Consider the following 115,343-nt stretch of genomic DNA (forward strand, 5'->3'; position numbering starts at 1 on the left):
ATTCATACGGGGCGGCGGATTGGGGGGGGGGTTAGGAAAATTGCAAAAGCAATTTTGGTAAGAACGTGGGAATGGGGTTGGAAAATTATGTGGGGGTATAGCCTTTATGGTTTAGTCGACGGAGGAGTCTCGGTCGGCCCTCGTCGGCCGAGTCTAAGCTCGTCCGCCGAGTAGGCCTACTGGGCGGCGCGTTAGGAGGAGAACATCAACCTAAGTACGTATCTAGTCGGCGGACGAGCCTCGTGCCTCGGTCGGCCCTCGTCGGCCGAGCCTAAGCTCGTCCGCCGAGTAGGCCCACCGGGCGGTGCGTTAGGAGGTTAACATCAACCTAAGTATGATCTAGTCGGCGGACGGGCCTCGTGCCTCGGTCGGCCCCCGTCGGCCGAGCCTAAGCTCGTCCGCCTAGTAGGCCTACTGGGCGGCGCGTTAGGAGGAGAACATTAACCTAAGTAATCCAGTCGGCGGACGAGCCTCGTGCCTCGGTCGGCCGACGACTAGATCATTCACCTCCCGCAAAAATTTTTACGATGCGCTGACTGGCCGCGGTGTCGAATACCCCCAATAGCCCCTGATCGTGCTGGTCGGTAAAGAGTGCCTCGAAGAGCAACTTGGGGTCTACCATACCATTCTGGGTGAGGTAGCGGATGATGTTGTCGATGAAGGTCATCTGATCGGCCCGCAGGGGCGCGGTGCGCAGGAAATCGGTATGAGTGCTTCTACGGTTATCCCGAGTAGGTTAATTTTCTACTCTTCGTTGACCTGCTGCTCGTCCAGCCGCCGTAAAAACATCAGGTAGGTAAACTGCTCGATAACGGTGAGGGCATTCGTAAGTCCGCCGTTGGCGAAGTGGTCCCAGATGGCATCGACCAGGGATTTTCCGGGTCCGGTAATCATGGCCGGCAAGGTAGAAAAATTACCTTGCTCCTGCGCTCCCGCAAAATAATCAGCCGCCGTCACCCCCCCGTAAAATCGCCACCCCCACCAAAAACCTTCCCCCCGCCCAGCCGTAGTAGTAGCATGGAACCCGCGCCCCCGCCCCCCAACCCAACTCCGCAACCCTCCGACAGTCCCTCTACCACCAAGGCACTGGGCGACAAGGCCGCCGAGACCTACGAGTGGTGGAACAACCTGGCGACGATCAACGCCGAGGACCCCTTTCTGGTGGGATTCGCGAAAATCGGTATACGTCTGCTCGGTATTATCGTACTGTTTGCGCTGTCGCCGGTGATCTTACTGGGACTGGTCATCGCATTTTTTGCCGTACTATGAGTGTATTCCGAAATCCCTGGTGGTGGGCTGCCGTGCTCCTGTTCGCCGCACACCAAATACTACAACGCTTAATGGGAGTTAATATCCCCCTGCTGGATAACTACTTAGACCCCTTCTGCGTAGCGCCAATCCTGCTGGGATTGTGGCAGGAGGAATGGCAGTTGGTGTTCCGGGTACCGCGACTGACTTTATTGGGGACTGCGGTAGCTACAATCTTACTTGCCGTAGTATTTGAGGAAATTTATCCCCTCTACCAGGACGGCTTTCAACGGGATACGGTTGATTATGCATTTTATGCGCTGGGTGGGGTGTATTTTTATTTTTTGGTGAATCGGCGGGATCGGTAGAGCAACACGGTTCAATTATAAGTATGCCGCCCTATATTGTCACCATGGCAATTCGAGTTTATAGTTCGGTAATCACCCTATTGATACTGCTTACCGCTCCGCTCGGCGCGCAAAGGGAGGAACTCTTCCGTGGCATGGTACGCTCCAAGTCATACGATCATGACCCGGAAGTAAGCTCATTTCAAAAGAGCCAGGCCAGCAGCTACGGCATTCCGCCGGCGGAGTTGGATACGTTTTACGTAGAGAGTTTTGTGTGCGTCGATACCGTTGTTGTGTACTTCAAATCGGTGAGCGGACTAACGCTTTTGAAGCAGATCCAATTTGGCGGCAGCACTTTCATCCACGACAAGCTCCTGTCCACCTACCTGAAGATGCCCGTAAGGGAAAAGGGCTTGTCTGGTCTTTCGCGGACGGATTGGAAAAGGAATAAGAACTACACCGCGCCCGATGGATTTCGGTACGACCTAAAGGCGGTGCACTCCAAGCGTCCTACCTACACTCACTACCTTACTCTAGATAAATCAGTCCAGCACAGTGAGCAGTTGGCGTTAGACGGCCAGTTCGTGCTGATGTTTCATCCCGAAGGACGCATTCTGCGGCGTGGATCGGTATCCGGCAGTGGAGACGAGATTACTACGGAGTCAACTTTTATCCATATTCCCGAACTTGATTGCAGCGGGCACACGAATGACTTGATAACGGTCCGAGATTTGCCGCTGGAAGAACTGACCGATCAGGATCGCATTCCGACCGATGTGGTCGTCAGTGAGCATTCCCGTGATTCATTTCGGATGGCAAATACTTATAATGCCGCCGGTGAATCGGTTGATTTCCTGGATTCCCTGAAGGGTAGGTACATCTACATAGACTTCTGGGCATCCTGGTGTCAACCCTGCTTGAGCGAGATGCCCTTTCTCAAAGAAATAGGTGAAACGTACGCGGAAAAGAACCTGGCCGTTTACTCGGTCTCGCTAGATAACTTGTCCGGTGTTCCGCAGTGGAAAAACAGGATGGAACAGTTCGGCATGGACTGGCACAATTCCATCATGTACGACGGTATGAGATCGGCTTTCGCCAAGATGCACGGCATCACCGCAATTCCTCACTACATGCTCATTGACGATCGGGGGCGAATCGTTAATGGCTTCGTTGCCCGTCCTTCGGACCCGCGGCTGAGGGTAATGTTGGATGGATTGCTAGACCGATAACAGCAACTTACTCAGTAGTGTGAAAAGTCAGATTAGTGGAGAGGAGTGCAATAGCCCGCAGCTACGACTAATATATTGCTTCATGCCTAAAGTAAAACAGTTCACTAATGGATGTTTGTGACGTAGTCAAGCAACAACCCTTTACTATATTTGTTATCTCATCAGATAACTTTTATGCCGCTTCTATGTACTCTCGATGGAGTTAAAGTTCAGATGTTCATGAACGATCACCCTCCACCCCACTTCCATGTCGTTTTTGCCGAGTACAAAGCGCAAATCGAAATCGCTACAATGAAAGTCATGAATGGCAGCTTACCAAAACGTAAATTGAAAATAGTAGCACGGTGGGGAAGAGAGAACGAAAGGGCACTAAGTGAACTCTTTAACCGCTTAAATCCACCCCTAATAAGATGAGACCAATAGTCGATATACTGAAAATCATTGAGGTAACGGGACACAGCGTCACCTGTGTGTTCAGCAATGGGGAGTACCGAAGCATCGATTTGAGCAAGCTACTGGACCAGTGGAAACCCGGCAAGGACGACCTGACGGCGGAACTATATGATGTCGAAAAAGTCGGCAAAGTGGTAGTCGAAAACGGAACCCTTACCTGGCCAGCTATAACCATGGATGTGAAACTACTGGATGAAATCGTTACCGTCGCCCTTGATATAGATCCTATGGTCCTCTACGAGAATAGCGTTATTGATAAGAATCACGATAGTGCCTATACCCTCGGTAGGCAGCTCAAGCAGGCCCGCATATCCGCAGGACTTACCCAGGAAGCACTGGCGAACCGAGTAGGTACCTCAAAATCTTACATCAGCAAGATTGAGTCCAGCAAATCGGACATTGGTTACAAGACTCTCCGTAAAATTGTCGAGGTGGGATTAGGTAAGAGATTGGAAATTGTAGATTGAGTTAACCTCACTTCTCCCCCAACCCCCGCACACTCCCCGGCACCTCCCACTCCCCCCGCATCTTCTCATCCCCCACCGGCTCCCCGTAGGTCGTCACGATCGGCACCACCCCCGCCCAGATCGGCAGCTCGTAATCCTCCGCATCGTCCACGGCCCCCCCGGTCCGAATCTTCGCCGAGGCATCCTCGATGGTCAGGGCCAAAATACCGGTCACGTTCGCCTCTTTTTCGTTGATCGGACGGCACTCGGCCCAGCGCCCGGGTACAATTGCATCCGTAAACCGTTCAAAAACCGCCAACTTCTCGTTGGCATCCTCCACGGGCGCACATCGCCCGAACACGACCACCGAACGGTAGTTGACCGAATGGTGAAACCGCCGATCGCGCCACGACAATCCCATCCACCAGGGTCACCCCCAGAGAGCACGGGATGCCCTCCGCCAGGGTCTGATAAATCCGACTTTTCTTCGAGCCGTGCAGGTACAGCACATTCCCTTCTCTCCCGTACAGCATGGGTACCTGAAACGGCTGCCCCTCCAACTGAAAGGCCACCTGCCCCACGAAATTCGCGTCCAGGACGCCGTAGACCGTCGCCGCATCGTAGTGCGCACGCTTCGGGACCCGGCGCACGGTGGTCCGTTCACTCTTAAAACCCGGTTGCTCTTCCATAGCTCGAAAATACCGGTACGAGGAGTAATAGAGCAGCGGCACACGGGGGCGGCGGCGCGCGGGTGCAATGAAACGTTACTCGAGCATTACCCGGAACCCGAAATTGATGCCCGTGCTGGTCCTGCGGTCCGGTCGATCGTCGGAAAGGTAGGTGCGTAGCTGTGGGGTGACTTCCAGGGCTACGTTGTCCCGCAAGAAGTACTGGGCACCACCGCCTACGCTGAGGTAAGTGCTGTTGGTCGCAGAGGTTTCGGGGTTGACTGCGGATTTGTACCATTGGCGCATGTGACCGGCCCCGCCGTCCAAGAACCAGACCAGGCGTTTTTGTTGCGTCAGGTAGTAGCGCACTCCCGCTCCAATGTCTACACCCACGTAACTGTTTGCGGGGCGGACTGCGTTTGCATTATCGGGCACGGCGAATCGTCCGAACATAAGACCTAGTTGAACACCGCCCGCTAACCGGTCGGTTAAAAAGTACTGTCCTCCGACCTGTACGTTAAGGTCGATGATTCTTCTCCGTCTTCTTACCCAACCATTCTGACCGCCTAAAGCAATGGTCCCCTTTTTAAAGTTCCCTACCGGTTTCTTGCCTTCCGTACTCGGGGTGAGCAACAACTCAAGGCCGGCCCCCAGGCTAACCATGTTCCTGCCAGATGTGGCGAAATAACTAATCGCCGGGGTAAGTAGCAGTCCCTCGGCAATCGGTATCTGCAAACCGGCTTCGAGGTCAAGCCTGTTCAGGGCAGAGTGATTGTTGCCATATCTACCAATATTGGTACCCACCTGTCCGAAAACGCCCAGGTCGGGCCGGTTCAGGAAGTAGTAGCGGGCAAAGGGATTTAAGTAGTAATTGCCGGTAACTCCATCCTGGGATGACACCCCTACACCGGTGGCGGCCCCCACGAGTACGCGGTCGAGCACGGCATAGCCCGCCGTTAAGTCGAAGCCTAAACCCACCTCGGTTTGGTCCGTAAAGGGATCCTTCGCCACACTTAAATTGCCCAATCTGACCGGACTGGGAGGAACCAGCCCGCTGGAATTGTTAAGCACTATAAGCCGGTCGCCCCGCTGAATCTGTGCGGCGCCGGAAGTGGAAATAAAAATGAGTACTAACAGGTAAAGGTAGGTGCGCATGGTGGGGTTGTTGGGGTGAGGGCGCAAATGCGCCACGTAATTGTTGTGCTGAATACTAAAACCTAGCAACGATGATAGGAAGAGGTAAGCTAGTTCAGACTATACATTAACCTAATTAACGCCGGCGTAACACTTTCGCTGGTTCCCGACCCAAATCAGGCCCAGGAGGACATTCGCTTGAATCGGGTAAAGGTCTATGCGGGAAAAGGCTTAGTTTGAGGCCATGGTCATCTTTCTTTCAACAACTCCATATCAAGAACGTCGGTGGGGTTGCGTGGGTGTTTTATATTCTTATAAAGTAATTGCAATAACATGAAGAATATATTCCTGGCACCCTTGTTTCTCATCCTCTGCCCAGCACTATCGCACGGACAAATCATAGATATGCACCTGCATGCCTATACGGAGCAGGACTACTGGGTAGCTACCGCCCGCAATGGTTTTACGCCCGCGGCATCCGCCCGGGAGTTGCTGGAGAAGACCATTCAGAAGATGGACGAGCACGATATCGAATTGGCGGTGGTCAGCGGAAACCTGGAAAGTCTCAGGTACTATACGCAAGCCGACGATCGGTTCATTCCCAGTTATCAGGATTACGCCGAAAACCTGATTCCCATAGATTCATTCGTTTCCCTGATTAAAAACGGAGACATACAGGTGTTCGGCGAAGTAATGGCGGTATACCACGGGCAGACGTTAAACGACGAAAAATACCTACCCTACCTGAAAGTTTGTGAGGAATATAACATCCCGGTGGCCTACCATACCGGGGGTACCTTTCCGGGAGCCAATGCAGAGATTTGGAAGAAATTCAGGCTTTCCTTCGGTAATCCATTGTTGATCGAGGATGTACTGGTCAGGTTTCCCAAGCTAAAGCTGAGTCTGATGCACGCGGGGAGCAACTTTTACGAAAATACCCTGCGGATGATGGATCAGTACCCCCAGGTGTACGCTGACCTGGGGGTACTGCTCTGGCTTCATCCCATGGAAAAGGATTATGCGGTAAAGTTTTTGGAGTCGGCCAAAAAGTACGGGGTCCTCGATCGGGTAATGTTTGGTTCTGACCAAATGATCTGGCCGGATGCGATCACCGCGTCCATTGAATTTTTGAATTCCCTATCCTTCCTGACGGAAGTAGAAAAACGGGACATCCTCTACCGCAACGCGAAACGGTTTTTAAATAAGGGAAGCTAACGCCCCCCCCGCCCGGCCGAGGGCGCTGGATCAGGCGGGGGCGCGTGGGCCAGCTCAGGGGCAGGTCACCCTCGGATTCCAATCTTCGAATAGTCCGGCCGGATTGGGATTCCAGAGCCAGACGTGGCGCTCGAAATCTGCGAATGGTTGCGAGAAAGGAAGAAATTCTATCTCGCCCCCAAACTTCGGAGGGATACCCCCTACGTGAAGGTACTCGACGGCTCCCAGCTTATACGTGCCGTTGTTCTTGAGTTGATACACCAAAACCTCAGGTTCCAATGGATTGTGAACGCCGTCCACTCTGTCGAATTTAACAAAGTGAACACCCATTCCGCCAACTCCGGGAAGTTCCACGCAATCCTCGGTGTTGAAAAATCCGTCGTCAAGGGCAGCCTGATGATTGTGGTACTTAGCCGTAGCCCGCCTGACCTGCGCGACCAGTTTGTTGAGTTGGCTTTTGTTTGCCTTAGCTGCCTTGGGTTTGAAATACTCGACCCTGGGCGTAAGGGTGTTGGGAGTCGTCAGATCTTCGTCGATGGAGCAGGAGGTAAGCCCCACCAACATCCCGACGACTAGGGTCAGGAGAATGTGTTTGTGGTTCATAGTGTAAGGATGAGTGATTGACCCTTAAAGTACTGCACCAAGCAGCTGCAAAGCAAGTTATCACACCTTTTTTACGCAGGAGTTTTAGTTAATGTTTCCGGGGTGGAGCGGACGCGGATATCTTATGAATCGCCCCCCCCGATTTAAGCGGATAACTGCCCAAGCCTTTCCGGGGAAGGAGCCAGCCGCTTTTTCCCGGGAAAGTCGGGCCACAACACCTAGTTTTAACCTAAACAGCTATTGATGCACTACGGAATCCTGTGCTGCGCAGCCACCTGCGCAATGATGCTTTCATCCTGCGCGACGAACTTGGCCTCCCTACCCGACCGATCCGCAGGTCAGATCGACGCTTCCTATACCATGCACAAAGACGTCGCGTACGGGGCGGATCCCGAGCAGGTGATGGACATTTACCTCTCCAAAACCGCAGCATCGTTCGGGAAGCGCAATTACACCATCGTGTTTCTGCACGGCGGAGCGTACTACCTGAGCGACAAGACCGAGGAGGAAAAGTACATCGAACCGTACCTGCGCAAGGGCCTCAACGTGGTCAACCTGAATTACCGGCTCAAACGCGGCATCACCGCTGCGACGAGCGATCTCCCCCTCGCCCTCAATTTCCTGCAGGACCACAACGAAGCTTACCCGCTGAAGCTCGACAACATCATCGTTACCGGATTTTCCGCCGGAGCCCAGATTGCCACCAACGTGGGGCTGGCCCAGAACAACCCATCCTTCCCCGACCGGCTGGACCCGGGCATCCGGATCGTCGGAATCATTAACTTTTCCGGACCGGTGGACCAGCTGGACGTCATCGAGCAGATCTTCGTCGACCACGAATACGAGTTGTTCAGTGCGGCCGGGAAAGCCCTGTTCCCGGAGGAAGGCTATGCCGCCCCCGAGACGGTAGCCGTGTACGAGCCGGTGAACTACTTTGACCGCAACGACCCGCCGGTCTTCCTCTGGCACGGGGGACAGGACGATCAGATCCCCCCGGACACCTTCCGCGCCTTTACGGGCAAATTCCGGGCTGAGAAGGATGTCCTGCAGTACGTTCCGGAGGGCAAACACAGTCCCACGAGCGAGGAACTCGCGGCCGCCTACGCGGGGATCTTCGCCTTTCTGGATGCGCTGGACCGGTGAAGTCGGGGGAAACCATTGCTGTTTTCTCCACCCACATTTGCGAATAAAACATAGCTGAGAGAATGTAAGCAGTACCCAGGCCGGGAGATTGCAGCTGATTGGTTTGCTCCCGCGCGCCGCCGCCCACGGTACTACTCAGAAAAACAGGGCGGGGCCGCGGGTGCCGTAGAAAACCGTGGGAAGCTATGCGGATTGGTTCAAACACCTAGGATTTAGCGCACTTCAGTGCTGGAAAAGACCTAGCTTACTCTCGGTAGCCCGGGTATACGCCGACGGCTTGCAAAATGGGAGAACCTATGGTAAAGTCTAGTCCCGTCCTGCACTGGATACTCAACTCCGATGACCTGAAGGCCCACGCAGACCTGGTCGATCAGTTCTTCGCACTGTATGCCCATCCGGATAATTTCCCCGACGAGAACGAACGGGAGGAGCCCCGCTTTATCCTGCAGCGGATCCGGGAGGGGTCCGATAATCCACACACCCACCTCATTGCCTACACCACCGAAAACCGGGTGAGGGGGGGCGCGATTTTCGAGTACTACCCCCGCAGCGCCTGCTGTATGCTCACGTATCTTTTCGTGGATAAGGCCGTACGCGGCACCGGGATCGCCCGGCAGCTGATTGAAACCGACCGGAATAGGGGCATCCCGGGCTTGATCGCCCACCTCCGGGCGCAGGGCCGTCCGGTCCGCGCGGTGTTTTTTGAGACGAACAACCCCTTCCTGACCCCAGAGGGGATGGACTCCATGGCGCCGGCCGACCGGCTCTCCGCCTTCTACAAGCTGGGTGCCAGGCGGGTGGACATCGATTACGTGCAACCCCCGCTGGACCGAGACAAGGCGCCCGTATCCAACCTCTACCTTTGCACCTTTCCCCAGTTGAGCGGCGACGTATTCCTGCTCGGCATCAATACCCTGCTTTGCTTTCTTGTCGAGTTCTACCATAGCCTGGAGGCACTGAGGGGGGACATCTACCATGAGCTGGAAAAGGCCCGCGCCTGGACCCCGGGTACCGCACCCGGTTTTGCGACGGTAGAGATCGAGCAGATGTACGAAAGCCTTCTGCGCAACGACTACGCCGTCTCCGGCTTCACCTACCTGAAGCAGTTGCCCCGGCGGGAGGCGCCCCAGCTGGTGTTCGGGCGGGCTTCCGTTTGCCTGGAGATCCTGGTAGATGAATCTTATTACCGGGTGGAGGTGCGGCAAGGGGGCGCGGCGGACTATGTGTCACTGCCGGGGACATCCGGGGAGACCGATCCGCTGTCGGCCCACCAGCAGAACGACCGCTTTTGCGTCATGACCCATTCCTTCGAGACCGACCTGCTGTCGTACGCTTACCAGTCCGCACCACCCTTCTATACCCGGTGCTTCAATTTCCCAAGCTTCCGGGAGGTGATCGTCAGGTTTCCCCAGACCCTCGCCTTCGTTTCCGAGGGGAGGCAGGAGATGCTGTACGTCTTAGCGGATGGAGGGGAGCAGCAGCCGCACGCCACGGTAAAAACGGTGGCCCGGCGGGGCGGCGGCGGCGAGGTCCTTCGTGCGGTGGTCAAGGAAATCCGGCTGAGGGTATTCCTGAATTACACCTACTTCTTCAACAGTGAGATCCGGATCTGGCACCTCATATTCTCTACGGTCGATGACGTCGGGATCGACGAGATCGACCTGATCAAGCTGATGAAGTTTTTCAGCGGTTCCCAGGAGAGTAAGACGGAAGCGCAGAAGGTGCGGGAACTCGGCAAAATCAAGTTCGTTATTCCCGGCCGGGAGGATCGGGAGTTGGACGTCATGCAGCTGTTTGAAGAGATGTCCGGCATCCGGTACGCCAGACGGGAGGACTGCGGCGGAGAGGCCGATCTGCCGGACAAGCCCTCCATCCACGCCATCCGCAACGGCATCGTCGGGATTGACACGGATTACTGCCGCTTTAGTGCCGCGGGCGCGGGTGATGAGCAGGACCGGATCCGGGAGGTGCTCGCCCAACTGTTTGAAAACCTGCGCAGCAACGAGGAGGGAAAGAAAGTGAGCTCGGTAGACGTGCAGCGACAGTATGCGCGGAACAAGCACGCCGAATACGTCTTTGAGGCCTTCTGTGGCATCACTCTCGGAATCTTTGATTACGACCGCATGGGTTTTGAGGAGGTCAGCGATACCCTGATCCCCCGCAGTGCCACCGAGAATTCTTTTTTAACGATCAATCGGGGCGTACTGTCCTCCTTCGGCTACGGCGACAGCGTGTTTGCGGCTTCCATCAATACGATCGGGATCAACCCTTACCTCCAGATTCCGAGTGCCGTGCTGGCCCACAACGAGTACGTCGTCAATGATGCCTTCGCCAGGAGCCGGACGGTGCTGGAAGAAGTGGCGGGCGACGAAAGCGTGGTGGACATACGCAAACTGGAAGCCAGCCGCAAACAGATCCGTCACCTGCTGAACATCGACTTTCTGCCGAACGTGTTCCAGTACCCAACGGAGCAGGACCTCTTCGAATACGGCCTCGTCCACCGCGGCGTCCTGGATAAGCGCAAGCGCACCCAGGCCAACCTGGAGCAGATCGATCACCTAATCGAGGAGAGCAATGCCAGCCTCGACCACCGCTACCAGTTCTGGGTAAACATTCTGCTTATGGTCATCTCCATCTTTCAGATCTACGAGGTGGTCACCAGCCTGATCACCGAGATCGGCGGCCCCCGCCTGAACACCTTCCCCGTACTGATGAAACTGTCGGTACTCCTGGTGCTTATCGCCATCTGCGTCTACATCGCCTACCGCCTGTATCGGAATTTCTCGGCGGATACCGGCCGGCGGTTTATCCTGCGGAGATGAGGCCAGGAAATGAGATGCTTTGCACGACAGCTTGACCTTCCAGTAAACCGGCACAACACGTATTTCAGCGAAGCAAATCAGTAACTATGGTAGACAATACGGTAGTTTGGGTACTATCGCAACCAAACGATCCTCCTAGCTTTGCAGAAGCGGATACAGCCAGCTGCCGAAATAATCAGGCTTCATTCACTGGCTCGGAAGTTCGTCGACCTCACCACGATACCTGGAGAGGTGCGTACGGAAACAAATCACTCTAGAATAAGCCCCTAAAGAATACAACTATGAAGATCATTCTAATCGGACTACTGATGATAAGTAGTCAACTGGCCCTTGCCCAACAATCTACGGAGGATCCCACTCCCGAGGAACAGGCCCTGCTTACCCTCTCCGAACAAAAATGGCAGTGGATGGCGGACAAGAACGTGGATTCCCTCCATGTGCTATTCGACCCCCAGGCCATGTTCGTGCACATGGGCGGTACGTGGGGCACCGAGCGGGAACTCGACATCATCGAATCCGGCTTCATCTGGTACAAGCAGGCCGAGGTCTACACGTCCACCGTGCGGTTCTTCGGGAATACTGCCATAGTGTTGAATGACATCGACCTGGTAGCGGCTGTCGGCGATCGCGAAGTCACCAATCCCTTTATGGTGACGGAGGTGTACGTCCGTGAAGACGGCAACTGGAAGTTGGGGCAACTCACTTTTTCGCACCTATCGCGTGAAGTTAAACTCGGAGAGTGATAGCAGACATACGACGACCTTCGCAGCGCATATTTACGTTAGTGCTCAATCTCGTGAGTGTCCCTCACGCTGCTGAAGGTCATTCCCAGCATTTTCCAGCCGGCTTCGTGTTGCTGATACACCTCGGTTACGGTAAACTCATTCGACACCGTATTTCCCCGCACTTCGGCCGTTAGCGTGATCCGGTTCCAGAGCATGACCGTATTGCCGGACACTTCGACCACCACGTCGTGTACGTCGGCCTTGGCGTAGTGGATGCTGCCGGTTTCGATGATTTCAAGTTCACGGGCCTTACCCCAGCTCCCGCTCATGTGGACGAAGCGGGCCCCGTCGTCGAATAATACGGCGAGGGAATCTACCTGCTTGTCGGCCATCCACTGCCACTTCTTCGTGGATAATTCGGTGATCTCCTGCTCGGTTGCCGTCGATTGCGCGAAGGAAAAGGAGGTGCAAATGACGAGTAAGCAGGCGGTGAAAAATAATCTCATGGTGTGGATAGTTAAGGATAAATGACTAAGGAAGAGACCTTATGGGCCGGCCCCGTACTGCCCGAAACCGGACTGGTAGTTTGCTTACTAGAACGAGGGTAGCTAAACAAGAGTTGGGGCACCCACCGGTGAATGCCTACCTGGATTACTGCAATTTTAACCTTAATTACTGTTGTGTTGTTGCGGGTACCGCAGCCTGGGCAAAGGGCGGGGGCGCAGGAGCGGTCAATCAACCTTCCGCCGCCACTCTACCAACGCGTAAGCTCGGACAGCTCGAAGCATCGTCTTTGGGCCTGGGGTGCATGAGCATGACCAGCGTCCCTACCAGGAAGGCGCTAAGTACGGTTCGACGTTCCGGGAGTTTCGACGTCTAGCGAACCGGCAGCCACGGCGGCGGCAACCTCGGGCTTGTACTTGAAGATCATGTGAATCCATACGGAACGGGCGAAGCGAAACCACCAGACGAATACGACGGCGACGATTGCGAGTAGCGTACCGAAGGAGGCCACCATTGACCATCCTAAAACCCAGCGCAAAAACATAACGATGCCCAAACAGGCGAATCCGGAGCCGATATATGAGATGAACATCGACCCGTAGTAAAATCCCGGTTCGGGGAAGTAGGTCTGACCGCAGGACGGGCAGTGCTTATACTGATCGAACGGCCGATTGAAGGTGAAGGAACCGCTAGGAAAAAGATCACCGTGGTGACAGGTCGGACACTTAAGGGCAAATATGTTGATCAGGGTGGAAGACATTCGTTGCTGTTTTCAGGGGCGGACTCCGGCGGGGAGCATTCATAGCTACGCTAAGTATAACACACATTGCACTGCGGTGCCCCACCAATATTGCCCAAATTTGGGCGCATGCGGTGATTTAGCATTAGGGTGACAATAAACCACCACTCGCTGGCGGCGGCGGAGCGAAGGAGCCAAGGATGAGGCTTTCTAAACCGACCCTGCACCACCTAAGGTTGAGGCTTTCTAAGCCGACCCTGTACCACCCGCCTTCCAGGGTCGCCCCAGAGGGGCTCAACCCGAGACCACACCAAGGAGGAGGCTTTCCGAGCCGACCCTGTACCACCTAAGGTTGAGGCTTTCTAAGCCGACCCTGCACCGCCCGCCCCTTCCAGGGTCGCCCCAGAGGGGCTCAACCTGAGACCACACCAAGGATGAGGCTTTCTAAACCGACCCTGCACCGCCCGCCTTCCAGGGTCGCCCCAGAGGCGCTCAACCTGAGACCACTGCATAAAAAAGCCCGTACCCCTCTATGGGATACAGGCTTCCAATACAATGTCGGTCAATTACTTCAACGCCGCATACAGCGTCTCCGCTACCTTGCTGGAACTGGCCGGATTTTGCCCGGTGATCAGGTTGCCGTCCTGGAGAACGTGAACATTCCAGTCCGCTGCCTTCGAGTAGATCCCGCCGTTCTCCTTGAGCATATCTTCCACTAGAAAAGGAACTACGTCGGTCAACTGTACGGCTTCCTCCTCGCTGTTGGTGAATCCGGTGACTTTCTTTCCCTTCACGAGCGGTTGACCGTCGGTGCCTTTGACGCTTTTGAGCGCGGCCGGTGCGTGACAGACGAATGCTACGGGTTTGTCCTGCTCGTTGAAGGTTTCGATCAGTTTGATGGAGGTCTTATCCCCGGCGAGGTCCCAGAGGGGGCCGTGACCGCCCGGGTAGAAGACGGCGTCAAAGTCTTCGGCAGATACTTCGCTCAGCTTTTTGGTGTTGTTGATTACCTGCTGAGCGTTTTGGTCCTGCTTGAACCGCTTGGTGTCCTCGGTCTGATTATCCTCGGTGTCGCTGCTGGGATCGATCGGTGCCTTACCGCCCTTGGGGGTGGCTACGGTGATGGTCGCTCCCTTATCGAGTAAGGTGTAGTAGGGAGCGGCAAACTCCTCGATCCAGAATCCGGTCTTTTTGCCGGTATCTCCCAGCTCGTCGTGGGAGGTAAGTACGAATAATACGTTCATGATGGTTGGTTTAATTGGTTAGTGGATGGCTGGTTGTACGGAAATTGCTTGCTCCTGCGCCCCCGCCCTAGTACGCCATTTCTACGATCTTCCGGGCGTCTTCCGGATTGAGGGACTGGTGCTCTCCTAAACCCTTCCAACCGCGTTCGGTGAAGCGCTTGGCTACTTCCTCGGCGGTGCCTTCGTAATCGTCGGTGTACTGCGAAAGTTTGGTATCGATGCCCAGTTCGTGGAAGAATTGCTCCGTCCGCTGAATGGCGGCGCGGGCCTTTTCTTCGGTCGATCCTTCGGTGATGTTCCAGACGCGTTCGCCGTACTGCGCCAGTTTTTCCTTCTTCGCTTCGAAGTTGTAGGTATAGTGGCTGGGGGCGATCACCGCCAGGGTGCGGGCGTGGTCGATTCCGTAGAGAGCAGTAAGCTCGTGGCCCATCATGTGAACCGCCCAGTCGGTTGGTACCCCCTTAGAGATGAGTCCGTTAAGGGCCATGGTGCAACTCCACATGAAGTTGGAAGCAGCGGTGTAGTCGGTGGGATCTTCCATAACCTTCGGCGCTACTTCGATCAGGGTCTGGAGAATGCTTTCCGACAGGCGATCCTGTAGGTAAGCGCCCATGGGATAGGTCATGTACTGCTCCAACACGTGGGTGAAGGCGTCGGTAATGCCGTTGGCCAGCTGGCGCTGTGGGATTGAATGGATGACCTCGGGGTCGAGGATGGAGAAGGCGGGAAACAGTCCCGGTCCGCCCATGACCAGCTTCTCTTTAGTCTCCGCGCGGGTAATGACGGAGCCGGAGTTCATTTCCGAGCCGGTAGCCGGCAGGGTCAGGACCGTAGCGAACGGCATCCCCTTGGTGGTTGAAATATTATTGGTAAGAATGTCCCAGGGCTCGTCACCTTCGTACAGCGCGGCGGCCGAAAGGAACTTCGCTCCGTCGATCACCGATCCTCCGCCAACGGCAAGAATGTAGGTGATGTCACGTGCTTTGATCACGGCCAGGGCTTCCATCAGCTTAGCGTATTCCGGATTGGCGGGTATGCCACCGAACTCTTCCACCCTGCGGTCGCCGAGTGCGGAAATCACCTGATCGTAAATGCCGTTGCGCTTAATACTACCACCGCCGTACAGCAACAGGATATTGGCGTCCTGGGGAAGCTCATCTTTAAGACTGGCTATCTGTCCCTTGCCAAAAATGATCTTGGTGGGGTTTTGAAATTTGAAGTTGTTCATCTTGATAAATTTAAAATTGAAAATTTTACATTTTAAATTTTGACCACCATCTTGCCCGTATTCTTCCCGTCGAAGAGGTCGAGGAAGGCCTGGGGGATGTTGTCGAATCCTTCGCGGATTGTTTCGGTGTTGCTTAGTTTGCCCTGCTGTAGCCACTCGGCCAGTTGCTTGATGCCGGCGGGGTACTTGTCGGCGTAGTCAAAGACGATGAAGCCCTGCATGAGGGAGCTATTCCTGACCAGGAAGGGCTGTACGCTGATGCTTTTGGGAAGCTCGGTGTTGTTGTAAACGGAGATCGCTCCACAATTAATGGTGCGCGAGAACTTGTTGATGTTGAACAGCACCGCGTCGGAAATCGGCCCACCAACGTTGTCGAAGTATATATCTACGCCGTCGGGGCAGGCATCGGCAATGGCTTTGGTCATATCGTCCGTCGTATTGTAGTTGATGCCCGCGTCGAAGCCGAAATCAGATTTTAGCATCTCCACTTTTTCGTCGGTACCGGCGATTCCGACAACCCGTAAGCCGAGGATCTTTCCGATTTGTCCGACCACGCTTCCGACGGCACCGGCTGCTCCGGAAACGACGAGGGTTTCTCCGGCTTTGGGTTTACCGATTTCCGTCAGTCCGAAGTAGGCGGTCAGGCCGGTCATACCCAGTACGCCGAGGTAGGCGGAGAGCGGCGCTTGCTTCGGATCGATTTTGATGAGGCCGTCGGGCTTGGCGACCTGTGTTTCCTTCCAGGCTAGCGAGCCGGTGACGTAGTCCCCCTTGGTGAACTTGTCGTGCTTGGATTCGAGGACCTCGGCAACCACGCCGGATGCGATCGGCTCGCCGAGCTCGAAGGGTGGAATGTAGCTGGGTACGTCGTTCATCCGTCCGCGCAGGTAAGGATCTACCGATACGTAGGTGGTGCGGAGGAGAAGTTCTCCGTTGCCTACGGTGGGTACTTCTGCGGTGGTGAACTCGAAGTCGGCCAGCGTTGGTGTTCCGGACGGGCGACGCTTGAGGTTGATAACTTTGCTGTTACTCATGGTATGGTTACTTATAATTTTATACTGTTCCAGGCCATCTGGTAGACTTCGTCTAGCTCCGACTGGCTGATTTTGTAATGCTCCCGCTGCTGCATGTTGAGGAGGAAGGCGATGGGATAGATCGTGAAGGCATACAGCACGTAGGGCGATACGGGTCTGATGATGCTCTGGGCCTGTCCGCGCTTCCACAGTTCGAGCAGGGGGCGTAGGTGTTTGAGTCCTTCCTGCCGGCTCACCTCATCGACCATGGGGGTATTGTCGCACTGCGAAAGGAACATGGCCGCTTCTACCTCCCGCAGCTTAAAGGCGGCAATGTTGTGCCAGATTCGTTGGAAATCCTGTTCTACGGAATCCGTTTGCTCATAGTCGCGAAACGCGGATGCGCTGAAAGCGCTCTTTACTTCCAGGTACACCTTATTGATCAGGTCCTGCTTGCTGTCGAAGTAGCGGTAGATCGTTCCCGGCGATACCCCCGCCAGCTTGGCTATCTTGGCCATGGGTGCAGCGTGAAAGCCGTTGTTGTTGACTAGGGAGATGGTAGCCCGGACGAGGGCGTCTCGTTTTGCTTGGCCTTTGGGGGTGGTACTCACGGGTTGCAGGTTCTGATAAGGTAACAAAATGAACGTTCATTCAGTTTTGTGTAACACCCTTTATCTTTAGTCATGTCTTTAGCGTAGTAGTAAGTGGCCCGGCCGTTCAGCTCATTGCCTCTACCGGATCCCGTTCAGATACTGTTCCAGCATGGTGTAGCCGTCCGCAGCTACCGTGTTGCGGTCGTCGGGGTCGTTCGGGTCCAAGCCGTTGGCGTTTTCCCAGTCGTCGGGCATACCGTCGTGGTCGGTGTCGGCCAGCGCAGGAGCAGTGTGAAGTTCGGGCCAGCCACCTGCGTCGCGTTGGGTATCGATGATTCCGGTCGGGGCATCGGTGCTGATCTTATCCTGGTTGCGGCGGTAGCTGTCTCCCTCGTAGGTGGCGTAGCCGCCACGGGCTTCCAGCGCAATGCGCGCATCTAAGGCATCCCGCTTCGGGAGGATGGCCCCGGCGGAATCCAGGACCAGTTCGTAGGCCCGCCGAGCGGAATGTTCCCGGATGGGCATGGCCGGCCAGGGTTCGCTGAGTTTGATCTTGTCCGTTGCCAGGTCGGACTGCACCCCGCCGTCCCAGTTGTCGGCGGTGACCGCAGCACTGCCTTCCACGACGTTGCCGTCGATGTACCACGTGCCGTGATCGCCCTCCCCGCGCGCGGAAGGATTGGCGATGCGGTAGGATAACTCTCCCGGCAGCGTCGCCGGACCGGGCTTATAGTAGTTACCCACCACATTGAAGGTCGAGAAATTGAATTTGTCGTTGCCTACCTGACTTGCCTCTCCTCCGTAGCAACTGTTGAAGCCCCAGTTATAGATCACGTTGTTGCGGTAATCGGTGTATCCCGACCCGGAGGCCATGCGCGGATTGCGGCTGGTATGGTGCGCCAGCAGATTGTGGTGGTAACTGCCGTGGTTTGACCCCCAAATACCGCCGAATCCGTGGGTGCCCTTTGCGTGGTTCGAGTCGTACATACTCTCCGTGATCATCGACCACTGCACCGTAATGCTATCGCAGTGGTAGACCGACATCGTCTCGTCGACGCTCCAGCTCGCCGAAAGGTGGTCCAGGATGATGTGCTTGTGGTAGCGGCTCGAGACGGCATCGTAATCCTGCCCGGACACATCCCCCGGACGAATGCGCAGGTAGCGCACGATGACGTGATCCGCATCGATGTTCAGCGGGTAGTTCTTCAGGCATATCCCCTCCCCCGGTGCGGTCTGTCCGGCAATGGTCAGGTAGGGGTTGCGGATGACGAGCGGACTTTCCAGTTCGATGTTGCCGCTCACTTGGAAGACTACCGTTCGCGGGCCGGTAGCCTCAACGGCCTGCCGCAGGCTTCCGTCTCCGTGGTCGTGGAGGTTCGTGACCGTGTAGACTTCCCCGCCCCGTCCCCCCAGGGTATATTTTCCGTAGCCCTCCGCGGTGGGGAAGGCCAGTTGCTGGGCCGGCAGGTTTAAACTGATGAGAAGCGTAAGCAGTAAGCGTGTGGCGGCCGGGTAGTTGTCGGTGCTCATTATTGGAGTATGGGTAAAATTGCTATCGGCGCGAATACCCGCTGGTGGCCGCCGTATGGCAGCTTCACCACTCGCGAGTTCTATCGCCACTATCTCCCCAAGATCGGACCATTTGGGCACTAGGGGCTAGCAGAATTTAACCTGTACTATCCAATTTAAGCTTCCCGCGGTTCACCGATTCACCCTTAGCGTCCTTGTCCACCTAGGCTCCGACGCTCCGTTCTCGTACACTTCGATGCGGGTAAAGACCGGACGGGGCGGGGGGATGTACGGATTCGTTCCCTGTGAGTTGTCGTCCGATCCCGGTATCCCGTTGTCGTAGGGCGGCGGGGGACTCGGCAGAACGGTAAACAGGAGCTCGAAGTCGACCACGCCCGTTCGGTTGGTGGTAAAGAAGCGGGAGGTGTCGGACTGCTCGAGTTGGGAGTAGTCCCAGCCGCTGCCGTCCTGGAAGGCGGGAAACATCCAGTTCGTCCCACTGACCTTCACCTTCAGGCTGGTATTCTCCGGCAGGTCGGCCACCATGGAGTACGAGCCGGTACGGTCCGTATCCTGATTCATGTCCAGCACATTCAGCCCGTGCGACCCGCTGGTGGGATACCGGATTTTGTTGGTCTGCTCGAATGTAGTCGTAGCAATGAAGATAGCCAGGTAATCCTCAAACCGCGGGATGACTACCGTCTGACCCATTTCCTCGTATCGCCGCACAAGTTGCTGGCGGATGGAGGCGGGATGCAGCAGCGTGGCGTTGTTGATGAGCTGGGACCCGAGGAGTTTGCTGTCGAGGGTTCCGTCCTCCCGAAGGTCCGTACTTATGTTGGCCAAAAATTCCGAGAATTCCTGCACGGATAGGTAGCCCTGTAAGATGACGGATATGGCGAGCAGTTTTGCATTATCGGTGCCGCTTGCGGAAATATCGAGCAGGTGAGATTCCCGCGCGCCGTCGGGCTGCATACCAAATATGGCGAAGATTTCCTCCTGCGCCCTGCGTTTGGCGGCGGCGAAGGACTCGCCGTCGGCCAGTAAGTATTCGACCCGTGCCTTTTCCAGGTGGGAAAGAAGGTTTACGTTGAGGCCGTCGTACTGACCCAGGTCCGATAGCGCGTAAAGCGTAAGCTGGGCGGTAGAGCTCTCGTCGGTGACCTCGTTGTAGTAGAATCCATCGGCACGCAGCTGAACGTACTGCGATCTAAGCTCGACGCTGGGAAAGGTGAAGGAGCCCCGGTTGTCCGCGATCTGGGTGGTGTAGGTGCTGCCGGTAGGGATGAGCGCACCGCTTAACTCGGCCAGCTGGATGGAGGTGCCGTTGAGGAACGGTCCCTTCTGTACGTAGCCGGCAATTTGTTCGTAGGAGCGCACCGGTCCGGAGCCAGCCGGATCGACCTCCTCCTTCGTGCAGGCGGCAAACAGGAATATGCCAATCAGGAGGGTGAGCGAAGCAAGATGTCTCAAGGGTAATAGGTTTTCCGATACCCAGGAAAAACGGCCTGCTGCTACCCCAATTGTCCGTTAACTAAATGAGCGTTTAGCCGGTTGGATTGACGGCCCGTTCACTTCGCCCGTACCTCCTCCAGTAGCCGCTGCATCCGCTCCACCCGCTCGGGATGCTCCTCACTCAGGTTCACCCGCTGGCCGGGATCTTCCCGGAGATTAAACAGCAGCACCTCACTGTCGAAATCGGCGAACCCGCGCAGTTCGGCAAATTCTTCCGGCATGCGCGTTACTCCCCCGCTGGGGCCGTCAAGGTAGAGCCAGTCGCCGTCGCGCAGCCCCCAGCGCGCGGCGTAGGTATTGTGTACGGTGACCTGCCTTACCGGGGCGTCAGCTGCCGATCCGGTCAGTAAGGAGCGTTGGTCGTAGCCGTCGGGAGCCGCACCGGATGGCAGGTCGATCCCGGCCGCTGCGGCAACCGTGGGCATCACGTCGATTTGGGAGATGGTCTGGTCGCGTACCGCTCCCCCCGCAATCTTACCCGGCCACCGCACGATCATGGGTACCCGGTGACCGCCTTCCCACACGTCGCGCTTGAGGCCGCGCAATTCGCCCATGCTCAGGTGGCCGTAGCGTTCGGCCCGTGGAAACGCGTAGTGCTCCGGACCGTTGTCCGAGCTAAAGATGACCAGGGTGTTGTCGGCAAACCCCGCCTCCGCGAGGGCGGTCAGTACGCGACCGATCATGTAATCCGTTTCGTACACGAAGTCGCCGTAGGCGCCGGCTTCCGTCTTGCCCACAAATTCCTCGTTCGGGATAATGGGTGCGTGGGGGGAAGGCAGAGAAAAGTACAGGAAGAAGGGCTTATCCGCGCTTTGTCTTCCAATGTATTCGACGGCCTTATCGGTCACCGTAGGCAGCACCTCATAGGGATTCCAACCCTTCACCATCGGGCCGGGACGAAATTCCCACTTGCCCTCCCCTACTTCGTAACCGACGCTGTCGGGGTGCATGACCTCCGTGGGCACTTCGAGCAGCCGGTCGTTCTCAAACCAGGCGTAAGGCGGAAAATTGATGGTGCCGTCCCCGAAATAGTAATCGAATCCCCGGGAGAGGGGACCGCCCTCGATCGGTCCACTGATGTCGACGTCCTCCGGCCGGTCTACCTTAACCGACTTGTTGGCTTCCGCGAGCTCGGCCAGGGAATCGTTCCTGAACGTCCAGTCCCAGCCCAGGTGCCACTTACCGACGCAGGCGGTATTGTAACCATTGTCCTTTAGTACCTGGGGTAGCGTGACGTCGGTATCCGCGAAGAAGGGTGGTCCGAATGAGTTGACAATATTGTGCTGCTGCCGCCAGTGGTACTTCCCCGTAAGCAGCGCATACCGGCTGGGCGAACAGATGCCGGAGGAACTGTGAGCATCCGTAAAGCGCATCCCCTCCCGTGCCAGCCGATCGAGGTTCGGGGTGGGAATTTTACTGTCGGGGTTCTGAACGGCAAGATCGCCGTAGCCCATGTCGTCGGCGTAGATGATGACGACGTTGGGGGGTTGCTCGCTGGTGGATGCGTGGTCGCCGGAAAAGGCAAACGTGGTCAGAAACAGACAGAAGAGTACTAGATTATTCATTGCATTCAAATATATACATTGCACCCGCGACCCCGCCAAATTCTACTTCGAAACCTTAACCGTGACCGGCCAGCCGGGAAATTGCTTGGCATCCGCCTGCCTCAGGTCGGCATCCCGCGCCCAGCATTCGAAGGTAACCTCCTGCGTTGCCGGATGGAAGCGAATGACGCCGAATCCGCTGCCGTTGGAGGCGTTGTCGGGATTGGCGTAGGCGTACATTGAAATGTGGTTGTTGAAGCCGTCGAGGTAGTCGCCCGTCCAGGGAAGCGGGGAATCCGCCACGGGATTTTCTCCGGGCTGCTCGTCTTCCGGCCACCACCAGCGGGAGTAGTAATCGTTGACCGAAGCGGGTACGACGAAGGCCCAGGGGCCGTCCCGAAATTCATCGATGCCGTGGTGGATCACCGTCGGCAGGTGCTGATCGCCGGCGATGTGTACGGCATTCGCCGCCTTGATGGCACGCAGTGCTTTGTTGCGACCGGTTTGCGGCCAGCCGTTGGAGTCCAGGTCGGCGTGGAGCCGTTCCCGATTGCGCCCGTGGAGGTGGGCCCCGCCGCAGAAGCCCGTGGCGGAGAGAACTGCTTTCATCTGTCCGGCTTGCTGGTCCTGGGCCCAGTCCTCGAGAAAGGTAATCTGACGGTCGCCGAGTAGCTTGAGTCCGGGCAGATTGATGGTCGCGGGGTCGTAACTAGGATCATTGACGTGGTCGGGACGGGGGCCCATCTGGGGTATTTTCCCGTTCGGGCCGGACTTGAACTTACGGTCCTCGATGATGGCAAAATCAACCGCTCCCAGCGGAAGGGAGGTATAGTACACCCCGATGCCCTGCTCCACCGGTGTGGGATCGTAGGGGTCGGGCAAGTGGGAAGTTTGGCAGCGTTCCACCATTTTCACGTATTCGTGGTGGCAAAAGTAGCCGCCATCGTTGCCTGCGCGTTCCCGGGCGATCTTGCCCCCCTCGCCCCAGAGATTCCCCTGGCCGATGTCGTGGTCATCGGGAATGGAAATCATCGGACGGTGGCGAAACGTTTCTCGAAATTGCTGGCCGAATTTGAGCCAGGCCGCGGTATGCTCGGTGTGGTCGTAGGACTGGTCGCCGGCGAAGAACATCAGATCCGGATCGACGACCGCCACGTTCCGTACGTAGGACGCCCGGTCGCCGCGATCCTGGTTGGAGTTACAGCTGAAGGCCGCCACGACGACCTCTCGGTCAGGAGCCGGTTGAGCCCGCACACTACCTTCGAATACTGCACCCGTTCCGTGGCGCAGGCGATAGGGAACGGTAGTTTGAGTATCCCAGTCCTCCACGCGGAACAGCGTTGACCATCCCAGTTCGTTCACCGGCCGTCGTCCGACCTCGACCCACTTGCCGTTACGCTGAATCTCCAGCAACACCTCACGGCTTTCCTGGGGGTAGAGTGGGTAGAGCTGGGCGGTCAGTTTAAGGGTGTTATCGGCAACGGTGTAGGCGCCGAAGGCGATCACGGAATCCCGCGGGACCTTTACGTCGATGATGGGATTCTCGGCCCGGTTCCACCAGTCGTTTGTGGCGAGGGTATCCAGATTGGTGAAGGGGGCTTGCTGGTACTCGCCTTCGGTCAGATCCGGCACTTTTCGACTGCAAGAGACGATGACGAGAAATGCTAAAGCAAGGAATAGATGTTTCAAGTTGGCGGATGTTAGTAAGTTGCGAATATGATGCGCACCGCCGAATATAGCTGTAGCAATACTAACTGTGGTTTGGGCGGAGTCCCAATAGCTATCGGAAGAGCAATGTCCATTCTAATAGCTCTAATAGCGTTGCTTTTTATTACCGCTACGGGATGCGGCGGAACCAAGTTTGTGGCTTCCAGCAGCAGCGAAGGAAATCAGCTACCCCCCAACGTCGTCTTCCTCTTGGTTGACGACCTCGGCTGGAGAGACCTCGGTTGCTACGGCAGCGACTTCTACGAGACCCCGAACATCGACCGCTTGGCTGCCCGCTCCACCCTGTTTACCGATGCGTATTCCGCCCACCCCGTCTGCTCCCCCACCCGCGCCGCCCTCCTGACGGGCAGACACCCGAGCCGCATTGGCATCACGGACTGGATACCGGGCCAGGACCCACGGAACAGACCGCTGGTCGGGGTGACCGACCTGGATAGCTTACCGCTCCATGAGCTCACTCTGGCCGAAGCACTGAAGGAATACGACTACACCACTTTCTTCGCCGGCAAGTGGCACCTTGGCGACGAAGGCAACTACCCCGAGGACCAGGGCTTCGACATCAACAAGGGGGGGCACCACAAGGGCAGCCCACCGGGGGGCTATTATTCTCCCTACCAGAACCCAAAATTAGCCGACGGACCCGCGGGGGAATACCTGACCGACCGGTTGACGGATGAGTCCATCCAGTTTATGTCCGCCCAACGCGAGGAACCCTTCCTGCTCTACCTCTCCTACTACACCGTACATACGCCCATTCAGGCATGCAACCGACACCTCCAACGCTTCGAGGATAAGAAAGCGGCCCTGCAGATCGGTGAGCCGAACGTGCGCGGTGAAGGTGGTGGGCAGACTGTCCTGGATCAGTACAATCCCGCCTATGCCTCCATGGTCTATGCCCTCGACGAGAACGTTGGCCGGCTACTGGACAGCCTCGAAGCGATGGGGCTTGACGACCGAACCCTTATCGTTTTCACCTCCGACAACGGGGGACTTTCCACCCTTGAAAATCGGAGGACCGCCCCGACTAGCGTCGTACCGCTACGTGCCGGCAAGGGCTGGGCCTACGAAGGCGGGATCAGAACTCCGCTGTTGGTGAGCCGACCCGGACAGCAGACCGCCCGCCGCAGCTTCACACCGGTGATCAGCATGGACCTCTTCCCCACCATCCTCCAGGAAACCGGCCACCCGCTGATGCCGGATGCGCACGTGGATGGGCTGAGTCTCACGCCACTGCTAAACAGTGATCAGGATACCCTGCACGAAGTACTTTTCTGGGACTATCCCCATTACCACGGCAGCGCCTGGACGCCCGGTTCCGCCCTCAGGAAGGGAGACTGGAAATTGGTCTATTTCTATGAAACCGACCGCTACGAGCTCTATCATCTAGCGACCGACCTCTCCGAGCAGCGCGATCTGTCCGGTAGCCACCGGGCCGAATTGACGGACCTAAAGGAGGAAATGGCGCGGATGAAACAAGAGTATCGGGTCAAGATGCCTACCGCGAACGTCCGTTGATGGGTAGTCTTCCCCCGGTATTCAGGGGCGTTTCGGGCGCTCGAACCGGTCTGGGTGAAGGGTATTGTACAGCGAATCCTGTCGCAGGCCGAGGAATACCGGACCGTGGTTTGCCTCGTCCCAACTCTTCCACGCGCTTTCCAGTGAGTCGACGGTAGCGGATTGTTCCGGAGCAAGATTGTTCCCTTCCGCCAGGTCCTTGTCCAGCGCGTAGAGTTCCGGCCCCCGTTGGTAGCTGATGAGTTTGGTGTTTCCCCTCCGGATCGAGTGCTTCTCTTCGTCCACTTTTTTCCAGAACAGCTGGTCGTGGGGTGCTCCGGATCGCACTCCGGTCAGGTAAGGCAAAAGGTCGGTGCCATCCAGTGGATTCGCGTTGGGGGCGGGCCCCGTTTGGCGGGCGACCATGGTTGCCAGAATGTCAAGGGAGCTTACCATCTCATCGTAGTGTTGCCCGGAAGGGATCTGCCCCGGCCACCGCATCGCGTAGGGTACCCGAACGCCACCTTCCAGTAGGTCGGATTTCTGTCCACGCAAGGGGCCGTTGTCGGAGCCGTTGCTTCTTTCCGGTCCGCCGTTATCCGAAAGAAAGACCACCAGGGTTTGCTCTTCCAGGTGCAGGGCTTCCAGTTGATCCAGGACCCTGCCCACCCCGTCGTCCACTGCACCTACCATGGCCGCATACGTACGTCGGCGCTTATCCGCAATGTCCGGGAAACGGCTGAGATACTGCTCCGTCGCTTGCAGCGGACCGTGGGGAGCATTGTAGGCGAGGTAGATAAAGAAGGGATCGTTCCGGTACTTTTCGATGTAGTTGACGGCCTCGCGGGAGAGCGCGTCGGTGAGGTATTCGGTCTCCTCTACCCGCGCTTCGTTGCGCAGGAGTTTGGTGCGGTAGGCGTCGATCTGTCGCTTGACTTCGTATTCGTCCTGCAGTACATACTCCTCCGGAAAGTACCGGTGGCCACCGGTGAGGAAGCCAAAAAAGTCATCGAAGCCCTGCACCAGGGGGCGCTGGCTTCGGTGGGCTCCGAGGTGCCATTTGCCGATGGCGACCGATTTGTAGCCCACTTTCTGGAGCACCTCGGCGATCGTCTCCTCGGCTACCGGCAGGCCCATATCCGGGTCATTGGGCGCGAACAGGGGGTTGCGGGCAAATCCGAAGCGGTCCTGGTAGCGGCCCGTAATCAGGCCGGCCCGACTCGGTCCGCACACGGGATAGCTGACGTAGCCGTCGGTAAAGATCACCCCGCTCCGCGCCAGTCGGTCGATTTGGGGGGTGGGAATGTCCTTACTGCCATTGAAACCCACGTCGCCGTAGCCAAGGTCGTCGACCAGGATGAGCACCAGATTGGGCGGCCGTGTATCACCTTCCTGGCAGTTTCCTTGCGACGGGTACCACAGAAGAGGAAAGAAAAGAAATAACCAAGCGCCCCGCATCTAGTAACCTGGATTTTCCGCCAGCATCGGGTTGTCGGCGATCCGATTCAGTCCCAGCGCGTAGTAATAGTTCTCTTCGGGATGCAATCGTATACGGCCCAGGTCACCGTCCGCTATCTCAACGGTGTAGGTACCCGAGTCGTAATTATAGCGGAAATGCATGCGGTGACGCTGTACCATATGCAACTCCTCCACGGCGATGCGCCACCGTCTTAGGTCCCAGAACGTCTGCGACTCGAAGGCCAGCTCCACACGGCGCTCCTGGCGAATGCGGTCCTGGGTAAGCTGGTCGGCGGAGAGTTCGGGCATGCCTGCGCGATCGCGGAGGTTGTTGATCACGGCCAGCATATCACCATTGGGGTCGCCCAGGTAGAATGCCGCCTCGACGTAGTTGAGCAGGATTTCCCCGTACCGAAAAATGGTTACGTCGGTGCTGGAGGGCGTGCCGTCGGGAGTGGCGGGATTGATCATCTTGCGCGTCAGCAGACCGGTCGGGTTACCCCCCCGGTGGCGGGGGTGCCCGGAGCCCGGCCAGCCGTCCGAACCGGGAATAATGAAGCCGGGAGCGGTGGTGCGCTCCACCTGTCCCGTTGCGGGGTCGGTATAGTCGGTGCTGCGGTGGGAATAAAACGTCCCCCCCTTAAAGGGCGCACCGGGATAAAAGATGGACGCACGCATCCTGGGATCCCGCTGCCCAAAGTACTGTTTGGGGTCGATCGGCGTCGCGTCGTCGTAGATCGAGCGGTCCACCTTTCCGGAAGTCCCGTCAATGAAGTCAAACAACTCCAGGGTCTCGAGGTACACCGGATAGTTGGAGTTCCACGAAAATCCAAATCCGGCCGGCGTACCCGTATTGTCCCAGTTGTGCCCCTTGCCGGACTCGAAATCGTACATCTCGACAAAGATCTTCTCCGGATTGTCGTCTTCGTCGAGGAAGAGGTTGATGAAGTTCTGTACGGGATTCGGATCTTTGCGGTAAAGGGTAAACGGACCATTGTCCATGATCTCCTTGGAGGCGTCGAGTGATTGCCGGTAGTAGCTTTCCGCCTGTCCGGAAGGGATGCCGAGCAGGCCATTCAACTGCGGCGTACCGAATTTCGCCACACTCGCAGCGTACAGCATCGCCCGACTTTTTAATGCCAGGGCCACCCACCGATTGACGCGGCCGGCTTCCGTTTGTTCGGGAAGGACGCCGATGATCTCGTCCAGTTCCGCGCCGATAAAGTCGTAGACTTCCTGTTCAGAATTGCGAGCCACAAAGAGCTCTTCCTCACTGGCACCGGCGGGCAGCGCCCGGGTGACGATGGGTACGCCGCCGTAGCGAATCACCATCTGGAAGTACTCCCAGGCCCGGATAAACCGCGCTTCCGAAACCCGGGTAGTGATGTATTCCTGGTCAAGGGAGGCAGATTGCGGAAGGCCTTCGATAAATACATTGGCCTCGCGGATGGTATTGTATGGCCAGTGATCGAGCACGCCGGCTCCGTTCTCGTTAAAGTCGGTGTCCAGCACCCGGCCGAAGGGCGACTGCCAGGGAGCAAAATTGCGGGATTCGCCACCGAATGCGTTGATGAGATTCATTTCGAAGTTGGACTGCCCCGTGTTGTAGTGGAACAGTGCGCGCTCGTACAGGTCCGCCAGGAAGGCATTAGCCAGCCCCTCGTCCTCGAAGACGATGCTGCCGGAAATGATGTCGGTCGGCGTCAGGTCGAAGGGGTCCTCACAGGCAGACAAAAGGAGCAGCAAGCTTACCAGCAGGAATTGGATATGGTTTTTCATCGGATGGTTCGCTTTTCGGTTTAGAGGGATGCCCGCAGGCCAAAGGATACGGATCGGGTGATGGGAAAGCGCCGTGCCGGATTGCCGGGCTGGACTTCCGGATCGAAGGAGTTCTTGTAGATGCCTAGGTTGTTGGTCGTCAGTACGTTCTCGCCGGCCACGTACACTTCGATGCGGCCAAAGCCGATCCGGTCTGCTGCCGTTGCGGGGAGGGCGTAGGATAGGTTCAGGTTTTTGATGCGGAAGTAGGTTACGTCCCGGACCCAAAAGTCGGAGTTGCGATTGTTATTCGCGCCGGGAGCCTGGGTCATGGCCGGTAGTTGGGCATCCGGGTTGATGTTTACCCCCGGATTGTTCGGGTCCGGCTGCCACCGGTAATCGTAGTGGTACGTCAGGGGGATTGAGGAGTTGGAAAAGGCGTTGCGCGAATTCCCCGATATATTGATGCTGAAGTGGGAGGCCCCCTGGAATAGTCCGCTCAACCGGAAACCTTTGTACCCGATACCTAAATTCATGCCACCCACCAGCTCCGGCAGACCCTGGTCGTAGGCGATCACCTCCTGATCGCGGAAGGTGAGCTCTCCGTCACCATCCAGGTCGAGGTACCGGATGTCACCCGGGCGGATGGTGGTGTTTTCGTTGCCGTCCTGGACAACGCCGTAGTTGTCGATCTCCTGCTGGTTCATGAAGATGCCGTCGGTGCGGTATCCCACGAAGCGGTTGACCCGCTTACCGTCCAGTTCGTAAAGCCGTTTTTGGTCGGGATCGGTAAAGTCCTCCTGGCTCTTTACGTCGACCCACTTGGCACGGGCGTAGGAGACATTCGGTGCTACATCGATTTTGAAGGCCCCGATCCGCTGTTCATAAGATAGCGCTACCTCGAAGCCCCGATTTTCTTGGGAGTTGATGTTCACGACCGGAAGTTCCGCTCCGAAGGTCGAGGGAACATCCTCGACGTTCACGTCAATGATGCCCTCGCGCTTGCGTTGGAACACGTCGATCTCAACCCCCAGTTTGCCGTCGAACAGATTGGCTTCCACCCCGAAATTAGTCAGCGTCAAAATTTCCCAGGTGAGGAAGGGATTGACCAGGCCGCGGGTACGAATACGGGGCTGACCCGTGCTGCCCGACAGGATGTACGGATTGCCCAGTAGATCGTATCCCGTCAGGTAATCGTAGCCGTTCAGGCCGTCAGCGGTATCGTCACCGAGGCGGGAGTAGGAGCCCCGCAACTTGAGAAAATTAATGGCCCCGTCGGCGTTAAAAAACGACTCCTCGGAAAGCACCCAGCCGGCCGAAAAACTGGGGAAGTAGCCCCAGCGGGTCTCCGGCGCGAAGAGTACGTTGCCGTCGGCACGCAGGGTCGCCTCGAAGAGGTAGCGGTCTTTGAAGGCATAATTTAGTCGGCCAACCAGACTCTTGCGGCCGATGTCGGCACCGGAGTTGCCGCTGTTAAACTGCTGGTCGGTGGATCCAACGAAGATTTCCGGAATATTGGTGGAGAGGAGCTCGCGACGGCTGGCCCCGAGGCGGGTAAACTTTCTGGTCTGCTGCTCGGCAATCGCCAGCACCTTGATGCTGTTGTCCCCAAAGGACGTCTGGTATTCCATCGATACCAGGGGGTACACCTGGGTACGGCGAAACTGCTCGACCCCGATGAAACTTACCGGATTGTCGACCCCCTCGGATTGATACGTGTCCGTCTCCGGCAGATACCGGAATATCTCGATGGGTTTTCTGAAGGTCTTGGTGTTTTGGTCCAGGTTCTGCACGTTCAGTTCCGCCCGCGCCGTCAGGCCCCGCAGGAAGGGAAAGTTGTAGTCTACCCCCAGCTTGCCCCGGAACACGTTGGCCTTCTGGTCCCAGCTGCCGTAGACGGACCGATCGGTGCGCTTGACCGGATTGCGTTCGGAAAATCCGGAGTACGGCACGCCGTCGATGGTAGGGTCGGGCAGCACCGTGGGAAAAATGGGCTGGGCGGAACCAAGATCGTTCCAGATGGCATCCAGGTCGTTGTTGGGACGGTTAGTGTTCTCTTCCCGGTAGGAAAGGTCTAGGTTGAAACTGAGGCTTTCGTTGATCTTGGCGTCGATGTTGGATCGAGCGTTGACCCGGTCGTAGTCAAAATCCCGCGACCGAAAGTAGCTCTCCTGGTCCGTATAGCCGATGGAGGTAAAGTACTTGATGGTCTCCGTGCCGCCGGATACGCTCAGGCTGTGCTGCTGCATCGGAGCGTTGTTCTTGATCAGGGCGTCCACCCAATTGCCCCCCTCGTACCCCGGAGCACGGTTGGCAAAATTTTGTTGGTCCTCATCGTCAAAGGTGAAGTCGTAACCGTTGCCGTCGTTCAGGTCGGCCTCCCGGAAAAGTTCCACAAACTGGGGGGCGTTAACGTGCTGTAGCATAGCGACTGCCGACTGCATGGTGTAAGTACCGTTGTAGGAGATTTGCGGCTTGCCGGTCTTTCCGCGCTTAGTAGTTACCAGAATAACGCCGTTGCCCGCCCTGGCCCCGTATACGGCTGCCGCAGCATCCTTAAGTATGGTCACCGTCTCGATGTCGTTGGGGTCAATGCGGCTAAAGTCCATTTGCACCCCATCCACGAGGGTCAGTGGGGCACCCGCAAACCCACGGATACGGATCTGAGTGTTCTCCCCTCCCGGTAAGCCGGAGTTCTGCCGTACCATCACCCCGGGCACGCGGCCCGACAGCAGGTTGGCCGCATTGGCCACCGGCACGGTCGTCAGCTGCTCGCTGTTGATCGCAGCTACGGAGCCGGTCAGGGTAGATTTTTTCTGGCGGCCGTAACCCACCACTACTACCTCATCCAGTGTGGCCCCCTCTTCCAGGGTGACGTTGATCTCGTTGCGGCCCCGTACCTCCTCGAACACCGTAGTATAGCCCGTGTAGCTATAATTTAGCGTGGCCGAGGGGTCGACCGTCAGCTGGTATGTTCCGTCCAGGTCAGTAACCGTGCCGCTGGTCGTACCATCCTGTACGATGTTAACGCCGATCAGGGGAGTGCCTTCGGTATCGGTGACCGTACCCGATACGGATTGCTGGGCCACGAGAAGTCCACCGACCAGCACGCCGATACCCATCAGGCATGCTCTGAGTCGTAGTAAATTTGACATATACGAGTGATTGTAGCAAAAATTAGTGCGTAACCTATAAACAGCAAAACTTCCCGCAGGCGGAAGAATATTCGGAAGTGGAAATAATGTAGGCGCGAAAGCTAAAGTTTTATGTTGATACAAAAAATATAATTCCTATTTTATTCCCATAAGCCGCGCTTTGTGCTGGCTTGGATGCGGAAGGAGAGTCGGAATAGCGTTTACTTTGCCGGCATGCTATCCAGTATCATCGCTTACCTCGAATCCATCGATCCCATTCTTGCGGCGCTCTATGCCTCGCTCTTCACCTGGATCCTGACCGCCCTCGGCGCGGCCCTCGTTTTTCCCTTCCGCGGCATGAATCGCACCCTGTTGGATGGTGCCCTCGGCTTCACGGGCGGGGTGATGGTGGCCGCCTCCTTCTGGAGCCTGCTCGCCCCCGGCATTGAAATGAGCCCGGGCGATGGCTTCGTCAAGGTGATCCCCGCGGCCATTGGCTTCGCGGCGGGCGCACTCTTCATTTTCGGGCTCGATAAGGTGCTGCCTCACCTGCACATCAATTTCAAGGAAAGCGAGAAGGAAGGCCTCAAGTCTCCCTGGCACCGCACTACCCTACTGGTACTGGCGATCACCCTCCACAACATACCCGAAGGCCTGGCCGTGGGCGTACTGTTCGGCGGCGTGGCGGCCGGGATGCCGGAAGCCACCATCGGTGGTGCGGTCGCGCTGGCCATTGGTATCGGTATTCAGAATTTTCCCGAGGGGTTGGCGGTTTCCATGCCCCTCCGGCGCCAGGGGGTCAGCCCGTTCAAGAGCTGGTGGTACGGCCAACTCTCGGCGGCCGTGGAGCCCGTCGCGGCCGTGACCGGAGCGCTGGCCGTAACCTTTTTTACCCCGATTCTTCCCTACGCGCTGGCCTTCGCCGCCGGAGCCATGATCTTCGTAGTAATCGAGGAGGTCGTACCCGAAACCCAGTTGGAAAGCAACACCGACATCGCTACGCTCGGCTTCGTCCTGGGCTTCATCGTAATGATGACGCTGGACGTGGGGTTAAGCTAATCAGGCGGGGACGCAGGAGCAATGCAAACACAAAAAAAGCGCGCATCACAGATATGTGGTGCGCGCAGAAGTGTTTGTGTAAATAGCGTCTCAATCTCAAAAAATAATCTTCGCAGGTTCCAGCTCGTACTCTAGCCATGAGTGGCAACCTGTATGCTTTGTCGTGCCGTAAAGATGCTACCGTGTCCGTATAACCAGTAGTACTTTTCAAGCAAAGAATGGCAATATTCAACCATTTCCCGGATATATTAGACATTTTAGGGGATAAAAACAAACCACCGCGCAAACTGAGCTGCGCGGTGGTCCGATAGAGTGTCACAACACCATCATCTATTTGATGAAGAGGCCGGCAATATCCAGTACGGCTTGGGTGCTCAGCGGCTCGTCATAGGCTTCGGTAACGTGGTCGGTATCGACACTGGTCACCGTGGTAGCATCGACACCCAGGTGGGTTACGTTTGCCTCACCGGCGTAGACGGCGGCGGCGGCGGAAGCTCCGGTGGTATTGGTCGCACCGGTGATCCAGCCCTTCGAACCCCGAATGCGACGGATCTCCGAAGCGTGGCGGGCCTCGACCGAGTGAATCTGTAGGGCGGCGGTGAGAATATCCCCGTTACCCATCAAATTCGTGGCCTGTCCTTTATAGGCCCTTACGCCGGTATCTTCGAACGCCTGAGCTACTGCCAGGAACACCTGTTCGTTGTTGAACACGTCTTCGAAGGTACCTCCGGCGGTAAAGTCGAATTCCGGAGACTCGACGGGATCCATACCGAGGCTACCGATGGCCGAACGCAGGAATTCTACGTGGGCGGATTCGTGCTGCGAAATCAGCGCAACGGTTTCCCGGGTATCTCCCGAAAGAAGTCCGTCCGCGTCAAGCCCCATTGCGTAGAACTCGGCTTCGAGGTATTCGAGCGTAAGGGCGAAGTTGAGCACTTCGGCAATGCTCATGGAGCTGCTTTGCGCGAAGGCGCGGCTGGGAGCCATAAAGGCGGTGAGGGGTAGGGCTACGGTGGCAACTTTTCCCACGGTACGGCCGAAGGTCGAGAATGCCTCGCGGCGGGTGGTTGCTTTACCCTGAATTTCAGCGTCGGCGAGCGCCTCGAACTGATTGAATAATTTAAGTAGTTTCATTAGTTGGTCGTCTTTTGGGGTGACTACTGCGGCAGGCCGCTGGCGTCGATGGGGGTGATGATGAAAGCGGAGGCCATGCTCAGCACCTGTGCGGGGGTGCGGGAAACGTCTAAGCCATTGGCATCAACGACTTCACTGTTAGCGAATGCCGTGGGTGATCCGGAGTTGATGCTGCGGATGGCCGCTGCGTGACGGGCCTCGACGGAAACAATTTTACCGGCTACGACGAGAAAATCGGGATTCTGCAGGAGACGTCCGGCACCATTGTAGGCGGATACGCCCAAATCCTCGAAGGTTTGTGCCGTATTCAGTACGCTGGTGCGGCTGTTGAAGTCGATGGAAGAAAAGTCCACCTCAAGGGCGGGAATTGCGGTAGCGACGGAACTGATCGCGGCTTCAAAAAAGTCCATGTGTGCCCGCTCGTGGGCTTCCAGGTCCAGCAGGATCTGCTTCTCTTCCGCGGTAGCTGACGCGTAGTAGTCGCCCTGAAGCACCTGGGCGTAAAACGCGGCCTCGAGTTGCTCGAGCGCAAAAGCGTAATTCAGCACGCCAACATCTCCGCTACCGAGGTTGACGGAGTTGTTCATAATCACGGGGTCGTCGTCGTCCTCACATCCGGTGAGCAACAGGCCGGCGGCGGCCAGACCGAGGCCGGAAGTACGCAGGAAACGTCTCCGGCTACTGGGGTCCCGATCGGCTACAACCCGGGACGAAAGAAATTTTGGTGTTTGCATAAGGCAGTTTGGTTTGTCACCATGTACGTAAGTCAGGTGTGCGAAGATTGGTGCATCACCGCCAATACCGCCCTGGGGCAAGGGTACCGACAAAGGCGTGATTCTACCCGAATTCGTGGTCGATCCGTCGAACAAGCCGCACATTCACCGGCAAAATTGTAGGTTGCGGCATGAGATTAAACGACAAGACAGCCGTGATCACGGGCGGCGCCTCGGGGCTCGGGGAAGCCACCGCCCGTCACTTTCACGGCCTCGGCGCGCGGGTCGCGATTTTTGACATCAATCGGGAACGTGGAGAAGCCATCGCCACCGAACTGGGAGAAGGAGCAATGTTTCATAGTGTCGACGTGACCAGCGCCGCATCCGTAGAAGAAGCCGTGGAGGAAGTCCTTGCCCGTTTCGGGGCGCTACACATTTGTTGCAACTACGCCGGCATCGCCCCGGCGGTCAAAACCGTCGGCCGCGACGGACCCGGAGACCTGGAGTTGTTCAGAAAAGTAATCGAGATCAACCTCGTCGGGACCTTCAACGTAGCGCGCGTCGCCGCATACGCCATGAGTAAGAACGATCCCGTGGACGAGGACGGTAGTCGCGGTGTCATCATCAATACGGCCTCCGTAGCCGCCTACGAAGGTCAGATCGGCCAGGCGGCGTACAGCGCCTCGAAGGGGGGCGTGGTGAGCCTTACCCTGACAATGGCGCGGGATCTCGCGCGCAACGGCATCCGCGTTAATGCCATCGCTCCCGGGCTGATTCATACCCCCATGTTTGATTCCTTTAGCCAGGAAGTCTACGATTCACTCGCCAAGCAGCCGCTTTACCCGGTCAGGCTCGGTCAACCCGAGGAAGTTGCCCGCCTCGCACAACACCTGGTGGAAAACAACTACATGAACGGGGAATGCGTAAGGATGGACGCCGGTATTCGCATGCAGCCGCGCTAGTCTCATTTGCCAATTCGCCCTAAAACAACTAGGTTGCCCCCCATGCAAAAGTACAAGGTGATCATTGCTGAACGGGAGTATCCCGTTACCGATCAACAACTTACGGACCTAGACCTCTCCGGTCCATTTAACGACAAGTATCATTTTCTGCACGAGGCGACCGGGTTTACGGCGCGGGTGGTCGGTCACCGTCCGAGCGAGAAAACGCTTACCGTGGAAATAAACGGCCGCAGGTTCACCGTCGACATTCGCGATAAATTCGATCAGTTGGTCGAGGAACTTGGGTTCGCCACGGTAGCCGCCAGCACCAACAACGATGTGCTTGCTCCGATGCCAGGCTTGATTCTGGACATCATGGTGCGGGAAGGGGATGAAGTGGCGGAAGGCACGCCCCTTCTGATATTGGAAGCCATGAAGATGGAGAACGTACTGAAGGCCGAGGGGTCCGGCACGGTCAAATCCATCGGTATTAACAAAGGGCAGGCCGTCGAAAAGCGCCAGCTCCTAATTGAAATGGAATGAAAAAGATACTGGTAGCCAACCGCGGCGAGATCGCCCAACGGGTCATGCGTACGGCCCGCAGGATGGGAATCGCCACCGTAGCCGTCTATTCCGAGGCCGACCGGGATGCGCCCCACGTTCGCTACGCCGACGAAGCGGTACTCCTCGGCCCCGCCCCCTCCTCCGAATCTTACCTCGACACCGAGAAGGTGCTGCATGCGGCAACGCTCACCGGGGCCGATGCCATCCACCCCGGCTACGGCTTTCTGAGTGAGAACGCCGCCTTTGCGCGTAGCGTAGCGGCGGCGGGCCTCACCTTCATTGGCCCCGAACCCCACGCCATCGAGGTCATGGGTAATAAGCTGGCCGCAAAGGAAACGGTGAGTGCCTACGATATTCCAATGGTACCCGGTGTCGACCAGGCCGTGGAAGACGTACAAGTAGCAACCGACATCGCCCGACGGATCGGTTTCCCGATCCTGATTAAAGCCGCCGCGGGCGGCGGCGGCAAGGGCATGCGGGTGGTAGAAAACGAGGGTGAGTTGGAGGAGCAGATGAGCCGTGCGATCAGCGAGGCCGCCTCGGCCTTCGGCGACGGATCGGTCTTTATCGAGAAGTACATTGCTTCACCCCGCCACATCGAGATTCAGGTACTTGCCGATACCCACGGCACTTGCCTTCACCTCTTCGAAAGGGATTGCAGCATCCAGCGCAGACACCAAAAAGTGATCGAGGAGGCTCCTTCCGCCGTCGTTGGACCCGCGCTCCGCCGCAAAATGGGAGAAGCCGCAGTGATGGTGGCGAAAAGCTGCCAGTACGTCGGAGCCGGCACGGTGGAATTCCTGCTGGACGCCGACCAAAATTTCTACTTTTTGGAGATGAATACGCGACTGCAGGTGGAACACCCGGTCACCGAACTCATCACCGGTATCGATCTGGTGGAGCAGCAGATTCGCGTAGCCCGCGGGGAGCATTTATCGTTCGCCCAGGAAGACCTGAAAATACACGGACACGCGGTCGAACTGCGGGTGTATGCGGAAGACCCCCTGAATAATTTTCTGCCAAGTATCGGAACCCTCACTGCCTACCGCCGGCCCCCGAAGGCCCGGGTCGACGACGGTTTCGAGGAGGGCATGGAGATCCCCATCTACTACGATCCGATGATCGCGAAACTGATTACCCACGGAGAATCGCGGGAGGAGGCCATCGCGAAAATGCTGGAGGCCATCGACGCTTACCGGATCGAGGGCATCGAGACTACCCTCCCCTTCGGTCGGTTCGTCTTCACCAGCGAGGCCTTCCGAACGGCCGAATTCGACACCAATTTTGTCAAGAAACACTACCAGCCCGAAGCAATTGTGGCCGCGGACCGGCAGATCGAGTCCGTCGCCGCCCTATTTGCAGCCTACATCTACGACCGGAGGGCCCAGGAACTGACCGCTCCGCATCCGGCTTCCGTACAGTGGCAACGACGCCGTTAGCTAGACCCCAACCCATGAATAAAGCAGATATACTCGCGGAGAAACTCGCCAAAGCCCACCTCGGTGGTGGCGAAGACCGAATCGAAAAACAGCACGCCAAGGGAAAACTGACCGCCCGCGAACGGGTCAATTTACTGCTCGACCCCGGCAGCTTCGAGGAAGTCGGTGCGCTGGTGATCCACCGGACCACGGACTTCGACATGCAGCAGCAGGTATTCTACGGCGACGGCGTCATTACCGGATACGGTACCATCGAGGGAAGAATCGTTTACGTCTTCGCTCAGGACTTTACGGTATTCGGCGGATCGCTGTCGGAAACCCACGCCGAAAAGATCTGTAAGATCATGGACATGGCCGTCAAAACGGGCGCCCCACTCATCGGCCTGAACGACAGCGGCGGTGCCAGAATTCAGGAGGGTGTACGGTCGCTCGGAGGATATGCGGATATTTTCTACCGGAACGTTCAGGCCTCCGGCGTCATTCCCCAGTTGTCGGCGATCATGGGGCCCTGCGCCGGTGGTGCGGTGTACTCCCCAGCCATGACGGACTTTACTATCATGGTGGAGCATACCAGTTATATGTTCGTGACGGGCCCCAACGTGGTAAAAACCGTTACGAACGAAGAGGTCAGTAGTGAGGACCTGGGTGGAGCATCCGCTCACTCAACCAAATCCGGCGTAACCCACCTGACCGCAGCGAACGACGTGCTCTGTCTGCGCCAACTGCGCGAGCTGCTCAGCTACCTGCCCCAGAACTGTGAGGAAACGCCGACCCAATTGCCCTACGAACTGGGTACCGAGATTCGGGAGCAGCTCAGTGACCTTGTCCCCGACAACCCCAATCAGCCCTACGATATGCGGGAGGTCATCGCCGGAATCATCGACGACGGCAGCTTTCTCGAAATTCACGAGCGCTATGCAGACAATATCGTGGTCGGTTTTGCGCGGCTGGCCGGTCGCAGCATCGGCATCGTAGCTAACCAGCCCTATAGCCTGGCCGGCGTATTGGACGTGGAGAGCTCCAAAAAGGCGGCCCGCTTTACCCGCACCTGCGACTGCTTCAACGTGCCCCTGCTGGTGTTAGTAGACGTGCCCGGTTTCCTGCCCGGCACGGATCAGGAATGGAACGGAATTATTACTAACGGTGCGAAGCTGCTCTACGCCCTGAGTGAAGCTACCGTGCCGCGGGTTACCGTGATTACCCGCAAAGCTTACGGGGGAGCTTACGATGTGATGAACTCCAAGCACATCGGCGCGGACTTCAACTTCGCCTGGCCCGGAGCCGAGATTGCCGTAATGGGTGCCAAGGGAGCGAGTGAAATCATCTTCCGCCGGGAGATCGGTGCCGCTAACGACCAGGCCGCCAAACTTGCCGAAAAAGAGGCTGAATACGCCGAAACCTTCGCCAATCCCTACCGGGCGGCGCAGCGCGGGTTTATCGACGAGGTTATTTACCCCCGGGAGACCCGCCGCAAACTCATACGTGCCTTCGCTACCCTGGAAAACAAGGTGGTTACCCGTCCGAAACGCAAGCACGGCAACATTCCGTTGTAAACGTTACTTACGCAGCCTACTGCCGATAATGCCGAGGTCGAGGAGTACGGCAATGATCAGGCCTATGGTTTGCACATTGTCGTTGAAGTAGGCTTCCGACAGTCCGTACCACAGGGTGGTGAGCGGAAGAAAGAGAAAGCCCAGAATAGGAAGTATGATGCCGTCGAAGGCCCGGGAGAACCACCCGGTAAAGAAGTAGAGCAGGAGGATGACGATGCGGGGAAAGAAGAATCCCAGCAAAAGGATGAGGAGTGGCATGGGTAAGTGAGTTATGCGTGATGAACCCTCAATATCGCCGATTTGCTCATTTCGCCGCGGAAACCCGCCAGACGATTCCAGCATCGTCGTCGCACACCAGGAGTGATCCATCGGGAGCCTGGGTGACACCTACCGGGCGACCGTAAACCTTGCCGGCGTTAGCATCGGCGATGAAGCCGGTAAGGAAGTCCTGGGGAGGCTGAGGTTTGCCGGCTGCATCGAAAGGAACGAACACGACTTTGTATCCACTGAAGCGGGAGCGGTTCCAGCTGCCGTGTTGGCCCACGAAGGCACCGTTTCGGTACGTCTGAGGAAAAGCGTCACCGGTGTAAAAGACCAGTCCGAGGGAGGCCGTGTGGGCTCCGAGTGGCACGTCGGGCACCAGGGCTTGTTCGACCAGATCGGTATGGGGATCGTCCGCCCAGCGGGGATCGGGCAGTTGTCCGTAGTAGCTGTAGGGCCAGCCGTAGAATGCCCCTTCCCGGACGCTGGTCATGTAGTCGGGCACCAGTTCGTCGCCCAGCTTGTCGCGTTCGTTCACCGCGGTCCAGAGCTCGCCGGTGACGGGATTCCAGTCCATTCCAACCGGGTTGCGGAGCCCGGTAGCGAACTCCCTCATTTCACTGCCGTCGGGATTGATTTCCAGAATTGTGGCCCGGTTGGTTTCAGCCTCCATTCCATTTTCGCCGACGTTGCTGCCGGAGCCGACGGATACGTACACCTTGTTTCCGTCCTTGGCAGCCAGAAGGTTTCGCGTCCAGTGGTTGTTGTATCCCTGGGGGGGCGTGGAGAGTATTTTTTCTCCCGTCGACATGTCCAGGCTGGCGCGGGTGGGATCATAAGCGTACCGCCAGGTCGCGTCGGTATTTGCGATGTAAAAGTGATCGTCCAGTACGAGCATGCCGAACGGCTGGTTCAAGTCGGCGGCGTACAGTTGTTTCTCGTCGACCGTGCCGTCGCCGTCGCGATCGATCAGCCGCTGGATGCGGTTGGCGCTGTTGCGGGTATTGCTTTCCACCACGAACACGTCTCCGTTGGGTGCCACATAGGTAGATCGGGGGTGTTGCAGTTTATCGGCAAAGCGATTCACGACAAATCCCTCCGGCGCCTGGGGTGTCACGCCCTGGGGCCAGTCGACGATCTCACTAAACTTCATGGCCGATTCACTGCTGTAGGGGCTGGGGAGGGTGAGCGGCCCAATTGCGGTTTCCACTACGTCCGGGCCCTGGGCCGCGAGTGCATCTTTTCGCTCCGGGCTCACTTTGGATGCGCAGGAAATCAGGGTAACCGTTAATAGGGTAAGCAGTACTATTCTCATGCCGGTATAACAGGTGGCCTAGGTGCCCGGGTTCGCGCGGTAGGGAGATTGATGACGGGTACTATAAGGATGAGGCTTTCTAAGCCGACCCTGCAATGCTTGTTGTCTCAGGGCCTCCCTGAAAGAAAAGGATGAAGCTTTCTAAGCCGACCCTGTACTGCCGGTGGTTTCAGGATCGCCCTACAAGGGCTCATCCTTACATATATCCACCAAAACCCCCGCACCTAAAGTTCCCTTATTGTAAAGTTTACACTATTTACATTCCTGATTCACATGTATATACAAATGTTATTTTGCCAATAAAAGTCAGGCAATATTTTTGAAATATTGCTTCCCTACTGCTACCTTGGGATCCAACCTAAAATTCTACACCATCCTTAGTGGCTTTATGTCACCCCTTTTTCCGCCCACCTTCCTGGTGAATGCGAACTGACCTAGTTCAGCCTTTTCAATCTGCGCCCTACCATTTCGCTGTCCGACTTCGCCGGATCGGTTTCCCAACCGGCATGTCCGTACGGCATCACCTATAACCTTACCAACCATGAGTTTACGTTTACTTTTAGTTTCATTTTTCCTCGGTGCCGTGCTGACCTCCTGCACCGAAGACACCGCCATCGCATCGGTGGAGACGGACCTGAAGACCGGGTTCCTTACCGATGTGAACGAGGACGGACACCTGACCGTCCCCGATTTAGGTCTACAGGAACCCATTAGGGCCCACGTAGCCGGACACTCCGCGAAGTTCGACAACGCCAGGATGGTGACGGAAGTCCGGCCGGATGGCAGTCGCGAAACGATGTACCTGGTGGATGAAGACATTGCCCTCACCAAGGACCAATTGCGGGAACTGCGGGCCATGGATGCCGCCCTGGAAAAGCAGTACCGGACCAACAACCTGGTGAGCGACCGCACGATCAGCGTCATCGGATACACCGGAAACGGATACGCCCTCACCTCCAAGATGCGGACCGCACTACAGTGGGCAATCAACAACTACAATGCCCTCAACATCAATACCTCCTTCAGCTTGTCCTTCTCGGCCAGCACGAGTGCGGATATGGTAGTCTACCGGGTGGTCGACAACAACGGCGCGGGTGGATCCGCAGGCTTCCCCAGCGGGGGAAAACCCTACAAGTGGGTGCAGATCTACAACGGGATGAATGACTACGACACCAACACCAACGAGCACGTGATGACCCACGAGATCGGCCACGCCATGGGACTCCGTCACACCGACTGGTTCAGCCGGCAGTCCTGCGGACAATCGGGGGAAGCGGCCGGCTCCGATGGCGCGGTGCACATCCCGGGAACGCCCACCGGCTACGATGCGAATTCCGTTATGCTTTCCTGCTTTAGTAGCGGCGAAGACGGTGAATTCGGATACTATGATCGCATCGCCCTAGAATACCTCTATTAAATTGTAAACGCTTGACCCTATTCGCGGCATGTTTCCCCTGTGGAAACATGCCGTTTTTGCATTTACGTGATAATTGTCGCATTTTTGCACGGCTTTTCGCGGAAGTTCTACTGCTCCTGCGCCCCCGCCCTTGTGGCACCCTCAAAACTGAATCAACTTATGACGCTTACCTCTACCCAGAATCAGATGAAGCTCAAACGGATTTTTATCCAGAACCAAATTCCCGAACAATTAGCTGCCCTTACGCGGATGAGCCACAATATTCTGTGGTCGTGGATGCCCCAGGTAGCCGATCTCTTCATGAGCATCGATCCGGAACAATTTGTGAACCTAAACTACAATCCGGTCGCCCTGCTGGAAAATCTGGCCCCCGCCCGACTGCGTGAACTGTCCGAAGACAAGGACTTTCTGGCCCGCGTACACACGGCGGAAAAAGCCTTCGACGCCTACCTCGCCGAACCGATGAAACAGGGCCTTCCCCGCGTGGCCTACTTCAGCATGGAATACGGCCTGCACATCAGTCTGAAGCTCTACAGCGGTGGCCTCGGCGTACTCGCCGGCGATTACCTGAAGGAGGCCAGCGACAGCAACGTAGACCTCTTCGCCGTCGGACTGCTCTACCGCTACGGCTACTTCAACCAAGGCCTGAGCATGAACGGGGACCAAATTCACAACTACCCCCCACAAAAATTCACCCAGCTGCCCGTTGAACCCGTCCGCCGCGACGACGGCAACTGGCTGAAGGTAGCCGTAACCATTCAGGGAAGGATCGTTCAGGCCAAGATCTGGAGCCTCGCCATCGGTCGCATCAAGCTCTACCTGCTCGATACCGATCACGAGGACAACAATGCGGAAGACCGCGCCCTCACGCACCAGCTCTACGGTGGCGACAACGAGCACCGCCTCAAGCAGGAAATCCTACTGGGCATCGGCGGCGTCCGTGCCATTGAAGAAATGGGACTGAATCCCGACATCTACCACCTAAACGAAGGCCACGCCGGCTTCCTTTCCCTAGAACGGCTCAAGAATTACGTGGATGCGGGACTGACTTTTCCGGAGGCCCGCGAAATGGTGCGTGCCTCCAGCCTCTACACGACCCATACGCCGGTACCGGCCGGGCACGACCACTTCCCCGAGCACCTGATGCGCAATTACCTCTTCAACTACGCGGCTGACCTGGGTATTGAATGGGAGGAATTCATGTCCCTCGGTCGCCTGAACGCCGATGACGCGGGCGAAGACTTCAACATGTCAAAGCTATCGATCCGCCTGTCGCAACGAGTTAATGGGGTTTCCAAGCTGCACGGAGAAGTCAGCCAGGAGATGTTTACCAGCCTCTACCCCGGATACACGGCCGAGGAGGTACACATTGGCTACGTGACGAATTCGGTCCACTACCCGACCTGGATCGCCAACAGCATCCACGAACTGTTCTCCAGCAAGTTCGGTAAGGACTGGGTTCGGGATCAGAGCAACAAGGAGATCTGGCGCAACGTCCACAAGATCGACGACCGCTCGCTGGCGGAAACCCGCCACGCCCTGAAGGTGAAGTTGCTGGGCTACGTCCGCAAGAAGCTACAGGTGGATATGCGCCGCCGGGGCGAAAGTCCGCGCACCACCTTCGAAATTCTCAGCAAGATCAACGACAAGGCGCTGGTACTGGGCTTTGCCCGCCGCTTTGCGACCTACAAACGTGCCACCCTGCTGTTCACTAACCGGGACCGGCTCCGCGCCCTGGTCAATCGCAAGGATCAGCCCGTTATCTTCCTCTTCGCCGGAAAGGCCCACCCGGCCGATCAGGGCGGGCAGGACCTGATCCGTCAGATCGTTCAGATCAGCAAGGAGCCGGACTTCGCCGGAAAGATCATCTTCCTGGAAGACTACAATATGGAAATGGCCAAGCTCCTCACCCAGGGTGTGGACATCTGGCTCAATACTCCCACCCGCCCGCTGGAAGCATCCGGTACTTCCGGAATGAAGGCCGCGCTGAACGGTACGGTAAACTTTTCCGTCCTGGACGGCTGGTGGGCCGAAGGCTACCGCCCCGACGCCGGCTGGGCCCTCCCGCTCGAACGCACCTACGACGATCAGTACCTGCAGAACGAGCTCGACGCCGAAACGATGTACAGCGTACTCGAAGACGAGATCGTCCCCATCTACTTCGATAAGGACAAACACGGCATCAGCAAGCGCTGGATGGGCTACGTCAAGCAGATCATCGCCGAAGTGGCGCCGGTCTTCACGATGAAGCGGATGATGGACGACTACTACGAGCGGTTCTACCTGCCCCTCGGGAAAAGTGCCGCCGCGGTCCGCGAAAGCGACATGAAGCCCGGAAAGGACTTCGCCGCCTGGAAGGAAGACATCGAGAGCAAGTGGAGCGGGCTGGAAACCATTGAAAACAACAGCTTCGACACCGTAAACCATGCCCTGCCGGTAGGAGAACCCTTCTCCGCCGAGGTCGTCCTCACCACGAATGGCATCGAGCCTGCTGATCTCGCCCTTGAGGCGCTCTTTTACCAGCGCATCGACGAGGAAAGACTTACGCTGCGCCGCACCCAGCCATTCCAACTGGTGGCCCAGACCGAAGGAACCGCTACCTACCGGATCGCGGTCGATCCCCACCTCGCCGGCGTGTACGAGTACGGCTTCCGTCTGCGCCCGAACCACCCAATGATGCCCCACGCCCAGGACCTCAACCTGGTCTACTGGGTATAAGCAATCGATCTGAAATGGAATCCGCTACCGTGCAAATGCTCAACCTGCGTCTACCCACCGATCCCCGGTGGGTAGACCTGGCGGAAATGGACCTCGGAGAGATTCTGACCGATCACGCCTACTGTGAGCAAAAGGCCGCCACCAGCTGCATTTCGTTGATCCAGGGTTATCCAGACCGGGAGGAACTGGTGCGAGAACTCGCTCCCATCGTTACCGAAGAGTGGGGCCACTTCCGTGCCGTACTGGCCGAATTGGACAAACGCGGACTGAAGCTCGGCCGCCAACGCAAGGACGAATACGTCAACGGCCTCCTCGATTTTTCGATCAAGGGCCACGGGCGGGACGTCGCCCTGCTGGAAAAGCTCCTGATCTTCGCCCTCATCGAAGCGCGCAGCTGCGAACGGTTCCGGCTCATGAGCCTCTACATCAGCGACGAGGACTTGCGCAAGTGGTACCACAAATTCATGGTTGCCGAAGCCGGCCACTACGTGCTGTTCATCGAACTTGCCCGGAAGTACTTTCCCCGCGAGGAGGTAGACCACCGGTGGAAGGAGTACCTGGCCTTCGAGGCAGACTTACTCGGCCGGATCGAGGTCCGGGGCGACCGCATGCACTGATTCCTACTTATTCAGATATCGCAGCAGCCCCGCTACACTCATGTAGGCCGGGTTTGCCGCGGCGTAGGCGGGGAGGTCCCTTTCGGCAACGCCGTTGTCGACCAGATCCTCCTCTACGAAAGCTTCGAATTTTGGTACGATGGCTTCGGCGGACATCCCCCGCTGGGCGTACGGCATCATCCAGGCCACGTATTCATCCAGGCGCGACTCTAAATCGTCAAGGTGGTCTTCCGTATCGGTCACTTCGCCGAAGTGGGTAAGGTAAAAGGTACCCGCGTTCAGTTCGCGCAGTCGCTCGATCGACTCGTGCCACTGTTCGGCGTCAATGTCCGGCGGCGGGCAGGGGGGAATGGCGGGACCGTCTTCGATTCGGCAGCCCCCTACGTCGCCCGTGAAGACCACGTCGCCAATTTGCCAGGCGATGTGGTGACTCGCATGACCCGGCGTATGGTGAGCGGTCCACTGCTTTCCGCCAATTTGCAGTTCTTTCCGATCTTCTACGGCGGAGATTCGCGCTGGGTCGATCCCCTTCATTTCTCCCCACAGCTCCTCCATACGGTCCCCGTAGATTTGTTTGGCCGAGCCGTAGAGTCGCGTCGGGTCGATCATGTGTTTGAGTCCCCGCGGGTGAACGTACACCTGCGTGCCCCGCTCGGCCCACCACCAGGCGGCCCCGGCGTGGTCGAAGTGAATGTGGGACAGCAGGAGCGTATGTACCTGTTCCGGCTCGATTCCCAGCTCCTTGAGGCCGCCGATCAGCCGATCGTGGGTAGAATAGGGTCCGCACTCCACGAGGGTGTACCCAGCGTCGTCCGCCACGGCGAACGCGGCGATGGAATGGGGTGTGTCGAGAAAATGAAGGTCGATGGTGTGGATCATGATCGGTAAAGTTTGGTTCGGGTGCTATAATTCATCCACCAGGCGGGCGATGTCGTCGGCTACTTCTACCGCCGGTCGGGCCGCGTCGAGGGTCACGATGTTTTCCCCCGCTCCAAAGACGGTGAAGGCCTGACGGAAACTTTCCCGTACGTGGGTCAGCTTTTCGGTGGTCTCGAAGAGTTCGGTATCGCCCGTTCTGCCGCCGATCCGGTCCATGCTGGTCTGGGGATCGAGGTCCAGAAAGATGGTCAGATCGGCCGGTAGCGTGGTTTTTGCCTGTCGGTTGAGGGCGGCGATCCAGTTGGGATCGACGAACTCACTCTGGTAGGCCAGGCTGCTGAAGTAGTACCTGCTGGCAATGACGTGGTAGCCGGCGGCCAGTTGGGCGAGTAATCCGCTGTCTGGATGGAAAATGTGCTCCACCCGATCGGCCGCGAACAGGGCCGCCAGCGTCCGTGGATCCACCGTGTGCTCGTGGCGCAGGATGCTGCGGATCAGTCGCCCGGTCACCAGGTCGGTGGGCTCGGCGGTCAGGTGACAGGCTTCGCCCCGGGACTGCAGGTGGTCGCGGAGCATTTCGATCTGGGTGCTTTTGCCGCTGCCGTCTAGGCCTTCGACAACGATAAATAGGGGGCGATCGGTCATTCTTCTTCTTTGGGGGCATATTTATCGCGTCCGCTCCGGTCCACCACCGTTGAGCTCGCCTGCTGGATTCCCTGAAGCACCAGGTCCAAAATATTGACGTGGGCGGGCTGGGATACCATGAAGTGTATCGCTTCGGCCACGTCGCTCGACCGCAGTGGCTGAAAATCCTGATAAATTTTCGCCCGTTCCGCATCTCCGTCAAAGCGCACGAGCGCAAACTCCGTTTCCTCTACGTGGGCCGGACAGATCTGCCCCACCTTCACGCCGTGCTTCACCAGGTCCAGACGCATGGCGTAAGTCAGCGCATCTACCGCGTGCTTCGTGGCACAGTAGACGTTTCCGTTGGGATACACCTCCTTGCCGGCCGTGCTCGCTACGTTGATCACCAATCCCCGGCTACGCTTCACCATTCCCGGCGTTACGGCGCGGGTGAGGTAGAGTAGGCCACGGAGGTTCACGTCGATCATTTCGTCCCAGTGATCCAGCGATCCGGCGTGGATAGGATCGAAGCCTTTCGCCTTACCGGCGTTATTGATCAGAATATCAATGTCCTGCCACTCCTGCGGCAGCGAAGCAATGGCCTCCCCTACCCCGTCACGGTCCCTGACGTCGAGGGTGATCGTATGTATTTCGGCCTGGTGTTCTTCGGCAAGCTTGCGCCCGATCGTGCGAAGGCGGTCCTCCCGTCGTCCGATCATTGCGATTCGGTACCCATCGGCGGCCAGGCGTCGGGCGGTTGCCAGGCCGATACCGCTCGTAGCTCCGCTGATGAGAACGGTCTTACCGGCACCGGATTTGGGCGGGGGCGCAGGAGCGGAGGATTCCCGGGCCACCAACATTGCCTCCAACTGAGCAATGTTTTCTTTGAGGGCGGCCAGCGGACTGGCATCCTGCACGGGTTTTTCCTGGGTCACGGCACCGTAGAATGCCTGCTGGTTCACCGGGGTATCGTAGGCCGGCTCCAGGGAGGTGGCTACGGCAAAATTCTTGCGTGCCTCGGTTTTTTTTCCGGCGTCGAACAGGGCAACGGCGAGGCGATAGTGGGCCGGAGCGTGTCCGGGGTCAATCCGGATGGCCCGCCGCAGCATTTTGACGGCCTTTCGGCGTCGACCCAACTTGTTCGCCAGCAACTCGGCGTACCGGTATAGGGTGTCCGCGCCTGCCTCTTCGTACTTGACGGCCCGGCGCAGGTATGCGGCGGCTTCGGCAGAATGTTCGGGGAACTGTTCGTCGAGCAGGGTACCCAGCCGTTCGTTTAATCGGGGAAAGGTGGGAGACAGGTCACTCAACTGTTCCCAGCGGGTCCGTGCGGCTGAGTAATCACCGGCTGATTCGTACAGCTCTCCACTCAGGAAGAGCGCTTCCGCATGGTGGGGTTCGCGCTCGAGCAGGGCGTCGAGTTCCGTGCGGGCCTCCTGCAACTTTCCGGAAGACAGGGCCAGCATCAGGGCGTACTGGTAGTGGAGGTCGGCATTGTCGGGGTCCTGGCTCCGGCTGCTGTCGAGTAGGGAAAGGGCCGCTTCGTGGTCCCCGTCGTCTGCCAATCGCCAGGACTGCTGAATGGGGTCCCGGCTGGTCGTTCCTACGGGAGGGGTTGTTGGGGTCATGGGCGTTTGGTTGTTACGTCGTACGTAGTCGATGAGCGTACGAAAATGATTTTCTTCCAGGGCACGGTAACTTTTCATTCCGCTTCGCCCGAGTTTTTCTACTACCGAGGATACCGTTACGCTGGTCTCCCGGATCTTGCGCAGGTACCGTTCGAAGGAGGCGCGGTCGGCTTCGGCGTAGGTGTCGGTGTCGCGCCGAAGCTCGATGTACCGATCGTGCCAGTGACTGATGTAGTGCATCTGGTCGGAACGGCTGCTCAGTTTGGTTTCCCCCCTCACCAGCGTGCCGTCGGTGTCGGCATACTCGGCTTGCTCGATGAGGATTGGCAAGAGCGACCGGTTGGGCTGAAACAGGGATTCGGCCCGGAGCATGCAATTAGGATTGGTAAGGAATCGATCGCTCACGAGGAGCACGATGTCACTGGTGATCGGTCCCAGCAAATCGCTGAGCACGGCCTCGTCGTTTCCCCTACCTACCGACAGGTGGGTGCAGGAGGCTTCTCCCGCAAGCGCCGCTTCCAACCGTGCCGCGGTGGGCGCGTCGTCCTGGGTATATGCAAAGGCTAGGCCGATCATGACAGATTACTATGGGGGCGTAAAATAGGCCGAGATCACCGAAGCGACCCGGTGTGCCACCCATATTCGTAAACCGCTAAATGGCGGAGGCTAGCCAAAGTATTGGGGGCTGGTTAAAACTAAGCTGTACCTTTGCCCTTTCATTTTGAGTATGGAAAAAAGCAGCTTTACTTGGACGCCCCTGGTCTATAGCCTCCTCCTGGGAGTAGGCTTACTCACCGGCTTTTTACTGAATACGGATGCGCCCCTCGTGTCGGTAGGCAACGGCGGAAAGAGCGGCGGCAGCGGTCGCGTCGAACAGCTCATGGGCTACATCGAAGCGCGCTACGTCGACGAACCCAATGAGGAGGAACTCTACGAAGCGGCCATCACCGCGGTGCTCGATCACCTCGATCCCCACAGCAGCTACATCCCCCGCGACGAAATCCAGGCCCTCACCGAATCCATGGAGGGCAACTTCGAAGGCATCGGCATCGAGTACCTCGTCGTCGACGATACCATCACCGTCGTAAGCGCCCTGCCCGACGGCCCGTCGGACAAGGCAGGCATCCTGACCGGCGATCAGATCATCTACGTGGAAGACAGTCTCGTCACCGGAGTAGAGAAGCACGAGATCGATCCCGCCAGCCTGATGCGCGGCGAGGGCGGCAGTGACGTGAACCTGCGCGTGCGGCGCGCCGGGCAGCGGGAACTGCTGTCGTTCGTCATCACCCGCGGGCCCATCCCGGTGTACAGCGTGGACGCGGCCTACACGATCGACGACGAAACCGCCTACGTAAAGATCAACCGCTTCAGCCAGAACACCTACGCCGAATTCATGGAGGCCCTTAAGGTGCACCTGGAAGAAGCCGGTGCGCGTAATTTGATCATCGACCTGCGGGGTAATCCGGGGGGCTACCTCCAGGAAGCGACCAAGCTCCTCAGCGAATTGTTCGTACAACGCGGCGTACTATTGGTCTACACCGAGGGCCGCAGTTCCAGCCGCCAGCCCTACAAGTCCTCCGGCCGCGCACAGTACAACATCCAAAATGTCGCCATCCTCGTCGACGGCGGCTCGGCCAGCGCCAGCGAGATCGTAGCGGGAGCGGTGCAGGACCACGACCGCGGCATCGTTGTCGGACGGCGAACCTTCGGCAAGGGACTGGTGCAGGAGCAGTACCCACTGTCCGATGGATCGGCACTTCGCCTTACCGTGGCACGCTACTACACCCCCAGCGACCGCAGCATCCAGCGCAGTTATGAAGAAGACGAGGATTACCGCGGCGACCTCAACCGGCGCTTCGAAAGCGGGGAGCTCACCGGGCGCACGGCGGTACAGGTCGATAGCTCACTGATCTATTACACCGATAACGGACACCCCGTCTTCGGCGGTGGTGGGATAACTCCCGACTATTACGTGCCCCTGGACAGTAGCCTCAACGATCCGGATTTCCTTCGGCTGCGTCAGCAGATCGCGCCCTACATGTTCACCTACTTGCGCGATCACCCCGAACTGAACGACTATGTTTCCGTGGAAGACTTCGTGCGCGGATACCGCCCGGATATGGACCGGATCGTCCCGGATTTAGCCGCGCTTGCTATTGCTGACTACGAGGAAGTCAACACTGAGCTCCCGCGCCACCTGAGTAGTGAGCTTGAGCTGTTCTTCCGCGCCCGCCTGGCCAGGCAACTCTTCGGACCCAGCGCCTTCTACGAAGTGTACAATCGGGAGGACGAAACCGTCAGGGAAGCGCTGCGGCTACTCAACGACAAAGATCCACTCGCCGCTGCCCGCGGCATTCAGTAGATCGCCGCTGCCCTATTCGGTGATCCCTTTGAATAGTTGCCACAGCTGATCCTGCCGGGGCGTTTCCGCAATAATTTTAACCTGCTCCTTCTTCACCGGATGCAGGAATTCCAGGCTTCGGCTGTGGAGGTTGATGTTCCCGTCCTCGTTCGCCTGCCGGAAACCGTACTTCAGGTCGCCCCGGATCGGTGTTTCCAGCTGCTGCGCCAGTTGCACCCGGATCTGGTGGGGGCGGCCGGTGTGCGGGGTTACCTCCAGCAATACATTGGTTCCCACCCTACCCAGTAAGCGGTAATCGAGCGTAGCTTCCTTGGCCCCCTGGTGGCGATTGCTGTTTGCTTTAGGAAGCAACTTGCTGATGTTCTTTTTTGCGTCCTTGTAGATGAAGCCCCGGAGCGTTCCCTCGATCGGCGAAGGCTGTTCGGCCACGATGGCCCAGTACTTTTTGGTCACCTTGCGTTCGCGGAAGAGTTCCGTCATGCGTGAGAGTGCCTTGGAGGTGCGGGCGAAGAGGATCACTCCCGATACCGGGCGGTCCAGGCGGTGAATGGAGCCCAGGAAGACGTCCCCCGGTTTGTTGTACCGCAGTTTAATGTACTCCTTAGCCAGATCCATGACCGTTACGTCGCCCGTTTCGTCGCCCTGGCTGAGGTAGCCGGCCGGTTTGTTGACCGCGATAAGGTGATTGTCTTCGTATAGAACCTGTAACTGCATGGCATTGTCTTTATGTCTCCCCCGGCGGGGGGCGGGCAAATAACGCCACCATCGCCCGAACGTTAGCCAAAGTCACGAAATAATATGATCGAAGCCGGTCAACCCCTCACGCTCGGATTCAGTCCGTGCCCCAACGATACCTTCATTTTCGACGCGCTGGTGCACCACCGCATCGACATGGAAGGACTCTCCTTCGATGTCCGCCTGGCCGACGTTGAGGAACTGAACCGCCTCGCGTTCCAGCAGCAACTCGACGTGACCAAGCTAAGCTACCACGCTTTCGGTCACCTGACGGCCCACTATAAGTTACTGAACGCGGGGAGCGCCCTGGGTCGGGGAGTGGGACCTCTGCTAGTAGAAACTAAAAAGGAAAATTCTGGAGGAGTAATAGACTCCTATACTAAGATTGCCATCCCCGGTCAGTATACGACCGCGAATTACCTGCTTGGCCTCGCCTACCCGACCGCTACGAAAAAGTCCGAGGTGCTCTTCAGCGATATCGAGGATGCCGTCATCGCTGGCGACTACGATGCGGGCGTATTGATCCACGAAAATCGCTTTACCTACGCCGAGCGCGGCCTGGAAAAAATCGCTGACCTGGGAGAATACTGGGAATCCACCACGGGGTACCCCATCCCCCTCGGTGGCATCGTGGTGCGACGGTCGTTCTCGCCCGAACTACAGGGCAAAATTGACCGGGTGCTGGCCCGCTCCGTTCGGTATGCGTTCGAGCATCCGCAAGCAAGCAAGGAATACGTAGCAGCCCACGCACAATCGATGGATCCGGCAGTCCGGGAAAAGCACATCGGGCTGTACGTAAATGATTTCACCCGGAATCTCGGTCCGGAGGGGCAGGCTGCCGTGCGCCACTTCATCGCCGATGGCCGGGGGAAGGGCATTATACCGGCCGGAGCGGACGACTACATTGTATAGTTTTACGTTTCTTTGCGGGCACCAAACATAAATTATACCCATTATGGCAAAGCAATCATTCCGTGCTGGCGTACTCCACGGCGACGAAGTAACCGATCTGTTCAACTACGCACAGGCCAACAACTTTGCCCTCCCGGCCGTGAACGTCACGAGCAGCAGCACGGTCAACGCCGCCCTTGAGACGGCCAAGGCGGTAAACAGCCCCATCATCATCCAGTTCAGCAACGGCGGTGCCCAGTTCTTCGCCGGCAAGAGCCTGGACAACAGCAAGCAGCAGGCCTCCATCGCCGGCGGACTCAGCGGCGCGATGCACGTACACACTATGGCCGAAGCGTATGGCGTACCCGTCATTCTGCACACCGACCACTGCGCCAAGAAACTCCTCCCCTGGATCGACGGACTGCTCGACGCGGGCGAAAAATTCCACGCCAAGCGTGGCATCCCCCTGTACTCCAGCCACATGCTCGACCTCAGCGAAGAGCCCCTGGAGGAAAACCTGGAGATCAGTAAGAAATATTTCGAACGCATGGCCAAGATCGGCATGACGATCGAAATCGAACTCGGCGTCACCGGCGGTGAGGAAGATGGTGTTGACAACACCGACGTCGACAGCAGCCGCCTCTACACCCAGCCCGAAGAGGTCTTCGAGAGCTACCAGGCCCTCAATGCCGTAAGCAACCGCTTCACCATCGCCGCCGCCTTCGGCAACGTCCACGGCGTGTACAAACCCGGCAACGTAGAACTACGGCCCGTGATCCTGAAGAACAGCCAGGAGTTCGTACGCGAAAAGCTCGGTCTCCAGGAGGATCCTATCCACTTCGTATTCCACGGCGGCTCGGGTTCCAGCCAGGAGGAAATCCGCGAGGCCATCGGCTACGGTGCCATTAAGATGAACCTCGATACCGACCTTCAGTGGGCCTACTGGGATGGTGTTCGCACCTATGAATCAAGTAAGCGCGACTTCCTCCAGGCCCAGATCGGCAATCCGGAAGGCGAAGAGAAGCCCAACAAGAAGTACTACGATCCCCGGGTCTGGGTACGCAAAGCGGAGGAAGCATTCGTCGCCCGCCTCAAAACGGCCTTCGAGGACCTGAACTGCGTAGACGTTCTGGGAAGCTAACCAACCTCCGCACGGGCCGCCCGCAACCGTTTCGGCGATTACCTTTATCCCGTGGTCTGGCTGCCCCTTTTCCTGCTTCTTCTCTCCTTCGCCGGTGTCCTGCACACTTACGTGACCTACCCTGCTTACGTCCGGTGGGCGGCGGCGCGCAGGTGCAAGGAACCTAGCCCCGATCCGGCCCCGACCGAATGGCCGACCGTCCACCTCATCATGGCGGTTCACAACGAGGAGTCGGTGCTGGCCGAAAAGCTGCGTTCCCTGGCAGCCCTCGAGTATGCCGGACCGCTGCACTTTCACCTCTGCAGCGACCGGAGTACCGACGGGACCGACCGAATGCTCCGTGCATTCGCCCACGCGCACACCGATTCCGTGCATACCTACTTCAACGCGCGGCGGATGGGCAAACCCGCCACGGTTAACCGGGTGGTGGCTGACTTGCCCGGCACCGGCGTTTACGTGCTCACCGATGCCAGCGTACTGCTCACGGCAGGCGTAGTCACGGAATTGGTCGAGCCAATGCTACGGAACGACAGGATCGGGGTGGTCGATGCGCGCATGGTGCATACCGGCATTACGGACCACGGCATCAGCCGGTTCGAGGACAGTTACATCAACCGGGAAGTAGCCATCAAGCTGGCGGAGAGCTGTCTATGGCAGGCGATGGTCGGCCCCTTCGGTGGGTGCTGGGCCATTCGGGCGGAAGCTTTTTCGCCCGTCCCGGACAACTTCCTGGTTGACGATTTTTACCTCTGCATGGCGGCCTACGAGGCCGGCTGGATGGGAGTGAGCAATGAGCGGGCCGTTGTCTTCGAAGGAGTGGGACAGCGATTGGCCGATGAGTTTCGCCGCAAACGCCGCATCGGTGCCGGCAACTGGCAGAACTTGCTGCGCTTCCGCCACCTGTGGTGGCCGCCGTGGCGCGACCCGCTGGCCTTCGCTTTCTTCAGCCATAAGGTACTGCGGTGGATCACCCCCCTGCTGCTCCTGCTCGGGGGGCTGTCGTATGTCGCGGTGATCCTGTTGTCCGGCAACTATTGGGCTACCGCCTTGTTTGTGGTTTTGTGCGGTGCCATACTGCTCGCGGTGGTTACCGAACCCCTACTGCTTCGTCTCGGCATACCCTGCACCCGCGTCCGCGCCCTACGCTACTTTTTAGCGATGAACCTGGCGCTGCTCCTCGGATTTTTTCGTTTTTTAAAAGGAATCAAAAGTAATGTCTGGCAACCTTCTCACCGACACCAAGACCCCGGAAGCCTCCGAAATACGCGCTAAGCTGAATACCATCGAGGAGGCCATACTGGACATTCGTGCCGGTAAACTCGTGATCGTGGTCGACGACGAAGACCGGGAAAACGAGGGCGATTTCATCTGTGCCGCGGAACGCGTCACGCCCGACATCATCACCTTCATGGCCACCCACGGTCGGGGACTCATCTGCACCCCCATCGAGGAAGAACGCGCCGATGAACTGGACCTGCCGATGATGGTCAACACCAACACCGACATTCACGAGACGGCCTTTTCCGTGAGCATCGATCTCATCGGACACGGCTGCACCACCGGGATCAGCAGCTACGACCGGGCCACCTGCATCCGGCGACTGACGGAGCGAAGTGCCCGCCCCACCGACTTTGCCCGCCCGGGCCACGTGTTCCCGCTACGGGCGGTAAAGGGAGGCGTCCTGCGCCGGACCGGCCACACCGAAGCCGCCGTGGACCTGGCCCGCATGGCCAACTTGTTCCCCGCCGGCGTGGTGGTGGAAATATTGAAGCCAGACGGCACCATGGCCCGCTTGCCGGACCTGCTTGTCCTGGCCGAGCAACACGACCTGAAGATCATCACCATCGAGGACCTGGTCGCTTACCGCCTGCGCACCGAGCGACTGGTGGAAGCGGAGTTCAGCATGGATCTGGAAACCCGCTACGGTCCTTTTCGTCTGACCGCCTACCGGCAGACCACGAACGAGGACGTTCACCTGGCCCTCACCCACGGCGAATGGTTGCCCGACGAACCGGTCCTCACCCGCGTCCACAGCAGCACCAGTAGCCGCGACCTGATGCACAGTCTACTGAGTGGCTACAGCACCGGATTGCGCGGCCCCCTGGAGAAAATTGCCGAAGAAGGAAAGGGCATCCTGCTCTTTATGCGCCCCCACCAGGACGCGAACGACATCATTGCCGGACTGCGGCTCCTTAAATCGCGGATGCAGGACGGGAAGTCGGTCCGCCCCCCCGAACCCCGCAGCGAGGAGCAACGCGATTTCGGAATCGGTGCCCAGATTCTACGCGACCTCGGCGTTTCCAAACTTAAGGTGCTCAGTAATGCCCCCAAACACCGCATCGGCCTGGAGGGATACGGGCTGGAGATCGTGGAATTCGTAGGACTGTAAGCGGTTGCGGGCGAAAGCGGGTAGTGTATATTTGCGCCAAATTAGAGTCGTATGGGACGTGCATTCGAATACCGTAAGGCCCGCAAGATGAAGCGGTGGGCCGGTATGGCCAAGGCCTTTACCAAAGTGAGCCGGGAAATCAATATTGCCATTAAGGAAGGCGGCCCCGACCCCGACTACAACCCCCGTCTGCGCCTCGCGATCGCCAACTCCAAGGCGGTCAATATGCCGAAGGCCAACGTCGATGCCGCCATCAAGCGGGCGACGGACAAGGACTCCGCCAGCTACGACGAGGTGACCTTTGAGGGATACGGTCCCCACGGCATCGCCATTCTGGTCGAAGCTACCTCCGACAACAACAACCGCACCGTAGCAAACATCCGCCACGTGTTCTCCAAATACGGCGGGAGCATGGGCGTCAATGGTTCGGTCGATTACATGTTCTCCCGCAAGGGGCAGTTCAAGGTCAAGCGGGAAGACCTTGAGGGCGACCTGGAAGAGATCGAGCTCGAGCTCATCGACGCAGGACTGGACAGTATTGAGCAGGACGAAGACGAGATCACCTTCTACACGGCCTTCGAGGACTTCGGTAAATTTCAGCACGAGCTGGAGGAAAGAAACATCGAAGTGGACAACGCCGAACTGGTGCGCATCCCCAGCCACACCAAAAAGCTTTCCGATGCGGAGGCCGATGCGGTGATCAAACTCATTGATATGCTGGAGGAGGACGACGATGTCGCCAACGTCTTCCACACCATGGACGAAAGCGAATAATTTTATCTGCACATGCTGGAACCCCTCCAACGCTACATCGGTACCCTCGCCGATGCCCCCGCTCCGGCGGAATGGCCCTACGTAGTGCGATCACCCGGCCGCATCAACCTGATCGGGGAACATATCGATTATACCGGAGGATTGGTAATGCCGGCTGCGATCAACCATCACATTCACTTTGTCGTCCGCCCCGTCGAAGCGCCCGAATGGCAGTTGCACGCAGTGGACATCGAAGAGACCTTCACCCTACCCTTGCCGATCACTGGCCGCACCGAACACCTCTGGGTCGACTACCTCGCGGGCATCGGCGTTCAATTTCAGGACCAGGGGCACTTTTTACCCGGACTGGAGATTGTCTTCGGCGGTGACCTGCCCCGTGGTTCCGGTATGAGCAGCTCGGCGGCACTGGAAGGAGGGATGGCTTACCTACTCAACGAATTACTTTCCGTGGGGCTCACCCGTCCCGAACTGGCCAACCTCTGCCGGAGGTCGAGTAATACCTTCCTGGGAATTCCCTCCGGAATTATGGACCAGTACGCCAGCCTGAACGGCCGCGCCGAGGGGCCGATCGTACTCAATTGCCACACCCTGGAATCGGAGCCAGTCAAGAATAAATTACGGGGCTACGGACTTATGCTCGTCAACTGCATGGTGTCCCATGACCTGAGCGATGGCGCCTACGGAAAGCGGGTCGCTGAGTGCAATCGTGCGCTTACTGCGATTCAGGTGAAGTTCCCTGAAGTGAGTTATCTAAGCGCGGCCACCGAATCTCAACTGGACGCGGTCGTTGCTACCCTCGATCCGACGGTGACCAAACGGGCCCGCTACGTAATCCGCGAAAACGATCGGGTAAGGAGAGCGATCACAGCGCTGGAGGCCGGCGCGAGCTCCGAAATGGGCGCCCTGCTCAACGAAACCCACCGGGGTCTCCGCGACGAGTACGAAGTAAGCTGTGCCGAGCTCGATTTTCTACAGCAAACCGCAACCGAAGTGGACGGAGTGGCGGGAGCCCGTATGATGGGCGGGGGTTTCGGGGGCTGCACGATAAACTTGCTGCGCCTCGATAGATTTGCTGCCTTCCGCGAGCAATTAACCCAGCGGTACCAACAGCAGTACGGACTTACCCCCGAATTCTATCCGGTTGAGATCGCCGCGGGTACGGAGATGATTTAGAGAACCTTCTGCAGCGCTCGTTCGATCGAGGCCGCGCCACGCAGGCCCACCTCCGCTATCTTACCATCGCGGTCGATCAGGAAGGTCGCCGGGATGCCGCGTACGCCGTACTTGGCCGAGGCCTCCCCGCTCCAGCGCTTGAGTTCACTACCGTGGTTCTCCCAGACCAGCCCGTCCTGTGCGATGGCATCTACCCATTTCTGTCGTTGATTGTCTTTCGCGATCTTCACTTGTTCGGGCGTCAGGCGGGCCGCCTGGCTGTTGTCGATACCGTCAAGGCTGACGCTATAGATGGTGAATCCCTGGTCCTTGTACCGGTTGTACACCTTGACTACGTTGGGATTTTCCCGCCGGCAGGGGCCACACCAGGCAGCCCAGAAATCGAGCAACACCACCTGACCACGTAGATCCGAAAGGGTGTAGGTCTTTCCATCGGGTCCCTCCAGCTCCAGGTCGGGGGCGGGCTGCCCCGGTTGTACGAGCCGCTGACTCTTCTCGAAGGCGATTTGCTGCTTCAACTGAGCGACGTACTCGCCGTAGGCTTCGCGGCTCGGGTCGCCCTCCGGCAACCCGGCCACTACTTCTTCGTGAATCGGGAGGGCGTCTTCACCGGCACGAAGTAGGGCGCTGAAGGCGATGAAGGCCGCCGTGTAGGGGTTTTCTACCTCACCGACAAGCTCCCGGAATTCTTCCATACTACCTACTTCCCGGGTCTCCTTCATCACGCGTGCGGTTTCGGCCGCGGCGGGGGATCCTTCGATCGTGAAGTCGTACTCCCCAAAGGTGCTGACGTCGCCGTCGATCACAATGTCGCTATCGGAATTGTCGATCGCAAAGGTCGCCTTCTGCGCGCCTACCCTGATTTGGTACAGCCCATCCTTGAGGCCCTCCTCAAACGAAAAGGTAAAGTTGCCCGCCTCATCGATGCTTGTATTCTTGAGCATTTCCTTTTCCCCGCCTACGGTGATCCGGTCGAGGTTGGCGGTCAGGCCGTTTGCATTGCTCAGGTGGACGTCGATGGTGGTACCGTCCGCACCACCGCCGCTGCATCCGAGGACGAGCGTCAGGGCACATAGGAGGACTAACTGAATCTGGCGCATCTGGGTGTCGTTTTACAAAAAAGGAATAAGGAATGCCTTTAGTTGAATCAGGATTCCAGAATGGCAGCCAGGGTGTCGTTATGGCTGGTTTCCCATTCCATGAGATTTCCCCAATCTTCGCCATCGATGGTAATGTTGTTGCCTGCTACCCGCCCGATCACCCGGAATCCGACGCCCTGTTCGCGCAGCAAGTCTTCCAGGTCTCCGGTGCGCGATTCGTCGGCCGTAACCACTACCCTCCCCTGAGCCTCCCCGAAGAGGAATGCGTCCTTGCGCATTTCGGTGTCGGTGTCGACCGTGAATCCGTGACCGCCCTCGATCGCCGATTCGCATAAGGTCTGAAACAGGCCACCGTCGCTTACGTCGTGGGCACTCTTGATGTGCTGCCCGCGGATCGCCGCCAGAATGGCACGGTGCAACTTGAGCTCCTTTTGCAGGTCGAAGTGGGGAACCGTACTGTGCTCGATGCCGTGAACGACGCGGAGGTACTCCGAGGAACCCAGGTCCTCCACATTGTCTCCTACCAGATAGATCACGTCGTCCTGCGCCTTGAATCCTAAGGACATGGTGCGCTTTACGTTATCTACCACTCCAAGCATACCGATGGTGGGGGTAGGATAGACCGGCTCGATGCGACCGCCTTCGTACTGCGACTGGTTGTAAAAGCTTACGTTGCCCCCAGTTACCGGCGTGTTGAACGCACGGCAAGCTTCACCCATGCCCTTGATCGCGTTCACGAATTGATAGAAAGCTTCCGGATTGTAGGGGTTACCGAAGTTCAGGCAGTTCGTGATGGCTACTGGTTCTCCGCCCGAACAGGCGATGTTGCGGGCTGCCTCGGCGACGGCGATCATGGTACCCACGTACGGGTCGGCGTAGACGTAGGTCGAGTTGCAGTCGGTCGTGACGGCCAGTGCTTTATCGGTCCCCTTTACGCGTACCAGGGCGGCATCGGAGGGGGTATTTTCGGTCATGCTGTTGGTCCGCACCGTTCCGTCGTACTGCTCGGTGACCCAATTTTTGGAGACCAGGCTGGGGGACTTGAACAGCTTTGTGGCGGCGGCGCGCAGGTCCGATGGAACTTCCACGGTAGCGGGGTCAAACTGGTCGACCTTATCCAGGTAAGCCGGTCGGCGGGTTTCCCGTTCGTACACGGGGGCACCTCCACCGAGCACCAGGGGTTCGGCGGGCACATCGGCTACCAGTTCGCCCCCTACGTAGTATTCGAGCCTTCCGGTGTCGGTGACTTCGCCGATCTGCTCGCACTCCAGGTCCCACTTGTCGAAGACGGCCAGCAGTTCCTGCTCCCGGCCCTTGTGGCAAACGATCAGCATCCGTTCCTGACTCTCACTGAGCAGGATCTCCCAGGGCTTCATGTCAGACTGACGCGTGGGGACCTTATCCAGGTCGATGCGCATGCCGGTGCCGGACTTGGCACTCATTTCCGAAGTAGAACAGGTGATTCCCGCGGCTCCCATGTCCTGCATGCCCACGACGGCGCCGGTGGCAATGACTTCCAGACTGGCTTCGAGCAGCAGTTTCTCCTGAAAGGGGTCTCCTACCTGTACCGCGGGCAGGTCGTCGGCACTGTCCTCCGTAAGGTCCGCGGAGGCAAACGTTGCCCCGTGGATGCCGTCCTTTCCGGTAGCGGATCCGACGATGAATACGGGGTTTCCGGGGCCATCGGCGGAGGCCGAGACGGTCTCTCCGACCTTTACGATCCCTACCGACATGGCGTTGACCAGGATATTCTGGTTGTAGCTGGGGTGGAAGAAAACCTCTCCACCCACGACGGGCACGCCGAAGCAGTTGCCGTAATCGCCAATGCCCTTGACCACGCCCGCTACGAGGTGTTTGGTGTGGGCCAGGTGGGGATCGCCGAAGCGCAGGCTGTTGAGCGAGGCGATGGGACGGGCGCCCATGGTGAAGATGTCCCGGTGAATGCCCCCTACCCCGGTGGCCGCTCCCTGGTAGGGCTCGATGGCGGAGGGGTGGTTATGGCTTTCGATCTTGAAGGCACAGGCCAGTCCGCCGCCGATGTCAACCAACCCGGCATTTTCTTCACCGGCACCGACCAACAGTCGCTCGCCGTCGCGGGGCAGCGTTTTCAGCCACATGATCGAGTTCTTGTAGGAGCAGTGCTCCGACCACATTACCGAAAAGATGCTCAGTTCGTTGAAGTTGGGGGTACGTCCCATGATTTCCTCGATCCGGTTAAATTCTTCCGCGGTGAGTCCGAGGTTCTTTGCTACCTCTACGTCTACCTGCACGCTGCTTGCCGTGGCCATGGGCTGGGATTTTGTGAAGGGGCAAAAGTAGGCAATTCGCGCTTGCGGTACCAACTGTCGATCGGCTGACATTTTGACCGCCGCCCGCCGGTGGCACGGTCTTCGTACCGGCCCAGCGGTGATTGGTCTCGACTAGTCGCCAGATTTAACCCAATTGTCAACTAAACCATATCATACATGAAGCCGATCAACGATCGAGTAGTGGTCAAACCCGCACCCGCAGAAGAAAAAACTAGTGGTGGTATCATCGTTCCCGATACCGCTAAAGAGAAGCCCCAACGCGGCGAAGTCATCGCCGTAGGCCCTGGAAAGGAGGGCAACGCCATGACCGTCAGCATTGGTGACATCGTCCTCTACGGCAAGTATGCCGGCCAGGAACTCAAGCACGAAGGGCAGGACCTGCTCATCATGCGCGAAGACGACATCCTGATCATCCTTTAGGAGCAGGAACCGTCGCACAATCCCATTCGAAAACTAAATTTATAATCAATTATGGCTAAGGAAATTAGCTTTGACCGCGTCGCCAGAGAAAAACTGCGCAGCGGTGTAGACGCCCTCGCTAATGCAGTGAAGGTAACCCTGGGACCCAAGGGTCGCAACGTCGTCATCCAAAAATCATTCGGCGCCCCCCAGATCACCAAGGATGGTGTAACGGTGGCTAAGGAGGTAGAACTGGAAGACGCCGTCGCCAATATGGGCGCCCAAATGGTAAAAGAAGTCGCCAGCAAGACCGCCGACATCGCCGGTGACGGTACCACCACGGCTACCGTTCTGGCCCAGGCCATGATCCAGGCCGGCCTTAAGAACGTCACCGCCGGTGCCAACCCGATGGACCTCAAGCGCGGCATCGACCTCGCTACCAAGAAGGTCATCGAGCACCTGAAGACCCAGAGCGAAGTCGTCGGCGACGATTTCAGCAAGATCCAGCAGGTCGCGGCCATCTCCGCCAACAACGACAACGAGATCGGCAGCCTCATCGCCGACGCCATGCGTCGCGTGAGCAAGGACGGCGTGATCACCGTCGAGGAAGCCAAGGGCACCGACACCTACGTGGAGGAAGTCATGGGTATGCAGTTTGACCGCGGCTACCTGAGCCCCTACTTCGTGACCGACACGGAGAGCATGACCACCGAATACGAGAACCCCTACGTGCTGATCCACGACAAGAAGATCAGCAACATGCAGGACATCGTGCCCATTCTCGAAATGGTCATTCAGAGCGGTCGCCCGCTGCTCATCATTGCCGAGGACATCGAAAGCCAGGCACTGGGAGTATTGGTTGTAAACCGTCTGCGCGCCCAGTTGAAGGTAGTTGCCGTAAAGGCTCCCGGCTTCGGTGACCGTCGCAAGGCCATGCTCGAAGACATTGCCGTCCTGACCGGCGGTACCGTCATCAGCGAAGAAAAGGGCTACAAGCTCGACCAGACTTCCCTCGACCTGCTCGGTAGCGCCGAGAAGATCACCGTGGACAAGGACAACACCACCATCGTCAACGGTGCCGGTGACGAAAGCCAGATCAATGGCCGCGTCAACCAGATCAAGCAACAGATCGAATCCACTACCTCCGACTACGACCGCGAGAAGCTCCAGGAGCGTCTGGCTAAGTTGGCCGGTGGGGTAGCCGTACTCTACGTGGGCGCAGCTACCGAAGTGGAAATGAAGGAGAAGAAGGACCGCGTCGACGATGCACTCCACGCTACCCGTGCCGCCGTTGAGGAAGGTATCGTAGCCGGAGGCGGTGTCGCCCTCGTACGTGCCATCGACAGCCTGGATGGACTGGAAGGAGAGAATGAGGACCAGAAGATCGGTATTCAGATCGTCCGCAAGGCCCTCGAGTCTCCCCTGCGCACCATCGTGGACAACGCCGGCGTAGAGGGCAGCGTCGTACTGCAGAACGTACGCAGCAACAGCGGCAGCTACGGCTACAACGCCCGCACCGACGCCTACGAGGACCTGAAGAAGGCCGGTGTGATCGACCCCACCAAGGTCACCCGCATCGCCCTGGAGAACGCCTCTTCGATCGCCGGAATGGTACTTACCACCGAGTGTGTCATCAACGACATGCCCGAGGCGGAAGGCGCCGGTGGCGGAGGACATTCCCACGGCGGAATGGGCGGAGGCATGGGAGGAATGATGTAATCATCCCCCACCGATTATACTAGATAACCCCGGTTGGCCCTGGCCAACCGGGGTTTTTCATTAACGATTTAACCTTTTTGATTCAACACTATTCAGTGCGCGCGATTTACAAGCCTATGGAACTTCAAGAGGGAAAGGAAAAATTTATCGAGGCCTGGGGAGCGCTCGGCAGTTCGTGGGGCGTCACCCGCACCATGGCCCAGATTCACGCCCTGCTGCTGATTGCCGACAACCCGCTCAGTTCCGACGACATTATGGAGGAGCTGCAGATCAGTCGCGGCAACGTCAACACCAACACCCGCATGCTGCTGGAGTGGGGACTGGCACACAAAAAACTCATCCCCGGCGAACGCAAGGAGTTCTTCGTGGGAGAAAAGGACATGTCGAAAGTGGTCAAGAACATCATCATTGCCCGCAAAAAACGCGAGCTCGAACCGATGCTCCGCCTCCTCGACGACCTTACGGGGGTAAGGGGGGACGACAACGAGGCCGAGGAGTTCCGTAGCGTGATCCGCGACCTCAAGCTGTACAGCCACAAGGCGGACTCGGCCCTGGCCGCGCTCGTCAAGGTCGACAGCAACTGGTTTTTCTCCACCTTCCTCACCATGCTCAAATAGCGGCGCAGCGACTTACGGCAGCCTCGTAATCACCATCCACCCGCCCCGCTCGTCGTTGGACAGCAGCGAGAATTCGCGATCGTAGGGCGGATTTAGGGTCTCCGATCGTTGCGTGCCCAGGTGGCCGATCACCGTGACCCGCCGCCGTACTTGCTCGTTCTCCGGCAACCTGATCGTCACCCGTCCGGTAGTCGGTATGTAGATCACGTAGTTGCCCAGTGTATCGGCCGCGGCTACGGCTTCGGAAGGATTGTCGACCGCAAGAAGATCCGGCGATGCGTCCTGCCCGCTGAAGTCGATGTACCGTTCCACCGTTCGGAGCGCCCGCAGGCTGTTTAGCCGCGACTGGGTCAGTTTCCGGTATACCCCTCCCCGCCCGCCCTCCAGGACCTGACGGTTGAACTGTGCGATCCCGTCCACCAGTAGTCCGGGCGGCAGAATACCAACTGTGTCGAGTGACACACCGGCTTTCGCCGCTGCCGTTAATAGATCCCGTAGCTCTTGTGGACCGTAGTTGCTTACGTCGAGCCTCAGATAGTTTCCGCCGTTTGTCCTTATTTGCTTCAGCAGCTCGCGCGCTGGTTCCGGACCGAGCGCGGTTTCCGACAAATCGAATCCCATGATCAACCCTGCGGGCGTTACCGTACGTTCGGGGGTGGCGGGGCCGCAGGAGCCGAGAAAAATCATGTAGCAAAGTGCCGGGGCAAGCAACCGATGGAAGTACACGCCGCGAAGATAATCGGTCGCCCTGGTTAGCTTTGGCCCCTCAACTACTAAAGTTATGGATGCTCCTTCCGTTTCCCTCAACAAATTCGTCGCCGGTACCGGCATTTGCAGCCGCCGGGAAGCGGATCGCTGGATCGAGGCGGGGAGACTGGCGATCAACGGCACCATCGCTGTGAAGGGGAATCGCGTCGTGGCGGGGGATGTAGTGACGTTGGATGGCAAGGAGATCGGGCACCGCCCCGCTCCAATCTACCTGGCTTTTCACAAGCCCGCCGGCGTGACGAGTACCACCGACCAGAAGGATCCCGACAACATCATCGACTTCATCAATTACCCCCAGCGCATCTTTCCCATCGGCCGGCTGGACAAGGCTTCCACCGGCCTAATCCTGCTGACCAACGACGGCGACATCGTCAACCAGATCCTGCGGGCCGAGAACGATCACGAGAAGGAATACATCGTTACGGTTGACAAGCCGATCACGGACTCCTTTCTCAGGAGAATGTCCGGCGGACTTCCGGTGCTCGGTCAGCGAACGAAGCAGTGTACCGTCGAGCAACTCAACGTTCGCATATTCCGCATCGTACTGACGCAGGGGCTCAACCGGCAGATCCGGCGCATGTGTGAATTCCTGGGATATCGGGTACGTACGCTCAAGCGAATTCGCATCATGAACATCGAGCTCACGGGCTTGCCGGTTGGTCACTACCGCCCACTCACCGAATCCGAAATGGAGCAATTGAACGCCCGCCTGGAGGGGATGGAACCCGAGCAATAAGCTGCCGAAAACAGGTGGGTCGTGGACGTCGGAATGCGACACAACCTGCCCCGGTCGGGCTTGTTAAGGTCATGAACTACTTTTGCACCCCAAATACCAGAAAACGATGGGTAAAGAACCCCTGAAAACCGTCATCATCGGATCCGGCCCCGCCGGTTACACGGCCGCGATCTACGCCGCACGCGCCAACCTTAACCCCGTGCTCTACACCGGCCGGGAGCCCGGCGGCCAGCTCATGATCACCACCGACGTCGAGAATTTTCCTGGCTACCCCGATGGCATCATGGGTCCCCAAATGATGGAAGACTTCAAGAAGCAGGCCGAACGCTTCGGCACCGAGGTTAAGTACGAATTGATCGAGCGGGTCGATTTTAGCGGCGACGTCAAAAAGATATATACCGAAAGCGGCGAAGAGATTCCCGCCCACTCGGTGATCATCTCCACCGGCGCGAGTGCCCGCTGGCTGGGACTGGAGAGCGAACAACGCCTGGCCAACCAGGGCGTGAGTGCCTGCGCGGTTTGTGACGGTTTCTTTTACCGCGGTAAGGAGGTCGCTATCGTCGGTGCGGGAGATTCCGCCGCGGAGGAGGCCCTCTACCTGAGCAACCTTTGCCCTACCGTTCATATGCTGGTACGCCGCGACGAAATGCGCGCCTCCAAGATCATGCAGGACCGGGTAAAAAAACAGGCCAACATCAAAATCTACTGGAATACGGAGACGGAAGAGATTCTGGGAGAAACCGAAGTGACCGGGGTGCGCGTACGCAACAACGTCACCGATGAGGTGCAGGAAATCCCGATCGCCGGCTTCTTCGTCGCCATCGGACACATTCCCAACACCAAACTTTTTAAAGGAGTGCTGGATATGGAAGAGACGGGATACCTGACCCACAAGCCCGATTCCACCCACACCAACGTACCGGGCGTATTTGTGAGCGGCGATGCGGCCGACCACGTATACCGCCAGGCGGTCACCGCCGCGGGTACCGGATGCATGGCCGCCCTGGATGCCGAACGCTACCTCGGCCAACAGGGAATTATCTGATTACTTGCGCTGACTCGCCTTTAGGGTATTCATCAACAAACTGACCACCGTCATCGGGCCTACACCGCCCGGGACGGGGGTCATGGCACTTACCTTATTCTGCAAACCGGCATAGTCCGCATCTCCGGCCAGTCGGTACCCCCGCGGCCTACTGCTGTCGTCTACGCGGTTGATGCCGACGTCGATAATCACGGCCCCGTCCTTCACCATATCGGCGGTAACCATCTCCGGGATGCCGATTGCGGCGACGATGATGTCCGCCCGCAGCGTATGCTCCTTGAGGTTCTTAGTGCGACTGTGGCAGAGGGTCACCGTTGCATTTCCCGGACTGCTTTTACGGCTAAGCAGTACGGTCATCGGCGTACCCACGATGTTGGACCGACCGAGGACCACTACTTCTTTGCCGCTGGTTTCGATCCCGTAGCGCTCCAACATGACCATGATGCCGTTGGGGGTAGCGGGCAGGTAAGACTCCAGTCCGAGAGTCATGCGGCCGATATTAACCGGGGTAAATCCGTCGACGTCCTTACGCGGATCGATGGCCAGGTTAATGGCATCCTCATCCAGGTGGTCGGGCAGCGGCAGCTGCACGATGAAGCCGTCTACGTCGGGGTCGTCGTTAAGTTGATTCACGATCGCGAGCAATTCTTCCTGAGATACGGAGTCCGGCCGACGAATTAAGCTGCTACGGAAACCTACCTCCTCACAGCTGCGTACCTTGTTGCGCACATATACCTGACTAGCGGGGTCGTCACCAATGAGAACTGCCGCAAGGTGGGGGATCTTACCCGCTGCTCGGCGAATGGCGTCCACGTCAGCCTTTAGTTCTTCCTTAATTGTTTTGGCTAGGGCCTTACCGTCCAATACTTGCATACCATCTCACGATTTGCGCCAAAGATAGCCCTGGCTTTTCCTTACTTGCAGTGTATGTCGCAGAATTACCTACGAAGGCTCTACATCTTGCTCTTCTGTCTGGTCGGATCGCTGGCTTACGGCCAGGAAATCCGAATCACGACGGGAGGTAGCGTCGCGGCGTGCAACGCAACCTTCGTGGATGGAGGGGGCATCAACGGCAACCACTCCCCGGCGGGCGGCAGGCAGGTGATCACCATTTGCTCGGACAACAGCAATCCGGAGAATACCCACGTCGAACTGCTCTTTACGGTGATCGACATTCGGGGCACCCTTACGCTGCTGAACGGCAACACCGAGAATGCGGATACGCTCACCCAGATCACGGCAAACAACAACTCCGACCGCATCCGGGTAACGGCCACCGCCGGCAACAACAGCGGGTGCCTTACCGTCATCTTCGAAAGCAACGGAAATAAAGCTGGTTGGGAAGCCGACGTCTCCTGCGTGGCGGCCTGTCAGCCCATCATCGCGCAACTGGTTTCTTCGGTCCCCGCCGTCGCACCCGCCGCCGGCGGCTACATCGACGTGTGCGTTGGCGACGAGATCGTGTTGACCGGTGGCGCCCGGTACCCCGAGAACGGCATCCGGTATCCGCAGCGCGATGAGACCTCCACCTTCCGCTGGGATTTCCAGGATGGTACCACCGCAACCGGTAAACAGGTCACGAAAGTTTTCACCGAGCCGGGGGGCTACATCGTCGAACTGGACATCACCGACAATAAGGGGTGCAGCAGCCAGAACAATATCGCACAGCGGGTGAGAGTGTCCGCTCCCCCTGACTTTTCGGCCGACCGCACAACACCCCTGGTCATCTGTCCGGGAGAATCGGTCACGCTCGGAATCGGCGATCAGGATGATACCGACCTCAACATCAACGCTACGCCAAAAACGGTAAACTTTACCAAGCCCCAACCTTTTTCCGAACGCATCGACATTCCGGACCAGGCCGGAATCCTACAGTCGTCGAGTATCGTGTTGCGGGATTTTGAGGAAGGGCAAGTGCTTACCTCCGGAGACGGCATTGTGGAAATATGTGTTGACGTAGAACACAGTTACGCGGGTGATATCTCGATGTGGGTTGAATGCCCCAACGGACGCCGGGTCGACCTACTTCAGTACGATCCTACCGGGAGGGGCGCAACCAACCAGCTCCTGGGAAAGCCAACTGCTAACGGTGGAAACCCGGGTGAACCCTTCACCTACTGTTGGTCCGCGGACGGAGTGTATACCGTTCCTTTCTACGCCCAAACGTTTCTTTCGGGCCCCGGTGGTCCCGCTACCATCCCACCGGAAGTAACCTACCTGCCGCTCGACGGTTCTTTCGATCCCCTGGCGGGCTGCCCGCTGAACGGCACGTGGACGCTCAACGTAATCGACAATCAGGATCAGGACGACGGCACCGTTTTCTCCTGGTCGATCAAGTTTGCCGACAACTTGGTGGACCCCCCGGAAACGTTTACCGTACCCTTGATTTCCGCAGAGTGGGCGGACGCGGGCATCCACTCCGACTACAGCCCCCAGCGAATCACCTACACCGGCGAGAACCCCGGATTCGCCAATCAGCGGCTCGTAACGCTGGACAGCTTCGGCTGTCGGTACGATACCCTGGTGCCCGTGCGCATCCGGTCACCCTACAGTGCCGCCTGCTTCAGCTGCCCACCACCGCTGGGTATGCAGCTCGATACCACGGTCTGTGAGAGCACCCCGTTTCGGCCCGGCCTGACCACTAATCTGCCCGCAGAATCTACCCCGGTACGCTGGGAAGCCTACACCGACCTATCATTCGCCAGCACCGATGCACCCCCGGCAAGTCCGTACGAATCGACTCTGCGCATATCGGATCAACTGCCCGCCACCATCTCTGATCCGGCTACGGACCTCGGAGACATTTGCATCGACTTAAGCAGCAGCGGCGACCTGAGCGGGCTGGAAGCGAGCATCGTCTCACCGGGTGGAACGAGGGTGGTCCTGATCCCCCGCGGCACCATCAGCGGAACGAACTTGGTATCGTGTTTTACCCCCGACAATTCACCACGCTGGGCCGCACTGCGGGGCGCCCGCATCAACGGCGATTGGACGCTACAGCTTAGCGACACCGGCAACGGCAGTACGTACCGCCTTACCGCCTGGTCAGTCGAAGGCATCCGTCAATCCACCATCACCTACAGCTGGTCGCCCGTGACCGGTGACCTGAGTTGCACAGACTGCCCTGACCCAATCATTACACCCACCCAGTCCGCCGAGTATTTCCTTACGGCCCGCAACTCGGATGGCTGCACCTCCTTTTCCTCGATTAAGGTCGACGTGAAGCCCTTTGCGGCAGACTTCACGGCTGAGTATATCCTGGCCTGTCAGGACAATCAAACCGGAGGAATCGATCTGACGCCGGTTACTCCCCTACCGAACGCAACTTATGCCTGGAGCAACGGAGCCACCACCCAGGACCTGAGCGGCATTCCCGAGGGCGCATACGAGCTGACCGTCACCGCGGAGAACGGCTGTACCGCCACCTATAGCTACGACCTTGAATTCCCTCCCCCGCTCACCCTTTCCCTAGACCGGCGAACCGACGTAAGCTGTGCGGGTGGCAGTGACGGGGCTATTCAGACCGTAACGGCCGGCGGCTCTCCACCCTACCGCTACCAGTGGAGCGATTCCGACGTGCGGAGTGGCGGGAACGCAGGTGCAGTGCAAGCGGGACGGTACACCCTCACCGTAACCGATCAACTGGGCTGTAGCGATAGCGTGACGGTCGACATCGAGGAACCCGCCCCCCTCAACCTGGAATTTTCCACCACGCCAGTAAGCTGCCGCGGTGGAACGGATGGTACCGTTGCCGCAACCGCCAGCGGGGGCAGCGGAGCGTATACCTTCCAATGGAGCAACGGTAGCGATCTCGCACAACAAGGGGACTTAACGTCCCGGGAGTACATGGTCACGGTTACGGATGGCAATGGCTGCACCATCTCCGACAGCGTATTTATCAGTGAGCCCGATACCGAGCTGACCCTTATGCTTACGGACAGTGTAGCGGGCTGTTTTGGTAGTTCGGCAAGCAGCCGGACCGCCCGGGCTACCGGTGGGCTAGCGCCCTACACTTTCTTATGGAGCAGTGGCGAGACCGACACCACGGCCGTTCGCCTCCCGGCGGGAGACCAGAGCGTCCGGGTGACCGATGCCGGCGGATGTACCAAGATCATTGAATTTACGATCGAAAACCGTCCGGTTCCACAACCGACCATCGTCGTTGCCGGTGAGGACAAATGCGATGCCACCGCGCAGCAGTACCTCACCGTCGAACCGGGTTTCACCGCCTTTCAGTGGTCGACCGGCGATACTACCTCCCGGATTGCGGTTACGCCCGGGGAGCGGGACTACGCGGTCACCGTGACGGACGCAGCGGGTTGCTCGGGCACGGCAAGTTATCGCTACACTCCCCCGCGGCCGGTTGTGTTTGATGTAACTGCTACCCCCGTTTCCTGCTTCGGTGCCCGGGACGGCGGACTTCGCATCAGCAACCTGAGTGGTCCCGGCGGCACGATGAACGATTACCAACTGGTGTGGGGAGCGAGTGCCGATTTTGCGTCCGGACCCGCCATCACCGATCGCCCGGCCGGCGCGTACAAACTTACCCTTACCGACAGCAGCGGCTGCAGCATTGATACTACCCTCCTGATTTCCAGTCCCGATCTACTTGTCGTTACCGGACAAGCTACCGATGCCGGATGCACCGGCCAGGCGGATGGGGCCATCACTACGAGCGTTTCCGGTGGAACGGGAGCGTACGACTTCCGCTGGTCAACGGGAGCTCGGGGCGCGGACCTAGTGGGTCTTGCGGCCGGCACGTATACGGTGACCGTTACGGACGGCGGGGGTTGTCAGGCAACCGCCGAGTTTATCCTGGAGGAGTCCTCACCCATCAGCGTAGAGACAACCACCGTTCCCGCCACCTGCGGGGGGGAAGCGAGCGGACGCATCGATATTGCGGCTAGTGGCGGACGCGCCCCCCTTACGTATAGCCTCGACAACGAGGTCTTTTCCAATGCACCAAGCCTCATCGGCATTGGAGCGGGTACGTACATCATCTACGTCAGGGACGTTGCCGGCTGCACAAGCCAGGATACGATTACGGTGGAGGACCCTCCGGCAATTACCGTTGACCTTGGTGATGACATCGAGATTGTATTTGGTGACAGTTTGACCCTTGTGCCGGACGTGAGTGACTCCGGCACGGGGCAGATCGATTACCGCTGGTCGGCCACCTATCCAGGCACCCTGAGCTGCACGGATTGTCGCGATCCCGTAGCGAAACCCACTTATGAGATCACCTACACCCTTTCGGTGATGGACGGACTGGGTTGTGAGGGTGAGGATCAGCTCAGGGTGAAGGTGCGTAAGATCCGGGAGGTAGCCGTACCGACGGGGTTTAGTCCGAACGGGGATGGACGCAACGACCGACTGCTGGTACACGGACGACCCGGAACGCGGGTAATTACGCTAGCGGTTTACGACCGTTGGGGTGGGTTGTTGTTCGAGGACGGGGATTTCAGCGTCAATGATCCGGACCGAGGGTGGGACGGGACGGGACGCGACGGCACCCCCCTAAACGCCGGCGTTTACCTCTACAAATTGCGGATAGAATACGAAGACCGTAGCCAGGAATTGCTTTCCGGCCATACAACCCTGATCCGCTAACATGAAACTACGTACACCCCAGCATTCCGGTTTGTGGATACTGCTCCTAGCTGTACTGGCCTGCTCCTGCGTCCGCGCCCAGGATGCACGTTTCAGTCAGCTGTGGACCACACCGATGTTGAATAACCCCGCCCTGACCGGCGTGATGAATGGCCGGCTGCGGGTTACCGCCAACTATCAGGCCCTCTATACGACGCTCCAGCATACGGAAGGCTACCGCAGCATGGCGGCTTCCGCGGAATTCAGGGAACGCCTCCGCAGCGGCAATTATGCCGGCTTCGGGGTACAACTGCAACACGACCGGGCGGGAGAGAGCAATTTCGTACGGAGCAGCGGCGTGCTGAGTGGAAGCTACCAACAACAGCTCTACGGCGGCGGCTCCCGGGGGAACATCCACCACTACCTGGCCGGCGGTGTGCAACTCGGGGTGGGCCAGCGTGGCTTCGACATGAACAAGCTCTGGTTTTCGGAGCAGTACTTCGTGGACCCGGCGTCGCGCCAATCCTATCTGGATCGATCCGCTCCGAGCGGGGAGCTTTACAGTGGTCTCGGTGGCCGCCTGTACCCGGATATCAATATCGGGGTGGCGTGGTTTGCCACCTTCGGTGATCGTTCGGGTGCCTACCTGGGGGGGGCCGCCTACCACCTGACGCGTCCCAACGTATCTCCGTTACCTGACTACACCGATCTACTATCCCGACGGTACGTGATCCACGGTGGCGGGGAACTGCCGCTCGGGCAGGGATACCTCAGTTTTCTCCCCGTCGTAAGGGCAATGGTGCAGGGCCCTAGTTTCAGCAGTACCATCGGCGGCAGCTTCCGGTACACCCAACGCGGTTGGCGCGAAGTGGCCCTGCGGGCGGGCGTATGGGGGCAACTGACCAACGCACACAACGAACGTACCGGCCTTGGCGCGGTGATCGTTGCCGTGAGCCTGGAGGCAGACAATGTGCAGCTTGGACTGAGTTACGACCTTGCCGTTGGCGGACTCAGTCGGGCGACCAGCAACCGGGGAGGATTCGAATTAAGCATTACTTATACGCAACTGGAAGCCCAGGGAAATCGGGTGCGTTGTCCCAAATTTTGAGTGGCATAACAATTTTATTGGGATAGAGGCAAATACGCCATTTATTTGTAAGAATAATGTCGTAACTTCAAAATATTATTCTATTTCCTATATTTCAGATGTGAACGTTTTTAACGTTTGTCTGTTTTAGCTGTCACACCTAAGCACGCAAATCATGGAACATCACAACTTTGGAAAGAAAAGCGAAATGGCTTCCTTCGCCGGTTACGACCAGGAAAATCGCATCCTCTACATCACCTTTATTAGTGGCGCTACGACCATCGCCTACTCCAATATGAGTCCTGAATTGTATGCTGAGCTCATTCAATCGCCCTATCCAGATGTCTGCCTACGGTTCAAGATCCAGGCTAAACATCCCTTCCGCCGGGTAGAGCCCTCCTTCGAATCGTTGGATTACTCCTTTATGAAGTGATCCTTACCTTCGTCACCCTTAAGAAAAAGGGATGAAGAAGCAGGAATTAGTACAGCGTATCCGTTCTAAACGAAGTTTTCTCTGCGTCGGTCTCGACCCTGACGTAAGTCGCATCCCGGAGCGTTTTTCCGGCGACGTGCTTGCCTTCAACCGGTGGATCATCGACCAGACCCGCGACCTGTGCGTCGCCTACAAACCAAACACCGCCTTTTACGAAGCCCTTGGTCTTGAGGGCACCCGTATTCTGAAGCAGACCATTGCCTATATCGGCAACAACCACCTGATAATTGCCGATGCCAAACGTGGTGACATCGGCAACACTTCCCGCTACTACGCTCGCTTCGCCTTCGATACCCTGGGCGCCGATGCGATTACGGTAGCACCGTACATGGGTGCGGATTCCGTACAACCCTTTCTGGAAGAGGCCGGAAAGTGGACCATTCTGCTCGCGCTTACGAGCAATTCGGGAAGCAGCGATTTTCAACACGCCCTTCAGGGTGATACCGGACAGCCCCTGTACGAACGCGTCATGCGCACGGCGATGGAATGGGGGTCGACCGACAACCTGATGTTCGTATGCGGCGCTACGCGGGCGGAGCGCTTCGGCGACCTGCGGCGCATCGCGCCGGATCACTTTTTTCTCGTCCCCGGCATCGGGGCTCAGGGGGGCGATCTCGCAGCGGTCTGCACCTTCGGACTTAACGACGAGTGCGGCCTGCTCGTCAACAGCAGCCGGGGCATCCTCTACGCCGAGGATCCGCGACGTGCCGCCCTCGATCTGCAGCGGCAAATGGACGAAGCACTAAAGAATTATGCCCCCAAAGTTTTTGAATAGAGCGGAACTATTTACCTTTGCGGAGCTTTCCTAGGAAGGCGGTTAAATGGTGGTTGTAGCTCAGTTGGTTAGAGCGCTGGATTGTGATTCCAGAGGTCGCCGGTTCAAACCCGGTCTTCCACCCTCCGAAGGGGGTGTCCTGCACGCAGGGCGCCCCTATTTCTTTGGACTAATGCCCAGACGCAGGCTGACGATGTGGCTGTAGGTAGACCTTCCCTCGTTATCGCCCAAATCGGTGTAAGCGTAGTCAACGAACAACTGCCCGACCTTGAGGCCTAATCCCAACGAGGGCCGTGAATTTATGGCCTCCTGATTGTCGAAATCGCGTATGCGTTGCAGTTGACTGACGCCGGCGCGGAGAAAAACGAAGTCGCCGTAGTCGGCCTCCACTCCGAAGGCCGGGTCGAGGCTCACCGGATCCGCACTGACCAGGGTGTTTCGCTTCCCGTCGGTGGTCGCGATCAGATCGAGTTCGGCGGTCAGGCCGATCTGTTCCGTGATGGTGAAAGAGCGGGCAACCCCCAGAATAAGGGTAGGCGTGGTGGTTTCAACGCTATTGATGGGTATCGCGTTGTCCGTGATCTCCAGGACCTGCCGTTCTTCCTCGCTGAAGGAAAAGCTCCACGCATTGAAGGTGGTGCTGATGTCGCGGCCCAGGAGGGCGAACGTCCAATCGTTGCGTTGGTACTGGGCGCCAAGGTCAAGTCCAAACCCCCAGCTGCTGGCGAATTCCCCGATGTTGCGGTGGATCACCTTCACGTTGCCGCCGACCCGGAGCACTCCCTTCCCCCGGATAAAGGCGCGCGAATAGGTTCCCAGAAAGGCGTAGTCGGCGGCCGAAAACTCAGTGACGTTGTCGTAGTTGATCGTACCGTCGGCTTCGTAGAGCGAGAGGGTGTTGGGAATCTGATCGATGCCGAAGCGAATGAGGCTGACCCCGATGCGCTGATTGTTGCTGGATAGGGGCATCGTGACCCCGAGAAAATCGTAGTTCCCTACCCCACCGAACCATTCGGCGTGCATGGCTCCGATCTCCAGTCCGCGTTCGGCCGGTAGACCAGCCAGGCCGGCGGGATTCCAGGCACCGGCGTAGACGTCATTCTGGCCGGCAACCACTGCGGTACCCATCCCATGGGCCCGGGCGCCTACCCCGAACGTCAGAAACTCGTTGCTGTACTTCTGGGCGACGGCGGGTAAGGAAAGGACAAGGGAAGCGGTCAGCAGGACCAGGCAGCGGAAACGTAAGGTCATAGTAAGTGTAAGGTAAACAGCTTGATAACGAAAAAATGGTGGCTGCCGTCTCCGGTGCCCCAAAGTATTTATCTCCGTGGGGACATCCCCACCGAACACCTTCATCCCAGGTGGGTAATAGTGAAGCGGTGCAGCCGACTGGCTCGCCGCACAATTTAATACCCCTTATGCGACTCGATAACGACCGTACCACCGCCCGGCGGGTCAGGAAGACCATCTTCTTTATCCTCGTTACCCTTACTACGGTAGCCTTCTTCGGACTTATCGGCCCCTTCCTCCTTACCTGCTTCTGGGCGGCCGTACTGGCGGTGATCTTTTACAACGTCTACCGGCGACTAAGAATCTGGCTGCGCGGGCGCGACAGCATCGCGGCCGGACTTACCACCCTGCTCGTCGTGCTATTCGTCATCGTACCGTTCGGTTTGCTCACGCTAGCGCTGGTAAACCAGGCAATTTCCTTGTACGGTCAGATCGAGGCGGGATCGTTCAATACCTCCGTCGTCTTCGATTACATCGACACCAGCCTGCCCGACCTTGCCAATGCCCTTTCCGATTTTGGGGTAAGTACCGCCGATTTACGGCAGCGTTTCAACACCGCGGTGGGCCAGGGCGGGCAGTTCGTGGCGAACTGGGCCATCGGCTTCGGCAGCAGCCTGCTGAACACCATTATTCAGTTTACGCTCGTCATCTATCTTCTTTACTTCTTCTTGGTAGATGGCAGGGCCATCGAGCGGGCGCTCGTCCGGACCATCCCCATGGGTGACGTGCGGGAACGCACCCTCTTCCGTCGCTTTGCCCAGGTGGCGCGCGCTACCCTCAAGGGGACCCTCATTGTCGCCTTCGTGCAGGGGGCCATCGGCGGAATACTCTTCGCCGTGCTCGGTATTCCGGCCGCGTTGCTCTGGGGAGTGGCCATGATGTTGCTGGCCCTGCTACCCGTGGGCGGCAGTGCCATCGTGTGGGTGCCCGCCGCGATCATCATGTTCATTCAGGGCAACGTTACTTCCGGTATAATCATCGTGGTGGTGGGTTCCCTCATTATCGGCCTGGTGGACAACCTGCTCCGTCCCCTACTGGTGGGCAGGGATACCCAGATGCCCGACTACGTGGTCCTGATTTCCACCCTTGGCGGCATCGCGATGTTTGGTCTCAGTGGCTTCGTGATCGGGCCCACCGTTGCCGCGCTCTTCATCACCGTCTGGCAGATGATGGGTCAGGATTACGGAGGCAACCGGGAACGGGTTTAGATTCCGCGTCGCCGCACCTCCTCGTTGAGCATGCTTAGTTCACGACTGCTCTCTCCGGTAACCGAGGTGTTCTCCTGAGCCCGCCGCAGCAGGTAGGGAAAAACCTCCTTTACTGGTCCGTATACCATGTATTTGCTCACATTGAAGCCTTCTTCGGCGAGGTTGAAGGTGAGGTTACCGCTCATCCCCAGCAGCTGTGAAAACCGCAGGTTGGGGTGGTCACGGGGAATATCCCGATCCTGCATGGCGAGGATTAGTTTAACGGTACTCGCCTCATTGTGGCTGGCGAGGCAACAGGCAATCTCCTCGTGGTGATCGACGCAGTACGCAATCGCGGCATCGTAATCGCGGTGGGTGGCCGCGAGGGTCGGCTGGATCGGAGAAGGCCGGCCCGTGGCCTCCGCCCGCTTCCTTTCCTTGACCATGTAGGCTCCCCGTACGACCTTAAGCGCTAGCTTGAACCCCTGCTGGCGGGCACGCAGGTGCAATGCTTTGAGGTAACCCAAGCGATCGTGGCGGTACATCTGGCAGGTAGTGAAAACGACGTGCTTTTCCCGGTTATACCGGGCCATCATGTATTCACATATCTGGTCAATGGTGTGCTGTATCCAACTCTCTTCGGCGTCGATATAAACTTCGCTCCCGCGTTCCCGACCGAGACGGCAGATCCGGTCTATCCGATCGATACCAACCTGTAGGTCCTTGTTCGTAATGTGCTCGAAATCAATGGTTGTATCATTCAGTTGTTCAAGTAAATTGAAGGGCATGATACTTGTGAGCTTTACGACCGATCCGATCACGGCGTCGGTCCTACCGGCAAATTCCGTGGCGCGCAGGCTCTGCTGCATGGCCTCCTCCATTCCGGCCGTGCTTGCTTTGCCCTCGGCACCAAAATCCAGGATGCTGTCCACCCCGCGTTCGGCGAGCATATTGATGACCGGCACGGCCTCTTCGAGCGACACCCCGCCGACAAATTGGCGGTAAACGGTATTTTTAACCATCCACTCCGCTCCGGGCAGGCTGTATTCCACGGCGCGTAGGCCAAGCGAGCCCATAATCCGGGTAAGCAGGCGGTTGCCCATTAGGCGAAACAAGCGACGGGTCCCGAGCAACCTCGCATCGGACAGGTGCCGAAACGTACTTGCCGTATCCGTAAAATCGGGAAGATGGGTAATCCGGGATGCACGAAGATCCTGCAGCGCCTGCTCGGCCAGCGGAAATTGCCGGACCGGCCCGCTTGAGTTTTTCATAGATCGAAACTTTGCGCCGGAACTGTTGCGACGACAACTATCTAACGAAAATACACCGCATAAGTTACATCGACTACGGTTCGGGCCGCAGGACGATTCCGACCGAGGGACTTACACCGAGACGGGCGTGGGCAACGGCTGCAGCATTCAACTCGAAGCGCCGGAGAACCCGGTAGCCGATTCCCAAACTAAGCTCCCCGGTGGCGCCGATCACCCCCGCACGCAGCGAGATCGACGGATCGGGTTGGTACTCGATCCCGGCCCGCCATGCGTTGCCTTGCCGGAAGCGCTCCCACTCCAGCAATAACAGCAGTTGACCGCTGAGGCGGTAAGCGGTGCCGAGAGAAATTCGGGGAGAATGCCCCTTCCGCGCGAACGGATGATAGAGCCGCACCGCCAGGGTTAGGTCCGCTATCGCCTGGTAGTGCATCCCCAGTCCCGCAGCAAGTTGCCGTTTGCTGCCGTAGCCGTGGGTTGTCTGGTTGTAAAAGTCCAGTTCAGTCCCGATCGACCACCGTTCGGTGAGGCGTCGCCCGTAACCGATGCCCGTGCGCTGTTCGGCGTAGCCCGGAAGAGTGAAACTGGCCAGTCGCGCACCGAAGCCTTGAGGAAGTACGATGCCCACCGACGCGATGGTCAGGTCGTTGATACCGAAGCGTTGCTCGGCACTCGCGGCGGCGGCGGTTCGCTCGGTGTTGCTCAGTCCCGCCGGATTGGTCCACAGCGCGTCTACCCCGACTGATGTCAGTCCGGCACCCCCCAGGCTGCGGCTGCGGGTATCAAAGTTGGGAAATAGCGTACGCTGAGAATAGAGCGAACTGCCGGCAAAAACCAGCAGCAGGACATACCAGGGCAAATCACAATAATTTGCCCTAAACATAATGCTCCTGCCCAAAAAGCCGGACCTTCGCGGCATGAATTCGAAACTGACCGCCTTTCAGAGACTGCTCACCATCATGGACGAGCTGCGCGAACAGTGCCCCTGGGACCGCAAACAGACCTTCCAGAGCCTACGGAAGCTCACCATCGAAGAAACCTACGAACTGGCCGACGAGCTGCTTTCCGAAGATCTGGATGGCATTAAAGAAGAAGTCGGTGATCTCCTGCTGCACATGGTTTTCTACGCGCGCATTGCCTCGGAGCAGGGTGCCTGGGATATTGCCGATGCCCTGAACACCGTAAGCGACAAGCTCATCAAACGCCATCCCCACATCTACGGCGACGTGGTGGCCGAGGACGAGGCGGCGGTAAAACGCAACTGGGAAGAGATTAAATTAGCGGAGGGGAAGGGAAAGAAAACCGTGCTTTCCGGCGTGCCCACTGCACTACCCGCCGTAGTGAAGGCTCTCCGTATGCAGGAGAAAACGGCCCAGTTCGGCTTCGACTGGGACAATGCCGATCAGGTTTGGGATAAGGTGGAAGAAGAAATGCGGGAATTCAGGGAGGCGGAGAAGCCGGAAGAGAAGGAAGCGGAATTTGGCGATCTGCTCTTTAGTCTAATCAATTACGCGCGCTGGCAGGGCATCGATCCGGAGACCGCCCTGGAGCGGACCAACCGAAAATTCAGGCAGCGCTTCGAGTACGTCGAATCCCGGGCCGGTGAATCGGGGCTCAACGGCATGTCACTGCCCGAGATGGAAAAGTTATGGCAGGCCGCAAAGCTGGTGGACTGATTTTGAATCCTTACCTTTGCCCGCCCTTAGACGGAGCCGGTTGGGATAAACCATCCATCCGGGTCATCCGTTAAAAATACTTTACAGGATTTACCGTAGTAGCATGGATAAGATCGAGCTAAAAGTCATGGCCATCAGCCGCAGCGTTACCCAATCGCTGAACTACGCCGTGGTACTGGGAGAAACCAACGGACCCCGTCGGCTGCCCGTCATCATTGGCAGTGCCGAAGCCCAGGCCATCGCGATTGCCATAGAGGGAATGACCGGACCGCGCCCAATGACCCACGACCTGTTTAAAAACACGCTCGAAACCCTTCGCACCGACCTGCGCGAGATCATCATCAGCGACATCAAGGAAGGCATCTTCTACGCCCGCCTGGTCCTGGATCGCGAGGGTGAAATCATTGAAGTCGACAGCCGCACCAGCGACGCCCTCGCCCTGGCTACCCGCTTCGATTGCCCCATCTACACCTACGAAATGATCCTGCAGAACGCCGGGATTGTGCTGGAGGGAGAAGGGGACGATGAAATGCAGATGCAGGACCTTTCGGATACGGGCAGTCGCCAGCCGGACAGCCTCTCCAGCTACACCGTCGGGGAACTGAACACCATGCTTGAAGACGTCCTCAGCGAGGAAAATTACGAGCGGGCCGCCCAGATCCGCGACGAGATAAAGCAGCGCAAGGCCAGCTAGGCCCCCGTCAGGGTTTCCAATTGCCGTACCGTCAATTTACGGTCCACTTTCCTGATCAATCCGGCGAGAATATTTCCCTTGCCCCCCACTTCAACGAAGGTTTCCGTTCCGGCGGCCTGTAGGTTGCGGATCGTCTGGGTCCAGTACACGGGCCCCGTCAGTTGGGCGATCAGTTTGCGACGGATTTCCGTCGGATCCAGACTGGCCTTCGCATCGATGTTTTGGTAAATTTCACAATTAGGCGGACTGAAGTGAGTTTGTGCGATGGCCGCTTCGAGTCGCTCCCGGGCCGGTTCCATGAGGGGACTGTGGAATGCTCCGCCGACCGGTAGCGGCACTACCCTTCTGGCACCCAGATCGGCGAGAATCTTGCTGGCCCGTTCGATGCCCGTTTCGGATCCGGAAATAACCAGCTGACCGGGACTGTTGTAGTTCGCCGGAACCACTACATCCTCGATTTCGGCGCAGGCCGCTTCGATGACATCGTCCTCGAGTCCCAGAACGGCGGCCATGGTCCCCGGTTGAGCGTCCGCGGCATCCTGCATGGCCAGGGCACGTTCGCTGACGAGGCGCAGCGCGTCGGGGAAGGTCAGCGCACCGGCGGCGACCAGGGCGGAAAACTCACCGAGGCTGTGGCCGGCTACCGCATCGGGGCGTAATTCTTCCGAAGTAGTGAGGTAGGTGATACAGGAATGCACGAAAATGGCCGGCTGGGTGATACGTGTTTGCCGGAGTTCTTCCTCATCGCCTTCAAACATGACGCGGGAGAGTGCGTAACCTAGTACTTCGTCCGCCTGCTGATACAGTGATTTGGCGAGACCACTGAGGTCGTAAAGGTCTTTTCCCATTCCGGTGAACTGGGCTCCCTGGCCGGGAAATACGTAAGCGGTCATGATCGTGGCGTTGTAGTGAATGAACTGCGCGGACAATCTACAGCAAACACTGCCATAATCCAGTCAGATTGCCCGAATTCTCGGTGCTGATCCCCCCGCAGTAGATAGCTTTGCCACATGAACCGAAGCACAATTGTACGGATCACCGCCCTGCTCGGTGCCCTGAGTGTCGGGCTCGGCGCATTCGCAGCCCACAGCCTGCGGGAGCTCGTAAGCCAGCCGCAGCTACTTACCTTCGAAACGGGCGTTCGCTACCAGTTTTACCACACCTTTGCCGTCGGTCTGGCGGCCGTGCTTTACCGGATGTATGGAATTGAACCGGCCCGCCTGCGGCTAGCCGTTTGGCTCTGGATCGTGGGCATCGTGTTGTTTTCCGGTTCTCTTTTCCTCCTGAGCCTGCGGGAAGTTCACGGGCTCCCCGTAGCCTTTCTCGGCCCCGTCACTCCCATTGGCGGCCTGCTCCTGATCGGTGGCTGGATGGCCCTATTCACGTCAACTTTTTCCCGCACCGCATGATACTCCCCCACCCCCGGTCCCTGGCTGCCTCACTGGCGGTAGCTTTCCTTCTGCTCGGTTCCTGCAACCGGCACCTCGGTGAACCGGCCGCCGCTCCCCAACTTTACGAGATCAGTTCGGCAATGGGGGTCGATACGGCTGCCCCGTCCATTACCAGTATGGAAGCTACGATACAACCGTATGCAACCAAGTTGGAAGCGGTAATGAACCGGGTGCTCGCCGAGGTTGAAACGCCGCTGCTGAAGGGACAGCCCGAAAGCAATCTGGGCAATTGGACTGCCGATCTCCTCGCGCTGGCGGCGCACGATCTGTTTCCGGAGTACGAGCTTGCGTTCGCGGTACAGAATTACGGAGGCCTGAGGGTGTCGGAGATCGGCGCAGGGCCGCTGCTCGTTTCCGAGATCTATGGCCTGATGCCCTTCGATAACGAGCTCGTCCTGGTAGAAGTTACGGGGGCTGACTTGCGCGCCTTCGTGACCCACACCCTACTGGATGGCGGCTGGCCGGTCAGTGCGAACCTGAGGGCCGAGCGCCAGGGTACGGAGGTGACCATGACCGTCGACGGCAAGCCCGTCGACGATACCCAAACCTACTATATCGCGGCACCCGACTACGTAGCAAACGGCGGCAGTGATTCCGCCATGCTGGTGGGAAAACGGCAAATCAGTAGTGGCAAAATGATCCGCGATTTGCTGATCGAGTACGCCGGAAAAAGTCAGGGGCCCATTTCGGTTGGGTCCGATGGCCAACGCATTAAAATCTCCAACCAGTGAAAAGAAGATCCTTCCTGCAACAGGCGGCCGTTGGTGGCGGACTCATGCTACTGCCCGACCTACTCTCGGCCGGCCCCCGCCGCACCGAACCAAGACTAACCATACTGCACACCAACGACTGGCACAGCCAGATCGATCCCTTCCCGGACGACGGGGGCCGCAACGCCAATCAGGGAGGAGTACTCCGCCGGGCGTCGTTGATTCGGCAGATCAGGCAACAGGAAAACAACGTGCTGCTCTTCGATAGTGGCGACATCTTTCAGGGTACGCCCTACTTCAACTTCTTCCTCGGCGAGCTCGAAATGAAGCTGATGACGCAGATGGGGTACGATGCCGCCACCATCGGCAACCACGACTTCGACGGGGGCATCGAGAACCTGGCTACCCAACTCGGGCACGCCGACTTCCCCATGCTGAGCGCTAACTACGACTTTACGGGCACCCCGCTGCAGGACCGGGTGGAACCCTACCGCGTATTCGATAAACAGGGCATTCGGGTGGGCGTATTCGGCCTGGGGATCGAACTAAAAGGATTGGTACCCGCGGCACTTTACGGGAAAACCACCTACCATGATCCGGTCGAGCGGGGTAACCAAACCGCATTGCACCTGCGTACCCGCCAAAAGTGCGACCTCATCGTCTGCCTGAGCCACCTCGGGTACCGCTACCGGAGCGAAAAAGTGAGCGACGTCGTGCTGGCCGCTGCATCCCGTAACATCGACGTAATCCTCGGCGGGCACACCCATACCTTTCTCGATCAGCCGGTCACGGTGGACAATGCGGAGGGCAAGCCGGTCATCATTAATCAGGTGGGATTTGCGGGCCTGAGGCTTGGCCGATTGGACATCACGTTTCCGGAGGGCGGGGAACGCGGGTGCGTAGCTTGTAACAATTTGCGGGTATAATTGGCTCGGTCACGCAAGCTGCTTATGTCAAAATTGCCGTTCTGGCGGGGAATCCATGCCAAACAAGATTTTGCGATAAAAGTCGGTCGATCGTTTGACTTAGTGGGTCGTGAAGCCTCATATTTGCTACCCGCTCGAATGGCTACGGGCACCCCTTTAGGACTCAAGAATAGGGCTGAACCGACCCTTTGCTGTACGCCCGGAGTACTCACCGGCCTGGCTGCCTAGCATCTTGTTTCGATCGGTAACTTACTGATATATACACGTTTTCTTAACCACCTGCGGCAGTAGTGCCTGCCGTCGGGAACGACTTTTACTGTGCAACTGGGAATACAAATGGATCACGCCACCGTCTGGGAAAAATGCCTGCTCATCATACGCCAAAGCGTTGATCCGCAGAGCTATCAGACGTGGTTTGCCCCCATCAGACCGGTTGCCCTGAACACCAACGAGCTGACCATACAGGTGCCCCACCGGCTCTTCTACGAATTCCTGGAGGAGCACTACATCGACGTACTGAAGCGGGCGCTCAACCACGCCCTCGGCACCGCCGGCCGCCTGCAGTACCGCATCAAACCCGCTAAGCAGGAAGCGGCCGCCTTCGCCGTCGCTGCGGGAAACGAACGCGGCCAACGCGCCCCCACACCCAGTAACCCCTTCGTCATCCCCGGCATGACGCGCCCGCGGATCGAAAGCAACCTCGACGGTAAGTACACCTTCGCCAACTTCATCGAAGGCGACTGCAACAGCCTGGCGCGCAACGCAGCCAAAGCCGTAGCGGACAACCCCTCGAATACGGCCTTCAATCCACTGGTCATTCACGGTCCGGTCGGCCTCGGCAAGACCCACCTGCTCAAAGCGGTCGGCAACCACATTACGGCCAAGTTTCCACAGAAGTCGGTCCTCTACGTCACCACCGACGAGTTCACCAACCAGCTGGTGACGAGCATCGGCAACAACAGCACCAATGACCTGGTCAATTGGTACCAGAACGTCGATGTGCTACTGGTGGACGACATCCAGCAACTGATCAAGCGCAAGAAGACACAGGACGTTTTCTTCAACCTCTTCAACGTACTGCGGCACAACAACAAGGCCATCGTGATGACCTGCGACCGGCCGATCATCGAACTCGACATTGAGGAACGGCTGCGGTCGCGCTTTCAGTGGGGACTGACGGCCGACCTGAGTGCCCCGGCCCTCGAAACCCGCATGGCCATCCTCGCCTCTAAAGCAAGTGCGAATGAGGTGCACATCGCCCCACCGGTGATGGAATTCATCTGCTACCACATCCAGAACAACATTCGGCAACTCGAAGGAGTGCTCAACAACCTGGTACTGCACAGCGGCGTCAACAACGGCAAGGAGATTGATCTCAACCTGGCCAAACAGGTGCTGAAGAACTTTGTCACGGAGATCAATAAGGAGGTAACGCCGGAAGTGATCCAGCGTACCGTGGCGGAGTATTATGACCTGGAGGTGGATAAGTTGTCCAGTTCCACCCGGCGGCGGCACGTCGTTATGGCCCGGCAGATCAGCATGTTCCTCGTGAAACAATTCACCGATCAGAGCCTGAAGGCGATCGGCAGGCTGTTCGGAGGCAGGGACCACAGCACCGTACTCTACTCCATCAAAACCGTGCGCGACCTGATGGAGACCAACGACGAGATCAAAAAGGACCTGGCCGACCTCGAGCGCAAAATTCGAGCGGGCCAGGGCGACGGACCGGGGGAATTGTAGGATTTCCACCGATCGGCAACCATGCTCCCGGCGGATGGTTAGCTTAGAAAAGGGCTATGCGCAAGACCGGTTCGTTCGTTTTTCTGGCGGCACTCCTGATGATTCTGGCCCACGCCTGCGGTAAGACCGAACACCTACAGGGCAAGGCCCTATATACCACCCACTGCAACAACTGTCACCTGGAGGAAGGACAGGGGGTCGGACGCCTCGTCCCTCCGCTGGCGGGGGCGGATTACCTCAGGGACCGGCCGGATGAAGTAGTGCGTGGCATCCGGTCCGGGATGGAAGGTCCGATGGTCGTGAACGGGGTGACGTACGATCACCTCATGCCGGCCAACAAGGAGCTGACCGATTTTCAGATCGTCAACATCATGAATTACATCAATACGGCCTGGGGAAACGACTACGAACTGGTGACCGTGAACGAGGTAAGAAGCTGGTTATCGCCCGAATAGCCGCCAGCCGACCCAGCCGGTCGTTGGGGCCCGATCTACGTTGGTAAAATTCGTACTTTGGCAGCCTACAAACTATCCGGCGCCGCGATATGAATCAACGTCTACTCCTCGCTTTCCTCTTCACTCTGGCCGCTCCGATCCTGTGGGGACAAAGCGATCCGTGCGGACGCGTAACCATCAGCAATCCGGACACGCTCAATATTTGCCTCGGTGACGTTGTCGAATTGCGTCAAACCACTACACTGACCAACCCGAGTTTCCAGTGGAGCCCGACGGAGGGCTTTCTGGACGATCCCTCCGATGCCAGTCCGCGGGTACGCCCCCCGTTCAGCGGCTTCTACCGGGTGACGGCCAGCACGGCGGCGGGCTGCACCGTGAGCGACAGCATTTACATTAACGTAGACCGGTTCGTCGTCCCCACCCTGATCGATCCGGCCACGGTTTGCCAGGGGTACCCCATCAACTTGCTGAGCGACGTGGTCACCGATGTCGGCAACACCAGCTACCGCTTACTGGCGGGGGATGACGTGATTGCCGAAGGTCAGGACCCGAACTTCGTGGTTCAGGTAAGTAAAAAAACGACCTACACCCTTATATCAAGCTCCGACAACGGCAGCTGCGAGGACCGACAGTCGGTCACCCTCGACGTGATTCCCGGCTTTTTTGACATTCCTCAGGACACGGTCTTTGCCTGTTTGGGTGTCGATTCGATCGTCCTGACCGTCATCGATACGCCCAGCATGGAGCGAGTGATCACTTGGTCCCCGAGCCGTTTCAATAGCAGTCCGCCCCTCGGGAACACCTTTACCGTCCGACCGGTAGCCGACATCACCTATTACGCCGAAACCGAAATCAACGGTTGCCGCCGGATCGATTCCGTCGCCGTACGCCTGGATAGTCTGCCGCAAAACCTGAGCATGACCCTGGATCCGGTAAAGGACCCGTACTGCCAGGGGGATACCATCATCGTTCAGTCGCCCGTCTACGATCCGGGAGACTTCCCCCTGATCACCCACAACTGGATCGTAGCTCCGGGACTGGAAAGTCCGAGGGAACTCTACAACGCGGTGTTTACCGCTCAGGATACTGCACTGCTGCAGCGGGTCACTACGAACGGAGCCTGCCTCGATACCACGGAGGTGCAGATCAACGTCGTCGAACCGCCCGTGATCACCTTCGACCCGGTGGACCCCGTCGTGTGTCCCGGTGAGCCGGTGCAAATCACGGCTACCTTCGAGTCGGGCAGCGGTTCGCTCACCTGGATGGACCCGGGCGGCACCCTGAGCTGCACGGAGTGTCTTAACCCCATCGCTACGGTGAATTCCACCACCATGTACACCATCGAAGTCGAGACCGGTGGCTCCGAGTGCAGTTCGGAACTTTCCTACACCGTCAACGTGGAGCAAGTGCTGGAACCTTCGCTTACCCAGGAAACGGTGTTGTGTCCGGGCGATTCGAGGCAGCTCATCACCGGACAGGTGTCCGGTGCATATACTTACCGCATTACCGGAGGTGGAGTCGAGCTTACCGACCCTTCCGCGACGGTTAGTCCCACGGAAACGACCACCTACACGATCGAGAGTACCGGTGATTGCGGTACCGCTACCCAGTCCATCACCCTCATCGTTGCCGACGACTACAGCGTAGACGCCACGGGGCCCTCCACCATCTGCGCGGGCGAACCGCTGGTACTCAATGCAACCCCCACGCCGTCCGAAATCACGGGCACCTTCCTGTGGTTGCTGCCCAACGGTACGAGCCAGTCGGGTCAACAGATTACCGTCGACAATCCTGTATCGGGTACCTACGCGGTGACGTTCACCGATGCCCAGGGCTGCTCGAGCGCGACGGACAGTATTGAGGTCACCGTGTTGGGGCAGAGCGTGATCCCCATCATCACGGCTGAGTTGGCAGATGGAACTACCGTCACATCCGGTGGCTCTCTGTTCTCCGGCAACGACGTGATCCTGCGGGTGACCAACGTCCCGGCGGGGCTTAACTTTACGTACGACTGGACGGGGAATTATTCCCCCGCTTCGGCGCAGGGGCAAGAAATAACGGTGACCGTGCCGCGTACCTCCGGTGATCAACCGCAGCCCCTGAGTTACACCGTCACGCTTACCAGCGACCAGGGCAACTGCACCTTTACCGCGACCATCGTGCTTACCGTAGAGCAATCGCGGGTAGAGGCTCCGGATTTCTTTACGCCCGACAACGACGGCCGCAACGACCGCTTCCGGCTGTTCTTCAACGGTCAGATTACGGATTACACCATGATCGTATACGACCGCTGGGGGCAGAAAGTATTCACCAGCGACGATCCGCTGGAGGGTTGGGACGGCACCAAGGATGGTACGCCCCAGAACGCCGATGTCTACCTTTACGTCGCCAAATTCCGACAGGACGGTGCCGAACTACAGGAGGACGGCCAGGTCACGCTGGTGCGATAAAACTCCCCCATGAAGGATTCGGCGATTGACGATAACAAACCCAAGTGGCTGCGCCGCCTTGAGCGGGAGAGCTGGCAACCCGAACTGATCATCTCCGGTGCGGCCATTTTCGGCAGCCTGCAGCTTCCCGGGTTGATCGAGCAGGCGGAACAGTACTTTCTGCTGAACTACGATCGCGATACCCTCTTCATCAGTTACATTGCGGCCATTTACTGGCGGCTCCTGGCGAGTGGGCTCGTGATGACCTTTATCTTTCACTTCATCGTGCGGGCTCTGTGGATCGGACTGGTGGGATTGAATTCCGTGTTCCCGGGTGGGTTTCGGACCAACGAGCGGTTTAGCCAGCACTACCAGGACAACATGAAGCGGGAGTACGGCGACGTGGACGGACTCATCGGCAAACTCGATCGGTTCGGGAGCGGCATCTTTGGCGTGGCCTTCGCTACCGCCGGAGTGTTCCTGAACTTCGGCGTGATCGGCCTGCTGTTGATCTTCGTGCACAACTGGCTGATCGGGTACGGGTTCAACCCCAGACAGGTATTGACGCTCATCGGAATTTTGTTGCTGCCCATTCTCCTGCTCTCCGTGGTTATGACCATCAGTCATTCAAAACGCCTGCGGGACACGGCCCTGGTGCGCCGCTATCAGTGGCCGATATCCCTGGCGGTTTCGAAATTTACCTATCCCCTGGCGCGCCGGTACATCGTGACGGCAAGCAACCTGGTCACCTCGTACTACGCAGACAGCAAATCTTTCCTGGGCTACTTTTTGGTCGGTATGGCGGGCATCGTGGTGATCGGTATTACAAGTACCCTCAGCAGCTCCAATACCCTATTTTTCGTCGATCCGGTGTACCACCGATTGGCGGCGGATAGTTTGTTGCTGCCTACCTCCAACAGGGGTGCCGAGGCGTACGAGGGAATTTACGTTCGCCCTGTGCTGGATACCGAGCGCTTACCTAGTGCGGACGGGATGTCGGTGTGGATTCCCCTGCCGGAGCGGGAGATGATGTACCTGGAAAAAGATTGCAGTATACCGGAAGTCGACGAAGCGCTTCCCCGGGAGGAACGGAGGTTACTGCGTAGGGAGTGGCTCGTTGCCTGCGCCAGAGAGTACATCAGCATCGACCTGAACGGACGGCCGTACGCTGATTTCCCCCTCGAGCGCCAGTATCTGACCAATGCGGCGGGAGAACAGTACGGAATGCGGGCGTTCCTGGCGGATCCACCCTTACGGAAGGGCAAAAACCTACTGCGCGTGGTTACCCAGTACCCCCACGAAGAAACCGGGGAGCCCCGTACCGCGTATGTGTCCTTTTACCATTATTAGCTGCTGAAACGTTTTGTTTTATCGCGGAGGCCGCCGTACCTTTGCGCCCACTTTGAAACGTCCCTACGGCACCAATGGGTGTTATTCCGGTTCAAAACGATCGTCCTATGTCTACTCCCGCGGCTTTTATCTTACCCCTAAAGGGGCTCGGAAAGGGGTTTTATGAGTACGACCTGGCGGTTGACGATGCTTTCTTTGCTGCTTTCCCCGAGTCGCCCATCGACCGGGCCGCGGTTGACCTGCACCTGATTGTCGATAAGCAGTCGCGGGAAATGGTGATCGATTTTGCCTTCGTCGGTACGATTGCAACGGATTGTGATCGGTGCCTGGCACCAATCGACTTACCCATCCGCGACCGACGGCAGTTGATCGTAAAGTTCACCGCCGAGGCCGAGGAGCAGCGCGATGAGGGAGAGATCGTTTACCTGCATCCGGATACGAATGACTTTAACCTGGCGCCGTTCGTTTACGAAATGGTGGTACTGGCCGTTCCGATGATCCGTACCTACGACTGCCGGGAAGGCGAACCGCCCTACCCCTGTGACGAGGAGATGCTCGACCGGATTGACGCAACGTATGCCACTCCGGACGATGTCCCTACCGCACCGGAAACCGAGGACGCCAAACCTAGCCCCTGGGATGTACTCAAGGACTTGAACAATAACTAAAGCTAAAATTAGACATACGCCATGGCACATCCTAAGTCCCGGATTTCCAAGCAACGCAAACGCAAGCGTCGCACTCACTACAAGGCTACCGCCCCGACGCTGACCACCTGTCAGACCACCGGAGAAGTGCACCAGCCTCACCGGGCCTACAAAGACAGCGACGGTAACCTGTACTACAACGGCAACCTGCTCGTGCAGGCGCCCGAAGTCGTGGAAGAAACGGTTGAAGATACCGACGACGAGGATTAGTCCCCGTCGTTAGGCTTAATCAACGCTTATTAGCCCGCCGGCCCTGCCGGCGGGCTATTTCCGTTTGGTAACTCTCTTCTATCTTGCGGAAAATACTACCCATGCCCAAGCAGATCATTCAGACAGAAAATGCCCCCGCCCCCGTCGGTGCATACAATCAGGCTACCCTGGCCAACGGAACCCTATACGTGAGCGGCCAGATCGCGCTCGACCCCACCAGCGGTGAACTCCTGACCAAAGACATCGAAACGGAAACCCGGCGGGTGATGGACAACCTACAGGCCATCGTAGAAGCCGGCGGCAGCAGCATGTCACAGGTCCTGAAGTGCGAGGTATTCGTGAGTGACATGGAAGACTTTAGTCGCATCAATACGGTATACGCGACGTACTTCGACGAAGCCACCGCTCCGGCCCGTGCCCTGGTCCAGGTTGCCAACCTGCCGAAGTACGTCAACGTCGAGATCAGTTGTATTGCGCTGGTCGACTAACTAATCCCCTGCGCCATGCTCACTTTTTTGCGCTTCGCCCGCGCCCACACCATCGTCGGCACCACGGTTTCCCTGCTGGCGCTGTACCTCATGGCTTGTCGGCACCTACACACCTCCGACTGGAGCATGTTCGGTCTCACCCTGGTCAGCTGCCTGTGCGCGAATGTGTACATCACGGGCTTGAATCAGTTGACCGACGTCGAGATCGACCGCATCAACAAACCGTACCTCCCATTAGCCAGCGGTGCGTACAGCATTACCACCGGATACGGCATTGTGGGCCTATGTCTAGTCCTTTCGTTGCTGACCTGCTTCGTGTATCCGCCCTTCCTGCCGGCTACGGTCATTGCCAGCCTGGTCATCGGCACGGCCTATAGCGTACCGCCGGTCCGCCTCAAGCGATTTCACTTTTGGGCGGCGTTTTGCATCATCGTGGTGCGCGGACTGATCGTAAACCTGCTGCTCTACCTGCACTTTCGCTGGTGGCTGGGCGATAATCCGGTCATCCCCACCACAGTATGGCTATTGACGGCGGCGGTGTTCACCTTCGGGATCGTGATCGCCTGGTTTAAAGATCTTCCCGACACGGAAGGGGACGCGGCGTACGGCATCCGAACTCTCTCGTTGGTAAAAAACCGCAACTGGGTCTACCGCATCGGTGCCCTCTTGCTCCGGGCCACGCTGGTCGGGGTAGCCTACTTCGCCTTCCGGGAGGGATTTACGGGCATCTGGATCGGCCAGCTCGTACTGCTCGGCGCCTTCGAACTGATCGGTCGCCGGCTGGATTTAGACCAGCAGACTTCCATCGCCCGCTTCTACCAGAACATCTGGCTCCTCTTCTTCGCCGAATACGCCATCTTCGCCGCATTCGGCTAGCACAACGCGGTCTCCCGACCGCGAAAGTAAAAAGCTGCCTCCGGCAGCGATGCCCCCCCCGACGAGCAGCTCGCTCCTTTCCATTTACTTTGCACCCGCGTACCCGCCAAACAAAACAAATGACCCCACCTACCCCTAAAAAAATCCGCAAAGAACTCCTCCTCCACGGCGACACCCGCTACGACGATTACTACTGGATGAATCAGCGGGAGGACCCCGAAGTGCTCGCTCACCTCGCCGCCGAGAATGCCTACTTCGAAGCGAAAATGGCTCACCTGAAGGACTTTCGCGAGCAGCTCTTTCAGGAAATCAAGGGCAAAATCAAGGAGGACGACAGCAGCGTTCCCTACACCAACCGGGGATACATCTACCGCACCAGCTACGAAGTGGGCGACCAGTACCCGCGCTACTTCCGCAAGCCAGTCTCCGGAGAGGAGGAGGAGCTGATGTTTAACCTCAACGAGATGGCCGAACCCTACGACTACTACGAGGTGGGGGCAATGGCCGTGAGCGACGACAACCGCTACGTCAGCTACGGCGAAGACACCCTGAGCCGGCGGATCTACACCATCCACATCAAGGACATGCTGACGGGGCGCAACCTGCCCGACCAGATCCCCAATACCACCGCCGGCAGCGTATGGAGCGCGGACGGGCAGTACCTCTTCTACTCCGTCAAGGATGAAGCCCTACGCCCCTACAAAATCATGCGCCACCGGCTCGGGACGGCACCCCAGGATGACGAGGTCGTGTATGAAGAAAAAGACGAAACCTTCCGCGCCTACGTCTACCGCAGCAAGTCACGCAAGTACGTCGTCATCGGCTCCGCACAGACGGTAAGCACCGAGTACCGGCTACTGGAAGCGACGAATCCGCTGGGAGAACCCCGACTTTTTCAGGCGCGGGAGCGAAACCTGGAATACGGCATCGAGCACATCGACGAGCGCTTTTACGTGCTGACCAACTACGGGGCCAAAAACTTTCAGCTGATGGTCACGCCGGAGGACAGTACCAGCAAGGAACACTGGGAAACCGTTATCCCAAACCGACCCGACGTACTGCTCGAAGGCGTCGACTTATTCCGGGACTACCTTGTGCTGAGCGAGCGCGAAAACGGTCTGACGCGGCTACGGGTACGCCCCTTCGACGGGGAGGAGTACTACCTTGATTTCCGCGATGCGGCGTACATGGCGTATACAAGTACCAATCCCGATATGGAGTCGGAAGTACTCCGCTACGGCTACCAGAGTATGACCACCCCGCCGAGCACATTCGACTTCAACATGCGGACCCGCGACCGCACCCTCCTGAAGCAGCAGCCCGTTCTGGGTGATTTCGATCCGAAAAACTACGAGACGGAGCGCGTCTTTTCCGAGTCCCGCGACGGCACCCGGGTGCCACTCAGTATCGTGTACCGAAAGGGTACGCCACGGGACGGAACCGCTCCCCTGCTGCTATATGCTTACGGCAGTTACGGGCACAGCATGGATCCGAGCTTCAGCATCACCCGCCTCAGTCTGCTCGACCGGGGGATGATTTTTGTCATCGCCCACATTCGCGGTGGTGAGGAAATGGGCCGTCACTGGTACGAGGAGGGCAAACTGCTTAATAAAAAGAACACCTTCCACGATTTCATCGACGCCGCCGAGTGGCTCGTGAAGCACGACTATACGCGCACGGATCGCCTGTACGCCATGGGAGGAAGTGCCGGAGGATTGCTGATCGGGGTGGTGGCGAATCTTCGTCCGGACCTGTTTGCGGGACTGGTTTCCCAGGTACCGTTCGTTGACGTGGTCACCACGATGCTCGACGACTCCATTCCCCTCACTACCGGGGAGTACGACGAGTGGGGAAATCCGAACGATGCAGAGTTTTACCACTACATCAAAAGCTACAGCCCGGTAGACCAGGTGGAGGCGAAGGCCTATCCGAAAATGCTCGTCACTACCGGCCTGCACGACAGCCAGGTGCAGTACTGGGAGCCCGCCAAGTGGGTCGCAAAGCTGCGGGAGCTGAAGACCGACGACAACGACATCCTGTTCCACACCAATCTGGAGGCCGGCCACGGCGGTGCGTCGGGCCGCTTCGAACGGATCAGGGAAGTGGCCCGCGACTACGCCTGGGTGCTCGATCAGGCGGGGCTCGCGCAATAAAAAACTCCCGACGCCGGACGGGCCGACGCGGGAGTACTTCAAATACGGGAAATGATTAACGAGTCAGTGGGGTTATATCAGTCGGTGGCTATCGGCCAACCGGTTTTGTAGGTGGGGTTTGAGCACCGCTACCGCATCCAAAATGAGTGATTCGTTGGTCGGAAACTGACGGGGCTGATTGCCGATGCGGCGGCGGCTGTCGCCACTCAGTGCCCGGGGGTCACCGCGGTAGGTGCTGGCGTAGTGCTCGAATACGGCCTCCGCGGAGAGTTCTTCTTCGTCGACCACCCGCTGCCGGCGCAGGTCGTACAGCTGCATGCTGCCGGTGACGAAGGCGGATTTTTGCTGCAGTACCTCTAAAATTTCAGCACGCACGATCACTTTGCGCGGTCGGGTGATGTCGTTGCCCAGGCTGTCCTTGGCGACGTTGCCGCGGGAATCGAGCACGTATTCCTCACCGTCTATAATCTGTTTTTCGTCTACGTAGCTGCGTTCGGAAATGCGTTCCGGGCTGACGGCAATGTCGCGAATGACGATCCTGGCACTGTAGTCGTAGGAGCGATCGTCGCGGCGGTGGAAATCGAATACCCGCCAGCGGTCGTCCATGTTGTCGGTACGCAGGCGCAGCAGTTCGTCTTCGAAACCGCGGGGCAGGTAGCCGCCGCTCTGATTGACCACGTCGACGGTCACGTACACCTTACCCAGCTGCTCGGCCTCCGCCTGTAGCGTGTAGCTGTCGCGGTAGTTGCTGCGGTAGCGGTCGGTGCGCTCGAAGGAGGAATAGGCGGCCCGGGCGGCTGACTTATCTCCCCGACGGCCGGCCTCCAGTTCAGACAGGGCTTGGCGGTAAACCTGGTCCGCGGCCCGATTGGTAGCCTCCGCCAGGGGGCCTTCCACCTTCACGAACCGGAAATTAGCCTTGCGACCGTTCTTGTCGGTGAGCGGAAGCAGCGGCCGTAGCGCATCCTGCCGCTGCTTGAGGTTGTCGTAGATGGCGTGGACGCGTACCCAGTCTACTTCCGGTTTTTTCTTCAAAAATTCAGCGCGGTTAACGTCCTCCTCGTTGGCACGATTCACGGCGGTTTCGAGGGCAGCGACGTACTTCGGGTTCTTTTTTTGCTTTCCCGTCAGCCGGCGCTGGGCGACCGCGATCGTCTTCTCGTAGTTGCCGGATTCCACCAGCGACTGAACGGAGGTACAGGAGGGAACCGCCAGGACAACCAGTCCCAGCAGCAGGAGCAATGGATGGATGGCGGCGCGTTGCATGTCGTTTCGTTTACGACAAAACTAGGCCCGGCCGCCCGGGAAAATCGATACGGAAGGGTTAAAGGAAATTAAGGTGTGTTAACGGGTTTCGAGGTAGATCTCCCCCAGCATACAGCGGGCGCTGCCCCCGCCGTAGCGCTCGATGGTCGACAGGTCGGTGTGTACGATCCGCATGTTTTCCGGCTCCATCAGGGCGTCCCGCTGCGCGTCATCCAGGGAGGTAAAGGCGGCGGTAGACATGATCCAGGCCGGCCCCTCCGTGGTCTTCACTTCCAGTGCGTTACCGGCGAATTGGTCTACCTGCTCCAGGGAAAGTCCTACGATGCGTTTACCCGAAAGCAGCAGGCTCTCGGTCAGCTTACTTTTTTCTTCGGCGTCGGTCACCGCATCCAGACATACGATGACGTGTGTCGTTCCGATCGCCATCATCACGTTGGTGTGGTAGATCACCGCCCCCCGGGCGTCGTAGGCGTGGAAGGTGATGGGCTGGTAATCCATCAGCTCGCACCAGTCGTGGACGGCCTCGCGGGTACACCGCTGCGACAGGCAGGCGTAGGCTACTTTTCGGTCCCGGTCCAGGAGGAGCGACCCCGTGCTTTCGAGAAAACAATCTTCCGCCTCCCATACCGACAGATCGAGGTGGCGATCGACGCGGTAGCGGCTTTTGAGCATCTCGACGACGTCTTCCCGCCGCTCGAGCCTGCGTTGGGGCCAGTAGGTCGGATAAGTGACCAGAGTACCATCGGGGTGGGTCGAAAACCAGTTGTTGGGGAACACCGCGTCGGGCTTCACCGGGCTAGCGGTATCCTCGATGACCGTGACTTCTACACCGGCAGTGCGCAACAGGTCCACGAAGCGGTCGAACTCCTCCACGGCCCGATCGCCGATGGAGCCGAAACTTTCATTTGAAACGACCTCCTGGAAGGAGTTGTCGGCTACGGTCTCACTGGCGCGCGCAAAGTTGGCGGGCCGTACCATGAGCAGGTGGTGGGTGGTTTGCATGTCGTAAGCTGGTTAGGGCACGGCGAAGTTGCGAAGATTTACCCATATTGTCCTACCCAAATGACCAAGCCATGCGTTACTTACCGTTCGCGCTACTCCTTCTATTCCTCGGATGCCGTGAAACGCCGCGGGTAGACTACGAAGCACAGAAATCCGGCACCTTTCCGAAGGCTGCGATCGCCGGTCCCCACCCCCTCGCAACGGAAGCCGGGCTCGACGTGCTGCGGCGGGGAGGAAACGCCATCGATGCGGCGGTGGCCATGCAGTTCGCGATGGCGGTCGTCTACCCCCGCGCCGGAAATATAGGGGGCGGGGGCTTCCTGGTGTACCGTCCGGCAGATGGAGAGGCCATCACCCTTGACTACCGGGAGATCGCGCCCGCCGCAGCCAGCCGGGATATGTACCTCGACGCGGATGGTGAGGTCATCGCCGACCTCAGCACCCGGGGACATCTGGCGGTCGGCGTACCGGGGACGGTTGCGGGGATCGCCTCCATGCACGAACGCTTCGGGAGTCTGCCGTGGGAGGAACTTGTCCAGCCCGCGATCGATTACGCCAGCGAAGGCTACCGCCTCAGCGAGAGTGAAGTGTCGCGCCTGAAGAGCTACCACGCGGACTTTGCCGCCTTCAACGACCAGACCCCCTTCTCCGACAGCACCGTTGTGGCGGGGACGCAGGTGCAACAACCGGATCTGGGAGCAACGCTGATCCGGATCCGCGACCGCGGGCGGGCCGGTTTTTACGAAGGCGAGACAGCGCGGCTCATCGTGGCGGAAATGGAAAGCGGGGGCGGGCTGATCACCGCCGAAGACCTGCGCAGCTACGCGCCTAAGTGGAAAGCACCCATTACCAAAGATTACAAAGGGTACCGCATCATCTCCATGCCGCCGAGCAGCAGTGGCGGGGTTGCGCTGGCACAGATGACCGAGATGCTGGAAAACTATCCGCTGGCCGAATACGGCTTCCATTCTCCGCGTGCCGTGCAGGTGACCGTGGAGGCCATGCGCCGGGCCTACGCCGACCGGGCGGAGTACCTGGGGGATGCGGACTTTTACCCCGTCCCCGTCGATTCGCTGCTCGACGATCACTACCTCCGTGCGCGAATGGCGGATTTTCGAGCGGATACGGCCGGCACCAGTGAGGCCATCCTGGCCGGACCAATGCCCATGAAGGAAACCTACGAAACGACCCACATCAGCATCGTAGACAGTATGGGCAATGCCGTCAGCATCACCACCACCCTGAACGGAAACTTCGGCAGTAAGGTCATGGTCGACGGCGGCGGGTTCTTCCTCAACAACGAGATGGACGACTTCAGCGCCAAGCCCGGCGTACCCAACATGTTCGGACTGGTCGGCAAGGAAGCAAACGCCATCCAGCCGGGTAAGCGCATGCTGTCGAGCATGACGCCGACCATCGTCGAGCAAGACGGCCGCCTCTTTATGGTGCTCGGCGCACCGGGCGGGTCGACCATCATCACGGCAGTACTCCAGACCTTCCTAAACGTCACCGAATACGGCATGGACCTACCGGAGGCCGTTGCGGCTCCCCGCTTCCACCACCAATGGTTGCCCGACGAGATCAAATACGAAGGTGGCGGCCTGGCTAAGGACACGAGAGATAGCCTTGAAGCACTCGGTTACCAATTCCGGGAAGTAGAATCGATGGCCGTGATCAAAGCCATCCTGGTTATGCCGGATGGCACTCTCCGCGTTGCCGCCGACCCCCGCAATCCGGACGACGACGTAGCCGGTTACTAAGTTACTTAAGTGCCCGCAGCGCCTCTCCAATCCGCTCCACGGCCTGCCGCAGCTGGTCCTCACTGGCCGCATAGCTGATCCGCAAACAGGTCGGTGCCCCGAAGGCATCGCCGGTAACGGTCGCCACGTGGGCGGTGAGCAGGAGGTACTCCGCCAGATCGTCGGCGTTGTTAATCTGGGTGTCTCCGGTTGATCTACCGAAAAAGGCACTCACGTCGGGGAAGATGTAAAAAGCTCCCTGGGGGCGGTTCACCTTCAGGCCCTCGATTTTTTCCAGTCCGTCAATGATCAACTCGCGACGGCGGGCGAAGGCTTCCTTCATGGCGACCGTAGGTCCGAGGTCGCTGTTGAGCGCGTGGGCACCGGCGTACTGGGCGATGCTGTTTGCGCCGCTCGTGTTTTGTCCCTGCAGCTTGCTGCAGGCATCGGCCACGTCCTGGGGGGCACCCAGGTAGCCAAGACGCCAGCCGGTCATGGCAAAACCCTTGCTGAATCCGTTGACCGTAATGGTGCGATCCTTCACCTCGGAAAACGTACCGATGCTGGCGTGCTTTCCGGTGAAGTTGATGTGCTCGTAGATCTCATCGGAAACGACGTAGACATCGGGGTAGTCCGCCAGCATCCGGGCGATGGCGGCCAGTTCGTCGTGGGTGTAAACCGAGCCGGTCGGATTACAGGGCGAGGAAAAGAGGATAAATTTAGTCCGTTCGTTGATGGCTTCCGCGATCGCTGCGGGCGTGACTTTGTAGTCGTCCTCGATGCCGGCACCGACGATGACCGCCTTGCCACCGGCAACTTCCACCATGGCGGAGTAGCTCACCCAGAAGGGGGCCAGGATGACTGCCTCGTCGCCTTCGTTCAGCAGGGCGAAGCAGACGTTGGCGATGCTCTGCTTGGCGCCGGTGCTTACGACGATCTGCGACGGCTTGTAGTCCAGGTCGTTCTCCCGCTTGAATTTATCGGAAATGGCCTGCTTGATCTCCGCGGTTCCGGGTACCGGGGTGTACTTGGTCAGACCGAGGTCGAGCGCCTCCTTAGCGGCCTGCTTGATGTGCTCCGGGGTATCGAAATCGGGCTCTCCCAGGCTCAGGCTGATCACGTCGTGGCCCTGCGCCTTCACCTCACGTCCCAACTGGGCCATGCGTAGGGTAGCGGATTCCTCCATAGTGAGGACACGATCGGAAAGGCGGGTAGTAGCAACGGTAGACATGCGGCGATTCTATTTTATGCGGTAAAGATACGAAGGGGCAAAACTCGGCCACCCCTCCATCCGGGAAGACGCGCGCAATTTTTGTGGAAAGTGGAACGGCTAAAGGAGATCAGCGGCAACCTACCCCCTCACCCCCAGCCACTCCGGGAAAAATACCACGACGGCCAGCAGAATCACCTGGATGATCAAAAACGGCACGATCCCCCGGTATAGGTGGGCCGTAGTCACCTCCGGTGGTGCCACTCCCTTAAGGTAAAACAGGGCAAAACCGAAGGGCGGCGACAAAAAGCTTGTCTGTAAATTGATGCCCAGCAGAATGCCCAGCCAGATCAGGTCGGTACCGTACGCAATGAATACCGGCGTGACCACTGGCACTATGATGAATACGATCTCGATAAAGTCGATGAAGAATCCGGCCACGAACACCACCAGCATCACCAGTGCAAGAAATTGGTATTCAGGCAAATCGCTGCGTTCGATCAGGCTCACCAGGAAACGATCTCCCCCCAATTCGCGGAACACAAGGGAAAAGGTGGTAGCCCCCAGCAGGATCATGAACACCATACTCGTCAGGTGAGTGGTATCCCGGCAGACGAGTTTGGTCACTTGCCAAGTCAGCCGACCCTGGGTCGCCGTTAACAGCACTGCACCCGCGGCCCCGACCCCCGCCGCTTCCGTCGGAGACGCAATGCCGGCCAGAATACTCCCGAGCACGGCAACGATCAGCAGCAACGGTAGAAACAAACTCTGTAACGCGCTGATCCACAGCTCACGACCCCACTTCACCGCAGCATTTTCGGGAAGGGGAAACGTCCGGGGCTTCATCCAACCGAGAACCAGGATATAGACGATGTATGCACCCACCAGCAACATACTCGGATACAGCGCGGCGCGAAACAAACTACCCACGCTCACCTGCAGCACACTGCCCAACAGCACCAGTACCACAGAAGGTGGAATGATTTGCCCCAGTGTACCCGAAGCGGCGATCACACCGGTGGAAACCGTCGGTGGGTACCCCTGCCGCAACATCGGTGGCAGGCTGATCAGACCCATCGTGATGACCGTAGCCCCGACAATGCCGGTGGAAGCCGCCAGCAGCGCCCCCACGATGATGACCGATACGGCCATGCCGCCACGCACCCCCCCGAATAGGCTGGCCATGCTCTTCAGCATTCGCTCCGCTAGTCCGCTTTTTTCCAGCATGATGCCCATGAAGACGAACAGGGGTACGGCCAGCAGGACGGAGTTTTCCATCACCCCCATCACCCGGTTGGGCAGCAGGGTAAGCACGGCAGCATCGAGAAAGCAGAAGGCGTAGATCAGGCTGAGGCCGCCCAGCGTGAAGGCCACGGGGTAACCGTAAAGCACCAACAAAAAGATGCTCACGAAGAGGATCAGGGCGAGCACGGCCAGACTCATATTTCCTGAGAATTTCGTACCGCATGCCATCCCGTAGCGATGCCCTGTAGAATGAGCAGTGCGGCGGCAAATGGGACTACGGCCTTGATGGGAAAAAAGTAGGGGATGCCGTTGGGGTTTGGACTTCCTTCTCCCGATATCCAGGCTTCGGCGGCGTAGTGCCAGCTGGTGTAGAGTAACACCGCCGCCCAGGGAAGCAAAAAGATCAGGGTGCCCACGACGTTTACCAGGGCCTTGTCGCGCGGCCGGAAGGATTCGTAAAACAAGTCTACCCGCACGTGGCGGTCCTGCTGCAGGGCATACGGTATCCCGAGCAGGAAGATTAGGGCAAACAGGTGCCACTCGAGTTCGATCACCCAGGCGGAGGTAAGGGAAAAGAACCAACGCAGGAGTACATCGGTCACCACCACCACGATGAGTGCCAGGTTCAGCAGACCGGCGGCGCGCCCGATCCAACTCACGGTTCGTTCGATCTGTCGGATCAGGCGGTTCACGGCAGGGCAAGTAATTGACGTGCGATGGATTCCGCACCGGGGTGTTCGGCTTCCAGACGCTGGAGGTTGGTGGCTCCCTTTTTTTCCCCGTAGTGGGCGTAGGCTTTGTCGTAGTAGACCAGGGCGATCCGGCAGGCCGCCGCAAAGTCACCCCGGTCGAGGGCGTCGAGGGCTACCTGCAGGTGTTGTCCGCCCAGTTTTTTGCGCAAGCGGGAGAAGGCCGCGGCCAGTTCTTCTTTTGGGTAGGGGGCGTAATCGTCGACGAGGTTCGCCACCCGCCACTCCCGGGGCTGCACGATCACCACCGAGGGCGCGGCGATCAACCGGTCGTAAAAAGCGTCTGGCTGACAGACGGTACCGATCATGCGGCTTTCGTCCTCCAGCCACACGAGGCGACCCGGCGGTATGGCCCGCAGGGCGGCAAAGAGGTTGTTCTCGAAGGTTTCGGAGGTGGGTTGGGGGTCCTCGCCCAGGGCACCGAACGACGATCCCTTGTGCCGGGCCAGTCCTTCTAAGTCCACAATATCGGCGCCCATTTCTTGCAGGGCGTGCAGGATGGCCGTCTTTCCCGTACCGGTAGGCCCGCTGATTACGCGCAGTTGGTGGAGGTCCTGCTTCAGCCATTCATGTACGTACGCCCGGCTTGCTTTGTAGCCACCGGTAAGCTGGGCGACCTGGAAATTAGCCTGCTCCAGCAGCCAAGCCACGCTGGCACTTCGCTGTCCTCCCCGCCAGCACTGTACCACTACCCTGCCCCCGGGGGCGTGGCGGCGGGCACTTTCAACCAGGTTACGCATTTTTCCGCCGACGATCTCGAGTCCGCGCAGAAGGGCCTCGTCGGGACTGTGTTGTTTGTACAGCGTTCCCACCTCGGCGCGTTCGTCGTTATCGAAGAGGGGGAGATTTACGGCACCGGGCAGGTGTCCGTGGGCATATTCCCCGGGACTACGGACGTCCAGCAGCACGGCGTGGCCTTCGGCAGCGAAGTATTCCTGGGGAGTGAGTTTGCGCATAACTCCGCCAAAGTAGCACTTGCGGGCGTAGCGTGGAAGTTCGGGGCGGGCGCGCGGGAGCATTCGCATTCCCTCCGACTAGCCAACATGAAGGGCGGTGCAGTTACCTTTGCCGCCATGCAAATAGGCATTTTTTCCCGTGGTCCATCCCTCTACAGCACCCGTCGACTCGTGGAAGCTGCCGAGCTGCTCGGTCACGAAGCGGAGGTGATCGATCACGCCGTGTGCAGCCCATCGTTGCACGGTAGCCGCAGCTCCATTTTGTACAACGGGAGTCCGTTGGACCTGCCGGAGGTTGTGATCCCGCGTATCGGCGCGAACGTGACGACCCGGGGGGTGTCGATCATTCGCCAGCTCGACGCACTGGGAGTGCCGCACATCCTTTCGGCGGAGGCCCTGCTTCTGGCCCGCGATAAAATGAGTTGCCTGCAGTGTGTGGCGGCGGCGGGAATCGACGTACCCCACACCGTACTCTGTTTTTCGGCCTACGAAGCCAAGCGGGCCGCCCGGCGGATGGGTCCCTTCCCGATCGTGGTCAAACTACTGGAAAGCACCCACGGAGTCGGGGTCGGGTTGGCGCACAATATGTTTCAGTTGGAGCGACTGGTGGAAGGCTTTTTGCAACTGCAGGACCGCATCCTGCTGCAGGAGTATATCCGGGAGAGCAACGGAGCTGATTTTCGGGCCTTCGTGGTCGGTGATGAGATCGTAGCAACCATGGAGCGGCGGGCGGCACCGGGCGAATTTCGGGCGAACATCCACCGGGGGGCAACGGCAACGGCCATCGTGCTGAGTGATAACGAGCGGGAGATTGTAATGAAAACCGTCCGGGCCGTCGGAGTGGAGGTGGCCGGGGTCGACCTGATTCCCAGCCGACGCGGTGCCCTGGTGATGGAAGTAAACGCGAGCCCCGGACTGGAGGGCATCGAGGGGGCCACTAAAGTAGACATAGCCGGCGCCATCGTTCGGTACGCAATTAGCAAGGTATGAATGAGATTTCCCCCCTGGTCGTAGCCAACGGTGAGTTTTATCCCGGACAATCGGGCACCGTGGAACTCGTGGCCGGCCAGCTCCCGAGTGGCAACCCGGTCTCCATCCGGGCCCACGTTTTCCGAAGCTATAAACCCGGTCCGACCATCCTCTTCATCGGAGGGGTGCACGGAGATGAGATCAACGGGGTGGAAATTCTACGGCTAGGACTGCGCAAGAATGTTTTTGCCAACATCACCGCCGGAACGGTGGTCGTGGTGCCGCTGCTGAATGTCTACGGATTCAACAACTTCAGCCGGGACGTGCCGGACGGTAAGGACGTCAACCGCAGCTTCCCCGGCAACGCCACCGGATCGCTGGCCAGTCGCATCGCCCACGGCCTGAGCAAGAATTTGCTGGCCCACTGCGACCTGGCGGTGGATTTTCACACCGGGGGACGGGGCGTCTTCAACTACCCGCAGATCCGCTACTCTCCCGATGATGAGGAGGCGCTGCAGGCGGCACTTCAGTTTAATCCACCCGTGCTGCTTTCCTCGAAGGCCCCCATTAAATCACTGCGGCGTTCGGCCCAGAAATCACTTGGACTTAGTGTACTCACTTACGAGGGTGGGGAGAATCTACGCTACGACGGCCACAGCATCCACGAGGGAATCGCGGGGATCCGCCGTTTGCTGAGCGCGCGCGGCATGCTGAACCTGCTGCACGAGGAGCCCGAACGGGAACCGGTGCAGGTATCCGCCAGCAGCTGGGTGCGTGCCGGAAGGGCGGGGCTCTTTCAGTGGACCAAACGCAGCGGCTACCCGGTGCGCAAGGGGGAGCCCATCGGCATCATCCACGATCCCCACGGCGTACGGCCCAATAAACGCATCCTGTCGCCGCGCAACGGCTTCATCATCGGGCACAACAATGCCGCGGTGGTCAGTCAGGGAGACGCGCTATTCCACATTGGCTACTAGGCATTCCGTACTTTCACCCGATCCCCTGCGTTGGGGGTCAGAACAATCCTTAGGGATCATGTCGGTATCGGTCCAAAATCTTACCAAGGCTTACGGCGACCAGCTCGCGCTCGACGGCATCAGCTTCACGGCCGCCGCGGGGGAGGTGCTGGGTTTCCTGGGACCCAACGGTGCCGGCAAGACCACCACCATGAAGATCCTGACCTGTTACCTCAGTCAGACCGCGGGCACGGCGGAGGTCTGCGGCCACGATGTGGCAACGGATAGTCTGGCGGTGCGCAGGCTGGTAGGTTACTTACCCGAGCACAACCCCCCTGTACCGGGACATGTACGTGCGGGAGTACCTGCAATTTGCCGCCTCGGCGAACGGCATACGGAAACCCCGCGTACGCATTGCCGAACTCATCGAGCGGACGGGGCTCGGCCGCGAAGCGCATAAGGTGATCGGCGAGCTATCGAAGGGCTACCGTCAACGGGTCGGGCTGGCGCAGGCCCTGCTGCACGATCCACCGGTGCTGATCCTCGATGAGCCCACCAGTGGCCTCGATCCCAACCAACTCGCCGAGATCAGGCAACTCATCCAGGCCCTCGGGCGCGAAAAGACCGTCATCTTCAGTACCCACATCATGCAGGAGGTGCAGGCCATCTGCGACCGGGTCGTGATCGTAGACCGGGGCAAGTTGGTCGCCGATGACCCCATCGACCGGCTGCAGCGCCGACTGACTGGAGACAGTTCCCTGCTCGTTCAGTTCGACCGGGTGGTGGACGAGAGAAAACTGGCCGCGATCGTCGGGGTTGCGGGGGTCACCCGCGGCAAGTCACCCCACAGCTACCGGCTTTTACTGCGGGCAGAAGCCGATCCACGCGCCGAGGTCTTTCGCTTTGCGGTGGCCAATGACTTGGTACTTCTGGGCCTTACCCGCGAAGAACTAAGCGTAGAGGAAGTGTTCCGGGCACTCACCACCGCTGCGCCTTAACTTTGCCGGGTGATGAAATGGATCCTCTTCTTATTCCCCCTCTGGCTCGGTGCGCAGCAATCTCGCGTGTTTGACGCAGATTTTCGCTTCAGTGAAGGCATCTACCTCAGCCAGGACGCCTTGCTGGCCAATACGCCCGACGTTTCCTGGAGCCAGATCACCGGTGAGATGGTGCAATTGGCGGAAGACTACCGCCTACAGGTCGCTGGATTCGGATATAAGGACCGGTCGTACCGGACTCCCTACGCCATCAGCCTGGACGGGCAACCTTATCTGTTCATCCGTGCCGACGAGGAAAGGGGGTTTCACGAATTCGCCGGTCTACGCGAACGCGGAACGTACAGCACACTGCGGTACGATACCCTGGTGCACACCCGGCAGCTGATGCGAGCCTACAATCCCGCCACCGGATTTCCCTTCCGGGAAGGATGGGTGGAGCGAGATCGCACCCGGAGCCTGTCCCGCATTTTCGAATTGACGAGCGGGCGCCGACTTCCGCTCGACCTACCTACCGTGATGCGGTTGGTTGCTTCGGAGAGTGACCTGGTAGCGGCACTGGAACGTACCGGACCCGAAGAACAGGATAAATTAATCCGCGCGCTGCGGATATACAACGAGCGTCATCCGTTGCTTCTTCCCCGCCCCCAAGCCAACCGATAGATGTTTGCCATATTTCAAAAGGAAATCAACGCCTTTTTCGCCAGCCTGATCGGGTACGTCGTCATTGCGGTCTTCCTGATCGTGATGGGCTTGTTTCTCTTCGTATTCCCCGATACCAGTCTGCTAAATTACGGCTACGCAACCCTGGGCCCGTTCTTTACCCTGGCGCCGAACGTCTTGCTCTTCATCATTCCCGCGATCAGCATGCGCGCCTTTGCGGAAGAGCGGCAGACCGGTGCCATCGAATTACTGGTGACCCGTCCACTCCGCGACATCGAGATCGTACTCGGCAAGTTTCTGGCCTGCCTGGCCCTGGTGGTGATCGCCCTGCTCCCTACTTTGCTCTACTACTATACCGTATATCAGCTCGGCGAACCAGTAGGAAATATTGATGCGGGTGGCACGATGGGCAGTTACCTCGGACTGCTGTTCCTGAGTATGGCCTTCGTTGCGATCGGCCTCTTTGCCAGTTCGCTCACCACCAACCAGATCGTCAGTTTCCTGTTGGCCCTGGCCCTGACCTTCTGGGTGTACTTCGGCTTCGATTACCTCGCTTCGCTGCCGGTCTTTTACGGAAACGGGGATGCTTTCATCAGCGGGTTGGGCATGCAGGAACACTTCCAGAGCCTCGGCCGCGGCCTGATCGACAGCCGGGATGTCGTTTACTTCCTTAGTCTGACGGCCTTTTTCGTGCTGTTGACGGTCCTTAGTTTGGAGCGGAGAAAGTGGTAATTATCCTAAGGATGAGGCTTTCTAAGCCGGGCCTATCATTTTAAGGATGAGGCTTTCTAAGCAGACCCGGTACTGCAGGTATGATGCGCATATTACAGGGTCGGCCCAGAGGGCCTCATCCTTTCTTCTTCAAGCCGACCCTGTACTGCAGGTATGATGTAAGTGTTGCAGGGTCGGCCCAGAGGGCCTCATCCTTTCTTCTTCAAGCCGACCCTGTACTGCAGGAATGATGCAAGTGTCACAGGGTCGGCCTAGAGGGCCTCATCCTTTATGAGAATAATTCCCATCGCGGCGGGAAATGAGGTAGATCGGGCGGTTCTCGCTACCTTCAACCCCACCCGCAAACTGGTGGAAAACGGATTATGGCAACGCCGCGCGAGCTCTTAGACCGATACTGGGGATACCCCGACTTTCGTCCCCTGCAGGCGGAAATCGTCGACAGCGTGCTGGCGGGAAAAGACACCCTGGCACTGCTTCCTACCGGCGGCGGAAAAAGCCTGTGTTTTCAGATTCCCGCCCTGGCGCTGGATGGCGTGACCCTGGTGGTATCTCCCCTCATTGCCCTGATGAAGGACCAGGTTCGGCAGCTCCGCAAACGCGGCATCGTAGCCGATGCCGTCTACAGCGGAATGCGCCACAGCGACATCGACCGAATATTCGACAATGCCGTATACGGCAACACGAAGTTGCTCTACCTAAGCCCCGAGCGACTCCTAACTGACCTGGCCCGCGAACGGATTCGACGCATGAAGGTAGCGTTGATCGCGGTCGATGAAGCGCACTGCATCAGCCAGTGGGGCTACGACTTTCGCCCGCCCTACCTACGCATCGCCGAACTCCGGCAGCTCCACCCCGATGTTCCCTTCATCGCAGTGACTGCAACGGCCACTCCGGAGGTGATCGCCGACATTCAGGAAAAACTGGAATTTGGCGAGCGGGAGATATTTCAGCAGAGCTTCGCCCGCGAAAACCTGGCCTACATCGTCCGCCGCCCCCCCGGAAAGGAGGAACAACTGCTGGAGGTACTGCGGGGCGTACCCGGAACCGGTATTATCTACGTACGCAGCCGCGGCCTCACCAAGGAGATTGCCCACCGACTCGGCCGCCGGGGGATCGCGGCGGCGGCCTACCACGCCGGACTGGAAAGCGAAGAGAAGGACCAACGGCAGAACAACTGGATCGACGACCGCCTGCGGGTGATGGTTGCTACGAATGCCTTCGGCATGGGAATCGACAAACCGGACGTGCGCTCGGTGATCCACTACGGCCCGCCCGATAGCCCGGAAGCCTACTTTCAGGAAGCCGGACGCGGCGGGCGCGACGGAAAAATAAGCTACGCCGTCCTGCTTTACCACCCGTCCGACGGGGAACGGCTGATCCGCAACTGGGAATACTCCTTCCCCCCCATTCCCGAGATTAAGCGGATGTACCGTGCCCTCGGTAGCTTTCTGCAACTGGCCGTCGGCGGCGGAAAGGGAGAAGTGTACGACTTTGACCTCACGCGCTTCTCCAACAACTTCGGCTTTGATCTACGGCAGGCGTACAGCGGACTGAAGGCGCTGGAAAAATCAGGTTACATCCTGCTAACCGACGAGGTTCACCAGGCGGCCACCCTTCAATTCATCGTAAGCAAGGAACAACTGTATGACTACCAACTAAAGAATCCCCGGGTCGGAAAACTGGTAAAGTCTATCCTGCGAACCACCCAGGGCGCGTTCATCAATCCGGTCCAACTTCGCGAAGGAACCCTGGCCAATTTCCTCCAGCTTACTACCGAAGAATTGCAGCGTACGTTTCATAAAATGAAGGCGGAGGGAATCATCGATTACGTACCGGAAAAGAACGGTCCCCAGCTGGTCTTCGTGGAGGAACGCATCGATCCCGATAACCTGCGCATCGACGAAAAACAGTACAATTTCCTCAAGGAACGGGCGCGCCACCGGATCGATACCATGATCGCCTATTGCGAATCGAATTCCGAGTGCCGCTCCCGCCTACTACTTCAATACTTCGGCGAACCGGATCCGCCCCATTGCGGAATCTGTGACGTATGCCGCAAGCAAAAATTACAGATTCCCAACCAGCGGGAAATCTATGACCGGGTACACCAACTTCTTACCCTGGAAAAGGAGCTGTCGCTGAATGAAATTCTGGCCACCTTCAAGCGAACCGAAAGCCCCGAAATCGCGCACGTACTGCAAGACTTGGTCAACGAGGGGCTAGTGATACAGCAGGCCGGCAAACTTCGTCTGCCGTGAAGATAATTTGCACGGTCACCAATGACCTGAGTCACGATCAGCGGATGCACCGCATCTGCACTACCCTCCACGAGGGCGGACACGACGTGACCCTGATCGGACGAAGGCTTCCCGGCAGCAGTCCCCTACCCGATCGCCCCTTCGCCCAGGTCAGACTCAGCTGCCGCCACCACAGTGGAAAACGATTTTACGCGGAATACGGCTACCGCCTCTGGAAAGACCTGCAGCGTCGGCAATTTGATGTCGTATGCGCCGTCGACCTCGACACCCTCCTTCCCGCGATCACCGCCGCCGGCCGTAGTCAGGCCGTAGTTTATGACGCCCACGAGTGGTTTAGTGAAACTCCTGAAGTGGTCCACCGCCCCCTCATTCGCGGCATCTGGCGGGGACTCGGCCGGGCACTCGCCAAACGTACGGCGGCGCGATATACCGTAGGCCCCGCCCTCGCCCTGCAATTGGAAAAGGATTATGGTACTGAATTCGACGTTATACGGAATGTACCGTACAAGGGAAAAGGTTTAAATCAAGAAAATCCTGGAGGAGTAATCCTTTATCAGGGCATGCTGAACCCCGGCCGGGGTCTAGACACGGCAGTTCGCGCCATGCACCAACTGCCCAATTGTGAGCTATGGATCGTCGGCGAGGGCCCGGAACGTACGGCCCTGGAGCAATTGACCGATGAAGTGGGTGTAAGGGGCAGGGTGAAGTTTCACGGATTCGTAGCACCGGACCGACTACCCGACTTCACCGCCCGGGCGTGGATCGGACTCAACTTGCTGGAGAACAGCAGTCCGAGCTACTATTACAGCCTTGCAAACAAATCGCTCGACTACATCCAGTCGGGCTTACCGAGTATCCAGATGGACTTTCCGGAGTACCGGGCGCTGCAGGAACACTACCAATGCTTTGCGCTTTTGCCAGAACTTACTGCTCCCGCGCTTGCCGCCCAAATAAAAGCCTTACGCGACGCTCCTGAGCGATACGGCCGCCTACGGCAAAACTGCCTGGACGCCGCCCGGGAACTCTGCTGGGAAAACGAAGCACCGAAGCTGCTGGACATCTACCAGCGTATCGAACGGAAGCTGGCGCGCTAGACGTGCAGGCTGATCTTGCCGCCCTCGATGCTCATCTTTAGGCGGTCAAAGTTCTTGAGCCATTCCACAAAATCTTCACCGAGCAGCTCCCGCCGCCAGCCGGAACCAAGGAGTGCTTTGCGCACGCTCTCGTCCTGTTTCATGCGGCGGATGGCGTTGCGTGGCATGACCAGTGCGTGGCTGATGTCGGCCTCACCGGCGCGGTACTTCATCAGCAGGTAGAGCAGTTCGATGATCATATCGTCCTCCTCGTCTTCCTGGCTGTTGCGCTGGATCTGGTTGACGATCGTCAGCTCTTCTTCGGTGCCCGGCGCGTTGTACATGTCGACGAAGAGGTCGCCGTAGCGGTTGATCGTCTTAGCGGGCAGGCGGCGGTTCTCGAGCATGGACTCCTTACCTCCCCGTACGCCACGCATGAGCTGGCTGATGATCTTGCCGGGCAGGATCATTTCCTTACTGTAGTTTTTGGATTCGGCTACGGAGCGGCGCCACTCGTACAGTCGGAGAAGGAAAATGCGGTCGCGGGTGCGGCTCGATCGGGCGAGGTTGCTGTTGAGCAGTTCGTGGTTGGGGTCGCGGAAGTAGTAGTCCGAGTCGGCCATCAGGGCGCACTCTTCCAGGGCCCATGGTAATCGGCCGTTGGCCTTTAACTTTTCCGAGATGGCGTCGTAGAGTTGGCGCAGGTACACGACATCGAGCAGGGCGTACTTTACCTGCTTTTCGCTCATGGGGCGTCGGGACCAGTCGGTTACGGCGTATCCCTTGCCGAGCTTATCGCCGATTTCGGCTTCTACGAGTTTGGCGAAGCTGGTCGGGTAGCGGTGGCCGATGAAGCTGGCCGCGATCTGAGTATCGAAGGCATTGGCCGGGGTGATTCCGTACGCCCGGTACAGTAAGCGGTAGTCGTTGTCTCCGGCGTGGGTGATCTTTACGATGGCGGGATCCTGAACAAGCTTCAAAAAGGGGCCGAGGTCGGAGAGGGCAATGGGGTCGATGAGATAGTAGCCGTGGACGCTGCTGACCTGAATCAGGCAGAGCAGGGTGTGGTACCGCTTCTCACCGATGAACTCGGTGTCGAAACCCATCCAGTCAATTCCCTGGTGCTCTTCGTAAAAGGTTTGCAGTGCTTCCTGCGTGTCAATTAAAGTATAGTCGATACCGGCAGCGGTCATTCTTATGGGGTCTGGGGTGTGATCTAAGCTATAGAGTGTCCTTACTGGATTGTGACGAAATCGCACATCGATCGTTACGTGTGGTACAATACTACCTCCGGAAGGGCCGGGACAAAGATGGTGCCAACCACCTACCCCACAAAGCTGTTTCCATAAAAATTTGTCTTATGAGAGTCGCCAAGCGCATCTTGATCGGTCTGATCGTCTTCATCGTGCTCGTCTTTGCCTTTTTGCTCGCCGCCCCCATGCTATTTAAGGACGAGATCGTGACCAGGGTGAAGGCGGGAATCAATGAATCCGTAAATGCGGAAGTCGATTTCGCCGATGCCAACGTCAGTTTCATTCGCAGCTTTCCCGACATCGCGCTGACCGTCGACGATTACCGCATCATCGGCATCGACACCTTCGCGGGCCTGCCCCTGCTGACCGGTGAACGGGCGCGGATCGACCTCGGCTTCTGGTCCGTTATCGCGGGCAACGGCAACTACAACATCGACGCGGTGACCCTCGACCGGCCCGACGTGAACCTCCTCGTGCTTACGCCCGAACTCGCTAACTACCTCATCGTCCCGGAAACGGAGGGCGGGGACGCAGGAGCAGCGAACGCAACGGAAAGCCAGGCTACCATCACCCTCCAGGAGTTCGAGATCAACGACGGCTCCCTAGTCTACGACGATCGAACCACTGAAACCTACGTAAAGCTTACCGGGCTGAACGCAACGGGTAACGGAGACTTTACCGCCTCCGTATTCGATCTCGACACCCACGCCGAAGCGGATAAATTTACCTTCACTCAGGCCGGACTTACTTACCTCGACGAGGTCGATCTGGACGCGGATGCGGTCGTCACCATCGATGCCGACGAGCTGCGCTATACCTTTAAGGATAACCGAGTTAAGCTCAATGAGTTGGCGCTCGTCTTTGGGGGCAGCATTGACCTGGAAGAGAACGACGATATCCTACTTGATTTGACCTACAGTGCCCCGGCCAACGACTTCCGCCAGCTGTGGAGCATCATTCCCAGTGCTTACACTGAGGGCTTCGATCGGGTACAGACGGGCGGCACTTTTACCCTTTCCGGTGAGGTGAAGGGAACCTACAATGGAGAGAAGGAAGTTTACCCCGCCTTTACGGTCAACAGCGACATCAGTGGGGGAAGCGTGCAGTACCCGGGTCGACCGGTCGGTATCACCGGCATCGATGCGGCCCTGAACGTTAGCAGTCCCGCGGCGGACCTCGACCGGCTGGTCGTCGATATCCCCCGCTTCAATTTCACCCTCGGTGGAGATCCCTTTCGGGGCAGCTTTAATCTGGCGACTCCGTTGTCCGATCCCAATGTCGATGCCCGCCTGAACGGAACCATCGATCTGGGTAAATGGTCTTCGGCGATCCCTCTGGAGGGCGTAAGTGAACTGGCCGGCCGGATAGTAGCCGACATCACGATGGACAACGTGCGCCAGAGTGCCCTCGACGCCGGCCGCTACGCCGACGTGAACCTGGCCGGCGACGTGCTGGTGAGCAACCTAGTGTACGTAGCCGACGGAACCCCGGCCGTGCGCATCGCCCAGGCGAAGGCAGATTTCACTCCCCAGTTCGTGGACCTCCAGCAGTTTACCGCCTCCCTCGGCCGCAGCGACATCAGTGCGACCGGAAAGATCAATAACATCCTGGCTTATTTTAGTCCGGAACAGACCATGCGCGGAAGCATGACCGTACGTTCCAACTTTTTCGACGCCGATGAGTGGATGACGGAGGAGAGCGCGGGGACCGTGACCAGTCCGGCGGAGCTAGATGTTGCCATGACCGCTACTCCGGAAACGGAAGTCTTTGATCGCTTCGACTTCGACATCGACGCCAAAATCCGGCAACTCGCCTACGGGGAATACCGTCCGACCGACCTGCGGGTGGTAGGAAACATCAAACCGAATCAACTGGTCATCTCTGACGCCGCGGCCACCCTGAAGCAGAGCACCTTTGCGGCCTCGGGGGTAGTCAACAACCTCTTCGACTTCACTTTCGACGACGGTGTGCTCACCGGTGACCTGGCATTGCGGTCCGGCTTCTTTAACGTAGCGGATTTTATGGGGGACACTGCCGCTACTGAAACTTCCACCGCGGCCGCCGGTGATCCTTCCCCGACTGCCGCAGCTCCGATAGCGGTGCCCCGGAACATCAATCTGACCGTCGCCATGACCGCCGATCGCGTCAACTACACCGACCTGACGATGAATGCGGTCCGCGGTAACCTGGTTGTCCGCGACGGTGCCATCGTCATTGAAGACGGGCGGGCGAACCTCCTGGGTGGGGCGATGGGCTTCACCGGAGCATATGATGCGACCGAGGGAGAGGAACCGGGATTCAACTTCGCTTACGACATGCAGAATCTCGACTTCAGCCAGGCCTTCAGCGCGCTCAACACCTTTGCCCTGCTGGCCCCGGTGGGTAAGTTTATCTCGGGCACCTTCAGCAGTGAACTGGTGATGAACGGTAAACTGGGTCAGGACTTACTTCCGCAGCTCAAATCGATCGATGCCAAGGGTCTGTTGCGAACGGCCGATGCGCGGATCGCCTCCTTCAAGCCGCTGCAAGTGATCGGACAGGCGCTGAATATCCGCGAGCTCCGTGAGAGTGCCGCCCTCAAAAACCTGATTGCTCCCTTTGAGATCGACAACGGAACGGTTACCGTAAAGCCCTTCGACTTCCAGCTTGCCGGCATCGGTATGCGCATGGGGGGAACGAGTGGCTTAGATACCGACATGGAGTACAAAATCCGGGCAGCCGTACCACGTACCCTGATTGAGGGCAACATCGTCACCGGTACCGCGCTATCGGCCCTGGATCGCCTTGCCGGACAGGCGGGCAAACTAGGTCTTAATATTTCCCCCGGCGACACCCTCAATCTGAACATCTCGCTGACGGGTACCATCGGCAACCCCCGCGCCACCTTTGACCTACTCGGCTCCGAAGGTTCCGGAGATCAGGGACTCGGCGGATCCGTAGCCGGTGCCGTCAAGGAGCGCGTACAGCAAGAACTCGACACCCGCAAGGAGCAGGTCAAAAACGAGCTGGAAAGCCGCGTAGATTCCGCCCGCAACCTTGCCAGCGACCGCGCCCGAATCGTCGAAGACAGCCTGCGCAGTGCCGCCGCCGAACAGGCCCGCAGGCTCGAAACCGAAGCGGCAAATAAACTAAAGGGCGCCCTCGGCCTCGGCCGCGATACAACCCAGGCAACCGACTCCCTCGCCCTACCCGGCGCCGCCAAGGACGCGGTGGAGGACGTAAAAAAGGAGTTGGAGAAGTTCAACCCGTTCAAGCGGAAAAAGGGTAACGGGGGGGAGTAGTCAAGGAGGTGGCCGTCTGGGCCGACCCTGTCAGGCGGTGAGCTCAGGGTCGGCGCAAATCGCCTCATCCCTCCCCCCTGCGCAGCAGCAAAATCCGCGAAAATCCGTGCCCGAGCGCAGCGAATCCGTGTGCGGCGAAGCCAATCCGTGTTGAAGTTACCCCACTACTACACCGCCCGCCAAGCTAGGTCGGCGCAGAGCGCCTCATCCTCTCCCCTCTGCGCAGCAGAAAAATCCGCGAAAATCCGTGCCCGAGCGCAGCGAATCCGTGTCCGGCGAAGCCAATCTGTGTTGAATTTATCCCACTACCACATCGCTCGCCAAACTGGGCCGGCGCAGAGCGCCTCATCCTTGCGACACCGCGCAGCAGAAAAATCCGCGAAAATCCGTGACCGAGCGCAGCGAATCCGTGTCCGGCGAAGCCAATCCGTGTTGAATTTATCCCACTACCACACCGCCTACCAAGCTAGGTCGGCGCAGAGCGCCTCATCCCTCCCCCCTGCGCAGCAGAAAAATCCGCGAAAATCCGTGCCCGAGCGCAGCGAATCCGTGTCCGGCGAAGCCAATCTGTGTTGAATTTACCCCACTACCACACCGCCCACCAAGCTGGGTCGGCGCAGAGCGCCTCATCCTTGGGCAAACCCTACTTCATTCAGCTTACACACTACGGTATAATACCCAGCTGAGCGCATCACTTTACTCGATTCTTCCCGAGTAAGTATAAACGCAAAAAGCCGCCACCAACTTAAGTTAGTGACGGCTTTTGCCAATGTAGCGGGGGCAAGACTCGAACTTGCGACCTTCGGGTTATGCTTACCACTATAGCTTTCGCTACGCCCGTTCCGAAGAACGGATTTGATGGTCTGGACTTTCTCTTCACCGGTACACGCTTTCACGAATACTACGGTGTTCACCATTAAGTCTCTAC

101 protein-coding genes, 1 tRNA gene and 1 pseudogene are annotated in these 115,343 nt (G+C 58.3%); 60 read left to right on the plus strand and 43 right to left on the minus strand.

From position 1 onward, the window contains the following. Positions 1 to 499 precede the first annotated feature (499 nt). Together GGR28_RS03140 and GGR28_RS03145 are read right to left on the minus strand one after the other, a co-directional pair. Complete coding sequence (locus GGR28_RS03140) at positions 500 to 697, minus strand: type I restriction-modification enzyme R subunit C-terminal domain-containing protein (RefSeq protein ID WP_406603754.1); 198 nt, start codon at positions 695 to 697, stop codon at positions 500 to 502. 47 nt (positions 698 to 744) lie between these two features. Next, the gene (locus tag GGR28_RS03145) at positions 745 to 894 is read right to left on the minus strand and encodes a type I restriction-modification system subunit M N-terminal domain-containing protein (protein WP_183494255.1); all 150 of its coding nucleotides are present in this window, start codon (positions 892 to 894) and stop codon (positions 745 to 747) included. 123 nt (positions 895 to 1,017) lie between these two features. Between GGR28_RS03145 and GGR28_RS03150 the strand changes: the two genes are divergently transcribed. From GGR28_RS03150 to GGR28_RS03170, 5 genes are all read left to right on the plus strand, one after another. Then, entirely contained in the window at positions 1,018 to 1,269 is a 252-nt protein-coding gene (locus GGR28_RS03150; protein WP_183494256.1) for a hypothetical protein, read from the plus strand. Positions 1,270 to 1,340: 71 nt separating this feature from the next. Beyond that, on the plus strand, positions 1,341 to 1,616 hold the full coding sequence (locus tag GGR28_RS03155) for a hypothetical protein (protein WP_183494257.1): 276 nt from the start codon (positions 1,341 to 1,343) through the stop codon (positions 1,614 to 1,616). Between the two features lie 44 nt (positions 1,617 to 1,660). After that, positions 1,661 to 2,824, plus strand: coding sequence for a TlpA family protein disulfide reductase (locus tag GGR28_RS03160; protein ID WP_183494258.1), 1,164 nt, complete (start codon positions 1,661 to 1,663; stop codon positions 2,822 to 2,824). 174 nt (positions 2,825 to 2,998) lie between these two features. Next, complete coding sequence (locus tag GGR28_RS19435; protein WP_406603755.1) at positions 2,999 to 3,238, plus strand: DUF4160 domain-containing protein; 240 nt, start codon at positions 2,999 to 3,001, stop codon at positions 3,236 to 3,238. Then, on the plus strand, positions 3,235 to 3,744 hold the full coding sequence (locus GGR28_RS03170) for a helix-turn-helix domain-containing protein (protein ID WP_183494260.1): 510 nt from the start codon (positions 3,235 to 3,237) through the stop codon (positions 3,742 to 3,744). Before GGR28_RS19435 ends, GGR28_RS03170 begins: the two co-directional genes overlap by 4 nt. Positions 3,745 to 3,751: 7 nt before the next feature. On the opposite strand, the gene GGR28_RS18975 is transcribed toward GGR28_RS03170, so the two are convergent. The 4 genes and pseudogenes from GGR28_RS18975 to GGR28_RS03185 all read right to left on the minus strand — a co-directional run bounded on the left by GGR28_RS18975 (position 3,752) and on the right by GGR28_RS03185 (position 5,546). Beyond that, a complete protein-coding gene (locus GGR28_RS18975; RefSeq protein ID WP_246416193.1) occupies positions 3,752 to 3,958 on the minus strand; it encodes a hypothetical protein in 207 nt (68 codons plus the stop codon). A gap of 15 nt (positions 3,959 to 3,973) precedes the next feature. Beyond that, a pseudogene (locus tag GGR28_RS19440) lies at positions 3,974 to 4,063 on the minus strand (pyridoxamine 5'-phosphate oxidase family protein); the annotation flags it as partial. After that, positions 4,029 to 4,412: a pyridoxamine 5'-phosphate oxidase family protein gene (locus tag GGR28_RS03180; RefSeq protein WP_183494262.1), complete on the minus strand. Its 384-nt coding sequence runs from the start codon at positions 4,410 to 4,412 to the stop codon at positions 4,029 to 4,031. The pseudogene GGR28_RS19440 and the gene GGR28_RS03180, both read right to left, overlap by 35 nt. A 75-nt stretch (positions 4,413 to 4,487) precedes the next feature. Then, entirely contained in the window at positions 4,488 to 5,546 is a 1,059-nt protein-coding gene (locus GGR28_RS03185) for a hypothetical protein (RefSeq protein ID WP_183494263.1), read from the minus strand. Between the two features lie 312 nt (positions 5,547 to 5,858). Between GGR28_RS03185 and GGR28_RS03190 the strand changes: the two genes are divergently transcribed. Next, entirely contained in the window at positions 5,859 to 6,740 is an 882-nt protein-coding gene (locus tag GGR28_RS03190) for an amidohydrolase family protein (RefSeq protein ID WP_183494264.1), read from the plus strand. Between the two features lie 54 nt (positions 6,741 to 6,794). On the opposite strand, the gene GGR28_RS03195 is transcribed toward GGR28_RS03190, so the two are convergent. Then, entirely contained in the window at positions 6,795 to 7,343 is a 549-nt protein-coding gene (locus GGR28_RS03195) for an acid shock protein (RefSeq protein WP_183494265.1), read from the minus strand. A gap of 243 nt (positions 7,344 to 7,586) precedes the next feature. Here GGR28_RS03195 and GGR28_RS03200 point away from each other — a divergent pair, with 243 nt between their 5' ends. The 3 genes from GGR28_RS03200 to GGR28_RS03210 all read left to right on the plus strand — a co-directional run bounded on the left by GGR28_RS03200 (position 7,587) and on the right by GGR28_RS03210 (position 12,051). After that, the gene (locus GGR28_RS03200) at positions 7,587 to 8,486 is read left to right on the plus strand and encodes an alpha/beta hydrolase (protein WP_183494266.1); all 900 of its coding nucleotides are present in this window, start codon (positions 7,587 to 7,589) and stop codon (positions 8,484 to 8,486) included. A 296-nt stretch (positions 8,487 to 8,782) separates the two neighbouring features. Beyond that, on the plus strand, positions 8,783 to 11,308 hold the full coding sequence (locus GGR28_RS03205) for a GNAT family N-acetyltransferase (RefSeq protein ID WP_183494267.1): 2,526 nt from the start codon (positions 8,783 to 8,785) through the stop codon (positions 11,306 to 11,308). A 281-nt stretch (positions 11,309 to 11,589) separates the two neighbouring features. Beyond that, entirely contained in the window at positions 11,590 to 12,051 is a 462-nt protein-coding gene (locus tag GGR28_RS03210; RefSeq protein ID WP_183494268.1) for a nuclear transport factor 2 family protein, read from the plus strand. Positions 12,052 to 12,089: 38 nt separating this feature from the next. On the opposite strand, the gene GGR28_RS03215 is transcribed toward GGR28_RS03210, so the two are convergent. The 10 genes from GGR28_RS03215 to GGR28_RS03260 form a co-directional block, all read right to left on the minus strand. Next, positions 12,090 to 12,539 (minus strand): nuclear transport factor 2 family protein, encoded by a 450-nt coding sequence (locus GGR28_RS03215; RefSeq protein WP_183494269.1) that lies wholly within the window; start codon positions 12,537 to 12,539, stop codon positions 12,090 to 12,092. A gap of 335 nt (positions 12,540 to 12,874) precedes the next feature. Then, on the minus strand, positions 12,875 to 13,297 hold the full coding sequence (locus GGR28_RS03220) for a DUF983 domain-containing protein (RefSeq protein ID WP_183494270.1): 423 nt from the start codon (positions 13,295 to 13,297) through the stop codon (positions 12,875 to 12,877). A gap of 545 nt (positions 13,298 to 13,842) precedes the next feature. Next, a complete protein-coding gene (locus GGR28_RS03225) occupies positions 13,843 to 14,520 on the minus strand; it encodes a type 1 glutamine amidotransferase domain-containing protein (protein WP_183494271.1) in 678 nt (225 codons plus the stop codon). Positions 14,521 to 14,587: 67 nt separating this feature from the next. Next, on the minus strand, positions 14,588 to 15,748 hold the full coding sequence (locus tag GGR28_RS03230) for an iron-containing alcohol dehydrogenase (protein ID WP_183494272.1): 1,161 nt from the start codon (positions 15,746 to 15,748) through the stop codon (positions 14,588 to 14,590). A gap of 32 nt (positions 15,749 to 15,780) precedes the next feature. Beyond that, positions 15,781 to 16,782 (minus strand): NADP-dependent oxidoreductase, encoded by a 1,002-nt coding sequence (locus GGR28_RS03235; RefSeq protein WP_183494273.1) that lies wholly within the window; start codon positions 16,780 to 16,782, stop codon positions 15,781 to 15,783. A gap of 11 nt (positions 16,783 to 16,793) precedes the next feature. Beyond that, on the minus strand, positions 16,794 to 17,372 hold the full coding sequence (locus tag GGR28_RS03240) for a TetR/AcrR family transcriptional regulator (RefSeq protein ID WP_221233780.1): 579 nt from the start codon (positions 17,370 to 17,372) through the stop codon (positions 16,794 to 16,796). Between the two features lie 120 nt (positions 17,373 to 17,492). Further along, on the minus strand, positions 17,493 to 18,884 hold the full coding sequence (locus tag GGR28_RS03245) for a pectate lyase (RefSeq protein WP_183494274.1): 1,392 nt from the start codon (positions 18,882 to 18,884) through the stop codon (positions 17,493 to 17,495). A 171-nt stretch (positions 18,885 to 19,055) separates the two neighbouring features. Then, positions 19,056 to 20,336, minus strand: coding sequence for a hypothetical protein (locus GGR28_RS03250; RefSeq protein WP_183494275.1), 1,281 nt, complete (start codon positions 20,334 to 20,336; stop codon positions 19,056 to 19,058). A 98-nt stretch (positions 20,337 to 20,434) separates the two neighbouring features. Continuing rightward, positions 20,435 to 21,943: a sulfatase-like hydrolase/transferase gene (locus GGR28_RS03255; RefSeq protein WP_183494276.1), complete on the minus strand. Its 1,509-nt coding sequence runs from the start codon at positions 21,941 to 21,943 to the stop codon at positions 20,435 to 20,437. A gap of 42 nt (positions 21,944 to 21,985) precedes the next feature. Continuing rightward, the gene (locus GGR28_RS03260; protein WP_183494277.1) at positions 21,986 to 23,611 is read right to left on the minus strand and encodes an alkaline phosphatase D family protein; all 1,626 of its coding nucleotides are present in this window, start codon (positions 23,609 to 23,611) and stop codon (positions 21,986 to 21,988) included. Positions 23,612 to 23,743: 132 nt separating this feature from the next. Between GGR28_RS03260 and GGR28_RS03265 the strand changes: the two genes are divergently transcribed. Beyond that, complete coding sequence (locus GGR28_RS03265) at positions 23,744 to 25,165, plus strand: sulfatase (RefSeq protein ID WP_221233781.1); 1,422 nt, start codon at positions 23,744 to 23,746, stop codon at positions 25,163 to 25,165. Between the two features lie 21 nt (positions 25,166 to 25,186). Here the strand turns inward: GGR28_RS03265 and GGR28_RS03270 are convergent, their stop codons facing one another. From GGR28_RS03270 to GGR28_RS03280, 3 genes are all read right to left on the minus strand, one after another. After that, a complete protein-coding gene (locus tag GGR28_RS03270) occupies positions 25,187 to 26,509 on the minus strand; it encodes a sulfatase-like hydrolase/transferase (protein WP_319936694.1) in 1,323 nt (440 codons plus the stop codon). 93 nt (positions 26,510 to 26,602) lie between these two features. Next, positions 26,603 to 28,381 (minus strand): RagB/SusD family nutrient uptake outer membrane protein, encoded by a 1,779-nt coding sequence (locus GGR28_RS03275; protein ID WP_183494280.1) that lies wholly within the window; start codon positions 28,379 to 28,381, stop codon positions 26,603 to 26,605. 20 nt (positions 28,382 to 28,401) lie between these two features. Further along, complete coding sequence (locus tag GGR28_RS03280; RefSeq protein ID WP_183494281.1) at positions 28,402 to 31,515, minus strand: SusC/RagA family TonB-linked outer membrane protein; 3,114 nt, start codon at positions 31,513 to 31,515, stop codon at positions 28,402 to 28,404. A 213-nt stretch (positions 31,516 to 31,728) separates the two neighbouring features. On the opposite strand from GGR28_RS03280, the gene GGR28_RS03285 reads away from it, so the two are divergent. Further along, a complete protein-coding gene (locus tag GGR28_RS03285; protein ID WP_183494282.1) occupies positions 31,729 to 32,553 on the plus strand; it encodes a ZIP family metal transporter in 825 nt (274 codons plus the stop codon). A gap of 330 nt (positions 32,554 to 32,883) precedes the next feature. On the opposite strand, the gene GGR28_RS03290 is transcribed toward GGR28_RS03285, so the two are convergent. Both GGR28_RS03290 and GGR28_RS03295 read right to left on the minus strand, forming a co-directional pair. After that, entirely contained in the window at positions 32,884 to 33,687 is an 804-nt protein-coding gene (locus GGR28_RS03290) for a ferritin-like domain-containing protein (protein WP_183494283.1), read from the minus strand. Between the two features lie 23 nt (positions 33,688 to 33,710). Continuing rightward, positions 33,711 to 34,421 carry a ferritin-like domain-containing protein gene (locus tag GGR28_RS03295; RefSeq protein WP_183494284.1) on the minus strand — a complete coding sequence of 237 codons (711 nt, stop codon included), beginning with the start codon at positions 34,419 to 34,421 and terminating at the stop codon, positions 33,711 to 33,713. Positions 34,422 to 34,591: 170 nt separating this feature from the next. Between GGR28_RS03295 and GGR28_RS03300 the strand changes: the two genes are divergently transcribed. The 4 genes from GGR28_RS03300 to GGR28_RS03315 are packed head-to-tail and all read left to right on the plus strand — an operon-like array spanning position 34,592 to position 38,897. Further along, positions 34,592 to 35,362: an SDR family NAD(P)-dependent oxidoreductase gene (locus GGR28_RS03300; protein ID WP_183494285.1), complete on the plus strand. Its 771-nt coding sequence runs from the start codon at positions 34,592 to 34,594 to the stop codon at positions 35,360 to 35,362. Between the two features lie 42 nt (positions 35,363 to 35,404). After that, positions 35,405 to 35,884, plus strand: coding sequence for a biotin/lipoyl-containing protein (locus GGR28_RS03305; RefSeq protein ID WP_183494286.1), 480 nt, complete (start codon positions 35,405 to 35,407; stop codon positions 35,882 to 35,884). After that, entirely contained in the window at positions 35,881 to 37,344 is a 1,464-nt protein-coding gene (locus tag GGR28_RS03310) for an acetyl-CoA carboxylase biotin carboxylase subunit (RefSeq protein WP_183494287.1), read from the plus strand. Before GGR28_RS03305 ends, GGR28_RS03310 begins: the two co-directional genes overlap by 4 nt. Before the next feature lie 14 nt (positions 37,345 to 37,358). Further along, the gene (locus tag GGR28_RS03315; RefSeq protein WP_183494288.1) at positions 37,359 to 38,897 is read left to right on the plus strand and encodes an acyl-CoA carboxylase subunit beta; all 1,539 of its coding nucleotides are present in this window, start codon (positions 37,359 to 37,361) and stop codon (positions 38,895 to 38,897) included. A gap of 3 nt (positions 38,898 to 38,900) precedes the next feature. On the opposite strand, the gene GGR28_RS03320 is transcribed toward GGR28_RS03315, so the two are convergent. Together GGR28_RS03320 and GGR28_RS03325 are read right to left on the minus strand one after the other, a co-directional pair. After that, positions 38,901 to 39,155 (minus strand): hypothetical protein, encoded by a 255-nt coding sequence (locus tag GGR28_RS03320; protein ID WP_183494289.1) that lies wholly within the window; start codon positions 39,153 to 39,155, stop codon positions 38,901 to 38,903. A gap of 46 nt (positions 39,156 to 39,201) precedes the next feature. Beyond that, entirely contained in the window at positions 39,202 to 40,473 is a 1,272-nt protein-coding gene (locus tag GGR28_RS03325) for a PQQ-dependent sugar dehydrogenase (protein ID WP_183494290.1), read from the minus strand. 541 nt (positions 40,474 to 41,014) lie between these two features. Here GGR28_RS03325 and GGR28_RS03330 point away from each other — a divergent pair. The 3 genes from GGR28_RS03330 (at position 41,015) to miaE (ending at position 45,225) form a co-directional block, all read left to right on the plus strand. Further along, entirely contained in the window at positions 41,015 to 41,890 is an 876-nt protein-coding gene (locus GGR28_RS03330) for a M57 family metalloprotease (protein WP_183494291.1), read from the plus strand. 159 nt (positions 41,891 to 42,049) lie between these two features. Beyond that, entirely contained in the window at positions 42,050 to 44,608 is a 2,559-nt protein-coding gene (glgP, locus tag GGR28_RS03335; RefSeq protein ID WP_183494292.1) for an alpha-glucan family phosphorylase, read from the plus strand. A gap of 14 nt (positions 44,609 to 44,622) precedes the next feature. Then, positions 44,623 to 45,225, plus strand: coding sequence for a tRNA-(ms[2]io[6]A)-hydroxylase (gene miaE, locus GGR28_RS03340; protein ID WP_183494293.1), 603 nt, complete (start codon positions 44,623 to 44,625; stop codon positions 45,223 to 45,225). Positions 45,226 to 45,228: 3 nt separating this feature from the next. Here the strand turns inward: miaE and GGR28_RS03345 are convergent, their stop codons facing one another. Genes GGR28_RS03345 through GGR28_RS03355 form a run of 3 tightly spaced genes read right to left on the minus strand, consistent with a single transcriptional unit; the run spans position 45,229 to position 48,932 of the window. Then, on the minus strand, positions 45,229 to 46,104 hold the full coding sequence (locus GGR28_RS03345; RefSeq protein ID WP_183494294.1) for an MBL fold metallo-hydrolase: 876 nt from the start codon (positions 46,102 to 46,104) through the stop codon (positions 45,229 to 45,231). A 24-nt stretch (positions 46,105 to 46,128) separates the two neighbouring features. Beyond that, the gene (tmk, locus tag GGR28_RS03350; protein WP_183494295.1) at positions 46,129 to 46,749 is read right to left on the minus strand and encodes a dTMP kinase; all 621 of its coding nucleotides are present in this window, start codon (positions 46,747 to 46,749) and stop codon (positions 46,129 to 46,131) included. After that, a complete protein-coding gene (locus GGR28_RS03355; RefSeq protein WP_183494296.1) occupies positions 46,746 to 48,932 on the minus strand; it encodes an SDR family NAD(P)-dependent oxidoreductase in 2,187 nt (728 codons plus the stop codon). The genes tmk and GGR28_RS03355 overlap by 4 nt, the downstream gene beginning before the upstream one ends. Before the next feature lie 151 nt (positions 48,933 to 49,083). Between GGR28_RS03355 and GGR28_RS03360 the strand changes: the two genes are divergently transcribed. Then, a complete protein-coding gene (locus GGR28_RS03360) occupies positions 49,084 to 50,718 on the plus strand; it encodes a S41 family peptidase (protein WP_183494297.1) in 1,635 nt (544 codons plus the stop codon). 12 nt (positions 50,719 to 50,730) lie between these two features. On the opposite strand, the gene GGR28_RS03365 is transcribed toward GGR28_RS03360, so the two are convergent. Beyond that, entirely contained in the window at positions 50,731 to 51,432 is a 702-nt protein-coding gene (locus GGR28_RS03365) for an RluA family pseudouridine synthase (protein ID WP_183494298.1), read from the minus strand. 84 nt (positions 51,433 to 51,516) lie between these two features. Here GGR28_RS03365 and GGR28_RS03370 point away from each other — a divergent pair, with 84 nt between their 5' ends. From GGR28_RS03370 to galK, 6 genes are read left to right on the plus strand one after another with little or no spacing between them, the layout of a single operon-like run. Beyond that, positions 51,517 to 52,365, plus strand: a complete 849-nt coding sequence (locus GGR28_RS03370; protein WP_183494299.1) for a 1,4-dihydroxy-6-naphthoate synthase — start codon at positions 51,517 to 51,519, stop codon at positions 52,363 to 52,365. 43 nt (positions 52,366 to 52,408) lie between these two features. Beyond that, the gene (fbaA, locus tag GGR28_RS03375; protein WP_183494300.1) at positions 52,409 to 53,485 is read left to right on the plus strand and encodes a class II fructose-bisphosphate aldolase; all 1,077 of its coding nucleotides are present in this window, start codon (positions 52,409 to 52,411) and stop codon (positions 53,483 to 53,485) included. Between the two features lie 51 nt (positions 53,486 to 53,536). Continuing rightward, positions 53,537 to 54,757, plus strand: a complete 1,221-nt coding sequence (locus tag GGR28_RS03380; RefSeq protein WP_183494301.1) for a glycosyltransferase — start codon at positions 53,537 to 53,539, stop codon at positions 54,755 to 54,757. Continuing rightward, on the plus strand, positions 54,699 to 55,874 hold the full coding sequence (gene ribB, locus GGR28_RS03385) for a 3,4-dihydroxy-2-butanone-4-phosphate synthase (protein ID WP_183494302.1): 1,176 nt from the start codon (positions 54,699 to 54,701) through the stop codon (positions 55,872 to 55,874). The genes GGR28_RS03380 and ribB overlap by 59 nt, the downstream gene beginning before the upstream one ends. Before the next feature lie 51 nt (positions 55,875 to 55,925). Further along, positions 55,926 to 56,648 (plus strand): YebC/PmpR family DNA-binding transcriptional regulator, encoded by a 723-nt coding sequence (locus GGR28_RS03390; RefSeq protein WP_183494303.1) that lies wholly within the window; start codon positions 55,926 to 55,928, stop codon positions 56,646 to 56,648. Between the two features lie 12 nt (positions 56,649 to 56,660). Continuing rightward, the gene (gene galK, locus GGR28_RS03395) at positions 56,661 to 57,821 is read left to right on the plus strand and encodes a galactokinase (protein ID WP_183494304.1); all 1,161 of its coding nucleotides are present in this window, start codon (positions 56,661 to 56,663) and stop codon (positions 57,819 to 57,821) included. On the opposite strand, the gene GGR28_RS03400 is transcribed toward galK, so the two are convergent. Continuing rightward, positions 57,818 to 58,921: a TlpA disulfide reductase family protein gene (locus GGR28_RS03400; RefSeq protein ID WP_183494305.1), complete on the minus strand. Its 1,104-nt coding sequence runs from the start codon at positions 58,919 to 58,921 to the stop codon at positions 57,818 to 57,820. The two genes, galK and GGR28_RS03400, sit on opposite strands and share 4 nt — an antisense overlap. 47 nt (positions 58,922 to 58,968) lie before the next feature. Continuing rightward, positions 58,969 to 61,209 carry a phosphoribosylformylglycinamidine synthase subunit PurL gene (gene purL / locus GGR28_RS03405; protein ID WP_183494306.1) on the minus strand — a complete coding sequence of 747 codons (2,241 nt, stop codon included), beginning with the start codon at positions 61,207 to 61,209 and terminating at the stop codon, positions 58,969 to 58,971. Positions 61,210 to 61,386: 177 nt separating this feature from the next. On the opposite strand from purL, the gene GGR28_RS03410 reads away from it, so the two are divergent. The 3 genes from GGR28_RS03410 (at position 61,387) to GGR28_RS03420 (ending at position 63,965) form a co-directional block, all read left to right on the plus strand. Continuing rightward, positions 61,387 to 61,650 (plus strand): co-chaperone GroES, encoded by a 264-nt coding sequence (locus tag GGR28_RS03410; RefSeq protein ID WP_183494307.1) that lies wholly within the window; start codon positions 61,387 to 61,389, stop codon positions 61,648 to 61,650. 51 nt (positions 61,651 to 61,701) lie between these two features. Beyond that, positions 61,702 to 63,348 (plus strand): chaperonin GroEL, encoded by a 1,647-nt coding sequence (gene groL, locus GGR28_RS03415; protein ID WP_183494308.1) that lies wholly within the window; start codon positions 61,702 to 61,704, stop codon positions 63,346 to 63,348. A gap of 116 nt (positions 63,349 to 63,464) precedes the next feature. Then, positions 63,465 to 63,965, plus strand: a complete 501-nt coding sequence (locus GGR28_RS03420) for a GbsR/MarR family transcriptional regulator (protein ID WP_183494309.1) — start codon at positions 63,465 to 63,467, stop codon at positions 63,963 to 63,965. A 12-nt stretch (positions 63,966 to 63,977) separates the two neighbouring features. Here the strand turns inward: GGR28_RS03420 and GGR28_RS03425 are convergent, their stop codons facing one another. Next, the gene (locus tag GGR28_RS03425; RefSeq protein WP_183494310.1) at positions 63,978 to 64,652 is read right to left on the minus strand and encodes a hypothetical protein; all 675 of its coding nucleotides are present in this window, start codon (positions 64,650 to 64,652) and stop codon (positions 63,978 to 63,980) included. 94 nt (positions 64,653 to 64,746) lie between these two features. On the opposite strand from GGR28_RS03425, the gene rluF reads away from it, so the two are divergent. Beyond that, complete coding sequence (gene rluF, locus GGR28_RS03430; protein ID WP_183494311.1) at positions 64,747 to 65,469, plus strand: 23S rRNA pseudouridine(2604) synthase RluF; 723 nt, start codon at positions 64,747 to 64,749, stop codon at positions 65,467 to 65,469. Between the two features lie 106 nt (positions 65,470 to 65,575). Continuing rightward, positions 65,576 to 66,514 (plus strand): thioredoxin-disulfide reductase, encoded by a 939-nt coding sequence (trxB, locus tag GGR28_RS03435; protein WP_183494312.1) that lies wholly within the window; start codon positions 65,576 to 65,578, stop codon positions 66,512 to 66,514. Here trxB and folD read toward each other — a convergent pair whose 3' ends face one another. Beyond that, a complete protein-coding gene (gene folD, locus GGR28_RS03440; RefSeq protein ID WP_183494313.1) occupies positions 66,515 to 67,387 on the minus strand; it encodes a bifunctional methylenetetrahydrofolate dehydrogenase/methenyltetrahydrofolate cyclohydrolase FolD in 873 nt (290 codons plus the stop codon). A 54-nt stretch (positions 67,388 to 67,441) separates the two neighbouring features. On the opposite strand from folD, the gene GGR28_RS03445 reads away from it, so the two are divergent. From GGR28_RS03445 to GGR28_RS03465, 5 genes are all read left to right on the plus strand, one after another. Beyond that, positions 67,442 to 72,124 carry a proprotein convertase P-domain-containing protein gene (locus GGR28_RS03445; protein ID WP_183494314.1) on the plus strand — a complete coding sequence of 1,561 codons (4,683 nt, stop codon included), beginning with the start codon at positions 67,442 to 67,444 and terminating at the stop codon, positions 72,122 to 72,124. Position 72,125: 1 nt separating this feature from the next. Next, positions 72,126 to 73,211, plus strand: coding sequence for a PorP/SprF family type IX secretion system membrane protein (locus GGR28_RS03450; protein ID WP_183494315.1), 1,086 nt, complete (start codon positions 72,126 to 72,128; stop codon positions 73,209 to 73,211). Between the two features lie 154 nt (positions 73,212 to 73,365). Further along, positions 73,366 to 73,623: a KTSC domain-containing protein gene (locus GGR28_RS03455; protein WP_183494316.1), complete on the plus strand. Its 258-nt coding sequence runs from the start codon at positions 73,366 to 73,368 to the stop codon at positions 73,621 to 73,623. A 31-nt stretch (positions 73,624 to 73,654) separates the two neighbouring features. Further along, entirely contained in the window at positions 73,655 to 74,458 is an 804-nt protein-coding gene (gene pyrF, locus GGR28_RS03460; protein ID WP_183494317.1) for an orotidine-5'-phosphate decarboxylase, read from the plus strand. A 48-nt stretch (positions 74,459 to 74,506) separates the two neighbouring features. Continuing rightward, a tRNA-His gene (locus GGR28_RS03465) sits at positions 74,507 to 74,582 on the plus strand. 32 nt (positions 74,583 to 74,614) lie between these two features. Here the strand turns inward: GGR28_RS03465 and GGR28_RS03470 are convergent. After that, positions 74,615 to 75,709, minus strand: a complete 1,095-nt coding sequence (locus GGR28_RS03470) for a putative type IX sorting system protein PorV2 (RefSeq protein WP_183494318.1) — start codon at positions 75,707 to 75,709, stop codon at positions 74,615 to 74,617. A 167-nt stretch (positions 75,710 to 75,876) separates the two neighbouring features. Between GGR28_RS03470 and GGR28_RS03475 the strand changes: the two genes are divergently transcribed. Beyond that, a complete protein-coding gene (locus GGR28_RS03475; protein ID WP_183494319.1) occupies positions 75,877 to 76,956 on the plus strand; it encodes an AI-2E family transporter in 1,080 nt (359 codons plus the stop codon). Here GGR28_RS03475 and GGR28_RS03480 read toward each other — a convergent pair. Then, positions 76,953 to 78,206 (minus strand): proline dehydrogenase family protein, encoded by a 1,254-nt coding sequence (locus GGR28_RS03480; RefSeq protein ID WP_183494320.1) that lies wholly within the window; start codon positions 78,204 to 78,206, stop codon positions 76,953 to 76,955. The genes GGR28_RS03475 and GGR28_RS03480 overlap by 4 nt on opposite strands. 73 nt (positions 78,207 to 78,279) lie before the next feature. Then, positions 78,280 to 79,062 carry a PorV/PorQ family protein gene (locus GGR28_RS03485; RefSeq protein ID WP_183494321.1) on the minus strand — a complete coding sequence of 261 codons (783 nt, stop codon included), beginning with the start codon at positions 79,060 to 79,062 and terminating at the stop codon, positions 78,280 to 78,282. 58 nt (positions 79,063 to 79,120) lie between these two features. On the opposite strand from GGR28_RS03485, the gene mazG reads away from it, so the two are divergent. Both mazG and GGR28_RS03495 read left to right on the plus strand, forming a co-directional pair. Continuing rightward, complete coding sequence (gene mazG, locus GGR28_RS03490) at positions 79,121 to 79,879, plus strand: nucleoside triphosphate pyrophosphohydrolase (protein WP_183494537.1); 759 nt, start codon at positions 79,121 to 79,123, stop codon at positions 79,877 to 79,879. Between the two features lie 103 nt (positions 79,880 to 79,982). Next, positions 79,983 to 80,573, plus strand: a complete 591-nt coding sequence (locus tag GGR28_RS03495) for a bifunctional nuclease family protein (protein ID WP_183494322.1) — start codon at positions 79,983 to 79,985, stop codon at positions 80,571 to 80,573. On the opposite strand, the gene fabD is transcribed toward GGR28_RS03495, so the two are convergent. Next, the gene (gene fabD / locus GGR28_RS03500) at positions 80,570 to 81,466 is read right to left on the minus strand and encodes an ACP S-malonyltransferase (RefSeq protein ID WP_183494323.1); all 897 of its coding nucleotides are present in this window, start codon (positions 81,464 to 81,466) and stop codon (positions 80,570 to 80,572) included. The genes GGR28_RS03495 and fabD overlap by 4 nt on opposite strands. 117 nt (positions 81,467 to 81,583) lie before the next feature. Between fabD and GGR28_RS03505 the strand changes: the two genes are divergently transcribed. The 12 genes from GGR28_RS03505 to GGR28_RS03560 all read left to right on the plus strand — a co-directional run bounded on the left by GGR28_RS03505 (position 81,584) and on the right by GGR28_RS03560 (position 94,068). Further along, entirely contained in the window at positions 81,584 to 81,982 is a 399-nt protein-coding gene (locus GGR28_RS03505) for a DUF423 domain-containing protein (RefSeq protein ID WP_183494324.1), read from the plus strand. Continuing rightward, on the plus strand, positions 81,979 to 82,755 hold the full coding sequence (locus tag GGR28_RS03510; protein WP_183494325.1) for a 5'-nucleotidase C-terminal domain-containing protein: 777 nt from the start codon (positions 81,979 to 81,981) through the stop codon (positions 82,753 to 82,755). The genes GGR28_RS03505 and GGR28_RS03510 overlap by 4 nt, the downstream gene beginning before the upstream one ends. Continuing rightward, positions 82,752 to 83,660, plus strand: coding sequence for a bifunctional metallophosphatase/5'-nucleotidase (locus GGR28_RS03515; protein WP_319936695.1), 909 nt, complete (start codon positions 82,752 to 82,754; stop codon positions 83,658 to 83,660). Before GGR28_RS03510 ends, GGR28_RS03515 begins: the two co-directional genes overlap by 4 nt. 336 nt (positions 83,661 to 83,996) lie before the next feature. Beyond that, a complete protein-coding gene (gene dnaA / locus GGR28_RS03520) occupies positions 83,997 to 85,400 on the plus strand; it encodes a chromosomal replication initiator protein DnaA (protein WP_183494326.1) in 1,404 nt (467 codons plus the stop codon). Positions 85,401 to 85,456: 56 nt separating this feature from the next. Beyond that, positions 85,457 to 85,855: a c-type cytochrome gene (locus tag GGR28_RS03525; RefSeq protein ID WP_183494327.1), complete on the plus strand. Its 399-nt coding sequence runs from the start codon at positions 85,457 to 85,459 to the stop codon at positions 85,853 to 85,855. Between the two features lie 89 nt (positions 85,856 to 85,944). Next, positions 85,945 to 88,305, plus strand: a complete 2,361-nt coding sequence (locus GGR28_RS03530) for a T9SS type B sorting domain-containing protein (RefSeq protein ID WP_183494328.1) — start codon at positions 85,945 to 85,947, stop codon at positions 88,303 to 88,305. Between the two features lie 9 nt (positions 88,306 to 88,314). Further along, a complete protein-coding gene (locus GGR28_RS03535) occupies positions 88,315 to 89,634 on the plus strand; it encodes a hypothetical protein (RefSeq protein ID WP_183494329.1) in 1,320 nt (439 codons plus the stop codon). A gap of 107 nt (positions 89,635 to 89,741) precedes the next feature. Next, on the plus strand, positions 89,742 to 90,302 hold the full coding sequence (locus GGR28_RS03540; RefSeq protein WP_183494330.1) for a YceD family protein: 561 nt from the start codon (positions 89,742 to 89,744) through the stop codon (positions 90,300 to 90,302). Between the two features lie 21 nt (positions 90,303 to 90,323). Beyond that, complete coding sequence (gene rpmF / locus GGR28_RS19165; protein WP_183494331.1) at positions 90,324 to 90,551, plus strand: 50S ribosomal protein L32; 228 nt, start codon at positions 90,324 to 90,326, stop codon at positions 90,549 to 90,551. A gap of 101 nt (positions 90,552 to 90,652) precedes the next feature. After that, complete coding sequence (locus tag GGR28_RS03550; RefSeq protein WP_183494332.1) at positions 90,653 to 91,039, plus strand: Rid family detoxifying hydrolase; 387 nt, start codon at positions 90,653 to 90,655, stop codon at positions 91,037 to 91,039. Positions 91,040 to 91,054: 15 nt separating this feature from the next. Continuing rightward, positions 91,055 to 91,915, plus strand: coding sequence for a homogentisate phytyltransferase (locus tag GGR28_RS03555; RefSeq protein ID WP_183494333.1), 861 nt, complete (start codon positions 91,055 to 91,057; stop codon positions 91,913 to 91,915). A 119-nt stretch (positions 91,916 to 92,034) separates the two neighbouring features. Beyond that, positions 92,035 to 94,068 (plus strand): S9 family peptidase, encoded by a 2,034-nt coding sequence (locus GGR28_RS03560; protein ID WP_183494334.1) that lies wholly within the window; start codon positions 92,035 to 92,037, stop codon positions 94,066 to 94,068. A 72-nt stretch (positions 94,069 to 94,140) separates the two neighbouring features. On the opposite strand, the gene GGR28_RS03565 is transcribed toward GGR28_RS03560, so the two are convergent. Both GGR28_RS03565 and ctlX read right to left on the minus strand, forming a co-directional pair. Next, the gene (locus tag GGR28_RS03565) at positions 94,141 to 95,334 is read right to left on the minus strand and encodes a hypothetical protein (protein WP_183494335.1); all 1,194 of its coding nucleotides are present in this window, start codon (positions 95,332 to 95,334) and stop codon (positions 94,141 to 94,143) included. Positions 95,335 to 95,412: 78 nt separating this feature from the next. After that, entirely contained in the window at positions 95,413 to 96,336 is a 924-nt protein-coding gene (gene ctlX, locus GGR28_RS03570; RefSeq protein WP_183494336.1) for a citrulline utilization hydrolase CtlX, read from the minus strand. 71 nt (positions 96,337 to 96,407) lie between these two features. Here ctlX and ggt point away from each other — a divergent pair, with 71 nt between their 5' ends. Next, positions 96,408 to 98,096, plus strand: a complete 1,689-nt coding sequence (gene ggt / locus GGR28_RS03575; protein ID WP_183494337.1) for a gamma-glutamyltransferase — start codon at positions 96,408 to 96,410, stop codon at positions 98,094 to 98,096. Between the two features lies 1 nt (position 98,097). Here the strand turns inward: ggt and GGR28_RS03580 are convergent, their stop codons facing one another. From GGR28_RS03580 to mnmH, 4 genes are all read right to left on the minus strand, one after another. Then, a complete protein-coding gene (locus GGR28_RS03580) occupies positions 98,098 to 99,306 on the minus strand; it encodes a pyridoxal phosphate-dependent aminotransferase (protein WP_183494338.1) in 1,209 nt (402 codons plus the stop codon). A 120-nt stretch (positions 99,307 to 99,426) separates the two neighbouring features. After that, a complete protein-coding gene (locus tag GGR28_RS03585; RefSeq protein ID WP_183494339.1) occupies positions 99,427 to 100,728 on the minus strand; it encodes a TRAP transporter large permease in 1,302 nt (433 codons plus the stop codon). Further along, complete coding sequence (locus GGR28_RS03590; protein WP_319936696.1) at positions 100,725 to 101,222, minus strand: TRAP transporter small permease subunit; 498 nt, start codon at positions 101,220 to 101,222, stop codon at positions 100,725 to 100,727. The genes GGR28_RS03585 and GGR28_RS03590 overlap by 4 nt, the downstream gene beginning before the upstream one ends. Continuing rightward, positions 101,219 to 102,235: a tRNA 2-selenouridine(34) synthase MnmH gene (gene mnmH, locus GGR28_RS03595; protein ID WP_183494340.1), complete on the minus strand. Its 1,017-nt coding sequence runs from the start codon at positions 102,233 to 102,235 to the stop codon at positions 101,219 to 101,221. The genes GGR28_RS03590 and mnmH overlap by 4 nt, the downstream gene beginning before the upstream one ends. 117 nt (positions 102,236 to 102,352) lie before the next feature. Between mnmH and GGR28_RS03600 the strand changes: the two genes are divergently transcribed. The 8 genes from GGR28_RS03600 (at position 102,353) to GGR28_RS03630 (ending at position 109,902) form a co-directional block, all read left to right on the plus strand. Next, the gene (locus tag GGR28_RS03600) at positions 102,353 to 103,225 is read left to right on the plus strand and encodes an ATP-grasp domain-containing protein (RefSeq protein ID WP_183494341.1); all 873 of its coding nucleotides are present in this window, start codon (positions 102,353 to 102,355) and stop codon (positions 103,223 to 103,225) included. Beyond that, positions 103,222 to 104,181, plus strand: a complete 960-nt coding sequence (locus tag GGR28_RS03605) for a succinylglutamate desuccinylase/aspartoacylase family protein (protein ID WP_246416202.1) — start codon at positions 103,222 to 103,224, stop codon at positions 104,179 to 104,181. Before GGR28_RS03600 ends, GGR28_RS03605 begins: the two co-directional genes overlap by 4 nt. A 58-nt stretch (positions 104,182 to 104,239) precedes the next feature. After that, a complete protein-coding gene (locus tag GGR28_RS18985; RefSeq protein WP_262890715.1) occupies positions 104,240 to 104,620 on the plus strand; it encodes an ATP-binding cassette domain-containing protein in 381 nt (126 codons plus the stop codon). Further along, complete coding sequence (locus GGR28_RS18990; protein ID WP_262890716.1) at positions 104,508 to 105,158, plus strand: ATP-binding cassette domain-containing protein; 651 nt, start codon at positions 104,508 to 104,510, stop codon at positions 105,156 to 105,158. The genes GGR28_RS18985 and GGR28_RS18990 overlap by 113 nt, the downstream gene beginning before the upstream one ends. Before the next feature lie 12 nt (positions 105,159 to 105,170). Continuing rightward, on the plus strand, positions 105,171 to 105,818 hold the full coding sequence (locus GGR28_RS03615) for a hypothetical protein (RefSeq protein ID WP_183494342.1): 648 nt from the start codon (positions 105,171 to 105,173) through the stop codon (positions 105,816 to 105,818). Continuing rightward, positions 105,819 to 106,550, plus strand: a complete 732-nt coding sequence (gene gldF, locus GGR28_RS03620; RefSeq protein ID WP_183494343.1) for a gliding motility-associated ABC transporter permease subunit GldF — start codon at positions 105,819 to 105,821, stop codon at positions 106,548 to 106,550. Between the two features lie 362 nt (positions 106,551 to 106,912). Next, a complete protein-coding gene (locus GGR28_RS03625) occupies positions 106,913 to 108,808 on the plus strand; it encodes a RecQ family ATP-dependent DNA helicase (protein ID WP_183494344.1) in 1,896 nt (631 codons plus the stop codon). Continuing rightward, complete coding sequence (locus GGR28_RS03630) at positions 108,805 to 109,902, plus strand: glycosyltransferase family 4 protein (protein WP_183494345.1); 1,098 nt, start codon at positions 108,805 to 108,807, stop codon at positions 109,900 to 109,902. The genes GGR28_RS03625 and GGR28_RS03630 overlap by 4 nt, the downstream gene beginning before the upstream one ends. On the opposite strand, the gene GGR28_RS03635 is transcribed toward GGR28_RS03630, so the two are convergent. After that, complete coding sequence (locus tag GGR28_RS03635; RefSeq protein WP_183494346.1) at positions 109,899 to 111,074, minus strand: ribonuclease D; 1,176 nt, start codon at positions 111,072 to 111,074, stop codon at positions 109,899 to 109,901. The two genes, GGR28_RS03630 and GGR28_RS03635, sit on opposite strands and share 4 nt — an antisense overlap. Positions 111,075 to 111,241: 167 nt before the next feature. Between GGR28_RS03635 and GGR28_RS03640 the strand changes: the two genes are divergently transcribed. After that, the gene (locus GGR28_RS03640) at positions 111,242 to 114,415 is read left to right on the plus strand and encodes an AsmA family protein (protein WP_183494347.1); all 3,174 of its coding nucleotides are present in this window, start codon (positions 111,242 to 111,244) and stop codon (positions 114,413 to 114,415) included. The last annotated feature ends 928 nt before the right edge of the window (positions 114,416 to 115,343 follow it).

The organism is Neolewinella aquimaris, assembly GCF_014197245.1.
In the GTDB taxonomy this organism is placed as follows: Bacteria; Bacteroidota; Bacteroidia; order Chitinophagales; family Saprospiraceae; genus Neolewinella; species Neolewinella aquimaris.

Coding starts and splice junctions, on each gene's coding strand:
- glgP (WP_183494292.1), top strand. CDS start 42,050: ATGACGCTTACCTCTACCCAGAATCAGATGAAGCTCAAACGGATTTTT.
- GGR28_RS18985 (WP_262890715.1), top strand. CDS start 104,240: ATGTCGGTATCGGTCCAAAATCTTACCAAGGCTTACGGCGACCAGCTC.
- GGR28_RS03285 (WP_183494282.1), top strand. CDS start 31,729: ATGCTATCCAGTATCATCGCTTACCTCGAATCCATCGATCCCATTCTT.
- GGR28_RS03155 (WP_183494257.1), top strand. CDS start 1,341: ATGGGAGTTAATATCCCCCTGCTGGATAACTACTTAGACCCCTTCTGC.
- folD (WP_183494313.1), bottom strand. CDS start 67,387: ATGCAAGTATTGGACGGTAAGGCCCTAGCCAAAACAATTAAGGAAGAA.
- GGR28_RS03190 (WP_183494264.1), top strand. CDS start 5,859: ATGAAGAATATATTCCTGGCACCCTTGTTTCTCATCCTCTGCCCAGCA.
- GGR28_RS03525 (WP_183494327.1), top strand. CDS start 85,457: ATGCGCAAGACCGGTTCGTTCGTTTTTCTGGCGGCACTCCTGATGATT.
- GGR28_RS03640 (WP_183494347.1), top strand. CDS start 111,242: ATGAGAGTCGCCAAGCGCATCTTGATCGGTCTGATCGTCTTCATCGTG.
- GGR28_RS03305 (WP_183494286.1), top strand. CDS start 35,405: ATGCAAAAGTACAAGGTGATCATTGCTGAACGGGAGTATCCCGTTACC.
- miaE (WP_183494293.1), top strand. CDS start 44,623: ATGGAATCCGCTACCGTGCAAATGCTCAACCTGCGTCTACCCACCGAT.
- GGR28_RS03450 (WP_183494315.1), top strand. CDS start 72,126: ATGAAACTACGTACACCCCAGCATTCCGGTTTGTGGATACTGCTCCTA.
- dnaA (WP_183494326.1), top strand. CDS start 83,997: ATGGATCACGCCACCGTCTGGGAAAAATGCCTGCTCATCATACGCCAA.
- GGR28_RS03180 (WP_183494262.1), bottom strand. CDS start 4,412: ATGGAAGAGCAACCGGGTTTTAAGAGTGAACGGACCACCGTGCGCCGG.
- ribB (WP_183494302.1), top strand. CDS start 54,699: ATGTCTGGCAACCTTCTCACCGACACCAAGACCCCGGAAGCCTCCGAA.
- GGR28_RS03400 (WP_183494305.1), bottom strand. CDS start 58,921: ATGCGCCAGATTCAGTTAGTCCTCCTATGTGCCCTGACGCTCGTCCTC.
- galK (WP_183494304.1), top strand. CDS start 56,661: ATGCTGGAACCCCTCCAACGCTACATCGGTACCCTCGCCGATGCCCCC.
- GGR28_RS03195 (WP_183494265.1), bottom strand. CDS start 7,343: ATGAACCACAAACACATTCTCCTGACCCTAGTCGTCGGGATGTTGGTG.
- GGR28_RS03215 (WP_183494269.1), bottom strand. CDS start 12,539: ATGAGATTATTTTTCACCGCCTGCTTACTCGTCATTTGCACCTCCTTT.
- GGR28_RS03310 (WP_183494287.1), top strand. CDS start 35,881: ATGAAAAAGATACTGGTAGCCAACCGCGGCGAGATCGCCCAACGGGTC.
- GGR28_RS03210 (WP_183494268.1), top strand. CDS start 11,590: ATGAAGATCATTCTAATCGGACTACTGATGATAAGTAGTCAACTGGCC.
- GGR28_RS03550 (WP_183494332.1), top strand. CDS start 90,653: ATGCCCAAGCAGATCATTCAGACAGAAAATGCCCCCGCCCCCGTCGGT.
- GGR28_RS03170 (WP_183494260.1), top strand. CDS start 3,235: ATGAGACCAATAGTCGATATACTGAAAATCATTGAGGTAACGGGACAC.
- GGR28_RS03510 (WP_183494325.1), top strand. CDS start 81,979: ATGATACTCCCCCACCCCCGGTCCCTGGCTGCCTCACTGGCGGTAGCT.
- GGR28_RS03150 (WP_183494256.1), top strand. CDS start 1,018: ATGGAACCCGCGCCCCCGCCCCCCAACCCAACTCCGCAACCCTCCGAC.
- GGR28_RS03245 (WP_183494274.1), bottom strand. CDS start 18,884: ATGAGCACCGACAACTACCCGGCCGCCACACGCTTACTGCTTACGCTT.
- GGR28_RS03225 (WP_183494271.1), bottom strand. CDS start 14,520: ATGAACGTATTATTCGTACTTACCTCCCACGACGAGCTGGGAGATACC.
- GGR28_RS03230 (WP_183494272.1), bottom strand. CDS start 15,748: ATGAACAACTTCAAATTTCAAAACCCCACCAAGATCATTTTTGGCAAG.
- GGR28_RS03330 (WP_183494291.1), top strand. CDS start 41,015: ATGAGTTTACGTTTACTTTTAGTTTCATTTTTCCTCGGTGCCGTGCTG.
- groL (WP_183494308.1), top strand. CDS start 61,702: ATGGCTAAGGAAATTAGCTTTGACCGCGTCGCCAGAGAAAAACTGCGC.
- GGR28_RS03355 (WP_183494296.1), bottom strand. CDS start 48,932: ATGATCGGCCTAGCCTTTGCATATACCCAGGACGACGCGCCCACCGCG.
- GGR28_RS03565 (WP_183494335.1), bottom strand. CDS start 95,334: ATGCAACGCGCCGCCATCCATCCATTGCTCCTGCTGCTGGGACTGGTT.
- GGR28_RS03555 (WP_183494333.1), top strand. CDS start 91,055: ATGCTCACTTTTTTGCGCTTCGCCCGCGCCCACACCATCGTCGGCACC.
- GGR28_RS03445 (WP_183494314.1), top strand. CDS start 67,442: ATGTCGCAGAATTACCTACGAAGGCTCTACATCTTGCTCTTCTGTCTG.
- GGR28_RS03200 (WP_183494266.1), top strand. CDS start 7,587: ATGCACTACGGAATCCTGTGCTGCGCAGCCACCTGCGCAATGATGCTT.
- GGR28_RS03540 (WP_183494330.1), top strand. CDS start 89,742: ATGTCTACTCCCGCGGCTTTTATCTTACCCCTAAAGGGGCTCGGAAAG.
- GGR28_RS03635 (WP_183494346.1), bottom strand. CDS start 111,074: ATGACCGCTGCCGGTATCGACTATACTTTAATTGACACGCAGGAAGCA.
- GGR28_RS19435 (WP_406603755.1), top strand. CDS start 2,999: ATGCCGCTTCTATGTACTCTCGATGGAGTTAAAGTTCAGATGTTCATG.
- GGR28_RS03585 (WP_183494339.1), bottom strand. CDS start 100,728: ATGAGTCTGGCCGTGCTCGCCCTGATCCTCTTCGTGAGCATCTTTTTG.
- ctlX (WP_183494336.1), bottom strand. CDS start 96,336: ATGCAAACCACCCACCACCTGCTCATGGTACGGCCCGCCAACTTTGCG.
- GGR28_RS03425 (WP_183494310.1), bottom strand. CDS start 64,652: ATGATTTTTCTCGGCTCCTGCGGCCCCGCCACCCCCGAACGTACGGTA.
- ggt (WP_183494337.1), top strand. CDS start 96,408: ATGCGTTACTTACCGTTCGCGCTACTCCTTCTATTCCTCGGATGCCGT.
- GGR28_RS03535 (WP_183494329.1), top strand. CDS start 88,315: ATGAAGGATTCGGCGATTGACGATAACAAACCCAAGTGGCTGCGCCGC.
- trxB (WP_183494312.1), top strand. CDS start 65,576: ATGGGTAAAGAACCCCTGAAAACCGTCATCATCGGATCCGGCCCCGCC.
- GGR28_RS03295 (WP_183494284.1), bottom strand. CDS start 34,421: ATGCAAACACCAAAATTTCTTTCGTCCCGGGTTGTAGCCGATCGGGAC.
- GGR28_RS03220 (WP_183494270.1), bottom strand. CDS start 13,297: ATGTCTTCCACCCTGATCAACATATTTGCCCTTAAGTGTCCGACCTGT.
- GGR28_RS03530 (WP_183494328.1), top strand. CDS start 85,945: ATGAATCAACGTCTACTCCTCGCTTTCCTCTTCACTCTGGCCGCTCCG.
- GGR28_RS03370 (WP_183494299.1), top strand. CDS start 51,517: ATGATCGAAGCCGGTCAACCCCTCACGCTCGGATTCAGTCCGTGCCCC.
- GGR28_RS03160 (WP_183494258.1), top strand. CDS start 1,661: ATGGCAATTCGAGTTTATAGTTCGGTAATCACCCTATTGATACTGCTT.
- tmk (WP_183494295.1), bottom strand. CDS start 46,749: ATGACCGATCGCCCCCTATTTATCGTTGTCGAAGGCCTAGACGGCAGC.
- purL (WP_183494306.1), bottom strand. CDS start 61,209: ATGGCCACGGCAAGCAGCGTGCAGGTAGACGTAGAGGTAGCAAAGAAC.
- GGR28_RS03185 (WP_183494263.1), bottom strand. CDS start 5,546: ATGCGCACCTACCTTTACCTGTTAGTACTCATTTTTATTTCCACTTCC.
- rpmF (WP_183494331.1), top strand. CDS start 90,324: ATGGCACATCCTAAGTCCCGGATTTCCAAGCAACGCAAACGCAAGCGT.
- GGR28_RS03205 (WP_183494267.1), top strand. CDS start 8,783: ATGGTAAAGTCTAGTCCCGTCCTGCACTGGATACTCAACTCCGATGAC.
- GGR28_RS03495 (WP_183494322.1), top strand. CDS start 79,983: ATGGATAAGATCGAGCTAAAAGTCATGGCCATCAGCCGCAGCGTTACC.
- GGR28_RS03455 (WP_183494316.1), top strand. CDS start 73,366: ATGGAACATCACAACTTTGGAAAGAAAAGCGAAATGGCTTCCTTCGCC.
- GGR28_RS03505 (WP_183494324.1), top strand. CDS start 81,584: ATGAACCGAAGCACAATTGTACGGATCACCGCCCTGCTCGGTGCCCTG.
- GGR28_RS03300 (WP_183494285.1), top strand. CDS start 34,592: ATGAGATTAAACGACAAGACAGCCGTGATCACGGGCGGCGCCTCGGGG.
- GGR28_RS03235 (WP_183494273.1), bottom strand. CDS start 16,782: ATGAGTAACAGCAAAGTTATCAACCTCAAGCGTCGCCCGTCCGGAACA.
- GGR28_RS03580 (WP_183494338.1), bottom strand. CDS start 99,306: ATGTCTACCGTTGCTACTACCCGCCTTTCCGATCGTGTCCTCACTATG.
- pyrF (WP_183494317.1), top strand. CDS start 73,655: ATGAAGAAGCAGGAATTAGTACAGCGTATCCGTTCTAAACGAAGTTTT.
- GGR28_RS03410 (WP_183494307.1), top strand. CDS start 61,387: ATGAAGCCGATCAACGATCGAGTAGTGGTCAAACCCGCACCCGCAGAA.
- GGR28_RS03360 (WP_183494297.1), top strand. CDS start 49,084: ATGGAAAAAAGCAGCTTTACTTGGACGCCCCTGGTCTATAGCCTCCTC.
- mnmH (WP_183494340.1), bottom strand. CDS start 102,235: ATGCGCAAACTCACTCCCCAGGAATACTTCGCTGCCGAAGGCCACGCC.
- GGR28_RS03600 (WP_183494341.1), top strand. CDS start 102,353: ATGCAAATAGGCATTTTTTCCCGTGGTCCATCCCTCTACAGCACCCGT.
- gldF (WP_183494343.1), top strand. CDS start 105,819: ATGTTTGCCATATTTCAAAAGGAAATCAACGCCTTTTTCGCCAGCCTG.
- GGR28_RS03145 (WP_183494255.1), bottom strand. CDS start 894: ATGATTACCGGACCCGGAAAATCCCTGGTCGATGCCATCTGGGACCAC.
- fabD (WP_183494323.1), bottom strand. CDS start 81,466: ATGACCGCTTACGTATTTCCCGGCCAGGGAGCCCAGTTCACCGGAATG.
- GGR28_RS03560 (WP_183494334.1), top strand. CDS start 92,035: ATGACCCCACCTACCCCTAAAAAAATCCGCAAAGAACTCCTCCTCCAC.
- GGR28_RS03325 (WP_183494290.1), bottom strand. CDS start 40,473: ATGAGAATAGTACTGCTTACCCTATTAACGGTTACCCTGATTTCCTGC.
- mazG (WP_183494537.1), top strand. CDS start 79,121: ATGAATTCGAAACTGACCGCCTTTCAGAGACTGCTCACCATCATGGAC.
- fbaA (WP_183494300.1), top strand. CDS start 52,409: ATGGCAAAGCAATCATTCCGTGCTGGCGTACTCCACGGCGACGAAGTA.
- GGR28_RS03480 (WP_183494320.1), bottom strand. CDS start 78,206: ATGAAAAACTCAAGCGGGCCGGTCCGGCAATTTCCGCTGGCCGAGCAG.
- GGR28_RS03280 (WP_183494281.1), bottom strand. CDS start 31,515: ATGTCAAATTTACTACGACTCAGAGCATGCCTGATGGGTATCGGCGTG.
- GGR28_RS03605 (WP_246416202.1), top strand. CDS start 103,222: ATGAATGAGATTTCCCCCCTGGTCGTAGCCAACGGTGAGTTTTATCCC.
- GGR28_RS03345 (WP_183494294.1), bottom strand. CDS start 46,104: ATGATCCACACCATCGACCTTCATTTTCTCGACACACCCCATTCCATC.
- rluF (WP_183494311.1), top strand. CDS start 64,747: ATGGATGCTCCTTCCGTTTCCCTCAACAAATTCGTCGCCGGTACCGGC.
- GGR28_RS03615 (WP_183494342.1), top strand. CDS start 105,171: ATGAAATGGATCCTCTTCTTATTCCCCCTCTGGCTCGGTGCGCAGCAA.
- GGR28_RS03320 (WP_183494289.1), bottom strand. CDS start 39,155: ATGCCACTCCTCATCCTTTTGCTGGGATTCTTCTTTCCCCGCATCGTC.
- GGR28_RS03390 (WP_183494303.1), top strand. CDS start 55,926: ATGGGACGTGCATTCGAATACCGTAAGGCCCGCAAGATGAAGCGGTGG.
- GGR28_RS03625 (WP_183494344.1), top strand. CDS start 106,913: ATGGCAACGCCGCGCGAGCTCTTAGACCGATACTGGGGATACCCCGAC.
- GGR28_RS03475 (WP_183494319.1), top strand. CDS start 75,877: ATGCGACTCGATAACGACCGTACCACCGCCCGGCGGGTCAGGAAGACC.
- GGR28_RS03290 (WP_183494283.1), bottom strand. CDS start 33,687: ATGAAACTACTTAAATTATTCAATCAGTTCGAGGCGCTCGCCGACGCT.
- GGR28_RS03470 (WP_183494318.1), bottom strand. CDS start 75,709: ATGACCTTACGTTTCCGCTGCCTGGTCCTGCTGACCGCTTCCCTTGTC.
- GGR28_RS03275 (WP_183494280.1), bottom strand. CDS start 28,381: ATGAAAAACCATATCCAATTCCTGCTGGTAAGCTTGCTGCTCCTTTTG.
- GGR28_RS03365 (WP_183494298.1), bottom strand. CDS start 51,432: ATGCAGTTACAGGTTCTATACGAAGACAATCACCTTATCGCGGTCAAC.
- GGR28_RS03420 (WP_183494309.1), top strand. CDS start 63,465: ATGGAACTTCAAGAGGGAAAGGAAAAATTTATCGAGGCCTGGGGAGCG.
- GGR28_RS18990 (WP_262890716.1), top strand. CDS start 104,508: ATGTACGTGCGGGAGTACCTGCAATTTGCCGCCTCGGCGAACGGCATA.
- GGR28_RS03315 (WP_183494288.1), top strand. CDS start 37,359: ATGAATAAAGCAGATATACTCGCGGAGAAACTCGCCAAAGCCCACCTC.
- GGR28_RS03255 (WP_183494276.1), bottom strand. CDS start 21,943: ATGAATAATCTAGTACTCTTCTGTCTGTTTCTGACCACGTTTGCCTTT.